This window comes from Phyllobacterium sp. RCAM01083, from assembly GCF_055685835.1.
Window position 1 is genome coordinate 1,134,645 of the sequence record NZ_JBVFZN010000005.1, and the last position, 110,696, is coordinate 1,245,340.

The 110,696-nt window shown below is 58.3% G+C and carries 115 protein-coding genes, 2 tRNA genes and 1 pseudogene (1 of these 118 only partly in view); 54 read left to right on the forward strand and 64 right to left on the reverse strand.

Going from position 1 to position 110,696, the window contains the following annotated elements; translation table 11 throughout:
- Positions 1-23, reverse strand: the 5' end (the start) of a protein-coding gene (locus tag ACZ25R_RS12215) for a hypothetical protein (protein ID WP_403174638.1). Its footprint begins 205 nt before the window's first position; the window shows 23 of its 228 coding nt (coding positions 1-23); the start codon lies at positions 21-23; its stop codon lies beyond the left edge, outside the window.
- A 42-nt stretch (positions 24-65) separates the two neighbouring features.
- Complete coding sequence (locus ACZ25R_RS12220; RefSeq protein ID WP_346305115.1) at positions 66-359, reverse strand: hypothetical protein; 294 nt, start codon at positions 357-359, stop codon at positions 66-68.
- 412 nt (positions 360-771) lie between these two features.
- On the opposite strand from ACZ25R_RS12220, the gene ACZ25R_RS12225 reads away from it, so the two are divergent.
- Both ACZ25R_RS12225 and ACZ25R_RS12230 read left to right on the forward strand, forming a co-directional pair.
- Positions 772-1,488 (forward strand): response regulator transcription factor, encoded by a 717-nt coding sequence (locus ACZ25R_RS12225; RefSeq protein WP_346305116.1) that lies wholly within the window; start codon positions 772-774, stop codon positions 1,486-1,488.
- The gene (locus ACZ25R_RS12230; RefSeq protein WP_472461115.1) at positions 1,485-2,897 is read left to right on the forward strand and encodes an ATP-binding protein; all 1,413 of its coding nucleotides are present in this window, start codon (positions 1,485-1,487) and stop codon (positions 2,895-2,897) included. Before ACZ25R_RS12225 ends, ACZ25R_RS12230 begins: the two co-directional genes overlap by 4 nt.
- Before the next feature lie 3 nt (positions 2,898-2,900).
- Here ACZ25R_RS12230 and ACZ25R_RS12235 read toward each other — a convergent pair whose 3' ends face one another.
- Positions 2,901-3,440, reverse strand: coding sequence for a TetR/AcrR family transcriptional regulator (locus ACZ25R_RS12235; RefSeq protein WP_472461116.1), 540 nt, complete (start codon positions 3,438-3,440; stop codon positions 2,901-2,903).
- Between the two features lie 119 nt (positions 3,441-3,559).
- Here ACZ25R_RS12235 and ACZ25R_RS12240 point away from each other — a divergent pair, with 119 nt between their 5' ends.
- The gene (locus ACZ25R_RS12240; protein WP_472461117.1) at positions 3,560-5,041 is read left to right on the forward strand and encodes an MFS transporter; all 1,482 of its coding nucleotides are present in this window, start codon (positions 3,560-3,562) and stop codon (positions 5,039-5,041) included.
- Positions 5,042-5,050: 9 nt separating this feature from the next.
- On the opposite strand, the gene ACZ25R_RS12245 is transcribed toward ACZ25R_RS12240, so the two are convergent.
- The 3 genes from ACZ25R_RS12245 to ACZ25R_RS12255 form a co-directional block, all read right to left on the reverse strand.
- Complete coding sequence (locus tag ACZ25R_RS12245) at positions 5,051-5,428, reverse strand: nuclear transport factor 2 family protein (protein WP_472461118.1); 378 nt, start codon at positions 5,426-5,428, stop codon at positions 5,051-5,053.
- Between the two features lie 80 nt (positions 5,429-5,508).
- Positions 5,509-6,297 (reverse strand): SDR family oxidoreductase, encoded by a 789-nt coding sequence (locus ACZ25R_RS12250; RefSeq protein ID WP_472461119.1) that lies wholly within the window; start codon positions 6,295-6,297, stop codon positions 5,509-5,511.
- A gap of 26 nt (positions 6,298-6,323) precedes the next feature.
- Positions 6,324-6,788, reverse strand: a complete 465-nt coding sequence (locus ACZ25R_RS12255) for a RidA family protein (RefSeq protein ID WP_472461120.1) — start codon at positions 6,786-6,788, stop codon at positions 6,324-6,326.
- Positions 6,789-6,878: 90 nt separating this feature from the next.
- Between ACZ25R_RS12255 and ACZ25R_RS12260 the strand changes: the two genes are divergently transcribed.
- Entirely contained in the window at positions 6,879-7,730 is an 852-nt protein-coding gene (locus tag ACZ25R_RS12260) for a LysR family transcriptional regulator (RefSeq protein ID WP_472461121.1), read from the forward strand.
- Between the two features lie 35 nt (positions 7,731-7,765).
- Here the strand turns inward: ACZ25R_RS12260 and ACZ25R_RS12265 are convergent, their stop codons facing one another.
- From ACZ25R_RS12265 to ACZ25R_RS12280, 4 genes are all read right to left on the reverse strand, one after another.
- Entirely contained in the window at positions 7,766-8,257 is a 492-nt protein-coding gene (locus ACZ25R_RS12265) for a histidine kinase (RefSeq protein WP_223613306.1), read from the reverse strand.
- A gap of 238 nt (positions 8,258-8,495) precedes the next feature.
- Complete coding sequence (locus tag ACZ25R_RS12270) at positions 8,496-8,957, reverse strand: GNAT family N-acetyltransferase (protein ID WP_472461122.1); 462 nt, start codon at positions 8,955-8,957, stop codon at positions 8,496-8,498.
- 180 nt (positions 8,958-9,137) lie between these two features.
- A complete protein-coding gene (locus ACZ25R_RS12275) occupies positions 9,138-9,608 on the reverse strand; it encodes a hypothetical protein (protein WP_223613308.1) in 471 nt (156 codons plus the stop codon).
- 147 nt (positions 9,609-9,755) lie between these two features.
- A tRNA-Lys gene (locus tag ACZ25R_RS12280) sits at positions 9,756-9,831 on the reverse strand.
- Positions 9,832-10,122: 291 nt separating this feature from the next.
- Here ACZ25R_RS12280 and ACZ25R_RS12285 point away from each other — a divergent pair.
- From ACZ25R_RS12285 to glmS, 3 genes are all read left to right on the forward strand, one after another.
- The gene (locus ACZ25R_RS12285; RefSeq protein WP_105732738.1) at positions 10,123-10,869 is read left to right on the forward strand and encodes a cytochrome c biogenesis CcdA family protein; all 747 of its coding nucleotides are present in this window, start codon (positions 10,123-10,125) and stop codon (positions 10,867-10,869) included.
- A 93-nt stretch (positions 10,870-10,962) separates the two neighbouring features.
- A complete protein-coding gene (glmU, locus tag ACZ25R_RS12290) occupies positions 10,963-12,327 on the forward strand; it encodes a bifunctional UDP-N-acetylglucosamine diphosphorylase/glucosamine-1-phosphate N-acetyltransferase GlmU (protein ID WP_472461123.1) in 1,365 nt (454 codons plus the stop codon).
- 106 nt (positions 12,328-12,433) lie between these two features.
- A complete protein-coding gene (glmS, locus tag ACZ25R_RS12295; protein ID WP_472461124.1) occupies positions 12,434-14,257 on the forward strand; it encodes a glutamine--fructose-6-phosphate transaminase (isomerizing) in 1,824 nt (607 codons plus the stop codon).
- A 1-nt stretch (position 14,258) separates the two neighbouring features.
- Here the strand turns inward: glmS and recG are convergent, their stop codons facing one another.
- The gene (gene recG, locus ACZ25R_RS12300; protein WP_472461125.1) at positions 14,259-16,367 is read right to left on the reverse strand and encodes an ATP-dependent DNA helicase RecG; all 2,109 of its coding nucleotides are present in this window, start codon (positions 16,365-16,367) and stop codon (positions 14,259-14,261) included.
- A gap of 130 nt (positions 16,368-16,497) precedes the next feature.
- Here recG and ACZ25R_RS12305 point away from each other — a divergent pair, with 130 nt between their 5' ends.
- Both ACZ25R_RS12305 and mfd read left to right on the forward strand, forming a co-directional pair.
- Positions 16,498-16,785 (forward strand): FAD assembly factor SdhE, encoded by a 288-nt coding sequence (locus ACZ25R_RS12305; RefSeq protein ID WP_472461126.1) that lies wholly within the window; start codon positions 16,498-16,500, stop codon positions 16,783-16,785.
- Between the two features lie 6 nt (positions 16,786-16,791).
- Positions 16,792-20,289, forward strand: a complete 3,498-nt coding sequence (gene mfd, locus ACZ25R_RS12310) for a transcription-repair coupling factor (RefSeq protein WP_288191558.1) — start codon at positions 16,792-16,794, stop codon at positions 20,287-20,289.
- Positions 20,290-20,315: 26 nt separating this feature from the next.
- Here mfd and ACZ25R_RS12315 read toward each other — a convergent pair whose 3' ends face one another.
- Together ACZ25R_RS12315 and ACZ25R_RS12320 are read right to left on the reverse strand one after the other, a co-directional pair.
- Positions 20,316-20,981 (reverse strand): DsbA family oxidoreductase, encoded by a 666-nt coding sequence (locus tag ACZ25R_RS12315; RefSeq protein WP_105733124.1) that lies wholly within the window; start codon positions 20,979-20,981, stop codon positions 20,316-20,318.
- A 10-nt stretch (positions 20,982-20,991) separates the two neighbouring features.
- Positions 20,992-22,770: an extracellular solute-binding protein gene (locus ACZ25R_RS12320; RefSeq protein WP_472462484.1), complete on the reverse strand. Its 1,779-nt coding sequence runs from the start codon at positions 22,768-22,770 to the stop codon at positions 20,992-20,994.
- Positions 22,771-23,348: 578 nt separating this feature from the next.
- Here ACZ25R_RS12320 and ACZ25R_RS12325 point away from each other — a divergent pair.
- Complete coding sequence (locus tag ACZ25R_RS12325) at positions 23,349-23,969, forward strand: invasion associated locus B family protein (protein WP_223613314.1); 621 nt, start codon at positions 23,349-23,351, stop codon at positions 23,967-23,969.
- 58 nt (positions 23,970-24,027) lie between these two features.
- On the opposite strand, the gene hspQ is transcribed toward ACZ25R_RS12325, so the two are convergent.
- Positions 24,028-24,366, reverse strand: a complete 339-nt coding sequence (hspQ, locus tag ACZ25R_RS12330) for a heat shock protein HspQ (protein ID WP_165401825.1) — start codon at positions 24,364-24,366, stop codon at positions 24,028-24,030.
- Positions 24,367-24,469: 103 nt separating this feature from the next.
- Between hspQ and ACZ25R_RS12335 the strand changes: the two genes are divergently transcribed.
- The 3 genes from ACZ25R_RS12335 to ACZ25R_RS12345 all read left to right on the forward strand — a co-directional run bounded on the left by ACZ25R_RS12335 (position 24,470) and on the right by ACZ25R_RS12345 (position 27,802).
- Complete coding sequence (locus ACZ25R_RS12335; protein WP_464660462.1) at positions 24,470-25,414, forward strand: AEC family transporter; 945 nt, start codon at positions 24,470-24,472, stop codon at positions 25,412-25,414.
- A gap of 95 nt (positions 25,415-25,509) precedes the next feature.
- A complete protein-coding gene (locus ACZ25R_RS12340; protein WP_472462485.1) occupies positions 25,510-26,115 on the forward strand; it encodes a class I SAM-dependent methyltransferase in 606 nt (201 codons plus the stop codon).
- 340 nt (positions 26,116-26,455) lie between these two features.
- Positions 26,456-27,802 (forward strand): Nramp family divalent metal transporter, encoded by a 1,347-nt coding sequence (locus ACZ25R_RS12345; RefSeq protein WP_403174550.1) that lies wholly within the window; start codon positions 26,456-26,458, stop codon positions 27,800-27,802.
- Here the strand turns inward: ACZ25R_RS12345 and ACZ25R_RS12350 are convergent.
- Entirely contained in the window at positions 27,799-28,998 is a 1,200-nt protein-coding gene (locus ACZ25R_RS12350; protein ID WP_472461127.1) for a UbiH/UbiF family hydroxylase, read from the reverse strand. The two genes, ACZ25R_RS12345 and ACZ25R_RS12350, sit on opposite strands and share 4 nt — an antisense overlap.
- Before the next feature lie 162 nt (positions 28,999-29,160).
- Between ACZ25R_RS12350 and pcsA the strand changes: the two genes are divergently transcribed.
- From pcsA to ACZ25R_RS12380, 6 genes are all read left to right on the forward strand, one after another.
- Positions 29,161-29,913 carry a phosphatidylcholine synthase gene (pcsA, locus tag ACZ25R_RS12355; RefSeq protein WP_223613318.1) on the forward strand — a complete coding sequence of 251 codons (753 nt, stop codon included), beginning with the start codon at positions 29,161-29,163 and terminating at the stop codon, positions 29,911-29,913.
- The gene (locus tag ACZ25R_RS12360) at positions 29,913-30,890 is read left to right on the forward strand and encodes a quinone oxidoreductase family protein (protein ID WP_464663257.1); all 978 of its coding nucleotides are present in this window, start codon (positions 29,913-29,915) and stop codon (positions 30,888-30,890) included. The genes pcsA and ACZ25R_RS12360 overlap by 1 nt, the downstream gene beginning before the upstream one ends.
- A 140-nt stretch (positions 30,891-31,030) precedes the next feature.
- Positions 31,031-32,614: an ABC transporter ATP-binding protein gene (locus ACZ25R_RS12365; protein WP_463012995.1), complete on the forward strand. Its 1,584-nt coding sequence runs from the start codon at positions 31,031-31,033 to the stop codon at positions 32,612-32,614.
- The gene (locus tag ACZ25R_RS12370; RefSeq protein WP_472461128.1) at positions 32,614-33,705 is read left to right on the forward strand and encodes an ABC transporter permease; all 1,092 of its coding nucleotides are present in this window, start codon (positions 32,614-32,616) and stop codon (positions 33,703-33,705) included. The genes ACZ25R_RS12365 and ACZ25R_RS12370 overlap by 1 nt, the downstream gene beginning before the upstream one ends.
- Before the next feature lies 1 nt (position 33,706).
- Positions 33,707-34,627, forward strand: a complete 921-nt coding sequence (locus ACZ25R_RS12375) for an ABC transporter permease (RefSeq protein WP_472461129.1) — start codon at positions 33,707-33,709, stop codon at positions 34,625-34,627.
- Between the two features lie 56 nt (positions 34,628-34,683).
- A complete protein-coding gene (locus ACZ25R_RS12380; protein WP_472461130.1) occupies positions 34,684-35,751 on the forward strand; it encodes a BMP family ABC transporter substrate-binding protein in 1,068 nt (355 codons plus the stop codon).
- Positions 35,752-35,816: 65 nt separating this feature from the next.
- Here ACZ25R_RS12380 and bfr read toward each other — a convergent pair whose 3' ends face one another.
- The 12 genes from bfr to ACZ25R_RS12440 all read right to left on the reverse strand — a co-directional run bounded on the left by bfr (position 35,817) and on the right by ACZ25R_RS12440 (position 41,834).
- On the reverse strand, positions 35,817-36,302 hold the full coding sequence (gene bfr / locus ACZ25R_RS12385) for a bacterioferritin (RefSeq protein WP_346307026.1): 486 nt from the start codon (positions 36,300-36,302) through the stop codon (positions 35,817-35,819).
- Complete coding sequence (locus ACZ25R_RS12390; protein WP_223613323.1) at positions 36,268-36,579, reverse strand: (2Fe-2S)-binding protein; 312 nt, start codon at positions 36,577-36,579, stop codon at positions 36,268-36,270. Before ACZ25R_RS12390 ends, bfr begins: the two co-directional genes overlap by 35 nt.
- A gap of 423 nt (positions 36,580-37,002) precedes the next feature.
- The gene (gene hmuQ / locus ACZ25R_RS12395; RefSeq protein ID WP_288191552.1) at positions 37,003-37,317 is read right to left on the reverse strand and encodes a heme-degrading protein HmuQ; all 315 of its coding nucleotides are present in this window, start codon (positions 37,315-37,317) and stop codon (positions 37,003-37,005) included.
- Between the two features lie 71 nt (positions 37,318-37,388).
- On the reverse strand, positions 37,389-37,850 hold the full coding sequence (gene rirA / locus ACZ25R_RS12400) for an iron-responsive transcriptional regulator RirA (RefSeq protein ID WP_223613325.1): 462 nt from the start codon (positions 37,848-37,850) through the stop codon (positions 37,389-37,391).
- A gap of 143 nt (positions 37,851-37,993) precedes the next feature.
- Complete coding sequence (locus tag ACZ25R_RS12405; protein ID WP_105732755.1) at positions 37,994-38,239, reverse strand: hypothetical protein; 246 nt, start codon at positions 38,237-38,239, stop codon at positions 37,994-37,996.
- Positions 38,240-38,552: 313 nt separating this feature from the next.
- Positions 38,553-38,861, reverse strand: coding sequence for a hypothetical protein (locus ACZ25R_RS12410; RefSeq protein WP_464660452.1), 309 nt, complete (start codon positions 38,859-38,861; stop codon positions 38,553-38,555).
- 92 nt (positions 38,862-38,953) lie between these two features.
- Positions 38,954-39,193: a hypothetical protein gene (locus tag ACZ25R_RS12415; RefSeq protein ID WP_346307029.1), complete on the reverse strand. Its 240-nt coding sequence runs from the start codon at positions 39,191-39,193 to the stop codon at positions 38,954-38,956.
- Between the two features lie 105 nt (positions 39,194-39,298).
- A complete protein-coding gene (locus ACZ25R_RS12420) occupies positions 39,299-39,661 on the reverse strand; it encodes a putative quinol monooxygenase (RefSeq protein ID WP_463012992.1) in 363 nt (120 codons plus the stop codon).
- Positions 39,662-39,787: 126 nt separating this feature from the next.
- On the reverse strand, positions 39,788-39,970 hold the full coding sequence (locus ACZ25R_RS12425) for a hypothetical protein (RefSeq protein WP_464660449.1): 183 nt from the start codon (positions 39,968-39,970) through the stop codon (positions 39,788-39,790).
- A 203-nt stretch (positions 39,971-40,173) separates the two neighbouring features.
- Positions 40,174-40,332, reverse strand: a complete 159-nt coding sequence (locus tag ACZ25R_RS12430; protein ID WP_464660447.1) for a hypothetical protein — start codon at positions 40,330-40,332, stop codon at positions 40,174-40,176.
- A 194-nt stretch (positions 40,333-40,526) separates the two neighbouring features.
- The gene (locus ACZ25R_RS12435) at positions 40,527-41,609 is read right to left on the reverse strand and encodes an alkene reductase (protein ID WP_472461131.1); all 1,083 of its coding nucleotides are present in this window, start codon (positions 41,607-41,609) and stop codon (positions 40,527-40,529) included.
- 72 nt (positions 41,610-41,681) lie between these two features.
- Entirely contained in the window at positions 41,682-41,834 is a 153-nt protein-coding gene (locus tag ACZ25R_RS12440; RefSeq protein ID WP_403174499.1) for a hypothetical protein, read from the reverse strand.
- 469 nt (positions 41,835-42,303) lie between these two features.
- Between ACZ25R_RS12440 and ACZ25R_RS12445 the strand changes: the two genes are divergently transcribed.
- Positions 42,304-42,843 (forward strand): flavin reductase family protein, encoded by a 540-nt coding sequence (locus tag ACZ25R_RS12445; protein WP_223613334.1) that lies wholly within the window; start codon positions 42,304-42,306, stop codon positions 42,841-42,843.
- A gap of 4 nt (positions 42,844-42,847) precedes the next feature.
- Here ACZ25R_RS12445 and ACZ25R_RS12450 read toward each other — a convergent pair whose 3' ends face one another.
- The 11 genes from ACZ25R_RS12450 to ACZ25R_RS12500 form a co-directional block, all read right to left on the reverse strand.
- Entirely contained in the window at positions 42,848-43,093 is a 246-nt protein-coding gene (locus tag ACZ25R_RS12450) for a hypothetical protein (protein ID WP_223613335.1), read from the reverse strand.
- Positions 43,094-43,189: 96 nt separating this feature from the next.
- Positions 43,190-43,606, reverse strand: coding sequence for an EamA family transporter (locus ACZ25R_RS12455; RefSeq protein ID WP_472461132.1), 417 nt, complete (start codon positions 43,604-43,606; stop codon positions 43,190-43,192).
- A complete protein-coding gene (locus tag ACZ25R_RS12460; RefSeq protein WP_472461133.1) occupies positions 43,603-44,781 on the reverse strand; it encodes a GNAT family N-acetyltransferase in 1,179 nt (392 codons plus the stop codon). Before ACZ25R_RS12460 ends, ACZ25R_RS12455 begins: the two co-directional genes overlap by 4 nt.
- Entirely contained in the window at positions 44,762-45,580 is an 819-nt protein-coding gene (locus ACZ25R_RS12465) for an alpha/beta hydrolase (protein ID WP_472461134.1), read from the reverse strand. Before ACZ25R_RS12465 ends, ACZ25R_RS12460 begins: the two co-directional genes overlap by 20 nt.
- Positions 45,567-46,442 (reverse strand): fatty acid desaturase family protein, encoded by an 876-nt coding sequence (locus tag ACZ25R_RS12470; protein ID WP_464660439.1) that lies wholly within the window; start codon positions 46,440-46,442, stop codon positions 45,567-45,569. Before ACZ25R_RS12470 ends, ACZ25R_RS12465 begins: the two co-directional genes overlap by 14 nt.
- Entirely contained in the window at positions 46,439-46,792 is a 354-nt protein-coding gene (locus ACZ25R_RS12475) for a DMT family transporter (protein ID WP_464660438.1), read from the reverse strand. Before ACZ25R_RS12475 ends, ACZ25R_RS12470 begins: the two co-directional genes overlap by 4 nt.
- Positions 46,789-47,742 (reverse strand): arginase family protein, encoded by a 954-nt coding sequence (locus ACZ25R_RS12480; RefSeq protein WP_472461135.1) that lies wholly within the window; start codon positions 47,740-47,742, stop codon positions 46,789-46,791. Before ACZ25R_RS12480 ends, ACZ25R_RS12475 begins: the two co-directional genes overlap by 4 nt.
- A gap of 4 nt (positions 47,743-47,746) precedes the next feature.
- Positions 47,747-49,168, reverse strand: a complete 1,422-nt coding sequence (locus ACZ25R_RS12485; protein WP_464660435.1) for an aspartate aminotransferase family protein — start codon at positions 49,166-49,168, stop codon at positions 47,747-47,749.
- Between the two features lie 23 nt (positions 49,169-49,191).
- Entirely contained in the window at positions 49,192-49,875 is a 684-nt protein-coding gene (locus ACZ25R_RS12490; RefSeq protein ID WP_472461136.1) for an MtnX-like HAD-IB family phosphatase, read from the reverse strand.
- A 123-nt stretch (positions 49,876-49,998) separates the two neighbouring features.
- Positions 49,999-51,375, reverse strand: a complete 1,377-nt coding sequence (locus ACZ25R_RS12495; RefSeq protein ID WP_464660431.1) for a sensor histidine kinase — start codon at positions 51,373-51,375, stop codon at positions 49,999-50,001.
- Complete coding sequence (locus ACZ25R_RS12500) at positions 51,372-52,028, reverse strand: response regulator transcription factor (protein WP_472461137.1); 657 nt, start codon at positions 52,026-52,028, stop codon at positions 51,372-51,374. The genes ACZ25R_RS12495 and ACZ25R_RS12500 overlap by 4 nt, the downstream gene beginning before the upstream one ends.
- A 294-nt stretch (positions 52,029-52,322) precedes the next feature.
- On the opposite strand from ACZ25R_RS12500, the gene ACZ25R_RS12505 reads away from it, so the two are divergent.
- Positions 52,323-52,697 (forward strand): COG4315 family predicted lipoprotein, encoded by a 375-nt coding sequence (locus ACZ25R_RS12505; protein ID WP_464660427.1) that lies wholly within the window; start codon positions 52,323-52,325, stop codon positions 52,695-52,697.
- 82 nt (positions 52,698-52,779) lie between these two features.
- On the opposite strand, the gene ACZ25R_RS12510 is transcribed toward ACZ25R_RS12505, so the two are convergent.
- Positions 52,780-53,793, reverse strand: coding sequence for a Tim44 domain-containing protein (locus tag ACZ25R_RS12510; RefSeq protein ID WP_223613348.1), 1,014 nt, complete (start codon positions 53,791-53,793; stop codon positions 52,780-52,782).
- Between the two features lie 221 nt (positions 53,794-54,014).
- On the opposite strand from ACZ25R_RS12510, the gene ACZ25R_RS12515 reads away from it, so the two are divergent.
- The 7 genes from ACZ25R_RS12515 to ACZ25R_RS12545 all read left to right on the forward strand — a co-directional run bounded on the left by ACZ25R_RS12515 (position 54,015) and on the right by ACZ25R_RS12545 (position 59,262).
- Positions 54,015-54,590, forward strand: coding sequence for a tetratricopeptide repeat protein (locus ACZ25R_RS12515; RefSeq protein WP_464660423.1), 576 nt, complete (start codon positions 54,015-54,017; stop codon positions 54,588-54,590).
- Positions 54,591-54,653: 63 nt separating this feature from the next.
- Positions 54,654-55,265, forward strand: a complete 612-nt coding sequence (locus ACZ25R_RS12520) for an RNA polymerase sigma factor (RefSeq protein ID WP_472461138.1) — start codon at positions 54,654-54,656, stop codon at positions 55,263-55,265.
- Positions 55,262-56,065 carry an anti-sigma factor family protein gene (locus ACZ25R_RS12525; protein ID WP_472461139.1) on the forward strand — a complete coding sequence of 268 codons (804 nt, stop codon included), beginning with the start codon at positions 55,262-55,264 and terminating at the stop codon, positions 56,063-56,065. Before ACZ25R_RS12520 ends, ACZ25R_RS12525 begins: the two co-directional genes overlap by 4 nt.
- A gap of 137 nt (positions 56,066-56,202) precedes the next feature.
- Entirely contained in the window at positions 56,203-57,456 is a 1,254-nt protein-coding gene (locus tag ACZ25R_RS12530) for a class I SAM-dependent methyltransferase (RefSeq protein ID WP_472461140.1), read from the forward strand.
- A 132-nt stretch (positions 57,457-57,588) separates the two neighbouring features.
- On the forward strand, positions 57,589-58,566 hold the full coding sequence (locus ACZ25R_RS12535; protein WP_464660417.1) for a GAF domain-containing protein: 978 nt from the start codon (positions 57,589-57,591) through the stop codon (positions 58,564-58,566).
- Positions 58,567-58,719: 153 nt separating this feature from the next.
- Complete coding sequence (locus ACZ25R_RS12540) at positions 58,720-58,947, forward strand: hypothetical protein (RefSeq protein WP_472461141.1); 228 nt, start codon at positions 58,720-58,722, stop codon at positions 58,945-58,947.
- Positions 58,948-59,172: 225 nt separating this feature from the next.
- Positions 59,173-59,262: transfer RNA gene (locus tag ACZ25R_RS12545), tRNA-Ser, on the forward strand.
- 13 nt (positions 59,263-59,275) lie between these two features.
- Here the strand turns inward: ACZ25R_RS12545 and ACZ25R_RS12550 are convergent.
- The gene (locus ACZ25R_RS12550; protein ID WP_472461142.1) at positions 59,276-59,866 is read right to left on the reverse strand and encodes a response regulator transcription factor; all 591 of its coding nucleotides are present in this window, start codon (positions 59,864-59,866) and stop codon (positions 59,276-59,278) included.
- A 266-nt stretch (positions 59,867-60,132) separates the two neighbouring features.
- On the opposite strand from ACZ25R_RS12550, the gene ACZ25R_RS12555 reads away from it, so the two are divergent.
- Complete coding sequence (locus ACZ25R_RS12555; protein ID WP_472461143.1) at positions 60,133-61,785, forward strand: sensor histidine kinase; 1,653 nt, start codon at positions 60,133-60,135, stop codon at positions 61,783-61,785.
- Here the strand turns inward: ACZ25R_RS12555 and ACZ25R_RS12560 are convergent.
- The 4 genes from ACZ25R_RS12560 to ACZ25R_RS12575 form a co-directional block, all read right to left on the reverse strand.
- Positions 61,727-62,527 carry an endonuclease/exonuclease/phosphatase family protein gene (locus tag ACZ25R_RS12560; protein ID WP_472461144.1) on the reverse strand — a complete coding sequence of 267 codons (801 nt, stop codon included), beginning with the start codon at positions 62,525-62,527 and terminating at the stop codon, positions 61,727-61,729. The genes ACZ25R_RS12555 and ACZ25R_RS12560 overlap by 59 nt on opposite strands.
- Positions 62,528-62,571: 44 nt before the next feature.
- The gene (locus tag ACZ25R_RS12565) at positions 62,572-63,792 is read right to left on the reverse strand and encodes an MFS transporter (protein WP_472461145.1); all 1,221 of its coding nucleotides are present in this window, start codon (positions 63,790-63,792) and stop codon (positions 62,572-62,574) included.
- A 76-nt stretch (positions 63,793-63,868) separates the two neighbouring features.
- Positions 63,869-64,498: a Vgb family protein gene (locus ACZ25R_RS12570; protein ID WP_472461146.1), complete on the reverse strand. Its 630-nt coding sequence runs from the start codon at positions 64,496-64,498 to the stop codon at positions 63,869-63,871.
- A 44-nt stretch (positions 64,499-64,542) separates the two neighbouring features.
- Positions 64,543-65,763: a helix-turn-helix domain-containing protein gene (locus tag ACZ25R_RS12575; RefSeq protein WP_472461147.1), complete on the reverse strand. Its 1,221-nt coding sequence runs from the start codon at positions 65,761-65,763 to the stop codon at positions 64,543-64,545.
- A 407-nt stretch (positions 65,764-66,170) separates the two neighbouring features.
- Between ACZ25R_RS12575 and ACZ25R_RS12580 the strand changes: the two genes are divergently transcribed.
- Positions 66,171-66,362 (forward strand): hypothetical protein, encoded by a 192-nt coding sequence (locus tag ACZ25R_RS12580; protein WP_472461148.1) that lies wholly within the window; start codon positions 66,171-66,173, stop codon positions 66,360-66,362.
- 75 nt (positions 66,363-66,437) lie between these two features.
- On the opposite strand, the gene ACZ25R_RS12585 is transcribed toward ACZ25R_RS12580, so the two are convergent.
- The 6 genes from ACZ25R_RS12585 to ACZ25R_RS12610 all read right to left on the reverse strand — a co-directional run bounded on the left by ACZ25R_RS12585 (position 66,438) and on the right by ACZ25R_RS12610 (position 70,688).
- Positions 66,438-66,722 carry a hypothetical protein gene (locus ACZ25R_RS12585; protein WP_472461149.1) on the reverse strand — a complete coding sequence of 95 codons (285 nt, stop codon included), beginning with the start codon at positions 66,720-66,722 and terminating at the stop codon, positions 66,438-66,440.
- A gap of 65 nt (positions 66,723-66,787) precedes the next feature.
- Positions 66,788-67,078 (reverse strand): hypothetical protein, encoded by a 291-nt coding sequence (locus ACZ25R_RS12590; RefSeq protein WP_464660369.1) that lies wholly within the window; start codon positions 67,076-67,078, stop codon positions 66,788-66,790.
- A 130-nt stretch (positions 67,079-67,208) separates the two neighbouring features.
- Entirely contained in the window at positions 67,209-67,976 is a 768-nt protein-coding gene (locus tag ACZ25R_RS12595) for a TylF/MycF/NovP-related O-methyltransferase (protein WP_472461150.1), read from the reverse strand.
- Entirely contained in the window at positions 67,973-69,271 is a 1,299-nt protein-coding gene (locus ACZ25R_RS12600; RefSeq protein WP_472461151.1) for a sensor histidine kinase, read from the reverse strand. The genes ACZ25R_RS12595 and ACZ25R_RS12600 overlap by 4 nt, the downstream gene beginning before the upstream one ends.
- 72 nt (positions 69,272-69,343) lie before the next feature.
- The gene (locus ACZ25R_RS12605; protein WP_472461152.1) at positions 69,344-69,892 is read right to left on the reverse strand and encodes a putative pterin-binding protein; all 549 of its coding nucleotides are present in this window, start codon (positions 69,890-69,892) and stop codon (positions 69,344-69,346) included.
- A 10-nt stretch (positions 69,893-69,902) separates the two neighbouring features.
- Complete coding sequence (locus ACZ25R_RS12610) at positions 69,903-70,688, reverse strand: response regulator (protein WP_472461153.1); 786 nt, start codon at positions 70,686-70,688, stop codon at positions 69,903-69,905.
- 539 nt (positions 70,689-71,227) lie between these two features.
- Between ACZ25R_RS12610 and ACZ25R_RS12615 the strand changes: the two genes are divergently transcribed.
- The 13 genes and pseudogenes from ACZ25R_RS12615 (at position 71,228) to mazG (ending at position 83,246) form a co-directional block, all read left to right on the forward strand.
- Entirely contained in the window at positions 71,228-71,362 is a 135-nt protein-coding gene (locus ACZ25R_RS12615; RefSeq protein WP_464660359.1) for a hypothetical protein, read from the forward strand.
- Positions 71,363-71,648: 286 nt separating this feature from the next.
- Positions 71,649-72,308, forward strand: a pseudogene (locus tag ACZ25R_RS12620) (septal ring lytic transglycosylase RlpA family protein); the annotation flags it as partial.
- Positions 72,309-72,885: 577 nt separating this feature from the next.
- Complete coding sequence (locus ACZ25R_RS12625; protein WP_472461154.1) at positions 72,886-74,115, forward strand: D-alanyl-D-alanine carboxypeptidase family protein; 1,230 nt, start codon at positions 72,886-72,888, stop codon at positions 74,113-74,115.
- Between the two features lie 89 nt (positions 74,116-74,204).
- A complete protein-coding gene (tmk, locus tag ACZ25R_RS12630; protein WP_472461155.1) occupies positions 74,205-74,879 on the forward strand; it encodes a dTMP kinase in 675 nt (224 codons plus the stop codon).
- Positions 74,876-75,934, forward strand: coding sequence for a DNA polymerase III subunit delta' (locus ACZ25R_RS12635; RefSeq protein WP_472461156.1), 1,059 nt, complete (start codon positions 74,876-74,878; stop codon positions 75,932-75,934). Before tmk ends, ACZ25R_RS12635 begins: the two co-directional genes overlap by 4 nt.
- Positions 75,935-76,082: 148 nt before the next feature.
- Complete coding sequence (metG, locus tag ACZ25R_RS12640; RefSeq protein WP_472461157.1) at positions 76,083-77,633, forward strand: methionine--tRNA ligase; 1,551 nt, start codon at positions 76,083-76,085, stop codon at positions 77,631-77,633.
- A 21-nt stretch (positions 77,634-77,654) separates the two neighbouring features.
- Positions 77,655-78,443: a TatD family hydrolase gene (locus ACZ25R_RS12645; RefSeq protein ID WP_472461158.1), complete on the forward strand. Its 789-nt coding sequence runs from the start codon at positions 77,655-77,657 to the stop codon at positions 78,441-78,443.
- Complete coding sequence (locus tag ACZ25R_RS12650; RefSeq protein WP_464660351.1) at positions 78,436-79,245, forward strand: MBL fold metallo-hydrolase; 810 nt, start codon at positions 78,436-78,438, stop codon at positions 79,243-79,245. The genes ACZ25R_RS12645 and ACZ25R_RS12650 overlap by 8 nt, the downstream gene beginning before the upstream one ends.
- Positions 79,242-79,712: a YbaK/EbsC family protein gene (locus ACZ25R_RS12655; protein ID WP_472461159.1), complete on the forward strand. Its 471-nt coding sequence runs from the start codon at positions 79,242-79,244 to the stop codon at positions 79,710-79,712. Before ACZ25R_RS12650 ends, ACZ25R_RS12655 begins: the two co-directional genes overlap by 4 nt.
- A 133-nt stretch (positions 79,713-79,845) precedes the next feature.
- Entirely contained in the window at positions 79,846-80,856 is a 1,011-nt protein-coding gene (locus tag ACZ25R_RS12660) for an IS30 family transposase (protein WP_464664934.1), read from the forward strand.
- A gap of 195 nt (positions 80,857-81,051) precedes the next feature.
- The gene (locus tag ACZ25R_RS12665; RefSeq protein ID WP_472461160.1) at positions 81,052-82,074 is read left to right on the forward strand and encodes a hypothetical protein; all 1,023 of its coding nucleotides are present in this window, start codon (positions 81,052-81,054) and stop codon (positions 82,072-82,074) included.
- A gap of 37 nt (positions 82,075-82,111) precedes the next feature.
- A complete protein-coding gene (locus ACZ25R_RS12670; RefSeq protein WP_472461161.1) occupies positions 82,112-82,348 on the forward strand; it encodes a hypothetical protein in 237 nt (78 codons plus the stop codon).
- A gap of 76 nt (positions 82,349-82,424) precedes the next feature.
- A complete protein-coding gene (mazG, locus tag ACZ25R_RS12675) occupies positions 82,425-83,246 on the forward strand; it encodes a nucleoside triphosphate pyrophosphohydrolase (protein ID WP_472461162.1) in 822 nt (273 codons plus the stop codon).
- A gap of 6 nt (positions 83,247-83,252) precedes the next feature.
- Here mazG and hflX read toward each other — a convergent pair whose 3' ends face one another.
- The 11 genes from hflX to ACZ25R_RS12730 form a co-directional block, all read right to left on the reverse strand.
- Complete coding sequence (gene hflX / locus ACZ25R_RS12680; RefSeq protein ID WP_472461163.1) at positions 83,253-84,665, reverse strand: GTPase HflX; 1,413 nt, start codon at positions 84,663-84,665, stop codon at positions 83,253-83,255.
- A gap of 8 nt (positions 84,666-84,673) precedes the next feature.
- Positions 84,674-84,919 (reverse strand): RNA chaperone Hfq, encoded by a 246-nt coding sequence (hfq, locus tag ACZ25R_RS12685; RefSeq protein WP_091885912.1) that lies wholly within the window; start codon positions 84,917-84,919, stop codon positions 84,674-84,676.
- 119 nt (positions 84,920-85,038) lie between these two features.
- A complete protein-coding gene (locus ACZ25R_RS12690) occupies positions 85,039-85,905 on the reverse strand; it encodes a D-amino-acid transaminase (RefSeq protein WP_472461164.1) in 867 nt (288 codons plus the stop codon).
- Between the two features lie 12 nt (positions 85,906-85,917).
- Entirely contained in the window at positions 85,918-87,021 is a 1,104-nt protein-coding gene (locus tag ACZ25R_RS12695) for a lactonase family protein (protein WP_472461165.1), read from the reverse strand.
- Between the two features lie 8 nt (positions 87,022-87,029).
- The gene (locus tag ACZ25R_RS12700) at positions 87,030-87,794 is read right to left on the reverse strand and encodes an MBL fold metallo-hydrolase (protein WP_472461166.1); all 765 of its coding nucleotides are present in this window, start codon (positions 87,792-87,794) and stop codon (positions 87,030-87,032) included.
- Positions 87,795-87,815: 21 nt separating this feature from the next.
- Positions 87,816-89,192 carry a Trk system potassium transporter TrkA gene (trkA, locus tag ACZ25R_RS12705; protein WP_288193756.1) on the reverse strand — a complete coding sequence of 459 codons (1,377 nt, stop codon included), beginning with the start codon at positions 89,190-89,192 and terminating at the stop codon, positions 87,816-87,818.
- Positions 89,193-89,419: 227 nt separating this feature from the next.
- Positions 89,420-90,781: a nitrogen assimilation response regulator NtrX gene (gene ntrX, locus ACZ25R_RS12710; protein ID WP_223614954.1), complete on the reverse strand. Its 1,362-nt coding sequence runs from the start codon at positions 90,779-90,781 to the stop codon at positions 89,420-89,422.
- The gene (locus ACZ25R_RS12715; protein ID WP_403174276.1) at positions 90,771-93,047 is read right to left on the reverse strand and encodes a sensor histidine kinase NtrY-like; all 2,277 of its coding nucleotides are present in this window, start codon (positions 93,045-93,047) and stop codon (positions 90,771-90,773) included. The genes ntrX and ACZ25R_RS12715 overlap by 11 nt, the downstream gene beginning before the upstream one ends.
- A gap of 501 nt (positions 93,048-93,548) precedes the next feature.
- The gene (locus ACZ25R_RS12720) at positions 93,549-97,577 is read right to left on the reverse strand and encodes a hypothetical protein (protein ID WP_472461167.1); all 4,029 of its coding nucleotides are present in this window, start codon (positions 97,575-97,577) and stop codon (positions 93,549-93,551) included.
- A 12-nt stretch (positions 97,578-97,589) separates the two neighbouring features.
- Positions 97,590-101,093, reverse strand: coding sequence for a hypothetical protein (locus ACZ25R_RS12725; RefSeq protein ID WP_472461168.1), 3,504 nt, complete (start codon positions 101,091-101,093; stop codon positions 97,590-97,592).
- Positions 101,094-101,676: 583 nt separating this feature from the next.
- Entirely contained in the window at positions 101,677-102,078 is a 402-nt protein-coding gene (locus ACZ25R_RS12730) for a MerR family transcriptional regulator (protein ID WP_472461169.1), read from the reverse strand.
- 164 nt (positions 102,079-102,242) lie between these two features.
- On the opposite strand from ACZ25R_RS12730, the gene ACZ25R_RS12735 reads away from it, so the two are divergent.
- The 9 genes from ACZ25R_RS12735 (at position 102,243) to ACZ25R_RS12775 (ending at position 107,822) form a co-directional block, all read left to right on the forward strand.
- Positions 102,243-102,464 (forward strand): GDCCVxC domain-containing (seleno)protein, encoded by a 222-nt coding sequence (locus tag ACZ25R_RS12735; RefSeq protein WP_464660329.1) that lies wholly within the window; start codon positions 102,243-102,245, stop codon positions 102,462-102,464.
- Positions 102,465-102,650: 186 nt separating this feature from the next.
- Positions 102,651-102,995: a BufA1 family periplasmic bufferin-type metallophore gene (locus ACZ25R_RS12740; protein ID WP_464660327.1), complete on the forward strand. Its 345-nt coding sequence runs from the start codon at positions 102,651-102,653 to the stop codon at positions 102,993-102,995.
- Between the two features lie 64 nt (positions 102,996-103,059).
- Positions 103,060-103,950 (forward strand): MNIO family bufferin maturase, encoded by an 891-nt coding sequence (bufB, locus tag ACZ25R_RS12745; protein WP_472461170.1) that lies wholly within the window; start codon positions 103,060-103,062, stop codon positions 103,948-103,950.
- Entirely contained in the window at positions 103,934-104,737 is an 804-nt protein-coding gene (locus ACZ25R_RS12750) for an HvfC/BufC N-terminal domain-containing protein (RefSeq protein ID WP_472461171.1), read from the forward strand. The genes bufB and ACZ25R_RS12750 overlap by 17 nt, the downstream gene beginning before the upstream one ends.
- A gap of 83 nt (positions 104,738-104,820) precedes the next feature.
- Positions 104,821-105,249, forward strand: coding sequence for a DoxX family protein (locus ACZ25R_RS12755; RefSeq protein WP_472461172.1), 429 nt, complete (start codon positions 104,821-104,823; stop codon positions 105,247-105,249).
- A 163-nt stretch (positions 105,250-105,412) separates the two neighbouring features.
- Positions 105,413-105,991: a sigma-70 family RNA polymerase sigma factor gene (locus ACZ25R_RS12760; RefSeq protein WP_472462486.1), complete on the forward strand. Its 579-nt coding sequence runs from the start codon at positions 105,413-105,415 to the stop codon at positions 105,989-105,991.
- On the forward strand, positions 105,988-106,659 hold the full coding sequence (locus tag ACZ25R_RS12765) for an NrsF family protein (protein ID WP_472461173.1): 672 nt from the start codon (positions 105,988-105,990) through the stop codon (positions 106,657-106,659). The genes ACZ25R_RS12760 and ACZ25R_RS12765 overlap by 4 nt, the downstream gene beginning before the upstream one ends.
- A gap of 25 nt (positions 106,660-106,684) precedes the next feature.
- Entirely contained in the window at positions 106,685-107,089 is a 405-nt protein-coding gene (locus ACZ25R_RS12770; RefSeq protein WP_472461174.1) for a thioredoxin family protein, read from the forward strand.
- Between the two features lie 10 nt (positions 107,090-107,099).
- The gene (locus ACZ25R_RS12775; RefSeq protein WP_472461175.1) at positions 107,100-107,822 is read left to right on the forward strand and encodes a cytochrome c biogenesis CcdA family protein; all 723 of its coding nucleotides are present in this window, start codon (positions 107,100-107,102) and stop codon (positions 107,820-107,822) included.
- A 136-nt stretch (positions 107,823-107,958) separates the two neighbouring features.
- On the opposite strand, the gene ACZ25R_RS12780 is transcribed toward ACZ25R_RS12775, so the two are convergent.
- Positions 107,959-108,396 (reverse strand): VOC family protein, encoded by a 438-nt coding sequence (locus tag ACZ25R_RS12780; protein WP_472461176.1) that lies wholly within the window; start codon positions 108,394-108,396, stop codon positions 107,959-107,961.
- A gap of 76 nt (positions 108,397-108,472) precedes the next feature.
- Complete coding sequence (locus ACZ25R_RS12785; RefSeq protein WP_472461177.1) at positions 108,473-108,838, reverse strand: nuclear transport factor 2 family protein; 366 nt, start codon at positions 108,836-108,838, stop codon at positions 108,473-108,475.
- 204 nt (positions 108,839-109,042) lie between these two features.
- Here ACZ25R_RS12785 and ACZ25R_RS12790 point away from each other — a divergent pair, with 204 nt between their 5' ends.
- Entirely contained in the window at positions 109,043-109,747 is a 705-nt protein-coding gene (locus ACZ25R_RS12790; RefSeq protein ID WP_464663253.1) for a hypothetical protein, read from the forward strand.
- 20 nt (positions 109,748-109,767) lie between these two features.
- Positions 109,768-110,241 carry a DUF2127 domain-containing protein gene (locus tag ACZ25R_RS12795; RefSeq protein WP_472461178.1) on the forward strand — a complete coding sequence of 158 codons (474 nt, stop codon included), beginning with the start codon at positions 109,768-109,770 and terminating at the stop codon, positions 110,239-110,241.
- Positions 110,242-110,277: 36 nt separating this feature from the next.
- Here ACZ25R_RS12795 and ACZ25R_RS12800 read toward each other — a convergent pair whose 3' ends face one another.
- The gene (locus tag ACZ25R_RS12800) at positions 110,278-110,631 is read right to left on the reverse strand and encodes a DUF1428 domain-containing protein (protein ID WP_346308302.1); all 354 of its coding nucleotides are present in this window, start codon (positions 110,629-110,631) and stop codon (positions 110,278-110,280) included.
- Positions 110,632-110,696 lie beyond the last annotated feature (65 nt).

The following is a 110,696-nucleotide window of genomic DNA, read 5'->3' on the forward strand; positions in this document are numbered from 1 at the left end:
GCTGTGTAGAGGGACTTTTTCATAGGTCAGTTTCCTTTTGATGTGGGCTCATGGGACACAGTCGATCAGTCATCAATCGGCTGCACACCGAGCAGTTTCAACGCTTGTGCGAACGTTCTGATGCCTTGTGCCTGCTTGTTGCTTGCACAAAACCTTGTTGCCCTGCGTTGAAGTGCTCTCGCCTTGGCTGCCCGTTTTGCCTCGGCGTGTTCGGTGATGGCTTGTTGCGTTTGCAGCTGAAGTTTGCCGCAAAGCTCGGAACGGGTCAGCGTTTCATCGGCCATCGACAGGTCGACTGGCGCAGCGGCATACAGCGCGCCGGTCAGAATGAGTGTCGATATGGTCAGGACGTTGCGCATAAAACCCTTTGGCGTTCGAGTGTTGTCCTGTTCAGTGGTTTCGAACAGGTCCGGTGTGCCTGTTATCGGGCATGACTATTGCGCGCGTTTTTCCGCTCTGTAGTGTTTTGTTTCTGGATTGTTTCTGAAAGCGGGAAGCGGCGGCAAATCGCCGGGAAGTGATCAGGGGCGGCTGGTCAATGCGGATTTCGGCCTTTATCTTGTTGCCGGATAATCGAAGCTAGTGGTCCGATTCTGACATTTGCATCCTGTTGATACAGGCCGTTCAGGCAAATGTCAGAATCAGAGGACCACTAGAAAGTCTATGATTCTAGTGGAACTTTGAATTTGACATTCGCATGTTCCGCGTGATGTCAAATGGGATGCGAATGTCAAATTCGTTCCACTAGGCCTGACACGTTGAAAGATTCGCATGAAATCTGAGCCGCATATCCTGATTGTCGACGATGACGATGCCATTCGCGATCTGCTGCACGAGTTTTTGAAAAAGCGCGGCATGCGTGTCTCCGTCGCCAGGGACAGTGAAGAGATGCAGGCCATCTTTTCGCGCACGCCCGTCGACCTGCTCATTCTTGATGTGATGCTGCCGGGCAAGAGCGGCATGGAGATTTGCCGGGATATCCGCATGCACTCACGCGTGCCGATCATCATGCTGACGGCCATCACGGAAACCACGGACCGCGTCGTCGGGCTGGAGATGGGGGCGGATGACTATGTGTCGAAACCGTTCGATCCGCGCGAGCTGCTGGCACGGGTGAGGGCGGTTCTGCGCCGTCTGGACGGCCCGGGCCCGGACCGGCGGATCGAGCCGCAGGTTTACAAATTTGCCGGATGGACGATGGATTGTTCGCGCCGCCGGCTGGTGTCGCCCGACAATGTGCGGGTGGAACTGACCAGCGGCGAATTCAATCTGCTGGAAACGCTGGTCAAGAGCGCGCAGCGCATGCTCAGCCGCGATCAGTTGATGGAGCTTGCGGGGAGCAATGTCGCTTACGGATATGATCGCAGCATCGATATTCTGATCAGCCGCCTGCGCCGCAAGATGGAAGACGATCCGCGGTCGCCGAAACTGATCCTGACTATTCGCGGCGGCGGTTATCAGTTCGTGCCGGAAGTCGTGGCGGAATGAAGCGGTTTCTGCCCCAGTCCCTGCCAAGCTGGATCCTGCTGATCCTGATTGCCGGACTGATCACCACGCAGATCGCCACGCTGTCCATCGTCTCGCGTGACCGCAGTGAAGGCAACAACATCCTTGAGCTGTTTCGCCTGAGCGAGCGGGCGTACACGCTGGTCAAGCTGCTCTACGCCGCGCCACCGCCGGAGCGCACCCGGCTTGCCGGCGCCATGTCGAATGCGTCCAGCCCGCTCTACATGTCGGATGATCCGGCCGTGACATCGGCGATTGCATCCGATGACAATCTGGCCGAGCTAGAAGACGTGCTTGTCGCGCGGTTTTCAGCCTTTGGCGTGACGGATGCAAGGGTTCGCCGCGAATCGCCCAACGCCGCACCGGAAACCGATACGGATTCCAGCACGCCGGGTGCGGATGTCGGCGTTGTCGAAAAGCAGCTGTCGGCGCTCGCGCAGGATTTCAGCAAGAGCGGCGGCCTGATCGCCTCCATCGAATTCAGCGATGGCCAATGGCTGAACTTCGTGACGCCGGTTTCGCCCATCGATCCGATCCTCACCGTGCAGACGCTGCCGTTGTTCGGCGCTGTCGCGGCCATTGTCATCATCTTGTCGATCTGGGCGATGCGCAGGCTGACGGCGCCGTATCGCGCATTGGAAAGCGCGGTCAAGCGCATCGGCGAGGATGTCAAAATTCCGCCTTTGCCGGAATTCGGCAGCACCGAGTACAAATCGGCGGCGCGGGCCGTCAATGCCATGCAGGCGCAACTGCGCGAATATGTGGCTGACCGTGAACAATTGGCAGCGGCACTCGCCCATGATTTGCGCACGCCGTTGACCCGCATTCGCCTGCGGCTTGAATTGCTGCGCAAATCCCAGCTGCGCCAGTCGCTGATGCAGGATCTCAACGATATCGAGGCGATTTCCCGTTCGGTCATCGACTTCGCCACCTATGAAGTGGTCGATGAAGAACAGGAAAAGATCGATTTCTGGTCTCTGGTCGACTCAATCGTCGATAATTATCCGCAAGTGACGTTTGAAAAGAAAGGCATCGGCTCGCGCAAGCTCATCTGCACCGGGCGGCCGATCGCCTTGCGCCGCTGTGTCACCAATCTGATCGACAATGCGGTGGCCTACGGCGAACGCGCCGATGTCAGTCTGAAGCTGGCCGGTAATGAGATTGTCCTGGTTATCAAGGATCACGGTCCCGGTATTCCGCAGGCCAAGCTGGACGAGGTGTTCCAGCCATTCCGCCGGGTGGAGGGGTCGCGCAACCGGCAAACGGGCGGGTTTGGTCTTGGCCTGACCATCGCCCGCAATATTGCCCGGCGCAGCGGCGGCGACATCAAGCTTGAAAACGATCCGGAGGGCGGATTGCGGGCGGAGCTGACAATCCCTCTGGCATCCTGACGCCTATTCTTCGGCCAGCACAAAGGACTGGATATCGTCAAAGACGGCGTTCCAGTCCCGGTCACCGATTTCCATGAAGCCGAAGAAGCGCAGCATGAAAATGCCTTCCGTGGCGATGAAGGCGATGCGCGCGCGGCGGCCCGCTTCGGTTGACAGGTCGAAATCCGCCATTCTGGTTTTGTACCAGGCGCGGGTGCTTGCAAGATGCTCCGGTGTCTGGATCAGGGATGACATCAGGCTTGCCGCCTTGGCGTTGGAGCTTTCGTCGCCTTTGCGCGTGGCTTCCAGATGGGCGCGGATCGGCGAAACCGGGGTTCCCTGGGTGAGTTGCACGACTTCCGCATCATAGGCTTCACCCCAGCGTTCCAGCATCGCATCGATAAGGGCGCCCTTGGTGCCGAAGCAATATTGCACGCCGCCCTTGGTGATCCCTGCCGCTTTCGCCACCGCATCGATGGTGAGCGCCGCAGCGCCGACCTTGCTCACCACGGCTTCCGCCGCATCGAGAACCTTGCCCCGATCAATCGTGCGTTTCCGGCCCAAAACAGTCTTCCTCTTCCATTTCAATACGAACGTATTTATATATACCGCGATGCAGCGATACCCAATCAATGCATGACCGCAAATATAACGGGAGCGGCAAAAGCTCCAATGGTGAAAAAATGCTACCCCAAAACCGCTGGCTGGTCCTTGCGATCGTCTCCAGCGCGCTGTTCCTCGTCGTCATCGACATGACAGTTCTCTACACGGCTCTGCCGCGTCTGACCCATGATCTTCATGCTTCGGCCTCGGCCAAGCTGTGGATCGTCAACGCCTATCCGCTGGTTGTCGCCGGCCTTCTGCCCGGTGCCGGCGCGCTCGGTGACCGGATCGGCAACAAGAAATTGTTCGCGGGCGGTCTCGTCGTGTTCGGCCTTGCCTCGCTGGCAGCCGCATTCTCCCCGACAAGCGGGGTGCTCATCGCTTCGCGCGCCTTGCTGGCCGTGGGTGCAGCCATGATGATGCCGGCCACGCTTTCCATCGTCCGGCAGACGTTTGCCGACGAGCGGGAGCGCGCCTTTGCCATTGGCATCTGGGCGGCGATTGCATCGGGCGGCGCCGCCGTCGGCCCCGTGCTGGGCGGTGTCCTGCTCGAATATTTCTGGTGGGGCTCGGTTTTCCTGATCAACGTCCCTATCGTCGTCGTGGCGCTGGTTTTCACGCTGTGGATCATTCCCAACCGCGCGGGCGATACGACGCGCCCCTGGGATCTCGTGGCGTCCGCGCAGATCATGGTCGGGCTTGTCGGCGTGACCTATGCGATCAAGGAATTCGGCAAGCAAACACCGGTTTACGCGGCGGCACTGGTTGCTGCGATGATCGGCATCGTCTTCCCGTGGCTGTTTGTCCGGCGGCAGGGACGCTCGGCGCAACCGATGATCGATTTCAGATTGTTCCGGAACCGGAGATTCTCGTCGGGTGTCGCGACCGCCTTCATCGCCTCGCTCACGCTGGTGGGCATGGAACTGGTGCTGAGCCAGCGATTTCAGCTGGTCATGGGCCTGTCGCCGCTCGAAGCAGGGCTTTTGATCCTGCCTGTGCCGCTCGCTGCCTTCGCGGCGGGTCCACTGGCGGGCCTGGCGCTGCCGCGCCTTGGCTCGGAACCTATCATGTGGGCCAGTCTTGCAGCGGCGGGGCTCGGCGTTGCCAGCCTGCTCTATGTCCATGACGCGAGGCCGCTTGTGCAGATCGTCAGCCTTGCCGTTCTCGGTTTTGGCTTCGGTGCGGCCATGACGGCGGCGTCAAGCGCCATCATGCTCAACACACCGGAAGAAAGCGCCGGTACGGTGGCCTCGATTGAAGAAGTGTCCTACGAACTCGGCGGTGCCATGGGTGTCGCCTTGCTCGGCAGTCTCATGTCGACGATCTACAGCATCAGTTTGACGCTGCCTGACAGCATGAATGCGCCGGTGATGGTCTATGACAGCCTCGATGAGGCGTTGATCTATGCGAAGGGGCTCGCACCGGACGTCGCATCCGCCTTGGTCGGCTTTGCCCGGGATGCCTTCGAAAGCGCGTTCACCTCGGTCATTGTTGTGGCTTCCGCCACGCTGATCCTTACGGCAACGGCAATCAAGCTGGCAACACGGGCAGGCAGAAGCTGATTTGCAGCGTTATGGCTGGACCACGGCCCACGCCGACGCGGTGTCATAGAAGAAACGTTCTTCGATGATGCGGTCACCCTGCCAGCGCTGCAGCGCGAGTTCTTCGAGACGCCGGGTCACGCCATCCCTGGATGTCGCGTCGAATATCCACTGAATGACGACGGTGTCGCCGTCGATGAGGACGGCGCGGGCCGGGTGCGTATACATCCGGTCCAGCCGGTCGAGCGCGTTCTGTTCGTGGTTTTCAAGCAGCTCGCGGCCGCGGCGCGGTTCCTTGCCGGGCTCCTGCATGGAGGCATTTTCATGATAGAAATCGGTGATTGCTTTCACATGATCACCGCTGACGACAGTTGCAACAAAAGCATCGACGCGGCTGCGTTCCGGCATGGGGCTGTTCCTTCGATTGGATGATTTTTGCGGTGGCCGGTCCATGATACAGGTCCGGCGCGGCATAAACAAAGCTTCATTCAGATGATCGCGTGCGACAAGCCGCCATCCACCGGTATTGCCGCGCCGGTGACGTAGGAAGCCTTTTCGCTGGCGAGAAAGGCAGCCACGGCGCCGAACTCATCCGCCGTTCCGTAGCGGCCGACAGGCACATCCGCCTGGCTCTCTGCGGCAATGACGGCGACGTCAACACCCCGTGCTTCGGCATCCATGCGATCCAGCATGTCGGTGCGTGCCGTGGCGAGGCGTCCCGCGAGCAGCAGATTGACCGTTATCCCATCGGCAGCGACTTCGCCGGCAAGGCTCTTTGCCCAGCCGGCAACGGCGGCGCGCAACGCGTTGGATGCGGTCAGGCCGGCAATCGGCTCCCGGACACTCGTGGACGACACCACCAGGATGCGGCCCCAATGCCGTTCGCGCATCCCCGGCAGGAAATGCGCGGCGATACGCACGCCGGATAGGAACATGGCTTCGAACTGGGTGCGCCATTGGACAATATTCAGCGAGGCAGCCGGAAACGGCGGCGGCCCGCCGCCATTCAGCAGCAGGATGTCGATGCCGCCCATCGCCTCATCAACACGGTCAAGCATGGCGGCCAAAGCCACCGGATCGGCAAGATCGGCATTGAGGGCGAAGGAGCGGGGCGAATGCACGCGCAGCGCACTGGCCGTGGCGTTCAATGCCGCATCGTCCCGTCCGGCGATGGCGACAATCGCGCCGTTTTCGGCCAGGGCGCTGGCGACACCGCGGCCAAGCCCCTTATTGCCGCCGAGCACAAGCGCCCGTTTTCCTTCCAGTCCGAGATTCATGGTAGAGTTCTCACTTTTTCAATGGGTTAGCGGACATGGATGATGGCATCCACTTCGACCGGGACATTCAGGGGCAGGCCCGCCATGCCGATCGCCGCACGGGCATGTCTGCCCCTGTCACCCAGCACTTTGAGCAACAGTTCGGATGCGCCATTGCCAACCGTTGAATAATCGCTGAACCCGGCGACGGCGTTCACGTAAACCGTGATCTTGGCTACCTGGACAACCCGGCTCAGATCGCCGTCCAATTCCCTGCTCAGCCAGAACAGGATGTTGGCAGCGCACATCGCAGCCGCCTGTTTCGCCTCTTCGAGGCTGATCGTTTCGCCGACTTTGCCTGTGTAGGCGATGTCTTCTCCCGCCTCGGGTATCTGGCCGGAGATATAGACGACATTGTCGACGCGGATAGCCGGTGCGAACGGAAAGTCGGCTGGTGCGATATCCGGCCAGGTCAGGCCGGTCTGTTCAAAACGGTCACGGAAACTCGTCAAGGCAATCTCCTTCTGCTGGGGAGCATTCCTTGCCATGCCTGGTAGAGATAATGTATCTTGATATTGCTTATATCGATATAAGGTTTCTTGATGGACATGAATCTTGATCCGCACCTGTTGCGAGCGCTGCTCGTGGTTGCCGAAACGGGTACCGTCAGCGGTGCAGCGGAGAAACTGGCGCGCACGCAGGCGGCAGTCAGCATGCAGCTCAAACGGCTGGAGGCGGATCTCGGCACGCAGCTTCTCAAGCGTTCGTCACGCGGTGTGTCACTGACCGATTCAGGCGAAATTCTCGTCGCTTACGCCCGCAAGCTCATTGCGCTTGGCGAAGATGCACGTCAGCAGATCGAGGGACGCCAGCTGGTCGGGCGGGTGAGGCTCGGGCTGATTGAAGACCTTGTCGTTACACGGTTGCCCATTCTGCTGGCGGAATTTCGCAAGCGATTTCCACAGGTGGAACTTGATCTCGTCACGGCGCACAGCGGCGAGCTCAGCCAAAGTCTCCAGTCGGGCAAGCTGGATATTGTTGTTGCCGATCCATCGCGCTTTTCGTTTGCGCCGTTTTTTCACTGGTCGCGGCAACTGGTCTGGAGCGGCAGCCGTTTGATCGATGTCGGTGAGGGCGATCCCATCCCCCTCATCGTCTTCGAAGGTTCCTGCACATGGCAGGACAAGACAACAGTGGCGTTTGCCAGCGCCGGGGTCGCATGGTCCGTGGCGTGCCGGGTCTCGAGCTATGGTGCTCTGATCGGCGCCTTGCGTGCCGGACTTGGCTACAGTCTCATGCTGCCGGAAAGCATACCAGCTGATTGCGAAACGATTGACAGCGGCCGCAATCTGCCAGAGGCGCCAAGTGCTGATTTCGGACTGTTTGTCGGCAAGGACCCGTCCAAGATCGTGCGGGAACTCGGCGTGTTTCTGCGGGAAAAGCTCGTGTCCTGACTCCCGCAGTCAGGACACTCCCGTCTTGGGATATGTTATTTCGCGGCCGGCTTGAGCGAACCGATGATTGCCAGCAGTTCGGGCGCGTGTTTTTCCTGTGTGCCCTTGGAACCCCAATAGGTGATGACAAGGAGCTTGTCCGGTGTGGGCGCGGCAAATGACAATCCGATGTTCACGGCGCCTTCCTTGTCCGTGCCGCTCCAGTCCAGATTGGTCATGTCCATTCCGTTGATCTGGTCCGTTGAGGTCTTCTTGGTGGAGTCATCGATCTTCACGCCGTTTTCCGTCAGAAAATCGATGGCGTCACTGATCACCTTGTCGGATGTTTTGGCATCGGCCACATCGACGGAGAGATAGATGGCCGAATCATCGGATGTGGCGTCGATCCCACCCTCGGTTTCCTTGGGTCCCCAGCTATTCGGAATGGTGATCGACGCGACCGGCGCCTCGCTCGGAAAGGTGAGGGTCGCGGCGGGCGCCGCAGCAGGCGCCAGTGCGATCATGGTTGCCAGCAAAATTTTCTTCATATGAATTCCCCTTGGGTTGTAACGCAGAGCATCACGAATTGCGGACTATTCCCAATTCGCGTTTTTTCTTTCAGGTTTTCTGGATATATCAGAAGTACATCTAAGAATTATTGCACATATATGAACAATAACAATAGTAATTCATGGTAATTTTCACCAAGAACAAAATTTTTTATTTCTGAGTATGTTGAATATCACCCCAGCGGTTGAAGATTGACCTTTAGCAGGAACGGCGCCTTCAAAACATCTTTCGATAAACTACAAAGCCGGAATGGTCCGCCACTTTGTTGTAGAGTTCCATGGCGGTGTGATTGGTCTCGTGGGTGAGCCAATAAACGCGAGGGGACCCCGCAAGCTGCGCCCGTTCGTAAACGCCGTTGATCAGGGCTCTGCCGACGCCCTTTCCCCGTGCCGCCTCGGTGGTGAACAGGTCTTGCAGATAGCAGTTTGGCGCAATCGAAATGGTGCTGCGGTGAAAGATGTAATGCGTCAGCCCCAGGAGCTGTCCGCCGCTCTCCGCAACAAGGGCATTGACCGGCTCATAGGCATCGAAGAATCGTTCCCAGGTTGTGCGGGTGATGTCCGCCGCCAGCGCTGTCGGGCCCGACCGTCCGTAAAACGCATTGTAACCATCCCAAAGCGGCAGCCACTGGTCATAATCCTGACGGGTGACGGGGCGAACGAGAAGATCGTTGGTCATGTGTTCATCCTGCATTCTCGGGGAAAGTGTGGGGGCGGTCGGCCGAAAGGAAGCTAAAACACGAAACGGCCCGGGGACAATGGGTATTTCAGATATTTTTGGTGTTGCCGGCGCGCGGGGCAGGCACGCGCGCCGGCGATGGTTTTATTGATCTTGTGCCGGAACAGCCGGCTCTCGCCCTCATATATTCTGACGCCGCTTGATCGTCATCAGGCGTTCGTAGAGTTTCAGACGTTTTGGCCGCCTCCTGCGGATCGACAGGAGGGAGCCGGACAGGAGAGCCGGCTGCAGGCAGACGGAATTGAGATGGATGAGCTTTTCACCGCGAATCGTCCAGGTGTGGAGAAAGGGCACCGTCGCATCGCCTTCATGCATCTTGAGATGAACGAGTGCGTGCACCTCGTCATCCTGGCAATTCAGGGTTTCATAGACGACGGATGTCGGTTCGAGGTAGAGCGAATACTGGCGTACGCACGTGCTCAGATAGTGTTCCGGGCCGGTGTAAACGCCGCCCCATGGTACGCTGTCACCTATGCGGGCCACGAAATCACTGTCAAGCAATGGGGCCATTGATTGCGGCCCGTCGCTGCGTGTTTTTTCGTAGACGAGCCGGATCAGGGCTCTGTTCTTGTCCTTGATGTTTCCGTTCATTTTTTGTTTTGGTCCCCACGGCACCGCTTATTGACGGTTCCGGCCCAATCTTACTGCTGTCTGATCGACGGGTATAGGCCCACGCCTGTCCCTGTCGGGCACTTGGGCGGCCGATTGGCAATTGGCAGATGTGAATGGTTGAGCTGATGGTGAGCGCGCGGGGGTTCGAACCCCGGACCTACTGATTAAAAGTCAGTTGCTCTACCGGCTGAGCTACGCGCTCCCAGGCAGGGAAGGCGCTTGCGCTACCCCTTGGGAATTGCGGCGGAACATAGGGATGACATCGGCATTGGTCAACAGCTATTGTGCACTGTTTTTGCAAGATTAAGCCCTGTTTTTGCCCTGTCCACGGTTTTTCCGGGCATCGGAGGCATTTTGCGCGGGGTTGGCGCTGCCGCTGGCGATAATCACAGCGCATCCGTGTGTCGAACTGGCGAAAAGGTGATTGGAATTTGTGGGGGATTCGGCCTATGGCAGCTTCCATCAGAATTGAAATGCCAAACGAGGAGCGCATATGGCGCTTGATGTATCCTATCTGACCGCTGCCGGTGCCGGTGCGCTGTCGTTCTTGTCTCCCTGCGTGTTGCCGCTTGTACCGCCTTATCTCTGCTACATGGCCGGCGTGACCGTGGAGGATTTCCGTTCCGATCAGCCCGCTGCCCGTGTTTCACCGGTGCGGCAGGCGCTGTTGCTTTCATCCTTCTGTTTCGTTCTCGGTTTTTCGACTGTTTTCGTGCTGCTGGGGGCGGGCGCCTCGACGATCGGCGGGCTGCTGCGCATGTGGCAACAGGAGATAGCGATTGCTGCCGGTGTCGTCATCATCCTGATGGGGCTGAATTTCCTCGGCGTGTTCCGCCTTGCCTTCCTGTCGCGTGAAGCGCGGTTCCAGACCAAGGGCAAGCCGGCAAACCCGCTGGCTGCCTATGTCATGGGACTGGCCTTCGCCTTCGGCTGGACGCCCTGCATCGGGCCGGTTCTCGGGCCGATCCTCGCCCTTGCGGGAGGCCGCGATACGGTTTCCGACGGGGCACTGCTGCTCGCCATCTATTCGCTGGGCCTCGGCATTCCCTTTATCATCGCCGCCCTGTTTTCCGGCTACTTCATGCGGTTCCTCACGCGCTTCCGCATGCATCTCGGCAAGGTGGAAAAGGTGATGGGCGGGCTGCTGGTCATTACCGGCGTGTTGTTCCTGACCGGCGGATTGCAGACATTCTCTTTCTGGCTGCTTGAAACATTTCCCATCCTTGGCCAACTCGGCTAAAGAAGCGGAACTTGTTCATGCATTGGCAACCGGGATTATGCCACGATCGGGCGTAAAACTGTGTCGAGCCAAAACGGATCCGGAATTCTGACAATGACATCACGTACCTGCCTCTCGGTCATTCTTGCCGCCGGTGAGGGCACGCGCATGAAATCAGCGCTGCCGAAAGTGCTTCATCCGATTGCCGGGCTGCCCATCGTGGCGCATGTGGCAAAGGCGGTTCACAGCGCCGGGGGCAGCGATATCGCTCTGGTTGTCGGCCGCGGCGCCGATGCGGTGCGTGACGCGGTGCAATCGGTGGTTTCCCATGTCACGGTGCACGAACAGACTGAACGGCTCGGCACCGCCCACGCGGTTCTCGCTGCCCGCGATGCAATCGCGCGCGGCTATGACGATATCCTTGTGGTGTTCGGTGATACGCCCCTCATTGAAACTGCAGCCTTGGACCGGGCGCGCGCCAAATTGGCCCGGGGTGCCGACGTCGTTGTCATGGGCTTCCGGCCGGACAACCCGGCGGGTTATGGCCGGCTGGTCGAGAAGGGCGGCAAGCTGATCGCCATCCGCGAAGACAAGGATGCCAGCGAAGACGAGAAAAAAATCGGTTTCTGCAATGGCGGCCTGATGGCCATGCGCGGCGACAGTGCCCTGCAGCTCCTGGACAAGGTCACCAATACCAACGCCAAGGGCGAATATTATCTGACGGACGTGGTTGAAATCGGCAATGCACTGGGAAAATCCGTCGTTGCCATCGATATTGCCGTCGACAATGTCATCGGCATCAACACCCGCGTCGAGCTGGCGGAAGCCGAAGCCATCTGGCAGAACCGCAAGCGGCGGGCAATGATGCTCGCTGGCGTCAGCATGCAGGCGCCGGAGACCGTGTTTTTTGCGCATGACACGTTGATTGAAGCCGATGCGGTGCTGGAACCGCATATTGTCTTCGGTCTGGGGGTGTCGGTGGCGACCGGCGCCGTCATTCACGCCTTTTCCCATCTGGAACGGGCGAAGGTGGGGCCGGGCGCCAATGTCGGCCCGTTCGCCCGGCTGCGCCCGGGCGCCGATCTTGCTGCCAATGCCAAGGTCGGAAATTTCGTTGAGGTCAAGAACACCAGGATCGGCGTCGGTGCAAAGGTCAGCCATTTGACCTATCTCGGCGATGCCACGGTCGGTGCCGATGCCAATATTGGTGCCGGAACGATCACCTGCAATTACGACGGCTATAACAAGGCTTTGACGGAGATCGGGGTCGGTGCTTTTATCGGCTCCAACACGTCGCTGGTCGCGCCGGTGTCGGTTGGCGACAATGCCTATGTCGCTTCGGGCAGCGTGATTACGCAGAATGTCCCGGCGGATGCGCTGGCGTTTGGCCGGGCGCATCAGGTCAACAAGGAAGGCCGGGCGGTTCAGCTGCGCGCAGGCTATGCCGCGCAGAAAAAGGCCAAGAAGGCCGCGGAATAACGCATTGGCAGTTCATGCCAGACATTGAAACGGAATTTGACTTCCTGCCGGGACATATTCCCTTTAGGCAGGTTGAAATCGAGACCCTGAGCCATCGGAGCTTTTTATGTGCGGTATTGTAGGAATTATCGGACGCGAGCAGGTTGCGCCTTTGCTGGTGGACGCGCTGAAACGCTTGGAATATCGCGGTTATGATTCCGCCGGTGTTGCAACGCTGGACGAAGGTGTCCTCGACCGGCGGCGCGCCGAAGGCAAGCTCGTCAATCTCGATACGCTGCTGAAGGACCAGCCGCTTTCCGGAACCATCGGCATCGGCCACACCCGCTGGGCTACGCATGGCGCCCCGACGGTGCGCAATGCGCACCCGCATACCACGCCGCGTCTTGCGGTCATTCACAACGGCATTATCGAGAATTTTGCCGAACTGCGCAGTATGCTGGAAAAAGACGGCTACGTGTTCGAGACCGAAACCGATACGGAAACTGTGGCGCATCTGGTGACGCGTGCGCTGGATCGTGGCCTTGCTCCGGTGGAAGCCGTTCGCCAGACCTTGCCGCAACTGCGCGGTGCCTTTGCCATTGCCATCATGTTCAAGGGCGAAGACGACCTGCTGATCGCGGCGCGCAACGGTCCGCCGCTTGCGGTCGGTTATGGCGACGGCGAGATGTATCTGGGCTCGGATGCCATTGCGCTTGCCCCGTTCACCGACCGCCTGTCCTATCTGGAGGACGGCGATTGGGCCGTGCTGACGCGCAAGGGCGTGGTGATCTATGACGAGGCCGGTGCAACCGTGCAGCGCCGTATCGAAAAATCAGCCGGTACGGCGTTCCTCGTCAGCAAAGGCAATCACCGGCACTTCATGGAAAAGGAAATCCATGAACAGCCCGAAGTGATTTCCCACACGCTGGCCAATTATCTCGATTTTTCCAAGGGCATTATCCGCAGCGATGCTGCACCCGTCGATTTTGCCAGGGTCGACCGGATTGCAGCCTCCGCCTGCGGAACGGCCTATTATGCCGGACTGATCGGCAAATACTGGTTCGAGCAGATCGCGCGGCTTCCCGTCGATATCGATGTGGCTTCGGAATTCCGCTATCGTGAAATGCCCCTGTCCAAGGACAGTCTTGCGCTGTTTGTCTCCCAGTCCGGCGAAACCGCCGATACGCTGGCGTCGCTGCGCTACTGCAAGCAGCAGGGATTGACCATCAGCTCTGTGGTCAATGTGCGGGAATCGACCATGGCGCGCGAGTCCGACACCATCTTCCCGACCTTGGCCGGTCCGGAAGTCGGCGTTGCCTCCACCAAGGCATTCACCTGCCAGTTGTCGGTGCTTGCGTCGCTTGCGGTTATTGCCGGCAAGATGCGCGGAACCATTTCGGAAGACGACGAGCGCCGTCTGGTGCATGAACTGTCAGAAATTCCGCGCTATGCGACACAGGCCCTGAAGCTCGAGCAGCAGATGGAGGCGATCAGCCGCGATCTCTCGCAGGTGAAGCATGCGCTTTATCTCGGCCGTGGCACGAGTTTCCCGCTGGCGCTGGAAGGCGCGCTGAAGCTGAAGGAAATTTCCTATATTCATGCGGAGGGGTATGCGGCGGGCGAGTTGAAGCATGGCCCGATCGCGCTGATCGATGAATCCATGCCGGTCATCGTCATTGCCCCCTATGATCACTGGTTTGAAAAGACCGTATCGAACATGCAGGAAGTGGCGGCGCGCGGCGGCAAGATCATCCTGATCACCGATGAGCGCGGCGCGGCGGCAAGCACGCTGAAAACCATGCATACGGTCATTCTGCCGGATATGCCCGAAATCATCACGCCGATCATTTACGCGCTGCCGATCCAGATGCTGGCCTACTACACGGCGGTGTTCATGGGAACCGACGTGGATCAGCCGCGCAATCTGGCGAAATCGGTCACGGTGGAATAGTTCATCCGGCGCGAAGCAGCCGGACGGCTTCATCGCGCTCGAAGAGATAGAGCAGGACGCGCAAGGCTTCGCCACGCGCGCTCTGCAGCTCCGGATCGCGCCCGAGAATATACCGCGCATCTTTTCTGGCGATTTCGAGAAGCTCCTGATGTGCCTCGATGCTGGCGAGGCGAAAGCCCGGCGTGCCGGATTGGCGGGTGCCCAGCAATTCGCCTTCGCCGCGCAGCTTCAGGTCCTCCTCGGCAATGCGGAAGCCGTCTTCCGTCTCGCGCATGATTTCCAGGCGCGCCCGGGCCACTTCGCCGAGCGGACCCTTATAGAGCAGCAGGCAGGTCGATGGCTTGTCACCGCGCCCGACACGTCCGCGCAACTGATGCAGCTGGGCAAGACCGAACCGCTCGGCATGCTCGATCACGATGATCGTTGCATCAGGCACGTCCACACCGACTTCGATGACCGTGGTTGCAATCAGCAGGCGTGTCTCGCCATTCTTGAAGGCCAGCATGGCGGCGTCTTTTTCCGGCCCGGTCATGCGGCCATGGACAAGGCCGATCTGATTGCCCAGCAAGGGCTGCAGCGACTGGAAACGCTCTTCGGCCGAAACCAGGTCGACCAGCTCCGATTCCTCGACCAACGGACAGATCCAGTAGATTTTCTGGCCGTCGGCGATGGCGCGGCGCATGCGGTCCACTAGTTCGCTCAAGCGCTCCATCGGCAGGATGGCGGTGGTGATCGGCCGGCGTCCGGCGGGTTTTTCCGTCAGTTTCGAGACATCCATATCGCCGAAAGCGGTCAGAACCAGCGTGCGTGGAATGGGCGTCGCTGTCATGACCAGCATGTCCGGCGCGGATCCCTTGGACTGAAGCAGCAGCCGTTGATGCACGCCGAACCGATGTTGTTCGTCAATGATTACAAAGACAAGGTCGTGGTAGTTCACCTTTTCCTGGAAGAGCGCATGCGTCCCGATGACGATGTGGATGCCGCCGGAACGCAGGCCGTCAAGAATGTCTTCGCGCTCGCGCCCTTTTTCCCGGCCGGTCAGCAGGGCTGTCCGCAGGCCCGCCTTGGCCGCAAGCGGCGCAATGGTGGCATAGTGCTGCCGGGCGAGAACTTCCGTGGGCACCATCAGCGCGGATTGTCCGCCGGATTCGGCCGCATGCGCCATGGCCAGCAGGCCGACGATGGTTTTGCCGGACCCCACGTCACCCTGCAGCAGTCTGAGCATCCGTTCCGGCTGGCGCAGGTCAGCGATGATTTCCTTGATCGCCTGCTGCTGGCTGCCCGTCAGATCATAGGGCAAAGCAGCGATGACCCTGGCTTTCAGGCTGCCGTCGCCCTCCAGTTTGCGGCCGGACAGCCGGCGGGTTTTCAGGCGCACGAGCGCGAGAGCCAGCTGACCGGCGAGAAACTCGTCATAGGCAAGCCGCTGGCGCGCGGGATGATCCAGTGCGATATCGGAGGGATCCTGCGGGCGATGAATCGTTTCAAGCGCCTGCCGATGTGCGGGAAAGTCATGTTTTGCCAGCACGGGCGCTTCGATCCACTCGGGCATTTCCGGTGTGCGCGCCAGCGCTTCATGTATGCCGCGTGCCAGGACCTTGGGCGACAGGCCGGCCGTCAGCGGATAAACCGGTTCGACCAGCGGCAGCGACGCTGCATCGGCGATGCTGGCGATGTGGTCGGGGTGAACCATGGTCGGACGGCCGTTGAACCATTCCATGCGGCCTGAAACGATGACGGTTTCACCCACGGGCAGAGCGTTTTCGAGCCATGCTTTTTTGGCATGGAAGAAGACAAGCCCTATTTCTCCCGTGTCATCATGAGCAAAGACCCGGTGCGGCACATTGCTCCGCCCGCTTGGTGCCGGCTGATGGCGGTCGACACGCAGTTCCAGCGTGACGATGGCGCCTTCCGGTGCATGGGCGATACCGGGACGATTGCGCCGGTCGATGACGCTGTTCGGCGGCAGGTAGACCAGATTGCCGACGCGTGGTTCGGTTCCGGGTGGCTGCGTTCCCAGCAGCGTGGCAAGCAGATCAGTCACTTTCGGCCCGATGCCGGGCAGCGAGCGAACGGAAGCAAAAAGGGGATCGAGCAGTGAAGGACGCATTCCCTAGGTTTAACGTCTTCAAAGCGTGTTGCAAGGCTGACAGCGGCGTCAATGCGCGCTATACCCAGCCGCAATCCTTTGGCTTCCCGCCCATCGAAGCCTTTTCACGATATTTCAAGGGAGACTGTCCATGACCGGAAGCAGTCGTTCAACAGTTGATCTGCCGCCAAGACAGCGCAAAATCCTCTTCCGTTCCTGGCATCGCGGCATGCGCGAGATGGATCTGATTCTCGGGCAGTTTGCCGATGCGCACATCGAAAGCCTGACGGAGGCGGAACTCGATCAGTATGAAGCGCTGATGGAAGCGCTCGACCGCGACCTGCTGAAATGGGTCACCGGGGAAGCTGACGTGCCCGAAGAATTTGATACGCCGATCTTTCACAGGATTCTGGCTTCCCGCAACGCAATGAAATTCTGATTCGACATGAATGCCTTTTCCAAACTCGGACTGAAACCGGATATCAACGGACACGTCGTCATTGATGGTGTGGTCGACGGATATGAAGCATTTGCGCTTGCCAAGGTGGTCGCCGAGGCGGGAGCGGGCGGTCCCGTGCTGTTCATCGCCAGCGATGGTCAGCGCGTCGCCGACATCGAACAGGTGCTGGGCTTCGTTCAGCCCGATCTGCCGGTGCTGCAACTGCCCGCCTGGGACTGCCTGCCCTATGACCGCGTGTCGCCCGGATCGGACACGGCGGCGCGGCGCCTGGCGGCGCTGGCCGGCCTTGCGGCGTTGCGCGACCAGAAACACCCCGGCGTCATCCTGGCGACTGCCAATGCGGTGCTGCAAAAGCTGCCGCCGCGCAAAGTCCTGGCCGAACAGCTCTTTCTCGCGAAGCCCGGCAACAGAATTGACATGAACGCGCTTGTTCAACGTCTTGAAAACAATGGATTTGAGCGCGTTTCAACCGTGCGGGATGTGGGCGAGTATGCCGTGCGCGGCGGTATTCTCGATCTGTTCGTGCCCGGCGCCGAGGAGCCGCTGCGGCTGGATTTCTTCGGGGATACGCTGGAATCCATCCGCACATTCGACGCTGCATCGCAGCGCACATCCAGCCAGAAAACCGAATTCTCGATGCAGCCGATGAGCGAAATCACGCTCTCGCCGGAGACGATCAGCCGGTTCCGCTCGCACTATGTGCAGAAATTCGGGGCGCCGTCGCGCGATGACGCGCTGTATCAGGCGATATCGGAAGGCCGCCGCTTTGCCGGCATGGAGCACTGGCTGCCGCTGTTCTACGAGCGCATGGAAACCGTCTTCGACCATGCGGGCCGCATGCCTGTCATCTTCGATCATCTGGCGCATGAGGCGATGGCTGAACGCCACAAGATGGTGGTCGATCACTATGAGGCGCGCAAGAAGCAGTCGGATGGCACGGAACCGGGCGAGGCAGTGCCCTACAAGCCCGTCGAGCCTGGTTCGCTCTACCTGACACCAGCGGAGGTGGAAGCCGCGGCTGTGGCCTCGGGCATGCGGGTCGACTTCTCGCCGTTCGATGCGCCGTTCGCGACCGGCCGCTCCGTCATTCACGCCGGCGCCCATCGCGGGCGCACCTTTGTCGAGGAACGCACGGCCAAGGACGCCAATGTGTTTGACAGCGTGGTCAAGCATATCGCCGATGAGCGGGCAGCCGGCAAAAAAGTGCTGCTGGCCGCATGGAGCGAAGGTTCGCGTGACAGGCTCATCCAGGTTCTGAACGAGCATGGGCTGGAAAAGATCGAACTGGTCGAAGACCTGCGCACGGTCAAGGCGCTGGCGCGCGACAAGATCACGGCCGGTATTCTGTCGCTTGAAACCGGTTTCGACGCGGGCGATCTCGTTGTTGTCGCCGAACAGGATATTCTGGGCGACCGGCTCATCCGCCGGTCCAAGCGCCGCAAGCGTGATCAGGATTTCATCAGCGAAGTGGCGGCGCTGAATGCGGGCGATATTGTCGTGCACGTCGACCATGGCATCGGCCGGTTTGTCGGCTTGCGGACCATCACGGCGGCTGGTGCGCCGCATGATTGCCTCGAAATCCACTATGCGGGCGACGACCGTCTGTTCCTGCCGGTTGAAAACATCGAACTCCTGTCCCGGTTCGGCTCGGAGAGCTCGACGGCAGTTCTCGACAAGCTGGGCGGCGGGGCCTGGCAGGCGCGCAAGGCCAAGCTGAAGAAACGCCTGCTGGAGATTGCCGGTCACCTCATCCGCATTGCCGCCGAGCGGCAGATGCGCGGTGCCCCCGTGCTTACGCCGCCCGATGGTCTCTACGGCGAGTTTGCGGCGCGTTTCCCCTATGAGGAGACGGAAGATCAGGACCGGGCCATTGAAGCCGTCATTGATGATCTCTCGCTTGGCAAGCCGATGGACCGGCTGATCTGCGGCGATGTCGGCTTCGGCAAGACGGAAGTGGCTCTGCGTGCCGCCTTCGTGGCGGCGCTCAACGGGGTTCAGGTGGCCGTGGTCGTGCCAACCACGCTGTTGTCGCGCCAGCACTACAAAACCTTTTCGACGCGCTTTCAGGGACTGCCGGTCAATGTGGCGCAGGCGTCACGGCTGGTGGGCGCCAAGGAACTGGCCGAGAACAAGAAGGGTATTGCCGAAGGACAGGTCGATATTGTCGTCGGCACTCACGCACTGCTCGGGCAGGGCATCAAGTTCAAGAATCTCGGTCTTCTGATCATCGATGAAGAGCAGCATTTCGGCGTCAAGCACAAGGAACGGCTGAAGGATCTCAAATCAGACGTCCACGTGCTGACCCTGTCGGCCACGCCGATCCCGCGCACATTGCAGCTGGCGCTGACCGGCGTTCGCGAATTGTCGCTCATCACCACACCACCGGTCGACCGCATGGCCGTGCGCACGTTCGTCTCGCCATTCGATCCGCTGGTTATCCGCGAAACATTGCTGCGCGAACGTTATCGCGGCGGTCAGAGCTTCTATGTCTGCCCGCGCATTTCGGATCTCAGCGAGATCAAGGATTTTCTGGATTCACAGGTGCCGGAGCTGAAAGTTGCCGTCGCGCACGGGCAGATGCCGCCCGGTGAGCTCGATGACATCATGAACGCCTTCTATGACGGGCAGTATGATGTGCTGTTGTCGACGACCATCGTTGAATCCGGTCTTGATATCCCGACGGCCAATACGCTGATCATCCACCGTGCCGACATGTTCGGTCTTGCCCAGCTCTACCAGCTGCGCGGCCGTGTCGGCCGGTCGAAGCAGCGCGCCTTTGCGCTGTTCACGCTGCCGGCCAACAAGATGCTGACGCAGATGGCCGACCGGCGGCTGAAAGTGCTGCAATCGCTCGATACGCTCGGCGCCGGTTTCCAGCTGGCGAGCCATGACATGGATATTCGCGGTGCGGGCAATCTGCTCGGCGAAGAACAGTCCGGCCATATCAAGGAAGTCGGCTTCGAGCTCTATCAGCAGATGCTGGAAGAGGCGGTTGCAGAGATCAAGGGCACGGGCGAGGTCGAGGATGGTCACTGGTCGCCGCAGATCGCGGTCGGTACGGCGGTGATGATTCCGGAAACCTATGTGCCGGACCTGCAATTGCGGCTGGGGCTGTATCGCCGTCTGGCCGATCTGGAGGAACTGCAGGATATCGACGGCTTTGGCGCCGAGCTTATCGACCGGTTCGGACCTTTGCCTGATGAAGTGCAGCATCTGCTCAAGATCGTCTACATCAAGGCGCTGTGCCGCCGTGCCAATGTCGACAAGCTCGATGCAGGGCCGAAGGGCATCGTCATCCAGTTCCGCAACAAGACCTTCAGCAATCCGGCGGCATTGGTGAAGATGATCGGCGAGCAGGGCTCGATGGCGAAAATCCGCCCGGACCAGAGCATCGTGTTCGTGCGCGATTGGCCAACCGCAGAAAAGCGCCTGAATGGCGCAGCCGTCGTGATGACCCAACTGGCGAAACTGGCCGCCGCATAGCGGCCAGCCTCCACCGGCGCTTCATATCAGGTCGGGCGGGGTTCGAAACCGTCGGCTGTCTGGCGGATGGCATCGGCCAGCGCATCGGCGGACTGTGCGCCCATAACAGCGTATTTCTGATCCAGGATGAAGCAGGGCACACCGCGCACGCCGATCTGGTTGGCGGTGTCGATTTCCTGGCGCACGCCGACGCTGTCCGCATCGGTCGGCAGCAGGCTGGCGACGATGGCGCTGTCCATGCCACCTTCTTCAGCCGCTTCGATCAGCACCTGATGGTCGCCGATGTTCTTTCCCTGTTCAAAATAATAGGAAAAGAGAATGCCGACGATCTTGTCCTGGATATCGGGACCGGCCTGCGAGGCCCAGCGGATCAGGCGGTGCGCGTCCAGTGTATTGGGGGCAATCTCGATGGCCTCGAAGTCGAACTCGATGCCTTCTTCCTTGCCGAGCTCGATCAATTGCTGATGCACTTCAAAAATCCGGTCCGAGCTGCCGAATTTCTCCGTCATGTAGCGGTTGCGGTCCTTGCCCTGTTTCGGCAGCGTCGGGTCCAGCTGAAACGGACGCCAATTAACCGTCACGTCCAGATCGGGATTGAGGGCGAGGGCGCTCTCCAGCCGCTTGCGGCCGACAAAGCACCAGGGGCAGACAACATCCGACACAACGTCGATGGTAAATTTCTTTTCGGTCATGATATTCAACCTATCGTTTGTCAGACCACCACGTCTGAAGCTGGTAGCCGTTGAGAGATGTCTTGTCCGGGTGTTGCAGATGCGCCCAATAGGCAATCCATTGCTCGGGCTGGTAGTAAATTGGCACCATATAATGGCCGGAGATCAGCACTCTGTCGAGGGCGCGCACGATGCTGACAAACTCCGCCTGGCCGTGGACGGCAAGCATCTTGTCAATCAGCGCGTCGACAACCGGGTCGGCAACGCCGGCATAGTTGAAGCTGCCCTCGATGTCCTTCGATTGGCTGCCCCAGCGGGCATATTGTTCGTATCCCGGTGAGAGCGACCCGGAATAGGCACCAAGAATCACATCATAATCAAAGGTTTGCAGGCGTTTCTGATACTGCGCGTCATCGACCGTGCGGATCGTGACCGCGATACCCAGGCGCTCCAGCGTGCGTTTGTAGGCGATACCCAGACGTTCCTCGGCCACGGAGCGGGTCAAAATTTCGAAACTCAGCGGATTGCCATTCGGATCAATCATCTGCTCGTCCTTGATCGCGTAACCGCGGCTGACCAGCAGATCGTAGGCGCGCTTCATTTCCTTGCGGTCGCGGCCCGAGCCGTCCGTCGTGGCCGGCGTGTAGGTGCCATCCATGACTTCGGGAAGAACTGCGTCGGGGTACGGGGCAAGAATGGCGCGTTCGGCTGCATCGGCAGGCTTTCCGAGCGCCGACAATTCCGAGCCCTGCCAATAGCTGGCCAGGCGCTGATAGCGTCCGGCATAGAGGTTGCGGTTGGTCCACTCGAAATCGAACATCAGGGCGAGTGCCTCGCGGACATATCTGTCCTTGAACTCGTCGCGGCGGGTGTTGAAGACAAATCCGTAGACATTGGCGGGCGAATGGGTCTCAAACGTCTTTTTGACGACACGTCCGTCATTGAAGGCGGGGAAGCCGTAGGACGACGCCCACTTGTTCGGGTCGCCTTCCATGAACACGTCAAAAACACCTTTCTTGAACGCTTCGAACTGCGCCTGCAGATTGCGGAAATATTCGACCGTGATCACGTCGTAATTGTTGAAGCCGCGCCGGCTCGGCAAATCCGCCGCCCAGTAATTGGGATCGCGCTTGAAGACGATACGCTGCCCCGGCTGCACCTGTGACACCACGTAGGGGCCGCTGCCAACCGGGATGGCAAGCGGCGACCGGTCAAAATTGTCAGCATCGATGGCATGCTTCGGCAAAACCGGCATCAGCGCGAGAATGAGGGGGAATTCCCGGTTGGCCTGATCATTGAAGGTGATGCGGACGCCGTGCTCGCCGACCTGTTCGATCTTCGAGATCAGTTTCGTCCGCGTGTTGAAGGGCGGGCGCCCTTTCTCCGTCAGGAGATTGAAGGTGAAGATCACGTCATCCGGCGTGACGGGCTGGCCATCGGACCATTTTGCCTTGGGGTTCAGCGTGAATTCAACGAATGTGCGTTCTTCGTTGGTCTCCACCTTTTCCGCCAGCAAGCCATACATGGTGAACGGCTCGTCGGCGCTGCGCTGCATCAGCGTTTCGTAGACCAGATTACCAAATTCGGCATCGCCGAACGTGCCGCGCGCATAGGTGCGCATGCTCTTGATCAGAAAGGGATTGAGACTGTCGAACGTGCCGACGACACCATAGGTTATCGAGCCGCCCTTGGGCGCATCGGGATTCACATAGGGGAAATAGGGGTAATCAGCGGGCAGGGCAGGCTCGCCGCGCATGGCGATTCCATGTTTTGGCTCGGCAAGGACCGCGCTTGTCATCGAACAAGTCATGGTCAGCAGGGCCAGAATCTGGAAACTTTTCTTCAGCATCGTCTCAACCTTGTGGTCCCTTTGGCGGGATTTTCCTTTGATTCGCCCACGAGATTACCATCTCATGACGATTCTGCGGCCAAAGGGGTGTAATCATCTTCCTGAAATGACAACAGAGCTAGGGTCAAGACCCATTAATCTGGTCGAAATGGTATGAGGCCATTGTTCGGTTACAAGGAGCAAAGGCGAAGGCAATGTGGTTCATTGTCAAGCCTTTGCGACGATGAAGCCGGACAAGTGGACCATATCCTCCGGACGCCGAAACGGCTGCAAGCTGCTGTGTCGAGCCGCTCGGCCGGGGGAAAGACCCCGCCCTTCGCGTCTCTCCTCGCATCTTCTTGCCGTTTCAGGCGCCATTTCGATCATGTTAATGGGGCTTGACCCTAAAAGTAGTCTGGATTTGCATTAACATGCAGTGTAACACGGCGTTCGAGACGAAGGGTCACTCTGTTGCCTCATTTGGTAACCAATCCAGAGAAAGCAATTCTAAGTGATCAAGTTACACTTCGGATAAGTGCGCTGAAAGGAACCAGTTGACCATGTCCAACCCGAAGACATTCGCTGCAACCGCATCCATCGCGGGTGCAATTGCATTACTCGCCGCCGCGGCAGTACCAGCATCAGCCCAGCAGCAGAGAACGCCGCAGGGTTGGTTCAAGGTTTGCTCCAAGCAGGAAGAAAACGACATCTGCAACACGCAGAACATCGTGACCGCCGATAGCGGCCAGCTTCTGACTGCCGTCAACCTCATCGAAATCAAGGGCAAGGTCAATCGCAAGATTTTCCAGGTTTCCGTGCCGACCGGCCGTCTGATCGGTCCAGGCGTTGGACTGCAGATCAATGGCGGCAAGACGCAGAAGATCGATTTCGCCATCTGCTTCCCGGATCGCTGCATTTCGGAAGTCGCCATGTCGGATGAACTCGTCGCTGCCTTCAAGAAGGGCAATCAGCTGACGCTGACTTCGGTCAACTTCCAGAACAAGCCAAATCCGATCACCGTTGCGCTGACCGGTTTCAGTCAGGCGTTTGACGGCCCCGGCCTGCAGCAGTCGGAAATCGAAGATCGCCAGAAGACGCTTCAGGAAGAAGTCCAGAAGCGCCAGAAGGAATTCGAAGACAAGATGAAGGCCGAGCAGGCGAAGGCTAAGGCCGGAAACTGATCGAACCATCGACACGAAAAAGGGACGCTTTGGCGTCCCTTTTTTATTGCGCCGTTTCTCAGTTGATATGCGGACTTTTGACCCGGTAGACACCGTTTAGCGGCTTGTCGAACATGTCCTTGATCTGCGGATGCCGCAGGGGAACGCCGGAAGTATCGGCGACAAGGTTCTGCTCGGAAACATAGGCCACATACTCGCTGTCGGCGTTCTCGGCAAAGAGATGGTAAAAGGGCTGGTCGCGGCTCGGCCGGATATCTTCGGGAATGGATTGATACCATTCTTCGGTGTTGTTGAATTCAGGATCGACATCGAAAATTACGCCGCGAAAAGCGAATATCCGGTGGCTTACAACCTGCCCGATCTGAAATTTTGCGTGGCGTATTTGTTTCATCATCATCATTCATTATAGATATCAGAGACATACCTGTCTCCATCAAATCGTGCGAGCATCGATGGCGTCCTGCCATTTCCGGTCGCGTTCCCAACAGTCAAAGCTTGTCATGCTCAGCGTTTTCAATCTCGTTCTCCCCTTTTTCGGCCTGATCTTTCTGGGATTCCTGGTTGCCCGCATCAGCCGTCAGCCGCTGGAGGCGTTGGGATGGATGAACGTTTTCATTGTCTATGTGGCGTTGCCGGCACTGTTTTTCCAGATCCTTTCAAAGACACCTGTCGCTGAGCTGACTCAGTGGGCCTTTATTATTGGCTGCACCGCATCAACACTTTGTGTTTTTCTGGTGATGTTCGGCTTTGCTTTTTTCAGAACGCGCAAAATAGACGAAAGCACCATTCAGGGGCTCGCCGCCGCCTATGGCAATATCGGCTATATGGGGCCGGGATTGGCCATCATGGCTTTCGGCGCACCCGCTGCCGTACCGGTTGCCCTGATCTTCTGTTTTGACAACACGCTGCATTTTGTCATGGCGCCCCTCATGATGGCGTTGTCCGGCAAGGACAAGCGCCGCCCGCATGAACTGGCGGTCAGCGTGCTCAAGAAGATCTTCCTGCACCCCTTCATCATCGCAACCATTCTGGGCGTCGCGGCTGCCGTCGCCGGGTTCGAACCGCCTGCGTCCATCGACAAGCTCATTGATCTGCTGGCCAAGGCCGCCGCACCCTGCGCGCTCTTTGCCATGGGCGTCACCCTTGCCTTGCGCCCCCTGAAGCGGGTGCCGCCGGAACTCTATCTGATTGTCCCGATCAAGCTGGTTTTCCAGCCATTGCTTATTTACGCCATCCTTCACCTTGCCGGCGATTTCCCGCCGGTCTGGGTGTACACGGCCATGCTGCTGGCGGCGCTGCCGACGGCAACCAATGTTTTTGTCATTGCCCAGCAGTACGGTGTCTGGGTCGAACGGGCTTCAAGCAGCATCCTGGCAACCACGCTGTTTTCGGTCGTGACCCTGACCCTGTGGCTTTACGTGATGACGCACGGCCTCATTCCCTGATAAGGAACTGCAGGTCACCCGGCGAGCGGCCGGGCCGTGGCCGTGTTGCCGGAGCGCTTTTGACCATAGATCGTGCGGAATTCATTCAGGCGCATATGCCTGTCATGGCTGTCCCGGCAGTTCCGGAAATTGTGCTTCACGGCGCCACGCCTGCGAGCGGATTGCGCCGCCTTATCGCCTCCGATGCCAATCCCGATCCCGAACCACCATACTGGGCCTATCACTGGGCGGGCGGTGCAGTGCTCGCCCGTTATTTTCTTGATCATCCGGGGGCCGTGAAAGGGCAGCGCGTGCTGGATCTTGGATCGGGTTCAGGGATTGTTGGCATAGCGGCGGCAAAGGCAGGTGCGATGCATGTGACCGCCGCCGAAACAGACGGGAATGCCATTGCCGCGCAACAGCTCAATGCCGATCTCAATGGCGTCAGGTTGATATCGATGCATGCGGATCTGACGGCTGGCCCGGCAATGGATGTCGATCTGGTTGCTGTTGGCGATCTGTTTTACGCGCCCGATCTCGCGCAGCGTGTTCTGCTTTTCCTCGATCGCTGTCTTCTGGCGGGCGCCAAGATTCTTATCGGCGATCCCGGCCGGGCACATCTTCCGCACGACCGGCTCCGGCTCATCGCGGAATATGCGGTGCCGGATTTCGGGCAAGTGACGGACGCAAAAGTGAATGCCGGTGTTTTTGCACTGATCTGAGGTGATGCCTGCAGGTTTTGTCTGTCGCAGCGCCTGTGTTTTCCAGACAATGAAGGCATGATCATTGTGCGTGGTTCGACAAGCTCACCATGAGGGAGGTGCGGGCTGCACGCCAATCGTGAACGTTGCAGAACATGGCTCCCTGCAATCCTCACTTTCCCTCATAGTGAGCTTGTCGAACCACGCACAAAACGTCCTGCAGGCTTTTCGAGCGCTCCCGGACATGACGGCGTCTTTCCCTCCCAATGTGGGCTGTTTCGTCGCAGGAAGCCGGCCCTTGTAGGCAAAGGCTTTCTGTGTACTATTGCGAATGATTTGCAATTGCGATTAGAGGTATTTCATGGATTCCTTGCGGCAGGCAGCCGATACGGACGAAGGCTGGCGGCGCGAACGGGGTGATGCATCGCTTTCGGATGTGCATCGCTCAGTCGCTGTCAGGACAGCGGGACCGGGTTGGCGCAGGGCCGCAGCCTTTGTGGGGCCGGGCTATCTGGTTGCCGTGGGCTACATGGATCCGGGAAACTGGGCGACATCGCTCGCCGGTGGGTCGAAGTTCGGCTACACGCTGCTTGTTGTCGCGTTGGTCTCCAACATCATGGCCGTGGTCCTGCAGGCGCTTTGCGCGCGTCTGGCGATCGGATCGGGCAGGGACCTGGCGCAGGCATGCCGCGATGCCTTTCCACGGCCGGTTGCCTATACGCTCTGGTTCATGGCGGAGCTTGCCATCATTGCCACGGACATTGCCGAAGTCATCGGCACCGCGATCGGCCTCAACCTGATTTTCGGCATTCCGCTCGAACTCGGCGTCCTCATCACCGCGCTTGATGTCTTTCTGATCCTCTATCTGCAAAAGCTTGGCTTCCGCTGGGTGGAAGCGCTGATCATCACGCTGCTGGGCGTGATTGCGCTGTGCTTCGGCATCCAGATTTTCCTCGCGGATCCCGATTGGGCCGCCGTGATCAAGGGTTTTGCCCCGACAACGGAAATCGTCACCAACCCGGAAATGCTCTATCTCGCGCTTGGCATTCTCGGCGCGACGGTGATGCCGCACAATCTCTATCTGCACTCCGGCATCATCCAGACGCGCGATTACGGCCACACCACGCCGGAAAAGCGTCAGGCGCTGAAGTATGCCACGTGGGACTCCACCATTGCCCTGACCTTTGCCCTGGTCATCAATGCGGCGATCCTGATCCTTGCCGCCGCGACCTTCAACAAGACGGGGCGGACCGAAGTGGCGGAACTCGGCGAAGCGCATTCGCTGCTCGCGCCGCTCCTCGGCTGGGGTTTCGCCCCGACCCTGTTCGGTATCGCCTTGCTGTGCTGCGGCATCAACTCGACGGTGACGGCGACGCTGGCCGGACAGATCGTGATGGAAGGCTTTTTGAAAATCAGGCTGGCGCCCTGGCTGCGCCGGTTGATCACCCGTGCCATTGCCATTGTTCCAGCGGGGGCGGTGACCGTCTGGTACGGCGACAGCGGAACGGCCAAGCTTTTGATCCTGACACAGGTCGTGCTCAGCCTTCAGCTTTCCTTTGCCGTATTCCCGCTGGTCATGTTCACCGCCAGCAAGACCAAAATGGGTGTGCTGGTCTCGCCGAAATGGCTCACGGTGCTTGCCATGATCATTGCGGTGGTGATTGCAGTGCTGAACATCAAGCTGCTGCTGGATTTTGTCCTCGTTTAGGCGCGCTTTCCTTCCCGGCGCGGCCAGCGAAAGCCGCTGCCGGGGCGCAGACCCTCACGCATGAGAAAACTGCGCAGCGGCGAGAAGGTGCGGAGCAGTTCCAGGCCGCCGCTGCGGACCATCTGCACAGGCAGGAAGTCCGACAGCAATGACCGGTTCAGCGCATCGACTGCGCCGGTGCGGGCGAGGATATCCGGGCTGCGCTTGCGGTTATACGCTGAAACAACCGGCGCAGCGCCAAGATCGCTGCCATCGGCGGGCAGGGTATCAAGCAGTGTTTCCACGTCCCGGACGCCGAGATTCAGTCCCTGCGCGCCGATGGGCGGAAACACATGCGCCGATTCGCCCGCCAGAAACACGCGGTTGCGGGCAAAGGCGTTCGGGACGAGGCCGGACAGCGGCCAGGCCTGGGCTTCGACATCGATGGTGACGGCGCCGAGCATGGACTGCATGCGTTCCTCGACGCGGACCGCCAGTTGTTCCGCGTTCAGGTCCAGAAGTTCCGCCGCATGGGCGGGTGTCGTCACCCAGACGAGGCTTGACCGTTTCCCTGCCAGCGGCACCTGCGTGAACGGGCCATGCTCCGTGTGAAATTCCGTTGAAATATCATGATGATCGCGCGTGTGGCTGAAGCTGAGCACCACCGCAGTCTGGTTGTACTGCCAGGTGCGCGCGGAGATACCGGCCGCTTCCCGGGCCAGGGACGAGCGGCCATCGGCGGCAATAACGATGTTGGCCGTGAACACCGAACCATCACTGGCTTCGACCGCCATGGCATTGTCCACCGGATGATAGTGGGTTGCCGACGCGGCGACATGGCGGACCGGCGATTGCTTCAGCGCATTGCTGAGCGTTTTGGTGAGCGCGGCATTGGGAATGTTGTAGCCAAAGGCGTCTTCGTCGATCTCGGAGGCTTCGAATGTCACCACAGGGCTTCTGACCAGCCGGTTCGTGCCATCGAGAATGCGCATGGATCCGATGGGCGCGGCATGCGGCGCAATGCTGTCCCAGAGACCGATCCGCTGGAGAAAACGGATAGCGGGCATCATCAGAGCCGTCGTGCGCTTGTCCGTGCCGGTGGGGATAACGCCGAGACTGATGACGTTTTCAAGGTGCTGACCAAGGGCAATGGCGGCAATCAGGCCGACATGACCGGTTCCTGCAACAACAATGGGATCCGTTCGGGTGCTGGTCATCATCTGTCTCCGCTTCCAAGCCGTTTTGGCTTTCAACAGTTTATATCAGGAACATTGCTTGCGCTTTGGGTCGTTTTCAAGAAAAGCTGCTCGCAAATCGTTTGTCCTTGGTAACATATAGCGACAAGCGGATCAGTATCATGCAGCAGATTGGCGCGGACCGTGAAAAAACCAACTTTGCCCCGGGGCGTTAAACCCAAAAAAGTGACGGCACCACAAGCCAAGGCCTTCTCGGTGCATTTGCTGACCGCCTCCGGTTCCTTCCTGGCGTTCCTCTCGGTGGTCGCGGCCAGCGAAGGAAGCTGGACGGCCATGTTCTGGTGGCTGGGGCTGGCGCTGTTCGTTGACGGCATCGATGGGCCGATCGCCCGCAAGCTCGAAGTCAAATATGTGCTGCCCAACTGGTCAGGCGAGCTGCTCGACAACATCATCGACTACATGACCTATGTGCTCATCCCGGCCTTCGCGTTGTATCAGCGCGGCTTCATGGGCGAGGGCCTGTCCTTTCTGGCGGCGGCGATCATCGTCGTATCCAGTGCGATCTACTATGCCGATACGGGCATGAAGACGAAGGAAAACTTCTTCAAGGGCTTTCCGGTTGTCTGGAACATGCTGGTGTTCACCCTGTTCATCGTCAAGCCCGGCGAATGGGTGGCATTTGCCATTGTCCTCGGTGCCGCCATCGTTTCATTCCTGCCGATCTATTTCCTGCACCCGGTGCGCGTGCAGCGCCTGCGGCCGCTGAATCTCACGATTTTCTTCCTGTGGTGCGCTTTCGGCGTACTTTCGCTGTACCAGCATCTGGATTCGCCCCTCTGGGTGCGGGTCGGTATTTCGGTCACGGGCATCTACCTGTTCCTCATCGGTGCGGTGATGCAGGCATTTCCCAATCTTGGACGGACGGAGAAGGCATGATGGTCAAGGCAATTCGCATTCATCAGACGGGTGGTCCTGAAGCGCTGGTCTATGAAGATGTTACCGTCGGTGAGCCAGGCCCCGGCGAAGTGCGCATGCGCAATGAGGCCATCGGCTTGAATTTCATCGATGTCTATTTCCGCACTGGCCTCTATCCGTCGCCCGGTGGTCTGCCGCTCATTCCGGGCAATGAGGGCGCGGGCGTCGTGCTCAGCGTCGGTCCTGGTGTTACCGACGTGAAACCGGGCGATCGCGTCGCCTATGTCAATCCGATCGGCGCCTATGCGGAGGAACGCATCATGCCGGCGGACCGCCTGGTCAAGGTCCCGGACTCCATTTCCTTCCAGCAGGCCGGTTCGATGATGCTGAAGGGCATGACGGCCTATTATCTCCTGCGGGAAACCTTTCCGGTCAAAAAGGGCGACACGATCCTGTTTCATGCCGCTGCCGGCGGTGTCGGCCTCATAGCCGGCCAGTGGGCCAAGCACCTTGGCGCGACGGTCATCGGCACCGCCGGTTCAGACGAGAAGGTGAAGCTGGCGCTCGAGAACGGTTTCGACCATGTCATCAACTATCGCACGGAGAACTTTGTCGAACGGGTGAAGGAAATTACCGGCGGAAGGGGTGTCGACGTGGTCTACGATTCCGTCGGCAAGGATACATTCGACGGATCGCTGGACTGCCTGCGTCCGCGCGGCATGCTCGTCTGCTTCGGCCAGTCATCCGGTCCGGTTGCGCCATTCGATCTCGGCATCCTGTCGCGCAAGGGCTCCCTCTACCTGACGCGGCCGACATTGTTCGTCTATGTCGCGGCGCGGGCTGCGCTTGAAAATGCAGCGCGTGCGCTTTTTGACCTGGTGGAAAGCGGCGTGGTGCGCATCGATATCGGTCAGACCTATGCCCTCAAGGACGCGGCGACGGCGCATCGCGATCTTGAAGCGCGCAAAACGACGGGGACTACGGTGCTTATTCCTTAAGCCGCTGAAAATGATGCTCGAATAATGTGCGCAAAAGGCCGCAACCTCTGGTTTTGCACTTCCCAAATCGATGCTGCCCGACATAGGATCGGAAATGGTTAGGGGCACCTCAGAATAATCGTCCTGGGCCGTGGGGAACTATGACAAGCATAAGCGATAAGAACGGGGCTGGGCATCCACTTCTGGAAGCAACCGGGCTCACCAAAATTTTCGGCTCTCTGAAAGCCTGCGACGGGATCGACCTGACAATCGGCACCGGAGAAATTCACGCCCTCCTGGGGGAAAACGGCGCTGGCAAATCCACGCTGGTCAAAATGCTGTTCGGCGCGCTGCAGCCGACTTCGGGTGAGATCGGCTGGAAGGGCAAAGCGGTTGCCGTCGCCAATCCGGCGATGGCAAGATCGCTCGGCATCGGCATGGTTTTCCAGCACTTTTCGCTTTTCGATGCCTTGACTGCCGCCGAAAACATCGCGCTGTCGCTCGACGAGAAAACCGACCTCAACACCATCGCCGCAAAGGCGCGGGACATCGGCCGGACCTATGGTCTGCCGGTTGATCCCGATGCGCTGGTCGGTGATCTTTCCGTAGGCGAACGCCAGCGTATCGAGATTATCCGCTGCCTGCTGCAAAATCCCGACCTGATCATTCTCGACGAACCGACATCGGTGCTGACGCCGCAGGAAGCCGACCTTTTGTTTGTCACGCTGGAGCGGTTGAAGTCGGAAGGAAAATCGATCCTCTATATCAGCCACAGGCTCGAGGAAGTACGGCGGCTGTGCGACCGGGCCACGGTGCTACGCCACGGCAAGGTTGTCGGCCAGTGCGATCCGCGCCAGGAAACCGCAAGTTCTCTGGCGCGCATGATGGTTGGCAGCGACATCCATGTCATAGAGCGCCGCCCAAACGCGGCGCCAGCAACCCAATCGGCACTGATTGAAGTCAACGGCCTGTCGCAGAAGCCGCGCGGCCCGTTTTCCGTGCCGCTGCATGATATCCGGCTGGCCGTCAATCCGGGCGAAATTCTTGGCATTGCCGGTGTCGCCGGCAACGGACAGGGCGAACTGTTCGAAGCGATATCCGGCGAAGTGCTGCAGGAACGGCCGGACATTGTCCGTATTCGCGGCAGGGACACCGGACGATCCGGTATCTCCGCGCGGCGCAGGCTGGGCGCTGCCTTTGTGCCGGAGGAGCGTCTTGGGCATGGCGCGGTTCCCAATATGTCGCTGACCGACAATCTGCTGTTGTCCCGCTACGCCACCGATGGAAAAGTCTTCCTCGGCGGCGGCCTGTTGCGGCTGCTCCAGCAATCCAGCCTTGCCCTTGCGGCAAAGCGGATCGTCGCACAGATGGACGTTCGTAAAAGTGCGGAAAACCCAGATGCATCAGCGCTTTCCGGCGGAAACCTCCAGAAGTTTCTGATCGGGCGCGAGCTGGACCGCAACCCAGCCGTTCTGGTGGTCAACCAGCCGACATGGGGTGTCGACGCCGGCGCTGCCGCCCATATAAGGCAGGCGCTCGTCGATCTTGCGCGCAGCGGTTCCGCCGTGATCGTGATCAGCCAGGATCTCGATGAACTCTTTGAAATCTCCGACCGGATTGCCGCCATGGTGCATGGGCGCCTGTCGCAATCGGTCCCGATTGAAGCGATGAACATGGAACGTGTCGGTTTGATGATGGGCGGTGCCGATACCGCGTCGGCCCATGCAAGTGCAGGGGCGGCCTGATGCGTGTCGAATTGGTCAGACGTCCGCAACATTCGGCGCTGTTCAGTGCGCTGTCGCCGTTCATCGCCCTGTTCCTTACGCTGATTGCCGGCGCCATCCTGTTTGCGCTGCTTGGCAAGAACCCGGTTTCGGCGCTCTATTCCTATTTCGTCGAGCCGTTGACCGAAATCTGGTCCTGGCATGAGCTGCTGGTGAAGGCGGCACCGCTGATCCTGATCGCCGTGGGGCTGTCCGTCTGCTTCCTTTCCAACAACTGGAATATCGGCGCGGAGGGGCAGTTGATCATGGGCGGGATCGCCGGATCGATCCTGCCGGTGGTTTTTCCGGATTTTCAGGGCTGGTATGTCCTGCCGATGATGCTGCTGCTGGGCATGGCAGGCGGGATGGCCTATGCGACCATTCCGGCGTTCCTCAAGGTGCGGTTCAACACCAACGAGATTCTGACGAGCCTGATGCTGGTCTACGTGGCGCAGCTGTTCCTCGACTGGATCGTGCGCGGCCCTTGGCGCAACCCGCAGGGTTTCAACTTTCCTGAAACGGTGCAGTTCAACTCCAGTGCCATCCTTCCCGAGATATGGGCTTCGTCGGGGCGGGCGCATTGGGGTTTTGTTCTCGCGATTGTCGCCGCACTCCTTGTCTGGTTCATGCTGTCGCGCACGCTGAACGGCTTTGAAATCAAGGTGCTGGGGCGCAGCGCGCGGGCAGGGCGTTTTGCCGGTTTCAGCGCCGGGCGCCTGACATTCTTCGCGTTCCTGGTCTCCGGGGCGCTGGCGGGGCTGGCCGGGATTGCCGAGGTTTCCGGTGCAGTCGGCCAATTGCGCACGACGATCTCGCCCGGCTACGGCTTTACTGCCATCATCGTTGCCTTCCTTGGCCGTCTTAACCCGCTTGGCATTGTCGCCGCAGGGCTGGTTCTGGCGCTGTCCTATCTCGGCGGTGAAGCGGCACAGGTTTCGCTCGGCATTTCCGAGAAATCGGCGCGCATCTTCCAGGGCATCATCCTGTTCTTCGTGCTGGCAAGCGACACGCTCATTTATTACCGCATCCGCTTCGTCACCCGGCACAGCGACGCCGCAGCAAAGGGGGCATGACATGGGCATGTTCGAAGCCATTCTCCTGACGGTTGCCACAGCCGCAACGCCCTTGCTGATCGCTGCCATGGGCGAACTGGTGGTGGAACGCTCCGGTGTGCTCAATCTCGGCGTCGAGGGCATGATGATCATGGGTGCTGTTGCCGGCTTCGGCGTTGCGCAGCTCACCGGATCGGCATGGCTCGGCATGTTCGCAGCCATTCTGGCCGGGGCTGCCTTTTCGCTGCTGTTCGGTTTCCTGACGTTGACGCTGGTGACCAATCAGGTGGCGACGGGACTGGCTTTGACGCTGCTGGGGCTGGGCGCTTCCGCCATGATCGGCGAAAGTTTTGTCGGGCTGCCCGGCGTGCGGATGCAGTCCCTGAATATTCCGATGCTGACGGATTTGCCGGTCGTCGGGAAATTCCTGTTCGGACAGGATCCGATTTTCTATATGTCGATCCTTCTGACCATCGGCGTCACATGGTTCCTGTTCCGCACCCGCGCCGGACTGACATTGCGCGCTGTCGGTGACAATCATACCTCGGCGCATGCGCTTGGCGTGCGGGTCATTCGGGTGCGTTATCTCGCCGTGATGTTCGGGGGCGCTTGCGCCGGGCTCGCCGGTGCGCAACTATCGCTCGTCTATGTGCCGCAATGGGTGGAAAACATGACGTCGGGCCGGGGATGGATCGCGCTTGCACTGGTGGTGTTCGCCTCGTGGCGGCCATGGCGGATTCTGGCGGGCGCCTACCTCTTCGGCGCGGTCACCATCGGCCAGCTGCACGCCCAGGCGCTTGGCATCGGCATACCCTCGCAGTTCATGTCGTCGCTGCCTTATCTGGCAACGATTATCGTGCTTGTTCTGATTTCGCGGAACAAGCGGCTGACCCTGATGAATACGCCGACATCCCTCGGCAAACCCTTCGTGCCCGACCGCTGAGCAGCCGGGCGAGAATAAAAGACAAGGCTTTTGGTTTAACAGAGAGGTGAACACGAATGAAAAAACTGCTTATGGCGCTGTCCATGGCTGCCAGCTTTGCCGTTGCGGGCGCGGCCCATGCCGAAGAGAAACTGAAGGTCGGCTTCATCTATATCGGACCGCCCGGTGATTTCGGCTGGACCTACCAGCACGATCAGGGCCGCAAGGAGATGGAAAAGGCGCTTGGCGACAAGGTCGAGACGACCTTCCTCGAAAGCGTGCCTGAGGGTGCGGATGCCGAGCGCTCCATCGAGCGTCTGGCGCGTGCCGGCAACAAGCTGATCTTCACGACCTCATTCGGCTACATGGATGCGACGATCAAGGTTGCGCAGAAATTCCCGAATGTGAAGTTCGAACACGCGACCGGCTACAAGACGGCCGACAATGTTGCCGTGTACAATTCGCGCTTCTATGAAGGCCGCTACGTACAGGGCGTGATTGCCGCCAAGCTGTCCAAGGTTGGCGTTGCCGGCTATATCGGTTCATTCCCGATCCCCGAAGTGGTGCAGGGCATCAACTCCTTCATGCTGGGTGCGCAGTCGGTCAACCCGAACTTCAAGGTCAAGGTGATCTGGGCCAATGCCTGGTTCGATCCGGGCAAGGAAGCCGATGCTGCCAAGGCTCTGGTCGACCAGGGCGTCGATATCATCACCCAGCACACGGATTCCACCGCGCCGATGCAGGTTGCCGCGGAGCGCAAGATCAAGGCATTCGGCCAGGCTTCCGACATGATCAAGTTCGGCCCGGAAACCCAGCTGACCGCCATCGTCGACAATTGGGGCCCTTACTACATCGAACGGGCCAAGGCCGTGATCGATGGCACATGGAAGACCCACAATGTTTTCCACGGCATGCATGAAAACCTCGTGGTGATGGCGCCCTACACCAACATGCCTGACGATGTGAAGAAGCTGGCCGAGGAAACCCAGGCCAAGATCACATCCGGTGCACTGAAGCCCTTCACCGGCCCTGTCAAGAAGCAGGACGGCTCCGAATGGCTGAAGGCTGGTGAAACCGCCGACGACAAGACCATTCTCGGCATGAACTTCTACGTTGCCGGCGTGGACGACAAGCTGCCGAAATAAGGTTTGCCGCGATACAAATGAAAAGGGCGCCCATGGGCGCCCTTTTTGTGAATGCGATGGGTCGCTTATTCAGCGGAGTCGGCTGGCGCCGCATTGAGCTGACCATAGTTCTCGACGCCGATGCGCTTGAGAAGGTCGAGCTGGGTCTCGAGGAAATCGATGTGGCCTTCCTCGTCCTTCAGAAGCTCGTCAAAGAGTTCCTTGGTGACGTAGTCGCCCACTTCCGCGCAGATCTCGCGCGACTTCTTGTACGACTTCACAGCGTCATATTCGCCGGCCAGATCGGCTTCCAGAACTTCCTTGATGTTCTGGCCGATGCGCAGGGCGCCAATGGACTGCAGGTTTGGATGGCCTTCGAGGAAGATGATGCGCTCGATGATCTTGTCAGCGTGCTGCATTTCCTCGATGGATTCGGCGCGCTCCTTCTTGGCGAGCAGCTTGTAACCCCAATCGTCCAGCAGGCGATAATGCAACCAATACTGGTTGACCGCTCCCAATTCGAGGAAAAGTGCCTCGTTAAGCCGCTCGATGACCTTTTTGTCGCCTTTCATGCCGTGAACTCCCGTATTCGTGACGCAATGCCCGCACACGATCGATAAACGAGACAGCATCAGAATCGTTTGAACCGTGGCGGAGGTGATATTCTTCCGTCACCTTTATGATGGTTTCAACGACGTTTGGGAAGCAGCCACAGCAGCGGCCACGCTTCTGCATGGCGTGGTAGACTTTTGCCGGGACAATCAGTTGCCACGGGTCAGCATCGAGAAGTTCAGTGATAGTATTCTCGATTTCTTTCTGGGTGATGATATTGCAATGACATACGAGCATGTTGTCTAAGCGCCATATTCATAAGAATAAATACCCGCAAATCCTGACAGTTTTACGATGTCAGAACTTCTCCTGATGACAGGATGGGTGGCGCTTTGCAGAAATTGGCCCGGAAACATTGTTCCGCAACCTGGAAATACTTTCGAACCAGACAAGGGTTCCTCCAATCGCAAGGGTTCAAGGCCCTAACATTAAAGGTCATGCGTTATTCGCAATACTGATCCTATAAGACTGGTTTGTCCGAATTCTGTCAAATGCCGGCCGCTGAATATGCCGTGATATCAATAGCTTGGAATAATTCTAAACTGGGAAAATAACATAACCAATTCAATCATATTTCGTCGATTTTGCCGTCCTGACCGGCAAAATGCATCGCCGGCCACGCATGTGTCAAAACGTCTCATTTGTCGCAAAAAGACTAAATCAGGCACCCTCGACCACGGAAAACCCTTCGAATTGCGGGTGTCCGATGTAACTCGGCTTGGTATCGCCCGCATTGCGATGGGCTGCGCGGAAATGTTCGGACTGAGTCCATGCGGTGAAATCCGCCTGGGTCCGCCACACGGTGTGCGATGCGTAGAGGGTGTAATTCTCTTCCTCGTTCCGGGCACCGCGCAGCAGGTGGAATTCGACAAAGCCGGGCACCGAGGACAGCCGGGAGTCGCGTGACTTCCACACGGTTTCAAACGCGTCTTCGGAGCCCGACTGAACCTTGAAACGATTCATGGCGATGTACATGGCGCAACTCCATTCATGCGGATTGTGGTTGGCGAGCGATCCCCGGGGCCGGTCACCCCAAGAGAATTCTGTCAGCTCGCCGTGGCGAGGCGGGGTGCCAGATTGTCGATGCCGAGGAGGGCGCGCACGTCTCTCGTCTTGACGATATCATCGATGGAATACTGGGCGAGCACCTCGAAGAAGGCATTCAATGCCTTGCGCAAGGCGGCATTCAGGCCGCAGCTGTCAATCAAGGGGCATTCCGCGGCATCGTTCTCAAAGCACTCTGCCATGGCAAAATTTTCTTCGGTCACGCGCACCACGTCGAAAAGGGTGATGTCCTTGGCAGGCTTGCCGAGTTTCACGCCGCCATTGCGACCGCGCACGGTTTCAATGAAACCATTTTCAACGAGCGGCTGCAGGATCTTGAACAGGAAAAGCTCGGAGACTGTGTAGGCGTGCGCAATTTCGGCGATCCGGCTCAGATTGCCATCATTGGCGGCACAATACATCAGAATACGAATGGCATAATTGGTCTGTCTGGTCAGTCGCATGGGAATATCTCTCTCAACCCGAAATCAGGTCATGCTATGGGAACGAGACGCTACTTTAGAATTATTCTTGATAAAGTAAATAATAATATGAACCTAAGTTTCATATTTTCCAATGGTGCGTTGGAAGGCCGGGTCAGGCGTGATCAGCGAACCAGAACGACGATCGATGCCGTAATGAAAGCAGCAGCCACAAGCAGCAGGAAACCATAGACACGCGGCTTGTCAAACAGGACGGCAAATCCGGCGGCCCAGACAACGATGGCAGCGGCCAATGCGTAGAGAAATCCAGCTTTATGGACCCAAGCGATATGGACGGCCATCAGGCCGCCAATGATAAGGGCACCGAATACGACCATCAAAGCCAGTGCGTATTTCTCGAAATTGTCCATTCAGGCAGCTCGCTCTCAACACCCCATCCTGGAATCGAAGGGGCTCAGTCTCAATGTAAAACCTCATCCAACCCGATCAAGGCTGTATTCCTGTCTTTCATAGATGTTCCGTCCCACGGGTGCAACAGATGACACGCTAAAGTCTCGCCATAAGGGTGCGGCTGATGCAAAAAGACAATAAAAAAGGCCGGGAATTCCCGACCTTTCCGAATTCGGCTCGACACCAGTGCCAGTACATCCGTGGTCAAAGACGGAGCCGAATTTCTGCAGGTGATGTAGGTGGCCGCATCGCCCATTTCAAGGGCAGGGGCATTTACCGGCGATAGGCGCTCAAACCGGCGAGCAGACCGATCCCGGCAATTGCTGAGATAACAGCAACCGTGATCAGGGGATTTTCCCTGGCCTTGTCTGCCACGACCTGCGCTTCGTCACCGACAAACCGCGCGGCCTTGCGGCCATGCCGCCTGACCGAATGGTAGGTCGCGTTCGCCTGATCGAGCAGATCATAACCCTGGTCGGACAGGGATTGGGTTATCCCTGAAAGCTCCTTGCGCAATGCGGCGATCTGGCTTTCCAGATCCTCTTCGGCTGCGTCGCGGGCTTTGGATATATTCGTTGCCATTCCGGAATTCCTTTCATCGATACTAGGGAATAACGGCGGCGGCAGCATTTGGTTCCAGAACGCCCGCCCGGCAGTCAGACAGGCGAGGCCAGTCAGTTCCAGCAGCCGTGCGATTGTCCATTGAGATTATGGGAATCGATGTCTATTCCGGCCGAGAAATCATTGCGGGCGAGGTAGACGGCTGTTTCCGGCTTGATGCGGATCTTGTTCCAGCCGGCACAACTGGTTGGACCGGACGCTTTCGATGTCTCATCCATCCAGCGCATGGCACCGCAATTGCTGATGGTCAAAAGACAGGGCAAAAGCATGGCCAGTGCCAGTTTGTTTTTCACAGGAAACCTTCTTGTAGCCGCGGCAGGGACAGAGAATGGAAAAGTGCTGGAATTGTTCATCGCATATTTCGATGCCCGACGACATTCGACGTTAGGCATAGCTCCTCAATCATCATTGCTGGCATTCAGTTCCATGGTGGTCATGCCGTCGGCCGGCTTGGGGCTCAGCGACTTGGCCAGGATCAGCCGGCTGGATTTGAGCAATGGTGCATTGGCGGCACGCACTTTCGCCATGCGCGGATTGTTTTCGTGGGCGGTAACCGCCGCTTCATTGGCATAGAGTTCGTTGACCATGACCTTGTTGGCAATGGGGGTGCCGTCCCGCGCAATGGGTTTGATGACCTCGAACCGCAGGCAGCCCGGTTCCTCATCCAGTGTTTTGCGCGCATGCTCGCGAATGAGCGTGATGAATTCCTCTTCGCGACCCTCATGGGTCTCGAATTCTACGATAATTGTGAGTTCGGTCATGAAACTTCGCCTCCCGCGTTCATTCTGCCGTTCTATCAGCGGCCTCCTGACAAATCCAGACAGAAGCATAGCCAAGGCATTGTAAAGTCTGGATTTGGACGGGATGGATAGGCGGAAGGCTGCCTGCTATCGCCGCACGGTGGCGGAGACCAGGAGAATGGCACCGATCACGATTGTGACGAGACCAATATACAGCCAGCGCGTCTGGCCGACCATAAAACTGCCGCCGAGGATGCTCAGGCCCTGCAACGCCCAGACGGTGCCCATGATGATCAGAAGCAAGGCGACAATCGTCAGAACGATTTTCATAGCGGTCATCCTTACAAGCAAAACCCCTGCCTAAACGGAAGGGGTTTCACGGGTTGAGGCTTGATTTGGCTCTAACAAACTGGACTCTGGATAAAAATATCACGCATCGTTTCAGTGCGGCGCAGGCTCAAGGTACCGCTACACTCAACTTAGCAAAAGTTTAACATAGCCAGCTTTCATTTCAAAGAAAGAATGGCCGGAGCTCAGTTCACTTTTGCTTTCAGGCGGGCGATCTCTTCTTCCATTTCCCGGATGCGCTCCTCCAAGGCATTGATTGCCTTGAAGACGGCAATCCCCATGCTCTTGAAATCACCGCGATGGATTGCAGTCTCGATGGCTTGCTTGGCGCTATCAATGGACATTGCTTCCTCCGTTTCGATTGTGTGAACCGCAATGCTAAAGAAAAAAGCCCAATCCTCAAGGGGTATGAGGATTGGGCTGTGTTGGCTTGTGGGGGAAAGCCAAGACTGGTTGGGGTTACCAGTACCCGCACAATGCGTCAGCGAAGGATTGGTTCCACGCGGAGCGAAAAATATTCCGGTTCCTGCCGGCGCTTTCAATCGTCAACAAGTTCAAGGCTCGGATAGTCCGTATAGCCCTTGGCGTCGGTGGTATAGAATGTCGATTTGTCTGCCGCATTGAGCGCGGCATCGGTACGCCAGCGCTGCGGAAGATCCGGATTGGCGATGTAGGCTTCGCCAAAGGCAACCAGATCGGCGCCGCCATTGGCCAGCACGGCTTCCGCGTGTTCGCGCCTGTAGCCGCCTGCAACGATCAGCGGACCATGAAATGCTGCCCGGATGGCAGGCGCAGCATCAGCTTGTCCATCGGGCACAACGGCTGGTGCCACAATGTGCAGATAGGCAAGGCCAAGAGGCTGGAGCTGGGCGGCTATCGCGGCGAAATGCGCAACGGGATCGCTGTCGCTCATGCCCTGAAAGGGATTGGTCGGCGAAAGTCGAACGCCGATGCGGCCCGCCGGCCAAAAGGCCTTCGCCGCTTCGATGATTTCACGCAGGAAGCGGAAGCGGTTTTCCACCGAACCGCCATAGCCGTCGGCGCGGACATTGCTGCCATCGCGCAGAAACTGATCGACGAGATAGCCGTTGGCACCGTGAATTTCGATGCCGTCAAACCCGGCATTTTTTGCACGCGCCGCAGCATGGGCGAATTCACCGACAATCCCGGCGATGTCATCGGGAGAGAGTGCCTGCGGCTCGACATAGGGCTCAGGACCGCTCGCCGTATAGATTTTTCCGGCAGCCGCCAGGGCTGAAGGACCGACGGGCCAACGGCCATCCCGCAATTGCGAGGGAAGGGCGGCTCTGCCCATATGTGACAGCTGGACAAAAATCCGCCCGCCCGCTGCGTGCACGGCGTCTGTTACCAGGCGCCAGCCGGCTTGCTGCGCGTCGTTGTAAAGGCCCGGGCGGGTTGGCACATCGATACTGCTGTGCGGATCGATTTCCGTCGACTCCGTGATGACAAGCCCGGCGCCGGCGCGCTGCGCATAATAGAGAGCATTGAGGCTGCCGGGTATTTTCCCGTGCAGCGCGCGGTGGCGCGTCATCGGGGCCATGACGATCCGGCTTGGCAGCGTGAGATCACCGATTGTCAGCGAAGAGAAAAGGGAAGCCATGGGATCGTCCGCTCATCTGGATCATGCGGGAAGGTATGGGAATAATCGCCTGAACGGCATCCCGATCTTGGATCATGCCGGCAGGAGATTAAACAACGCGGCCAGATGGAATGCAAAGGCAACGGCGAAAATCACCGCAACAGTCATGCGGTCTCTGTTTTTGAAGAGACGCCGGAATGCCTGAGCTGGCGCAACGCGGGTGGTCGTGTAGTCAGTGGACGCCATCAGATTCGTTCTCTCCATGCGGGTGGTGCCAATCATCGGGCATTCGATAGACGATTAACACGATAGAGATTACTATTTTGATGGCCTCCTGGGTATGATTTTGTCTCAAAATGCCAATGACTGGAAATAAGTTCTCCTCTCCGTCTGTTTTCGTCCTTCGTGGACAAAATGACAGTGCTGCCTGTGCGGTGGCTTGGCGCTGGTTCCGGGGACTCACTGCTGAGCCATTCCGGCGCGCGTAGCACCATCAATCCCCAGCTCTCCGGTCGTCATTGCAGACGTTTTGGATTTGGTTTCTCGAAATAGCCAAAAAACGCAAAACAAAATTGCCGAATGGTCGCAGGTTGAGCAAAGCACAATCTGGTTTGTCGCTATACGTATGTGCTGCAATGCAGGGGTGAATGGCCGTCCGATCGAACGACCCGCCTGCCAGAGTGATCCCCAAGATGATCCAATGAATGAGGAAAAAATGTCCGTCTTTCAGACCGGGGCGCGTGCCGCCCAGCATGAATTGACCGTGGAAGCTGACTTGTTCAAGGATTCCATGCGCCACCTTGCGGGTGCCGTGAGCGTTGTCACCGTCGGACGCGGCAACGACCGCACGGGGTTTACCGCTACGTCTGTTTCATCCCTGGCCATTGACCCGCCTTCGGTGATTGTCAGTCTCAACCGGGATTCGTCATCCTGGCCGGTCCTGCAGCGCCATGGCAGTTTCTGCGTGAATGTTCTGGCGCATGACCAGCGGCACGTGGCTGACAGCTTTGCGGGGCGTGGCGGGCGCAAGGGTATAGACCGCTATCTGGATGCGGAATGGCAGGAACTCGCCACGGGAACCCTGGCGCTGAAGAATGCCCTGACAGTGCTTGACTGCGAGCTCGACGATGCCATCGAGCGGCATTCGCACGGCATTCTCATCGGCCGGGTGCGCGCTGTCACGTTACGCCGGAATGCTGAACCGCTGCTCTACTGGCATGGTGCATACCGGCACATCACGCAGCCGGTCGAGTGATCAGTCAGGTGACGATGGCGGCAATCGAGCAGCCCACAAGGACTATCGTGGCCAGGAGAATCAAGCCGTACAGTTTTGGCTGATTGAAAACGACGGCAAAGCCCAGAAAAAACCCGGTGCAGGACGCGCCGAGTGCAAACAGAAATGCCGGCTGGTCATTGCTTGTGATCGAAAACGCCATCAATCCGGCAAGAACCAGCACGCCAAATGCTATGAAGATCCAGGTGGCAAAAGTTTCGTAGCGATCCATAGGTCCTGACCTTCGCGGTGCATGCGGTCTTGTCATGGCAGATTACATCGAAATATGGACACGCAGTCAAACATCATTGGCAGCTCTATCTTCCGCCTAACGCAATTTATGGGGTATAGCGCCGGACAGTGACGGTTCCGAGTCCTTTCGCTCCCCCGATGCTGTTCCAATCAGCCAGACCCCGATCAGAATCAGCGTGCTGCCGATAATCTGCAGCGGCGTGATGTCCTCCTGGAAGATCAGCCAGCTGGTCGCCAGGATCATCACATAGCTGATACCGGTCAGGGGAAATGCCTTGCTCAGGTCGAGCTGGGCCAGCGCTTGCAGCCAGAAAACGAAGCAGATGACTTCGGCGGCAATGGCTGCGAGCATCCAGGGCGACGTGGCGGCGTGGATCAACCAGGCCATATTAAAGCCAAGCCCGGTCATCTGTTCCGCCGCAAGCTTGATGAAAACCTGAAACAGGGTGTTGAAGAGGGGTATGGCAAACCAGACGAGATTGATCGGCTTCATGCGGCGTCCTTCAGCGTTTCATCCGCAGCGAAGAGCGGCGAAGCCAGCCGCAATGCCCATTGAACGACCGGATTGCGGTGCTTGAAATACATGGTGTTGCGCGTGAGCTGGCTGCCGAGACGAATCTTGTTCTCGTAATAGGCCTGCCCGCTCTGATACCGGGTCATCCCATGTGCCAGGCAATGGCGCAGATTGGTGAACCAGCTCAGGTAGTAAAGGTTGTAGGCGCGGCCTTCGGCGCTGTTCATGCAGAAGAACTTGTCGATCAGCGTGTTGCCGTCATGCACGAGCAGATTGGCGGCCAGGAGCTGGTCGCCGGCGTAGTAGAAGGTGCAGAACGACCGGCCCTGCATCCGGCGCAGGACGCCGTCGAAATAATCTGCGGTCAGTTCTTCAAACTGCCATTCACTGCGATTGCGGGTGTCGTGGTAGAGCGCCATGACCTGCGGCAGCATCGTTCCGAAGTCGGATCGATTTTCAATCCGGATCTTTTCGAATGACTTCATCTTCCGGCGCATATCCTTGCGGGTGCCGGAGGAAAGACGCGCCATATAGGTTTCGATGGAGTCGAAATTGATGTCGAGCCAGGCCGTCGGCAACCCCGGAATGCCCGCGAAGGCACGGTCGGAGAAGACAGCGCCAAAGGCGGCCGTGGTTGGCTCCGGTACGTCCTTGATACCGATCAGCGAACAGCCATTCGCCTTGGCGTATTGCTCAAATCCAGACAAGACCAGCGAAAACAGCTCGGCCTTGCGCTGGTCCGGCAGATCGGGATGAAAGCCCGTGACGCCATTCTCGGTGCATGGAGAGCCAAGACAGGCGAGCTTCAGCGTCAGGAAGCGCGAATAGCTTTGCCGTATGCGGCGCAGAAACTGGCGCAGGCGGCCTTCTTCCAATGTCGTATCCAGCTGATAATCGGTCAGGAACGCCGGCATGGCCGCCAGCAGCCGCCCGTTCTCGACGACCGTGACATAGCGGAAGGCAAAACCGGCGATACCGGCTTCCTCGATGGCGAGTAGGCAGTCATAATCCTCGACTTCCCCGGCAAAGCACATGTTCCATGCTTCGTGGCCGATATCACGGATGGAATCGAACACGCGCGTCTGCGCCACCGCCGGGATTGCCGGCGATGCGGCCGTCTGAGGCAGGAACTGATCATGCATAGGCTGGTGCATTGTTTGCCTCGAAGAATTCCGCCGTGTAGTCACCGACCTTTTGACGCTGCCGGTCCACGTGGATCATATGGTAGCTGTCTTCGATCCATTTCAGCTGATGCGGCCCGCCAATATGGCGGCTGATGTAGCGCGCATGTTTCGGGCTGCTCAGATCGTCTTCCGTCGCATGCAGGATCAGTGTTGGCGTTTGCATCTGCGGCAGGGTCTTTTTCAGCTCTTTGCCCAGACGGTACATCTCGACGATGCCCTTGCCGGGGAATTTGTCGATGACGCCTTCCGCTTCCATGCTTTCCATCATGCGGCGGATGCGTTCATCCTTGATACCGAGCGCCGATGTTTCGCTGAAATTCAGCCGGGCAACGGACGGGATATACGACAGGAGTTCGATGAACGGCGACAGCAGCCAGTAATAGTGCGGCACGTTCCAGCCGTCATAATGGAAGCAGGGCGAATAGATCGCGACCGCCTTGATGCTGTTCGGATTGCGGTGTGCCGCCATCATCGACAATTTGCCGCCGATGCAGATGCCGGCCGCAAATGTTTCATTGTTGTAGGGCGCGAATTTTTCCGTCGCTTCCTCGACGCTGTGCAACCAGTCCTGCCAGCGCGTTTGCGTTAGGGTTGCCATGTCAACGCCATGCCCCGCCAGAAGCGGAGCATAGACGCTGTATCCCTTGCGATTCAGCTGTCGCGCCAGCATTTTCATTTCTGCCGGGGCACCCGTCAGTCCATGAACAAGCAATACGCCTTTGCCATTCGAGCCTTCGAGGAAATAGCTCAATCCATCAGACATCTGCATCGATCATATCCGGGTTTCTGTTTTCCTTGGCCATGAAGCCCAGCGCATGGCAGGTGCTGATGACGTGGACGCCAGCCTTGTCCTGGTCTTCCTTGATCTTCTCGTGGAAGGTGCGCAGTTCGGTCCAATGGGTCTTCGGACGATAGTGGTGCTCGGCATGGTAGCCGTTGCCGAACCACAGCCAGTTGTAGAAGCGGTTATGGCTGCTGACGCCCCAGGCGATGGGTTCTTCCGGATCGCCGTTGAGGTGCTCGTAATAGCCGTTGAGCGAGGAGAGGCAATTCCCCAGATAGTAGAAGGGAACGAAGAACAGCATCGCCTTCCAGTCATAGAGGAAGCCGATCGCTGCCAGACCCAGGAAGGCATAGAGTTCGAAACGGCCCCATTTGGCGTCAAACGGGCGGTTCTTCGAGATGGCCTTGTGAATATCGCCGAGGCTGTCGCGGAAGAAGCTCAGGAACGTATAGCTCCATACGTTCTCCGGTTCGCCATTCTTGCCATGGCGATAAATCGACAGCCAGTCGATGGTTTCACCCTTTTCGTTCGGACGGTCGCTGTTGCCCGAGTGATGGCGCATGTGAATCCAATGATAATAGGTCTGCGAAAAACCGATCGTGATCGATTCGAGCAGGCTGAAGGCATAATTCATCGCACGCGGCTTGAAGTAGGGCGTGTGGATGAAATTGTGCGAAATGCTGTTGATGTTCCACGAGATCGATACTGCATAGAACCCGCCCAGAACGAGCGACAGCCACAGAGGGCGGCTTTCGAAGCCGACAACCAGATAGATATTGAAGAGAAGGTGAGCGATGGCTGCCAGAACAGGCGCGATATCCCACCTTGTATGAGCGAAGAGTTTCATAATCCTGTTGCTCCTACACAAGCCACACCGGCTGTGATGAACAGCACACCGGCTGCGTGGCGAAGGTTGATTTGTTCTTTGAATATCCATGCTCCGGCGAGCACGATGACGACATAGCTCAAGGCCATGAGCGGAAAGGCAATCGACAGCGGCACGTGTTCGAGCACGATCGTCCAGCCGACCAGTTCGAGAGCCCAGAAGAGGACGCCGAGCCAGGTCATGGGTTTGACCAGGGCTGCGGACAGCGTTTCGTTGTCGGCGGAATGTTTGAAACAGACTTCCCGTGCGGTCTCCGTCAGCACGCAGAACGCGATCAGGGCCAGCATGGCAGGGGTGAGGGTGCCGGTCATCCCATGGCCTCCGACAGGACTTCCAGCAATGCATGGTTCGCAGCACTGTTGATATTGGTTGTGAGCACCGGGTCGGGCGTCGTGTGCGGCTGGTCGATGAAGATTTCCGCACGCTTGGTGAAGCGCGTCCACAAGTTCCCGGCATAGGACGGCGTCGAATAGTCACCGGTCACGTCGGCACCGATAATCCGGTGACGCTTGCTGATCTCGGTGATGAGAGACAGCACATAGGGCAGACGCATGCGTCCCTGGTCCCAATTGGTGATGGCATCATCGTGCACCAGCACATCCTTATCGATGGTGAGGTACACGGCCTCGGTCTTGATGCGCGACAACAGCTGACCGATGAAATTGTCTTCACCGATCTCCGAGATTGTCTTCCAGCTCAAGACACCGTTTTTCTGCTCATAGCTGGCACCACTGCCATACTCCTTGCGGACCCGGCTTGGCGCATGGCTATAGGGATAAAGTTCCAGCTGTCCCTGCTGCAGCAGGGACAGGTTGGCACCCTTGCGTTCGGGATTGGTCAGATCGTCGCTGCACACACCGATTGTCACGATCTTTTCAAGGCCGGGATGCTGCAGGGCGCGGTTGATCCACGAGCCGCAGTGCATTCCGTTGCCGAAATGCACCCAGTCCGGATGATTGTCGAAGTGAATGAGCGTTGCCGGCCCCGGATTGTTTTCAAGGGCGGCCGCGACCAGAAGGGCAGTGACATGGTGGAAATCGCCCGATCCCATGAAACACAGATGCGGCTTCTTCTGATCGCCAGCCATTTGCCGGGAAAGACAGCCGTCGAGCGCATCGATGGCCGTCTGGTGGCCCCACAGACGAACCATCAGGCCGTGGTCTTCCGCGTGGATCTGGCGCGCGCCGGTTCGCATACAGGCGCGCACGAAGTCGGGTTGCAACTCCAGCGCATCATCAAGGTGAAGAAGGAGGAGTTGCATCCGATTATCTCTTGGCGGCGCGCGTGAAAAGCTGATCGAGCAGGGTGAGCGCCAGATCGATTTCCTCACGGGTAATCAGCAGGTTTGGTGCCAAGGTGATGACGTTCTTGTAGTAGCCGCCAACATCGAGCACGAGACCGTACTTCTTGTTGCCGACGACCAGATCGCCCTTCATGCCTTCATCGGCCATCCAGTCGAGCGCTGCCTTGTCGGGCGTGAAGCCGTCTTCCTTGCAGATTTCGACACGCAGTGCGAGGCCGAGGCCGTCCACGTCGCCGATGGTGGGATGACGCTTCTGCAGCTCTTTCAGACCATCGAGGAAATAGGCACCCTTTTCCATGACGGCTGCGCCGAAGTCTTCTTCTTCGAGCATTTTCATGGTTTCGAGGGCGACAGCGGTACCCATCGGGTTGCTGGCAAAGGTCGAATGGGTGGAGCCGGGCGGGAAAATGCCGGGATTGATCAATTCTTCCTTGGCCCAGACGCCGGACAGCGGGTTGAGACCGTTGGTGATTGCCTTGCCGAACACGAGTGCATCGGGGGTTACGCCGAAATGCTCGATCGACCACAGCTTGCCCGTGCGGTAGACGCCCATCTGGATTTCATCGACCACGAGCAGAATGCCATGATCATCAAGGACCTTCTTGAGTTCCTTGAAGAAGTTCATCGGCGGAATGACATAGCCGCCGGTGCCCTGGATCGGCTCGACATAGAATGCGGCGTATTCGGCCTTGCCGGTCTTCGGGTCCCACACGCCGTTATATTCGCTTTCGAACAGGCGGGCGAATTTCTGAACGCAGTAGTGACCGTACTCTTCCTTGCTCATGCCCTTGGGGCCGCGGAAGTGGTAGGGGAATTCGATGAACTGGGCGCGGTCGCCGAAATGACCATAGCGGCGGCGATAACGATAGCTCGAGGTGATCGCGGATGCACCGAGCGTGCGGCCATGGTAACCGCCCTCGAAGGCGAACATCAGGCTCTTGCCGCCGGAATAGTTGCGAACCAGCTTGAGCGAATCTTCAACGGCCTGCGAACCGCCGACGTTGAAATGAACACGGCCCTTGGCACCGAACTTGCGCTCGGCATCCCTGGCAATCATGGCGGCCAGTTCAACCTTTTCGCGATGCAGGTACTGTGAAGCAACCTGAGGAAGCGTGTCCAGCTGGCGATGCGCCGCGGCGTTCAGGCGCGGATTGCGGTAGCCGAAATTGACCGCCGAATACCACATCTGCAGGTCGAGGAACGGGGTGTCCTTGGCGTCGTAGACGTAGGAGCCTTCGCACCGGTCGAAGAACATCGGATGATCGGTATAGTGAACCGTATCGCCATGCGAGCAATATTCCTGCTCAAGGGCGCGAAGTTCGGCTTCGGAGATCTGCTTGGGGGCAGCATTGTCATTCTGCTCGATGGCAAGGTTGGTTTTCATGAAGATTCTCTTCTGTTGCATTTTTACGCCGTGGCGTAACGGGGAGCGCTCTTGTGATGGCGGTTGAAGCCGGGGAGCGCATTCTTCAGGCTCTGGGTAAGATCGGAAAAGTTCTCGTAGCCGACAAACGGAATGGCTTGTTCCGTGCAGAACTCGGCCAGCTTGTCCTTGGCGAAGACCAGTTCCGGCTTGTCGGAGACGCAGAAATCGGAGCGGCCGTCGCCGATATAGACCCGCGTATCGAAGGCCTCGACGGAACGGCATTTGCAGACACCGGCGGCCGACGAACAATCGATATCGCTGTACGGTGAACTGAGTTCATAGCGCGTGTGACCATTCACACCGGAGATCGTCAGCTTGTTGGCGATGACCGGGAGATAATCGAGCTTGTGCCGGGCAAGGATGCGCTTGATGAAATAATCGACACCGTCGCTGATGATCGTGACCGGAATGCCCTGCGCCCAGCAGAAGTCGATAAAGGCAGGGAAGGTTGGATCAATGGCGATGTCATCAAGCGCGCTGTCCAGTTCCTGATGCGTTGCTTCGATCAGGGCAATCTGGCGTGCCATGCATTCAGCGGAACCAATGAGGCCCTGCTTCCATTGCTGTTCGATATCTTCCCAGGCAGGGCTGGCCAATCGTTCAAGAATGAAATCGGTAGCGTCCTCAAGCGAAATGGTCCCATCAAAATCACAAAATACATGCATGCAGACACTCCTCGTGCGAACGTGAGGAGCTTCTAGCATCGATGGATGATCGCTAAATTATGCGAAGATGATGCCAAACTGAAATCGAGGGAGGGCGGACAGAGCAGTCGTGTGGAAGCGAAATTATGCTTTTGGTAGAAGCACTTCTACGAGAAGACCCTTTCCGGAAGCCGGGGATTTCAATGCAATCGTGCCGGACAGGCGCTTGACGATATCGGCAACGATCGTCAGGCCCAGCCCGGTTCCCTCGATCTGCGGCGTATCAACACGATAGAATCGCTGGAATACGGCCTCCCGGTGGTGTTCGGCGATACCGGGCCCGCTGTCTGAAATGGACAGGCGCCAGTAGTTGTTGGCCGCGGTGATCGCCACGCGTATCTTGCCGGAAGCGGGCGTATATTTCACCGCATTTTCGATGAGATTGCTGATCATGAGACGAAGCAGAGGCTCATCGGCCCGCACCAGCGCCTTCTCGTCCCCGTCGAGCGACATGTCCAACTGCTTTGCCGTTATCAGATTTCCCATTTCGGCAACGACGGATGCCACGCTGCTGTACAGCGGCACGGCCTGCAATTGCATGGGCTGATGACCGACGCGGGCGGCACGCAGCAATTGCTCGATCAGATAGGTGGCCCTTTCATTGCTGATGATAAGGTCGGCGATGATAGCCTGCCGCTCCTTCTCGTTGTCGGCCTGGGCCAGCATTTGCAGCAGAAGCTTCAATGCCGCCTGCGGCGTGCGCAACTGATGGGCAGCATGATCGGCAAAGCGCCGTTCCGCCTTGAGCGAATCATCGAGATCCTCGAGCAGCTGGTTGATCGAGCGGCCGAGGGGGGACAGATCCCTCGGCAGCGTATCGACCGGAATGGCCGAAAGGTCGTCCGGAGAGCGGCTGCGGATCTGCTGCACCAGCATGCGGATGGTGCTGAGGCCGCTGTTGATGCCAAACCATATCAGCAGTGCGATCAACGGGATGAGGATCAGCAGAGGGAAGATCAGATTGAGCAGGATGTTCGACACCAGCGTCTGGCGCATGGCGACCTTTTCCGCAACCTCGATCACAACATGCGTATCGGGGATCGGCAGGGAGTAAATCCGCCAAAGTTCGCTGTCAAAGGGAACGTTGGTGAAGCCGGCGCGCTGCAAGGGGATTTCAGCCGGAAATGTCGATCCGGAGAAAAGGACGATCTTGTTGTCCTTCCAGGCCCGGAACATATGCGCGTCGGCATAATCATCCGCGTCCTCGTTCAGCGCGAGCTGGTTGCCCATGCTGAAATCGATATCGGCGATCTGCTTGGGCGGGGTGTCTCCCGTTTCATCAAACTGATTGTGAAGAAGCATCCACAGGACATTGGCATCATTGATTAATTGTGCGTCGTAGACATTGTTGATTTCACGCGTGGCGCTGTTGAATGCAAAACCGCCGATGATGGCCATGGTGATGAGGATCGTCGGCGTAACGCGAAAGAACAGATTGCGGGTAAGGGTAGGCCTGCTCATGCGTCCACCATATAGCCCACGCCCCGGATGGACTTGATGAAGTCGCTGCCGAGTTTCTTGCGGAGATTATAGATCGTGACTTCGGTTGTATTGCTCTCGACCGCACTCTCTGCGCTGTACAGCGCATACTCGATATCGCTTTTTGTGACGTATTTGCCGGCGCGTTCCATCAGGAGCTTCAGCAGCTGGAACTCCTTGGCGGTCATCATCACCTGGTTTGAAGCCTTGCGCACGACCTTGGCTGCGGGATCGACTTCGACATCGGCACATTTCAGGATCGTGTCGACACGGCCCTCGCTGCGGCGGACCAGGGCGCGCAGGCGGGCGAGCAGTTCATCGAGATCAAAGGGCTTCACCAGATAGTCATCGGCGCCGCTGTCGAGGCCTTCCACTTTGTGCAGCGGGGTATCGCGGGCGGTCAAAAGCAGAATGGGAACAAGATTCTTGTCGCGCCGGGTCGCCCTGAGCACTTCAAGTCCGCTCATCCTGGGCAAGTTGACGTCAAGAACGACAACAGCGAAGCTCGAATCCTGCATGGCTGCGAGCCCGGTTTCACCGTCCTGCATCCAGTCGACGCCATAGGCATGCTTTTCCAGCGCCTTTTTCAACGAGGAGCCGAGCATCGTGTCATCTTCAATAAGCAGCAATCGCATTGTTCAGATCATTGTTTGAATGCTGGAAAGCAGCATTTGGGGCAGTAACGGGTGGCAGATAGGACGGAATCTCGGTTTTTTGCAGGCGACCATGTTCCAGCCTACACTGGATTGAAACAATCATTACGCTGTTTTCGCTTCGTTACCAATCGTCTCAATTGTTGTTCGCGGGTTCTTCTCTTGTGCCTCAATTCGGATCAGAATGGGTCGCACCGTCATGAACGGCGAAGTACATTCGCGTAAAATGGGTATTGCTGGCGTGTCGCCGGTCAAACCAATGAGGGAGTGAAATCGATGAAAACACTGCTGATAGCAATGAGTCTTCTGGCTGCCACGACCCTGACAGCATTTGCCGCTGAACCGGCAAAGATGGTTGAAACAAAAGCCGGAAAGGTGCTCGCCACCGATAAAGGCATGACGCTCTATACGTTCGACAAGGATGCCAAGGGCAAATCCAATTGCGATGCGGACTGCCTGAAAAAATGGCCGGCTTTCCACGCCGATGCCAAAGCGAAAGCCGCAGGCAAGTGGTCGCTCGTCAAAGCCGCCGATGGCAAGGATATGTGGGCTTACGATGGAAAGCCGCTCTACACCTTTGCCAAGGATACAAAGGAAGGCGAGACCGGCGGTGACGGCGTCGGCAGCGTCTGGCACGTCGTAAAGCAGTAAAAGCGGCAACAGTTCCCGGAATCAAAAACGGCGCAGAAGCCTCGCTTCTGCGCCGTTGTTCAGATCAATAGGGGTGACCGGATCAAGCCGCCTGAATGGCTGACAGCTTCCATTCCGAGCCGTCCTTGCGCACAAAGGTCCACACCTCCGTGGTTTCGGTCGGCCTGGTGTTGTCGCCGTCGACGAGGCGGCCCGTCGTCCGGTCGAGCATCGCATCGATGCTGGAATAGTGCATTGCCAGGGTGGCGTAATCGGCATTGTTCTCATGCCACGATTCAGCGATATCGCCCTGGAGCAGCTTGACGTCGGAAACGCTGTTGCGCACGCCCTTGGTTGCATTCTCCCCGAGCTCTTCCGCCAGATAGGACATGGCTTCCGGCGTGGTGAGGGACCGCAGTTCGGCGTAATTTTCCGTCCCGTAGGCGGTCTGCACCCTGGTCAGAAGCTGCTCGAACTGATTGAGGTCCGACTGCGTCAGGCCGAGTTCATCCGTCGACGCCGAGGCTTGTGCCGGCCTCGCGTTCTGGGAAGGCTGGGAAGAACCGGAACCCATCGCCGCTCCAACGGTCGGAATACGGAATGACGGGGATGCGGACGGGTCAGCCTGCCGGCCGAAACCCTGGCCGGATACCGGACCCGAAGCGGCAAGAGGCGACTGCCGGCGCTGGGCGAAAAACCGCATGGCCAGCATGATCGCGCCAATCACCAGGCCGATCTGCAGCAGCATGCCGAGGAAACCGAAGCCGCCGCCGAAACCGTGACCGAGCAGCGTACCGATCAAACCGCCAACCAGCAGGCCGCCCAGCATGGAACCGCCAAAACCGCTGAAGAAACCGGGGCGCGGGGCGGCTGCCTGCGGCTGCATGGCCGAGGGCTGGTTCGTTTGCGGGCGCGGGGTCATTGTCCGTTCAATCGGCGCGGCAGGCGACGGTGCTGTCCGGGTGGCTGCGGGCGCATCGAACGTGCGCGTGCCGCGGCTGCCAAATCCGCCGCTCGCCCGCCTTGCGTCGGCGATATCAAATGCACTCAGCGTGACAGCCAAGGCCAGAACGAGCAACACAACGATGCGAATGATGCGGGAAGCAGTACCAGACATAGATTTCTCCTGTTACGCACCAGCCAATTTTCAGCGCGCCACCCGCATATAGAAAGCAGCCCTGGCAATTTTAAGTGCCGACCAGGATAAAACGGACAATTCTGGGTGGATTTTTTGCTTTCCGACCGTTGGATTTTAAAGAATATTTCCCGGCGTGCCGAATAAAGCGGATATCCCGCGTGTTCTCCCATCGCAGTCCCTTTGCTTCAGGAGAAAACGTGATGTTCAACATAGGAAAATTCCCGTCCGTTGGCCGGATTTATCCGGTCGTCCTGCTCGGCGCATGCCTAGCAGGTGCAGTCATTTCCGGTCCTGTGTATGCGGCTGGAGGAGGCGGTGGCGGCGGCGGTGGCGACTCGAATGCGACGCCGACCTGCCCGAAGGGCGAAGTCTGGAGTTCGAAAGCGCAAAAATGCGTCAAGCAGCAGGGCAGCCTGCTTCCGGATTCCGATCTGACAAATTATGCCTTCGCGCTGGCAGAGGCCGGCCGTTATGAAGAAGCGCTTGGCGTCCTCGATACGCTGAAGAATCCCAATACCGCCGTCGCCCTGAATTACCGTGGTTACGCCACCCGCAAGCTGGGCCGCACGGACGAAGGGATCGGCTATTACATGAAATCCGTTGAGCTCGATCCCCAATACGCCAAAGTGCGCGAATATCTCGGCGAAGCCTATGTCATCAAAGGTCATCTTGATCTTGCCAAGGATCAGCTGGCCAAGATCAGAGGTATTTGCGGAACCGGTTGCGAGGAATATCGCGATCTGGCGGAAGCCATCGAGAATCCGTCCAAGCTGTAAGGAAGTGGGCGCCGCGAACCAGAGAACCGGCGAGCAATCATGACAATTCAAAGCGGATTCATCATGCCTGTCGCATATCCAACGGTTCCTGCTTATAGTCGGTCAAAGCGTAGCAAGGAGTCATCGGACCGTGTTGCCCGGTCCGATGCGGAGGCGACCATCGCAAACGAGCAGGAAATCCGGACGGGACTTTCCCAACACCTGACGCGGCTTTGGCGCTATGCGGTGGTGCTGTCTCACCAGCGCGATGTGGCCGACGATCTGGTGCAGGCAACCTGTGTGCGCGCGTTGGAGCGGGCAAACCAGTTTGCGCATGGCACGCGGCTTGATCGCTGGCTGTTTTCCATTCTTCATTCCATCTGGCTCAACGAAGTCCGGTCGCGCCGCGTGCGGATGGGGCAGGGCTTTGTCGATGCCGATGAAACCCTGGTTTTCGACGGGGCGAGGGACACCGAGACGCATATCTTTGCCAATCAGGTTCTGCGCCAGGTCCAGGCCCTGCCGGAGGCGCAAAGGACGGTGGTCTTCCTCGCCTATGTCGAGGAGCTTTCCTATCGTGAGGTGGCCGAACTCCTGGATATTCCCATCGGCACGGTCATGAGCCGGCTGGCAGCTGCGCGCGCGAAGCTTGCAGCATCGGCCGGTCAGGGCAGGCAGGAGGGGAGCGCGCAATGACCGATCCCAACCAAAACACGATGAAAAACGATGAAATGCTGGTGGCCTATCTCGATGGCGAACTTGATCCGGATACACGCCGGCAGGTCGAAGGTCTGATCGAGAGCGACGAGGCCGTTGCCGACCGTCTGCATTTTCTCGCCTCGAGCAACTTGCCCTTCAAGAATGCCTTTGATCCGCTGCTTGACAAGGCACCGGCAGAAAAACTCCAATCCATGCTGGCTGGCATTTCGCCGCCCGAGCCGGTCAGGCCACAGGTCAACGGCTGGAATCGGCGGAGCTTCCTGGCAGCGGCAATCGGCTTCATTGCCGTCGGTGTGGCGGTCGACCGGACCTTCCTCGGCCTGCGGTCCAGTCTGCGCGGCGATCAGGACGGCAGTGACTGGCGTACGGTCGTCGCGCAATACATGTCGCTCTATACCCGGGAGACATTGGGCAATGGACCCGTGGACGTTGCGGTACAGTCGGCGCAATTGCGGGATGTCGGGTCGCAACTTGGCCTTTCGCTGACGCCTGATCGCGTGCAGCTGCCGGGCGCCACATTGAAGCGGGCTCAGATTCTGGCCTATGAGGGCAGGGCCCTGGGGCAGATTACCTATCTGGACGCGGCACAGGCGCCGATGGCACTGTGCATTGTCCAGTCCTCCAAGGGAGCAAGGGCCGTGGATACCGAACGGCGCCACGGGATGAATGTCGTGTACTGGTCGAGCGATACCCACGCGTTCATGCTGATCGGGCACGAATCACTGGATGCCATCAAGACAATGAGCGACAGGCTGCATCAAAGCCTGGCCGTATAGTGCCGCTCCCCCTGTGACAGCGCGCTCCGGCGGCAGCACTGAAACCGTTTCCATTTCATTTTGGCTTCAGGTTCGCGTAATCCTGTGATCATCGGCACATGCTACGAGCCGAAAACCTTTGTCTCAGGAGTGTCTGAATGCCTCTTTCGCCCGTGGACCGGATTCTTCGCTTCGCTTTCTCCCGCATCGTCACCCGGGGTTCATTGACAATCCTGACGGCAAGCGGCGCCCGCCTGATCTTCGGCAACGGCAGCGGCGATCCGGTGATTGTGCGTTTTACCGACAGGCGCGCCCAATGGGCCTTTCTCATGGACGCCGATATGCAGCTGGGCGAGCTGTTCATGGACGAACGCTTTATCGTCGAGCAGGGGACGATCTACGATTTTCTCTGCCTGGTGCTGCGCGAGGCGCAAAATGAAACGCATCCGCTGCCGACACGCGTGATCGATGCTTTACGCGCACGCTTCCGGGGTTTCCGTCATCGCAACCTGCCGGCACGGTCAAAGCGCAATGTTGCCCATCACTATGATTTGGACGGCCGGTTGTATGGCCTGTTTCTGGATGCCGACCGCCAGTATTCCTGTGCCTATTTCGAACATCCGGAGCAAAGCCTGGAAGATGCGCAGCTGGCCAAGAAACGGCATCTGGCCGCCAAGCTTCTGCTGCGGCCAGACAGCCGGGTTCTTGATATCGGCTGCGGCTGGGGCGGATTGGCGCTGCATCTGGCCGCTGAAGCGCCCTCGGGCAACGTTCTGGGCGTCACGCTTTCGGAGGAACAGCTCGAATTCGCCAGAAATCGGCCGGGAACAAAGAGCCAGCCCGATCGGGTCAATTTCGCTCTGCAGGATTACCGCAGCCTGAACGGAACATTTGACCGGATTGTTTCAGTGGGCATGTTCGAACATGTCGGCGTCGCATCCTACGGCCAGTTTTTCCGCAAATGCGCAGAGCTTCTGGACGAAAACGGTGTCATGGTGCTGCATACGATCGGTTGTTCGGCCGTGCCTGGATTCACAACGCCGTGGCTCGACAAGTATATTTTCCCCGGCGGCTATATACCGTCCATGTCCGAGATATTGCCCGAAATCGAAAAAGCCGGATTGATGGTCACGGATATTGAAATTCTGCGGCTGCACTATGCGTCGACATTAGCCGCCTGGCGCGAACGGTTCATGGCCCATTGGCAGGATGCGGCGCAGCTCTATGACGAGCGTTTCTGCCGGATGTGGGAGTTCTATCTCGCGGCGGCGGAGTCGGCGTTCCGCTATGAGGACCTGGTGATTTTCCAGTTCCAGCTTGCGAAGAAAAACGACGTCGTTCCCCTGACACGCAATTACATTCGCGAGCACGAGCAAAGCAAAGCCAAAATCCTGCAGGCGGCGAACGCCTGACGGGGCAGGCATCGTGTCGTTTGCCCGCATTGTTGCTGGAAAGGTCGTTCTGTAATAGGTGACCGCGTGGGCTTGACCGTGGTCGTCACTCAACAATAGTCTGGACCACACTACTCGGCCTCGGAGGGGACCATGGTAACGCTCCAGAGCGGTTTGCACGCTGAATATATTGAATCAGCGCTTTCGTCGGGCAGCGCTGCTGCACAATCGGCACTTATCGCGTCATGGCGGCGGTCCATGCGGCTGTATGGCCTCAATCCTGTCGAAGGAAAGGGGCCGAACGTGTTGACCGAACATGAGCTCAACCAGGCGCGGGAACGGCTCGGCTCTCTCATCATGACCGCCCAGACCAGTCTCGACCGGCTTTATGCCGCCGTCGGCGGTGCAGGCTGCTGCATTCTGCTGGCCGACAAGAACAGCATCCCTGTTGACCGGCGCGGCTGCGTGGCGGACGACGAAGCCTTTTACCGGATGGGTCTGTGGACCGGCGCGGTGTGGAGCGAGGAATCCGAGGGAACCAACGGCATCGGTACGGCCATTGCCGAGCAGCGGGCTTTGACCATCCATCGCGACCAGCATTTCCGCAGTCGAAACACGGCTTTATCCTGCACGGTTGCCCCCATCTTCGATCATCGCGGCCGTCTGGCCGCCGTTATCGATGTATCCTCCGCGCGCCACGACCTGACGGACGATTTCGTCAAGCTGATAGCGATAGCCGTGACTGATGCGGCCAGGCGCGTGGAGGCGGAAAATTTCCGGCTTGCTTTCCCCAAGGCCCGCATTGTCCTGGCGCCGCCCGGTGACAACTGGATGAGCGAACGGGCTTTGAACGCGCTGATCGCCGTCGACGAGGATGACCTGGTGATCGGTGCATCGCGCTCGGCGCGCCAGCTGCTTGGTCTGACCGACGACTCGCTCGCCGCTCCGTTGCCGGCGGCTGATCTGTTGGGGCAGCACCAGTCGGCGGCGCGCGATTTTGCCATGGCCGAACGCGGTGCGATTCAAAGGGCGCTGGCCCGCAGCGGCGGCAACGTGTCCGCTGCCGCGGCCGATATGGGTATCAGCCGGGCGACCCTGCACCGCAAGCTGAAGCGCCTCGGCCTTTCCTGAACGGCAGTTGATTTTTTTGCCTTGATTTGTCGCAAAACTGCGACAGATCGAGTTTGCACATAAGCGGACGGGGCTGACACACTGTAAATATTGAGTAACTCTTCCCGTAACGCCGCAAGAGCCGGTTCGAAACAGGTGGAGAGAAACAACCAGGTGGATTTGAAACGCTGCCTGACCCGATTCCAGGAATGCCTTGGCATAGGCCTGGAACAAAACCCGATCATCGCAACGGGAACACATATTATTCCGTGTCATGCCGTTTCCGGTGAGAATCTGCAACGCGATGCGGGCTTTCAGGTTTTCCGATCTTTTTCGTTGATGGGTCTGGCGGTGCACGGCAATCCGGCAAACAGCAGAATTTCCCCAAAAGCGAGCTCCTGACCAGGGCTTGCTTCGTCGGTGGCGCTGACCTTCATCCAGCGCCGCCGACGGCCTTTCGCTGCAGCGGGCAAAATCACGTGCCTCGATATGCGTTGCAATGAAAGTGCAACACTGCCCGGGAGCCGGTTGACGCGGCAATGCGAATGGCTATAAAGGCCTCCGACCAGCTTGAGTACAGGCAGCGGGATAACCGGCCCGCAGCGATGGAATACCGAGTGCGGTTAAGGAGGGGTGGCCGAGCGGTTTAAGGCACCGGTCTTGAAAACCGGCGTAGGTGAGAGCCTACCGTGGGTTCGAATCCCACCCCCTCCGCCATATCCCGTTGTCATCATCCACCCATTGTCATGCGAACGAATTCGACAACGGACGTCGTGCCGAGTTTTGTCGAGATATTCACGCGGTGGGCGTCGACAGTCCGGGGCGATATGCCGAGGGCATTGGCAATGCCCTTCGTGTCGAAGCCGCGGCAGATCATGTTGAGGATCTCGCTTTCGCGCGGCGTCAGTGTCGCAAGCAAGGCCTCGTCCTGTTGCCGCTCGAGCGCGGTGTCGAGCAATCGTTCCATCGCATGGATGGTTGCAAACAGGGTATCGGCATCAACGGGCTTGGAGAGAAAGTCCATGACACCGACCTGAAAGGCCGCGCGGCAGGCCGCAACATCACCGTGTCCGGTCAAAATGACCAATGGCCAGCGGATTCCCCGCGCGACGAGCTGTTGATGCAGCTCAAGGCCATTCACCTGCGGCATTTTCAGATCCACCAGCAGGAATCCCGGCTTGTTCCGATCGACTTTTTCCAGGAAAGAATTGGCGTCAACGAAGGTTCGGACGGCCATGTCGCTGGCCCGAAAGAGCAGCGACAGACCTTCTCTTACCGTATCGTCATCATCGATCAGATAGATGGGGTACCGCGATGTCATACGATCAATCCTGCCTCTCGGATTTGAATTCTGAATATCGCTCGCCATTGTTGCGCGGGTAAACAGGATTGCGTGGCCAGTCTGGAAGACGCGCATGGTTAAGTTCTATTCACATAGCATTTTCTGTCACCGTAAAGAACGGCGGATTGCGCTCTTTGCACCGGTGTGCCGGGGCATCATATCCAGCCTGATAATATGCTATGATTCCATGATCCTGGACCTGTCAGGTGAATATAGCGGATTGGACAGCCACATTTGGTGCAATGATGATGAAATCAATCCCGATCAGGACGTTTCTCTTTCAATGGATCGCGATTGAAATTGTGATCCTGATTGTCGTTGCTGCGATAACCCTGACCAATCTGCGGAACGATTTTGCAGAAGACCGGTCGCGATTGGCAATAGAACTGACAAATCAATATTCGCAAAGGCGCGCAAGTGTCACGCTGCTGGATCTTGTTTTGCAACTGCCCGACGGAGACACGGAGCCCTCTTTCGTCCAAGTCGCCACGGGCATGATGAAGTCCTATGCATTTTTGGATAGAATCCAGCTTTTTGAGATGAGACCCGGTCAGTCCGAACTGACTGAATGGATCAGTGTTCCTTCCGCGACCGGCAAGCCGGGAGAAGCAGATATGCCTGCAATCATGCGTGCCGTGGCGCTCCAGCCTGAAGGGGAAACGATTGCCTATGCGATGCCGCACTTAGCCGAGCATGTTTTGTTTGCGACAAAAGCGATGAATGGCCGGACGCCTGCAGCCATTGTGGTGATCTATGATGTGGCAAAGGCGATTCAATCGATCGCTTTGCCGGAGGCAATAGAACTTCAGGTTCGCCTCGGGAACAGACCCGTTTATGTGCGAAACCCTCATACGCACGGACTTTTTACCGGCTACATGCCGTGGCTGACAGCGGACATGACGCGAACCCCGCTTCGTCCAGATGATGATTCCCAGGCTCATATTCATTTGGACAAGGATGTCGCATTGGGTGACGTGTTTGATTGGCGGATGATCGTCCCCTTGTCGATTTTTGGCTTCGCTGCGCTTTACGCATTTCACTTGCTGAGACGCCAGCGTGCGGCATTGGCAGACGCGCAAGCGGCAGAGCAGCGTGCGCTTCGGCAAATGGAATCGCTCCGGCATGAAAACCGCTTGTTCCAGGCCTCGCGCGTCAATGCTGTCGGCGAATTGGCATCAGGCATTGCCCATGAACTCGCACAGCCTCTTACCGCTTTGCTCAGCCAGAGCCAGGCGGGGCTCATTCTCCTGGAGAAGGGGGAAGCCGGGAACAGGGACGGCAGCCTCAAGCAAGCGCTCGCCGCCAATGTTCGCGAGGCTCAACGTGCCGGCAAAATCCTCCACAGAATGCGCGATTATATTGTCGGGAATGATATTCAACCGATGTTGCAGGAGCTCAACCCGTTCATCGTGAACATGATCGAGCTGCTGCGGGTGAAACTCAGGGAACAGAATATCGAGGTTTCGATGGATTTTGCCACTCCCTCGCCAAAATCGGTCGTGGGTGCCATTGAGCTCGAACAGGTCATTCACAATCTTCTGCGGAATGCTGTCGATGCCCTGGCCGAATGCAGGCACGACCGCAAGAGGATCACCATCAGGACGTTCAGTCAGGATACGGTCAATATCATCGAAATTGCTGATAACGGCCCGGGACTATCCGATGAAGTCCTGAAAAACCTGTTCCGTCCGTTTTTCACGACCAAGGAGAACGGCATGGGCCTTGGTCTTTCGTTGTGCGCGCGGTTGCTTGACCGGTCGGGCGGTACGCTCCATGCCCGCAATGACAATGGAGCGGTGTTCTGGATTGTGCTGCCTGGGGAAGGGATGACATCGCCGCTCATATCTCAAGGATCAGCGGACAGTGGTCTGACACTTCCGGTTCCGTCACCACCGTGAATTCCCGAACCTCGACGTTCTGGTTCACCAGCATGTAATCGGCAAACCGTCCCTGCTTGCGATAATGCGAACTGCGGGTTCCGTTGAACCCTCCGGCCGTGACCAGATCCGTCAGTCCTATCTCGGCGAGCACGGCAAAGGTCTCGCTTCCGGGTTCGACATTGAAATCGCCGCACACGATCAGCGCGTCACCCGGCGCGGCAATCCCGGACGCCAGTTGCTTCAGCCTGCGGGCCTGCGCCAGCCGTTCGGGCGTATCCATCTTCCCGTTGACATCGCGCAGCCCGTGCATATGGGCGATGGCGACCATCCGGTCGCGCGCATAGTCGTAAACCCGGATTGCATGCGCAGACCGCGACCTCGGATGATCGCCATAACCGTGCGGCGAAAACCCCTTGTGCACGAAGTCCTGCGCCTGCGCCGTAACCGGCAGGGAGTTCCGCACGAAAGTCGCGAGCCCCCACTGCGAGGGCACCGGCTGATCACCGTCCCACAATACGCCCTGGGCTGCCGGACAGAATATGGCCGTATGGTTGGCAAGAGCGGCCGCAACATCGCGGAAAAAATTCGCGCGCTGGGGCAGGACATGATCCCCGTCACGATACAGGAGCCAATCGTCCCTGGCCTCGGGACTGTGGACCACCTCCTGCAGGCATAGAACATCCGGCTGCTCCGTTTGGAGATAGGATATCAACGGTTCGTGCAGCTTGCCGCCCCAGCCGTTGAGGCTCATGATTCGCATGCCCTACATCTCCATGGGACCCGTGTGAGCTTTCTATGCGAACGTTAGCTGGGTTGAAACCCGGAAACAGGCTGAGCTTGCGGAAACGGCCTGAACGTCAGGGCGATCAGGAATGCGCCGATACCGATAGCCCAGGCTCCGATATAGAGCCATTCGTAGCTGGCGAATGTGTCGTAGATCAAACCTCCGGCCAACGGACCCGTGGCCATGCCCAAGCTGGCGGCCATAGCTGTTCCGCCGATGATGGTGCCCATCATGCGCATCGGGAAATTCTCGCGCGCCAGTACGGCATAGAGCGGCATGACACCGGCATAGATGAAACCGAACAATGCGGCCACCGCATAAAACCCGGCAAGTTCCCGCACGAAGACATAGGCCAGCGCCCCGAACGCCTGGAGCAGCAGCCCGCCGACCAGCACGCGCTTGGCGCCCAGGCGATCACCGAGAACACCGAAGACAACCCGGCCGCCAAGGCCCGCCAGCCCTTCCAGGCTGTAGATCGTAACCGCTGCGATCAAAGGGATTCCGCAGCTGACCGCGTAACTCACCGTGTGGAAAATGGGGCCGGAGTGGGTGGCGCAGCAAAAGAAATTGGTCAGGAGCAGGATGATGAATTGGGGAGACCGGATGGCTTGCCCGATCGACATGGATGACTGCGGCTCTGCGTCCTGCAGCGCCGGGGTATTGCCCATGTCGGCGGCCGGCGGGCGGCGCACCAGGAGGGCGGCGGGAATCATCACGGCGGCGGCAACCGCAGCGATGATCAGCATGGATGTCCGCCAGCCATGAATCGAAACAAGCCATGCCGCCAGCGGGGACATGGTCATCGGCGCCATTCCCATGCCCGCCGAAACAAGCGACACGGCAAGGCTGCGCTGGGTGTCGAACCAGCCGGTGACGCATGCCATCATCGGCGCGAAGATCGCCGCGGTCGCGGCGCCGACGAGCAGGCCGAAGACCAGTTGAAACTCGACAAGCGATGTAGCCCGGCTGGCCAGCGCCAGACTTGCGGTCAGCAGCACTGATCCCGTCAGCACCACGGGACGGGCGCCGAAGCGGTCGGACAGGTTCCCCCACAGCATGCTAGCCGATGCCATGGCGATGAACCCGATCGTCATGGCGCCTGACACGCCGGTGACGGACCAGCCCGTGTCCCGGGCAATGGGCTGGAGGAAAACCGGGAGGGAAAACATGGCGCCGATGGCCATGCAGCCCAGCAAGCCGCCGGCTGCAACGATTACCCAGCGATACGAAGCATTGCTCATTGCTCTCTCCATTTTACTGGCTGTTGCCGAAAGCCCTTGCCATGCAGGCTGTGCAAACCGGTGTTCGCCCGCCGTGTTATCTGGGCCGCGCGACAACGCGCACTTTACCGCTTTTGCCGCCGCCACAGAAAAACTGATCGCCGCCGTCGGACTCGAGCCCCGACACGCCGGTGCCTGCGGGCATGTCGAGGATGGTCAGGACATTGCCGGTCGCGGGATCGATGCGCCTGACATCACTTTGATCTTGTTCCCACGTGCCGTGCCAGAGTTCGCCGTCAACCCAGGTCACCCCGGTGACCATGCGCTTGGACTCGATGGTGCGCAGAATGGCGCCTGTCTGCGGATCGATCTGGTGGATTTTCCGGCCCTGATGCTGCCCGACCCAGAGCGTCCCTTCTGCCCATGCAAGCCCGGAATCGCCGCCGTCGCCGGGCGCCGGGATTGTCGAGAGCACGCGGCCTGTCTCCGGGTCGACCTTCTGGATGCGATCTTCGGCAATCTGGAAGAGATATTGGCCATCGAAAGCGGTTCCGGCATGCGCAGCGATGTCCAAGGAGCGCAACACGGTCCCGCTCGCCGGATCAAGGGCATTCAGCCGTTCTCCCGATGCAAACCAGACATTCCGGCCATCGAAGGTAACCCCGGCCACCTGGTCGGTGCCGGGAAACGGGCCATATTCGCGGAGAATTTTTGCCGATTGTTTCATGATTTCATCCTTGTCACCTGACTGCTGAACATTTCCTCCTGACCCTACTCACTTGGCAGGAGATCGGGGAGTAACAAGATTGTCGGGAAACCCGGCACGGGCGGACTGATCCAGCGGCGGGCGCGTCCGCGACCGAACGATTGCACCTTGCCCGCTTCCGCAAGTATCAGAAGGGCACGCTGCACGGTCCGGGAACTGGCCCCCAGGGCAATTGCCAGAGCGGAGCTTGACCATGACTCGCCATCGGCAAGAAAGGCGAGAACCGCGCCATGCGCTTCCTCCATAGGCGGCGCAAGGACAACGATGCCGCTGGCGTCGAGCGGTGTCATGCAAAAGCCCCGCGCTGTTGCGGACACATCTGCCAACAGTCGCAGTTCCTCGCGCAACCGGCCGACTTCGACCCGCAGGCGGGCGCGATGCGATTCATCGGCATGCTTTGCCCCGAATGCACGGGCGAGAAGCGCGGCTCTTGGCACGTCTGCGGGCGCGGCTTCGCCCAGCGCGCGGGCCAGCGCGAACAAAACCGGGCGGGTGGCAAGCGATATCACCCGATCCCCGACCCGAACGACGTGCCGGCACGCGTCGACGACCAGCACTCCGGATGCGAGCAGCGTTTCGATCTGCTCCAGCAAGAGGGGACGTTCCTCGCCGCGTTGAATCAGACGGGCGGCGGGTGTTTTCAGGACATGGGAGGCCTGTTCGACCTCCGCGATAAGGGCGGGGATCTTTGCTTCTGCCGCAGCTTTCTCGGCCCGCTTGAGTGCCTCGCGCGCTGCAGACGTGTTCAGGCGCCGGATGGCAATTCCGGCAGCCACGAGGGCGAGCGCCGCTCTCGACGTTGCCGGCAGCGGCGCGGGATCAAGCTTGACGAGGGCGCGCTCGGCCGCGTCGACATGACCGACCAGAAGCAGCCGCCGAATATCCACGGTCCGTGCATGGGCGGCATTGACGTGATCGCCATGGGCTTCGAGTGTTGCCCGCGCCATGTCCAGTGCCTTTACGCGCCAGCCCAGATCGCGTGAGACGAGTGCAATTTCCGCTTCGGCGACGATGCATCGCGCGCGGGCTTTTTCCTCTTTTGCGCCGAATGCCCGCGCCGCGCTCTGCAACAGGGTCCTGGCGCGCGGGAATTCGCCAAGTTGCGCCATGGCGATGCCGCGCAGTGCAAGGGCGGGCGCGTCGTCACGCAGCGCCACCCGTTTCAAGGCGCCGAGAGTATCACCTGTCGCAAGGGCGTGCGCTGCGGCGTTGATCAGCGAGTCCATCGGATGGCCGTCACACTTGTTACTCCGATCGTTCGATCAGCGAGTCGTAATCCATCTCACGGACAATAACCAGTATTGCAACCTTGATCGGCGAATGGGGGGCTGTGCGAAACCCTGCGCTTCTTTGCGCAGCATTTGAATGGGAGGGCGGGTGAGGCTCGGTTGGGGCATTGACGGGGGAAGAATATCACCGAGCCTCCCATTGCCTCATGGAGAGTAGCAACAGGGATATCATGAGCACCGGAGTTGGGCTTTTTCATGAAGCGCCAGCGCTTGCGCGCGCTGGCCGGATCGCTTGTACAAACACAATGCGAAGCATTCATTTGTTCAGATGATATTAATCTGCAGGTAGCATCTTTGTGCCGGCGTTAAGGTGGGAATGACGTCGTTTACGGGCAGGGGGCTCTGTGGATCAGGATGGCGAAAATACAAAAATAGACTACCAACCCTATGTGATGTCGGTTTGGCCGGTTCTATTTGCATTCGTGGCGGTTTCGATGATGGTGCTGTTTCTCGGCAGAATGGGGGCCGATTTCAGAAATGCGGGCGATCACAATCTCAACCCCCAGACGCACGCCGGCGACTCCGACAGCCGGTGAAACAATCCGGCTGTCCGGCGATGAAAACCGGCTCAGCCGGCTTGCGGTCTTCCGCGTTGAATAGAGCTGCCTGACTTAGCCCGTTGTATCGCTCACGCATTTCTTGACGAAACTGTTTTTTGCGGCGCCGGCCAGTTTCTTGGCGGCGGCCTGCGTATCGCAGGTTGTTGCCGCATCTGCCGCGCATTTCTTCGTGAAATTGGTCAAAGCAGCGCCGGAAAGCTTTTTGGCCTCGGCCTGGCTTTTACAGGTGCCGTCCGCCAAGGCCGGACTTGCTGCCAACGCCAGAAGTGCGATTGCTATAAGTGCACGCATATTCAACTCTCCATTGCTGTTCCAGGAATAATAGGTTTGCCCCAATGGGATGCTACGTCCAATGCAACTGAATGACCTTCGTGTGTCTTTCTGAGACAACCGAAAGCCATTCAGCTTCGTTTCCGGTCTTTGCCTGCCAGTATCTTGAGAAAGCGGTGAATTGTGCGCCGATTCGGCCGTTCGCTCAGCCTGCTGAAGCGCCGATGCAGAAACTCATCGATTTCCCGAACGGAGACACTGGCAAGATCCGTACCGTAGCGGGCCTTCAATGCTTCTTCGATCATGTCCAGGTCCCTCGTGGTCGGATTGTAACCGGAGGTACTTATGGCAAGAGGAAGCGATTGGTGAATGAGGTATTTTGCAAGTTTATTGAGTTCTGGATCACGGCCCAATTTACTCATTTTTTCTCCCCCGTGCTCTTCGGCACTATGGGGGAGAGAATACGCTTCGACAGCCCCGCAAGCAACAACGCTGAACCAAAATATTCGTTAAATAAATTCGTCGATTTTTTACTTCATATCACGGGTATTACTAACAGGCGGCCACGGAGAAGACGTAACCGTGATAGTCGTTGTCGATAAGCAGATTCAGCTTGATCTGGGGGTTTCTCGCCAGCCACTCCCTGCATGCTCTTTGCTGGCCGAATTCCGGGAGATTCCTGAAACAACGCCAATCATCGAACATCATGACAGACCCGACCGTCAAACGGGAGGTGAGGTAATCCAGCACAGGCACGGTGGACTCGTAGAGATCACAATCGATCCACGCGAAAGCAACGGTCTGGATAGGCGATGACTGAGCATGCCCTGGTTGCAGCGTCTGGTCGTACCAGCCCTTGATGGTTGTAACCCGCGCCAGATCAACATTGCGCAGCTTGAGATTTTCCTTGAACTGCGCCTCGTTGCACGAGAACTGGCCTTCGAAGAAGCCGCCGCTATAGCCGCCGGACTCGTCGATCCCCTTTTTTGGTTGCGGCAAGCCCTCGAACGAATCCAGGGCGACAAAGCGCATCTCCGGATTTTCCCGCCCTATCACGTTGCACGCATAGGCAAAGGTCTCGCCCTGATAGACGCCGAACTCGAGATAATCTCCCTTGATTTGAGCGCCCCTGAAGTAATCGGTGACTTTGTCGATGACGTCCCACCTGAACCTGTTCGGTGCAAGGAGACGCGTTTGCAGATGTTCGACCTGTTGGGCAAGAGCGACATTCGTTTGCTCATACCGATCCAGCCGGTCCTGCAGTTCGGCGATCACCTGATCTAGTCCGTAGCTTCGTTCCTGTTGCGGCAAACTGGTCATGCGTGGTTCCACTTTATAACTGGGAGATTCGATAGCGGGCAGGCAAGTGTAACAGTCGTACCATTGCCTTTTGATGATTGAATCGCAAGAGAGCCGCCCATTGTCTGAATAAGGCGCGCACACCCTGTCAAGCCCAGTCCGCTATGGCCGCGCGACTCGCCCTTCGTCGAGAAGAACGGTGTCGTGGCCTTCTTGATCTGTTCCCGTGACATGCCGACACCAGAATCCTCGATGGCGACAACCAGGTCTTTTCCAATCGGCCAGCGCCTGGCGATATTCACCTTGATCACAATGTGCGGGTGCTGCTCATCCTCGACGGCGTCCTTGGCGTTGCGCAAAAGCTCGTGAAGCATGAGATGGAACTGGCCCTGCGGTACAAGCAGCTGCATAGCTTTCACATCGGCGCGCACGATGGGAATGGTCGATCCGTCGGGACGCGTGATCTGATCGAGGATCGTTCCCAGCGTCACGATCGGCGTATTGTCCTGATCAAATTTGGGATAGGCGATCCGGGCCAGCCAATCGGTCACAACCGACAGATCAGTGATCCGCTTGCGGGCCATGTCGAGCAGTTTTGGATCGGGGTTTTCCTCGGGCGAAAGTGTCTCGTGCATCCACATGGACAGTCCGTTGATTCGCGTGAAGGTCATGTGGGAGAAGAGCAGGGCGAACTGGCGGACCTGATTGTTGTAGAGCGCCTTGCTTCTGTAGGCGACCATGGCAAACAGAACGATCATGATCGCGGTCGCAAACACGAAGGCGTACAGGAAATTGTCGTAGAGCGCTTTTTGCTCGAGATCGGCGGTGCGTTTCTGGGTGTTTCCGAGGTTGCCCGTCGTCGTCAAGACAATGGCCGGCCAGAAGTCTTCAAACCTGGCCACAATCAGATTGTAATCAGGATCGGGCAATGCCAGCTGCGGCATCAGCTCATTGTTTATGTAATCGAGCAGTGTCTTGATCAGATCGATATCCACTTTAGGCATGATCTTCTCGGTATAGGGCAAAGCGATCAGCGTCTTGGCATTGATGGCAAGATAGGTGCTTTCAGACAGGATTTTGGCGCGATACTCCTGGGATTTGGTGAACGCAGCCAGCCGGGCCCATCCCATGATGCTAACCATCTTCTCGCGCGCTTGGGTCGAACGCCACTGAACCTCGTTGACTTCCCCGATGATGTCATAGGCCTGACTGCGATACTTGTCCGTTTGCAGAAACGAGGCGAGGCCGATCAGCACAAAGAGACCAAAGGAAATGGCGAGGATGTAGGTGCCGTTTGCGCGGAGTATCTGTCTCACCTATCCACCACGTGTCTGAAATCAATCCCACTCATCGTCTAAGGATCACGCTGCTTGATGCGCGATCAAAAATTATTGCTCAAATTGCAGCTCGGTAAGAAACCAGATCCATCTTGAGTGATCTCCCGGGTCATAGGCCTTGGGCATGCTGTCAAAAGGCCAGACAATGTAGAATGGCCCAAAATCGTCGGCCTCAAGCGGGCGGAATTCGCCCTCATGGCATTTTCCTGCCTTGGCTTCGACGTCATTGCAGGCAATCTGTGAGGCAACGATCGGATTGTAACGTTTGATTTCGTCCATATCGATTCTGGCGGAATAATCATTGGGCGCTATGCCCTTTATGACCTTCGCATTGGCCAGTCCGTTCTTTGCCAGAATCTCGATCAGCGAAAAACCGCGATAGGTGCGCTGCACGTCGTTGGTCCAAGGCGTCTTGGTTTGGATCTCCCGATAGGAAAATGATTTTGCCAGATCGTCCTCCTTGTAGGAGACGATGGGTTTTCCGCTCTGGCGTTCGATCTGGAGAACATGCGGGTCGACTATGCCGGCGGAAGCGGCGGGAACCGCGCATAAGAGCACAAGGCCCAAGAAGCAGGCACGCCAACCGCTGTATATTTCCACGGCCTTTTCCTCAATCGGTTGCAGGATCATCATTGTCGGTAGTGATTTTGCGGCCATGAGCCAGGACTTTGCTTCGCGCCCGTTTGTATTTCTGCTCGGCCATCTCGGCACTTTTCATCTTAAAGTGCTTTGCCATAAGCACAAACAGTTCATTGCGTTTCATGCCCTTCGGGCGGTCTTCCACCCATTGGAGGCATTCTTCCTCCGACAATGACAGGAACGGATAATAATAGCCCGGAAAAGCATCGCTGATCGTCTCGCTCCCCCGATGCACGACAAATTCAGAACGGGTCATGAGTTCAAGAATGCTGGCGAGGGTGGGGGCATTGAGCCGGTTTTTACCCAGGTATCCCTTCGCACCGAGGTTTCTGCATGTTTCCGCCTCATCGGTCGAATACCGGCCGGTGATGACCAGATGAACGGCTGCGGGAGTGGAATTGATGATGGACTCGATGATTTTCAGGCGCACATCGCGGGATTCCATCTCGCTTCCATAGTCTGGAAGCCCCGGATCGATGATGATCAGGTCAAATTCATCGGCCTCTATGGCCATCTGCGCCGCATGGAAGGTCTCGGCGGTCGCCACGTGCTGGCCGGCTGTCTTGAAGTGCCGCTTCAGCGAATCCGCATAAAAATAATCATCTTCGATGATCAGAACTTTGGAAATTTTTACATTCGCGTGGTCCATGCGTGGGGTTTTAACAGGCTCGTCTCGCGAAAAATAGGTATCATCGCGGCACCTACCGCATGCGGACAATTCAAACATGATGACTGGCAGGAATGCGTAAGGTGCCATGGTAATGCATTGGCTTTTCCTAAGACAATGGCGCCACTGCAACGATCCACCAATAGTGAAACTCGTTCTGCTTGCTATCGTTCCACGTGCACCACCGGTCGTTTTCTTGTTCAAACTCACTATGATCATAGCGCTCGATCAGCGAGCTGATAGTAAGCTTGCAATCTTCAATTGTTTCAAATTGTAGGGGAAGGGGTTCGTCCCATAAAACATCACCAAGCGTGTTTCGCACGCCGTGCTTGATTATATACATACTTGAAGACCCCCGAAATTCTTTGAGATATACTTAGTTGTACGAAGCCGGAATACAACCGGGCCGCGAAAAGAAAGCACCGCGCAGTTGTTTCGCTGCTGCATATCGCGTTCGGCGTGTCCCGGCATGCTCTGAAGGTCCATCGCCAGCGAGGCTGGACGCCTTGATTGGAACTTTCATCGGCAATCCGAGTTGAAGAACGCTGGCGAAACCCCGTTGGCAGGGCTCGGCCTGGAGGACATGTGCAGCTTCTGACAAGCCGGGCCCACAGGAGGATGCAAGGAGAATGATCGACGATTTTGATGACGATGATGAAGAGGTCTGGCCAAGCTACAGCTCGAATGTCTGGTATATCGCCATATTCATCGGGGGCGTGGCCGCCGCAGCGCTTCTGACCTACATCTTCGGCGGCTGGCTCTAACGGCGCTTGCGCCGAACGCGCTTCACGTCTCCGCATCAAACCTTTCCTTTGCGGATAAGGCGCCCGTTAACCAAAGTTAGCCATGACAGGCAATGTCTCCCTGCTCTGTTAAGCTGCTGTCAACCTATCGGTGCGAGTTATAATTCTGGTGCAATACTCCATGATGGGTTCTGGGGCTGCACCGGGTTCTGTTCGGTATCGTTGCGTAAAAAGTGTGGGGACGGCATCCAGCCGGTAGTTTGCATTGTCAAAAGCCAAAGCTTTTCGAATTGCGGGAGTTGTTGCGATGGGCGCCCTGATGGCAGCCTGCGCGTCACCCACGGCAAAGGTTGCTAAACGAAGCCACGGCAAGGAATATTTCGCTGAATCGGAGTATGGCGTCAAAGCCAGCCCGCGCGTCGTCACCGATTTCCGCAACATGCCGCGCGGCGGCGGGCGCAACCAGATCGGCAGGCCCTATCAGGTTCGCGGCAAGTGGTATTATCCCAGGGAAGAGCTGGGCTACAAGCGTCAGGGGCGGGCATCCTGGTACGGCTCGGCCTTTCACGGCCGCCTGACCGCCAATGGCGAAGTATACGACATGAACCACCTGTCGGCGGCGCATCCGACCATGCCGCTGCCGAGCTATGCGCGCGTGACCAATCTTGCCAATGGCAGTTCCGTGATCGTGCGCGTCAACGACCGCGGGCCGTATCACAGCGATCGCGTGATCGATCTGTCGCAAAAGGCTGCGACAATGCTCGATTACCAACACACGGGTACGGCTGACGTGAAGGTGGAATATGTGGGTCGCGCGCCGCTCGAAGGGCGCGATGACGGCTTTTTGCTCGCGTCGTATCGTACGCCCGGCACGCGTGATCGTCTGATGCAGCCGGATTCGGGCACCATGATTGCCATGAATGGACCGACACCCACCCATCGCAATGCCCTTTCCATTCCCGGCATGCGGCAGCCGAAGGCGCAGGGCGTTCAGGTGGCGAGCCTGAATGTGGCGCCGGTATCGTTCAATGATCAGGCGGTCAGTCTTGGCGCCCCCGCGCAGCCGCAGATGAATGCCGCCATGGGCGCAATGCCGTTCGGCTATGATATACAGCCGGTTCTGCCGCTTGTTGGTCCCTATATCGACGACAAGCCGGCGATCCTGCTCGGATCGCTGAAGGGCGGCCCACGGCGCGCATCGCCATTCGTCAGTTCCTACGCCAGCGAGCGTGTGGCAAGTGCCAATGCAACGGCGGTGGCGATGAACAGTCTGATATCGCCGAAGGCCATTTCCGACGCGTGGAAGAATGAAAACAAGCTGCGTGAATCCGCAGCGGCACCGACGGGTGAATATGTCGATGTCGGCCTTTTTGCCGACAGGTCCGAAGCGGGCCGTGTCATGAGCGCCCTGGCGCCATTGGGCAAGGTCGATCTGTCCGAGGTCAACAGCCCGGATGGCCCGCGCATCGCTCTGATTGCACGGACCAGCGCGGGAAAGAATACCGATGCCTTGCTGCAGGCTGCCTGGAAAGCGGGAGCAGGTGATGCGTTTGTCGTACGCGATGACGGAAACTGATTTCCCGCGTCAAAGAACATTGCCGTTACAGCCATTCCGTAAGCTTGCCGCCAGTCTTGCAATCGTGCTGCTTGCCGCATCGCCGGTCCATGCGCAGGAAGCATTGTTCGATACCAAGGCCAAGCAGGCCCTGATGCTTGAAGACCAGACAGGCACCATTCTCTACGCCAAAACACCCGATACGCTGATCGAACCAGCCGCGCTGGCCAAGCTGATGACCATGGAACTGGTCTTTCATGCGCTCAAGACCGGCCAGATCAAGATCGATACCCAGTATACCGTCAGCGAAAATGCCTGGCGCACGGGCGGGGCGCCGTCCGGCGGCTCCACCATGTTTGCCAAGCTCAAGTCGTCGATCAGCGTCGGCGACCTCATCCAGGGCGTTATCGTGCAGTCAGCCAATGACGGTTGCATCATCCTGGCCGAGGGCATCGCCGGGTCGGAACAAAAATTCGCCGAGATGATGAACGCACGGGCGAAGGAAATCGGCCTGAAGAATTCGACGTTTCGTAATTCGACCGGCTTGCCCGATCCGGAGCAAAAGGTGTCGCTGACGGACCTTGTCACGCTGGCTCGCTACATCAAGCACGAATATCCGGAATATTATCGCACCTATGCGCAGGAGAGCTTCACCTGGAACAATATTTTCCAGCGCAACCGCAATCCCTTGCTGAAGCTGGATATCGGCGCTGACGGCATGGGAACCGGCTACACCGAACAATCCGGCTATGGTCTTGTCGGTTCGGCCGAACATAATGGGCGCCGTTACATCGCCGCCCTGAGCGGTCTGGCGACAGACAAGGAGCGGGCGGAAGAAGCGAAGAAAATCTTTGAATGGGCCTACAGCGCCTTCGAGGAAGTCAATATCTTTGCCGAAGGCGAGACCATCGCGGAAGCCAGCGTGTTTGGCGGTGTCAAATCCAGCGTCCCGCTCAAGGCACACGAAAAGATCAGCCTTCTCGTCCCGACGGCCAACAAGGATCGCCTCAAGGCCCATGTGGTGTATAAGGGCCCGCTGCTGGCCCCAGTCAAGGCGGACGAGCAGGTCGGCGTGCTGCGGATATGGATCGGCGATGCTCTGGCGCAGGAAACGCCGGTTTACACGGGCGAAGCCGTTGAACCCGGTGATCTGCAGAAGCGCACGCTCGATGCGGTCCTGGAACTCACCACCGGCTGGACGCGCCGCCTGAAGCTTTAAGCTTTTCCCGGCTCGACCTTTTCAGTCCCGCCCGTTAGAACCTCGTCTAGAGATCAAAAGCGACTCTTTATCGAAAGACGGCTGACGGCGTGCAACAAGGACTGTTCATTACCTTTGAAGGCGGCGAGGGCGCTGGCAAATCCACCCAGATCACCCGCCTGGCAGCGCATATGCGCGCAGCCGGCGATGATGTGGTCGTGACCCGCGAGCCGGGCGGCTCACCCGGTGCCGAGGCAGTGCGGCATGTCATCCTGAGCGGCGCTGCCGAATCCTTCGGTCCCGCCATGGAAGCGATGCTGTTTGCCGCCGCGCGCAATGATCACGTCGAGCAGGTCATGCGCCCCGCGCTCAACACGGGCAGCATGGTGCTCTGCGACCGCTATATCGACTCCAGCCGGGTTTATCAGGGGGTCACTGGCGATCTCGATGCCGGTCTGATGCGCGCCATTGAAAGGGCAGCCGTCAACGGACTGATGCCGGATCTGACCATCATTCTCGATCTGCCGGCGGAAATCGGTCTGGAGCGCGCAAACGCGCGCCGCGGAACAGGCACTGCCGATCGCTTCGAAAAAGAGACCATCGAGATGCACCGCAAGCGCCGGGACGCTTATCTGGCCATCGCCAAGGCTGAACCGGGGCGGTGCAAGGTGGTGCCTGCGGACCGGCCGGTTGACGATATCGCGGCGGATATTGCCCGCCTCGTCGATCGCCTGAAGGCGCGGCGTGCGATAAAGGAAAAGGCCAAAGCGGGGGCGGCACAATGAGCGATACGCTTCCCGACGTGCCAGCCACGCACGATACGATTGACGGCATTCCCGCCCCGTCGGCCAATCCCGCACTGTTCGGTCATCCGTCCATCCGTTCATTTCTGGCCCAGGCTTATCAATCCGGCCACATGCACCATGCACTTCTGCTCGAGGGGCCGCAGGGCGTGGGCAAGACCACGCTGGCCTTTCACCTCGCCGGACACATGCTCAAGCATCCGGTGCAGCGTGATGCGCCGCTGGAACTGGCTGTGCCCGATTTTTCCGCCGCGCCCTACCGGCAGATTGCCACGGGGACACATCTGGCCGTGCTCCATATCAGCCGCCCGCTCGATGCCAAGACCGGAAAATTCAAGACCGGGATCACGGTCGATGAGATTCGTCGGGTGACGCATTTTCTCAATCGGACGGCACATGATGGCGCGTGGCGTATTGTCATCGTCGATCCGGCAGATGACATGAATCGTAATGCTGCCAATGCGTTACTGAAGACTCTTGAAGAACCACCGCAGCGAACGCTGTTCATTTTGATCTCGCATTCCTCCGGGCGCTTGCTGCCAACGATCCGCTCACGCTGCCAGTCCATCCGTTTCGAAGGGCTGCAGCGCAGTGACCTCCTGTCGGCGCTGGCAACCATTGGCCTTGGCACGGACCAGATGCCGGATACCGAGGCACTGGTTACCCACGCCGACGGCAGTGTGCGCAAGGCGGCACTGCTTGTGGCGTTTGGCGGATTGGAGATATCGCAGACCATCGACGCTATTCTGACAAAACCTGTATTCGATGTCCCCAAGGCGCAGGCGCTTGGCACAGCCTTGTCGGGACGCGATTCGGAAATTCAGTTTGATCTCTTCCTTGAGGACATTTTTTCGCGGATCGCGGCAAAGGCAGGGGAGGCTGCGGAGAAGGGTGCCGTGGCCGAGGCCAATCACTGGTCGACGCTGTGGCAGGAAATGCAGGGCGAAGCCCGTGAAGCCGATGCCTTCAACCTTGACCGCAAACAGTCCGTTCTTATCTTTCTTGACAGGATGCATCGCGCCCTGCGTGCTTCTTGATCCGCCACCCGGTCACATCACATGAATGCGGAATAGTATTTCAATTGAATTCATGTGTTTACGACCGGTATAGCAATCAGGCCAGACATGGGTTATGTCAGCCTGACGCCTTCCCAAGATGCCAATTCCGAAGCAAATCAGGTTACGTATGAGCCGCGAAACATTTTACATCACCACAGCCATTTCCTATCCGAACGGCAGCCCGCATATCGGTCATGCGTACGAGCTGATCGCGACGGATGCGATTGCCCGTTTCAACCGCCATGACGGCAAGGATGTGTTTTTCCTCAGCGGCACGGATGAACATGGCATCAAGATGCTTCAAACCGCACGCAGGGAAGGCATTACGCCGCGTGAGCTTGCCGACAGAAATGCCAAGCTTTTCCGTGACATGGGCCATCTCCTGAATGCATCCTATGACGACTTCATCCGCACCACCGAGGAGCGGCATTACGCGTCATCGCAGGCGATCTGGAAAAAAATGGTCGAAGCCGGGGATATCTACAAGGATTCCTATGCCGGCTGGTACTCCGTGCGCGATGAAGCCTATTACCAGGAAGACGAGACGGAAGTGCGTGCCGATGGCGTGCGCTACGGCCCGCAGGGCTCGCCCGTCGAATGGCTGGAAGAGGAAAGTTATTTCTTCCGCCTGTCCGCCTATCAGGATCGCCTGCTCAAGCTCTATGCGGACAATCCCGGTTTTATCGGGCCGGACGAGCGCCGCAACGAGGTCATCTCCTTCGTCAAGTCCGGCCTGAAGGACCTGTCTGTATCGCGCACGACTTTCGACTGGGGCATTCCGGTTCCCGGCGACGAGAAGCACGTCATGTATGTCTGGGTCGACGCGCTGACCAATTACATCACGGCGGCCGGTTATCCCGATGAGAAGGCCGAGCGCTGGCGCTATTGGCCCGCCGATGTGCACATCATCGGCAAGGATATCATTCGCTTCCACGCCGTCTATTGGCCGGCCTTCCTTTTGTCCGCTGGAATCGAACTGCCGAAGCGCGTCTTCGGCCACGGCTTTGTGTTCAACCGCGGCGAGAAAATGTCGAAATCAGTCGGCAATGTCATCGATCCGTTCTCCCTGGTCGAGCATTACGGCCTGGATCAGGTGCGTTACTTCCTGCTGCGCGAAGTGCCTTTCGGTCAGGATGGCAATTACAGCCATGAGGCGATCGTCAACCGCACCAATGCGGATCTTGCCAACGACCTTGGCAATCTGGCGCAGCGCTCGCTGTCGATGATCAACAAGAACTGCGAAGCCAAGGTTCCGCAGCCCGGCGCATTGACCGATGTCGACAAGGCCATCCTCGGTCAGGCGGTGGCAGCGCTGGAGACAGCCCGCAAGGCCGTCGGCACGCAGGCCATGCATCTGGCGCTTGGGGCGATCTTTGCCGTGGTGGCGGAAGCCAACCGCTATTTTGCATCGCAGGAGCCATGGGCGCTGAAGAAGACCGATCCCGCGCGGATGGAAACGGTTCTCTACGTGACGGCGGAAGTGATCCGGCGTGTCGGCATTCTCTGCCTGCCGTTCATACCGGGATCGGCGGCCAAACTGCTCGATATCCTGGCCGTGCCCGCGGACAAGCGCAACTTCACCGATCTTCTCGGCGGCAGCGAACTGGTGCCCGGCGCCGATTTGCCCGCGCCGCAGCCGATCTTCCCGCGCTATGTCGAGGCAGACAAAGGCGCCTGATCAGGAACCCGGATCTTTTTCATGCTTGTCGATAGCCATTGCCATCTGGATTTTCCGGATTTTGCCGAAGAACGTGACGCCATTGTCCAGCGCGCGCTGGATCTTGGTGTTGTGCGGCTGGTCACCATCTGCACGCGCGTTCGCAAGTTTGACGGCATTCTCGGCATCGCCGAACGCTATGACAGCGTCTTTGCTTCGGTCGGGACGCACCCGAACAATGCGCATGAGGAACTCGACGTCACAGCCGATGACCTGATCAAGCTGGCCGAACACCCGAAGGTGGTGGCAATCGGTGAAGCCGGGCTCGACTATCACTATGATTACGCGCCGCCGGAAGCACAGCAGCAGGGATTTCGCACCCATATCGCCGCAGCACGCGTCACAGGCCTGCCGCTGGTCATTCACGCACGCAGTGCCGATGAGGACATGATTGCGATCCTGCGCGAGGAATCAGGGAAGGGGGCCTTCCCCTTCATCCTGCATTGCTTCTCCTCCGGCGCCGAACTGGCGCGGGTTGGCGTCGAGCTTGGCGGTTACATCTCGTTTTCCGGTATTCTGACATTCAAGAATTCGCCGGAAATCCGCGACATCGCCAGAAACGTGCCGCGCGACCGGCTGCTGGTTGAAACCGACGCGCCTTATCTCGCGCCGATGCCGCATCGCGGCAAGCGCAACGAGCCGAGCTTCGTCACCCATACGGCCGCCGTGCTGGCGGAGACCATCGGTGTCAGCGTCGAGGAAATCGGCACTTTGACCACCGACAATGTATTCCGCCTGTTCACCAAGATGCCAAGGCCCGCCCATGCCTGATCGCCTGCGCTTTACCATTCTGGGCTGCGGCTCGTCTCCGGGCGTGCCGCGCATCAATGGTGACTGGGGCAATTGCGATCCGGACAATCCGAAAAACCGCCGCCGCCGGGCGTCCATGCTGGTGGAGCGCATTGCCGCGCATGGCGGCGTGACCACCGTCGTCATCGATACGGGACCGGATTTCCGCTCGCAGATGATCGATTTCGGCTCCGGACGGCTTGATGCCGTTGTCTATACCCATGCGCATGCGGACCATATTCACGGCCTCGATGACCTTAGGACCTTTGTCATCGACCGGCGCGATCTGGTTGATATCTATGCCGATCAGGCGACCCAGCGCAGGCTCGTCGAAGGCTTCGGTTATTGTTTCAAGACGCCGGAAGGTTCGAGCTATCCGCCGATCCTGCGGCCGCATGAGATCGTGCATCACGAGGCTTTTGAGGTTGACGGCGCGGGCGGTCCGATCCGCTTTCTGCCGCTGCCGCAGGTGCATGGCGATATCCTGTCGCTGGGCTTCCGCATCGGCGATGTTGGCTATTGTTCCGATGTCAGCGCGTTTCCGGAAACAACAGCGGCCGAGCTGCATGGGCTCGATATACTCATCATCGACGCATTGCAGTACCGTCCGCACCCAAGCCATTTTTCTCTCGATGAATCAATGGAGTGGATCGAAAAGCTGAAGCCGCGTCGAGCCATTCTGACCCATATGCATGTGCCACTGGATTATGGAACTGTCCTGCGCGATACGCCGGAACATGTCGAACCGGCCTTTGACGGCCTGTCCTTTGAGGTTGAAGCATGAGCAAGAGCGTTGAACGTGTCCGTCAGGCAGCTCATGCGGCTGGGCTGGAGATCGAAATCCGCCAGATGGCCGATTCAACCCACACGGCGGAAGATGCAGCGGTTCAATGCGGCGTCACAGTCGCACAGATCGTCAAGTCGCTGATTTTTCAAGGCACCGATACGCAGCAGCTTTATCTGTTTCTGGTTTCCGGACCGCGCCAGCTTGATCTTGCCAAGGCTGCGCGGCTGACCGGAGAAACGCTGCACCGGGCTGATCCAAAGCACATCCGCAAGGAGACCGGCTTTGCCATTGGCGGCGTATCGCCATTGGGGCACCTGATCGACATCAAGGCCTATGCGGATGAAACACTGATGCAGTTCGACGTCGTCTGGGCCGCAGCAGGCGGCACCAACTTTGTTTTCCCGGCAGAGCCACATGCTTTGATGACGGCCGCAAAGGCTGAAATAGCCGATATTACCGGCTGATCGAGCCATTCCGGTCCATCTTCTGGTTCCATAATCTATCTTATGCGATCTTTGTATTGCTGTCGGGTGGGTTCAAGGATGAAGCGCGACTTGCAATAGATAACAATGGTTTATCCAATGCAAGGAATCGCCCGTGGAACGCACCTACTCCCAGATTGACATGGATGAACGCCGCAAGATCGCTCACTGGCGAACGGCAGGCGTCAAGGTCGACATCATTGCTGAAAAACTTGGGCGTCATCGCTCGACGATTTTTCGTGAGCTCAGGCGTAATACCTTCACCGACGTGCAAATGCCCGAACTTAACGGGTATTACTGTGTGACGGCGAACGACATGGCACGTGAACGACGTGCCAAGCTCCGCAAACTGGCACGGTTCGCGCATCTGCGCCAATCCGTGATCGAGCGCATTATTCATGGCTGGTCACCGCAACAGATAGCCGGTCGGATGCAGCTGGAGCAGCATCCGATTTGTGTGAGCCACGAGACGATCTACAAGTTCGCCTATTCACCGGACGGCCATGCGATCAAGCTTTGGCGGCACCTGCCGGAACACCGTGCCCGGCGGCGGCCGAGGCATGCCAGACGGCGTCATGGCCGCAGGTTCAGCCCGGACGTCAATATCCTGCACCGCCCGGATGTCGTGGCGACGCGCAAACAGTTTGGGCATTGGGAATGTGACCTCATCCAATTTCGCAAGAAATTCGGAAAAGCCAATGTGACGTCTCTGGTCGAACGCGTCAGCCGGTTTGCCGTGTTTCTACGCAACAACGATCGGCAGTCGAAACCTGTCATGGACGGTCTGATCCAAGCACTGCAGTCCCTGCCCCATTTTGCCCGCCGCTCCATCACCTTCGACCGCGGCACCGAGTTCACTGACTGGCCCTACCTGCAGGCCGGCATCGGAACGCAAACATGGTTTTGCGATCCGCAGTCGCCCTGGCAGAAAGGCACTGTCGAGAACACCAACAGACGGGCCAGGAAATGGCTGTCGAGAGAGGTTGATCCGCTGTCGATCAGCGACCGTGATCTCACGGAAATCTGCAACAGGCTGAATTCCACACCGCGCAAATGCCTTGGCTACAAAACGCCAGCAGAAGTCTTCCGGCAAAAACTACTCGCGCAGAGACGGCGTGCGGGTTAGCTTCAAAAGCGTGCAAGTCGCGCTTCAGCGAGAACTCACAGTCGGTTACATTCTATTTTCAACGGTGACGGCCCCTTTCTCGTATGAACCGACGCGCCTCTCCGTCATCGCTCGCCAAACCATATCTCCACCGCTAAGCTTATCGTCGAGTCGCACACGTGCCCTGAACTTGTAGATACAAGAAGGATGACCACCGTGGATTTGAAAACTGTACGCGCGCTGAAAAACGAAATCGCAGAACAGATCATTCGACCGCTTGTCACTGAAATCCGCGCCGAGCGCCGCATTGTCCGCTCCACCGCAATACGGCGTCTGACCGGCGTCGAAGGCGGTATCGCGCTTGGCATTGCCGCCGGCGATGGAAAGAACGATTACCGGCTTGCCGTCCGTGTCCAGCGCCGTGCGCTCGAAACAAATGCCAATCTGCGCCAGCAGATCGAGGAAGCAGCCCGCAACAAGGCCGACATCACCTATATCGGTACCGTGTTCAAAGGCGGCGCTGTGGCAGCGCCGGCAGTCTTGCCCTGGCATCAGCTGCGGCAGAGGCCGCTGCTGATCGGCGCGTCGGTCGGACATTATTCGATTACGGCGGGCACGCTTGGCGGCTTTGCGCAGCACACGGCGAGCGGCAAGGCCGTTATTCTGAGCAACAATCATGTGCTGGCCAATGAAAACAAGGCGAAGATCGGCGATGCGATCCTGCAGCCTGCGGCCTATGACGGCGGCAGGAAAAGCAAGGACAAGGTCGGCGAACTGCTGGCTTTCGAGCCGGTTGTATCAGGCGCAAACAACCTGGTCGACGCGGCCATCGCCTCCATCGATGCGGATATCGACTTCGACGCGGTGACCCTGACCGATGCGGGAAAATTGAAGGGCCTGCGCAAGACCCCGCTCCGTCCCGGCGACAAGGTGTTCAAGATCGGCAGGACAACCGGCGTGACGCAAGGTGTTGTCACGGCAATCGAAGTCGATGACGTGGTGGTCAGCTATGAATTCGGCGATATCGGTTTTGACAGCCAGATCGAGATCCAGACCACAGGCAGCGGTCCTTTCAGCTCGGGCGGCGACAGCGGATCGATGATTATGGACGAAAAGGGCTATGCCTGCGCCCTGCTGTTTGCCGGCAGCGACCAGGGCGGCACCAACGGCAAGGGTGTCACCTTCGCCAATGATCTTTCCATCGTGCTGGAGAAATTGGGGCTGACGATGCCGGTTTGACCTAGCGAGAGCAGCCGGGATGCACTAAATTAAAGCCATGAGCACCTCCATCGAACAGGCGCGACTTGCCAAGCCGAAAGCCAGGGAACTGGCCGGATCATGCGGCACCGTCATTGGTGTCGGCCTGATCCGCATCGGTGACTCCTACGCCATCAAGGTCAATCTGCGCGATCAGGTCCCCGAAACGACCGAGCTTCCGGAAACGGTGGATGGCGTCAGGGTGGTATATGACGTGATCGGGCCCATATCGCTGCAGGCGGCCGGGAAGCGCTGACCGATCCTGTGGACAAGCCACCGGCATTTCAGCTCGGTCATATCAGCCGCCCTGCTCCTGTCTTAGTATATTTCTTATGAAACCATCACGCGACATCACCCGCCTTCTTGAGATCATGCAGGCCCTGCGCACGCCGGTGACCGGCTGTCCGTGGGATCTTGAGCAGGATTTCAAATCCATCGCCCCCTATACGCTCGAGGAAGCCTTCGAGGTGATCGATGCCATCGAGCGCGATGATATCGACGATCTGCGCGAAGAGCTCGGCGATCTGCTCCTGCAGGTGGTGTTTCACGCGCGGATGGCGGAAGAGATGAAGGCATTCGATTTCGGTGACGTGGTGCAGGCGATCACGCACAAGATGATCCGCCGCCATCCGCATGTCTTCGGTGAAGAGGCTGCCCGCGGTGCCGGAATGGCCAAGGGCATGTGGGACAAGATCAAGGCCGAGGAAAAGGCGGAGCGGCGCGAGCGTCGTGCTGCGCTCAATCTCGGCGCCGTGGAACCGACCGGTTTCCTCGACGACATTCCGCACGGCTTTCCTGCCCTGATGCGTGCTCTCAAACTGCAGCAGAAGGCGGCCAAGGTTGGCTTTGACTGGTCGGAAGCCGCGCCCATTCTCGACAAGATCGAGGAAGAAATCGGCGAGTTGAAACAGGCCATTGCCAATGGTGACCGGGAAAATACACAAGAAGAATATGGCGACCTGCTGTTTGCCATGGTCAATCTCGGCCGCCATTTGAAGCTTGAACCGGAAAGCGCCCTGCGCGGCACCAATGAAAAGTTCCGGTCACGCTTCCACTATATCGAGCGAAAGCTGAACGAGCAGAAACAGACGCTCGATGCGGCGACACTCGATGAAATGGAAGCACTCTGGCAGGAAGCCAAAACCGCGAAATAACACCGTTTACCCGTTGGTCCGCCGCAATAATTTCTCGTCGAGATTGGCGTGGGACGCGACGGTCATGTCCATGGTGAGGGATACCGACCCGTCGTCCAGATCCTTGCGTTTCACATTGCTGGAGTGCTGGTAGATCCAGTCCATCAGCCGCATCTGGTCCGGCCGCAGGGTGATTTTGACATGCTTCAGCTTGCCGGCAATGCGGTTCTCGATTTCCTTCAGCAGAGCGTCGACGCCCTCACCCGTGATCGCCGACACCGGAATCGGATGTTCGTCGCCCTTCACCGCCGCACTGAGACGCTGCGCCGACTCGCGGCCCGCATCGTCAAGCCTGTCGATCTTGTTCCACACTTCGAGAATGCGCTTCGTATCGCCGCGCTCAATGCCGAGACTGGTCATGATCGCGTGGACGTCTTCCGACTGGGCTGCGGTATCCGGATCGGAGATATCGCGGATATGCAGGATGAGGTCGGCTTCGACCACCTCTTCCAGCGTGGCGCGGAAGGCCGCAACGAGATGCGTAGGCAGGTTGGAGATGAAACCCACCGTGTCGGAGAGGATGATCGTCTCGCCGTGCTCCAGCCGGATACGGCGCAAGGTGGGATCAAGCGTGGCAAAGAGCATGTCTTCGGCCACGACCCCTGCTCCGGTCAGCCGGTTGAACAGCGTTGATTTACCCGCATTGGTATAGCCGACAAGCGCCACGACCGGATGCGGCACCTTCTTGCGCTTGCTGCGGTGCAGGGTGCGGGTGCGCACCACCGTTTCGAGTTCGCGCTTGATGCGCAGGATCTTTTCCTGTAGTGCGCGCCTGTCGGCCTCGATCTGCGTTTCACCGGGACCGCCGAGGAAGCCGCCGCCGCCGCGCTGGCGCTCAAGGTGGGTCCAGCTGCGGACCAGCCGCCCCCTCTGATAGGTGAGGTGCGCAAGTTCCACCTGCAGGGCGCCCTCTTTCGTCTGGGCTCGCCGTCCGAAAATCTCAAGAATGAGCCCGGTCCTGTCAAGAACCTTGGCGTTCCATGCCTTTTCGAGATTGCGCTGCTGCACCGGTGTCAGGGAATGATCGACGATCACGAGCTCCGCATGGGAAGCCTCGATGAGCTCATGAATCGCTTCAACCTTGCCCGTCCCCAGCAAGGTCGCCGGGCGCGGCGCAGAAACCTGCACGATATCGGAATGGACAATGTCCAGATCGATGGCTCGGGCCAAGCCTTCGGCCTCTTCCAGCCGCGCATCGTCGCTGCGCTGGAATTCGGGCTGGTGCTTCATGCGGCCATGATCGTCGGCCTTGCCGCCATCGGAAAAGCGCGTCGGCAAAACCGGCACAATGACGATTGCGCGCGTGGCTTCTCTGGCGGTCTCACCATTATCGGTTGATCCGCCAGGGTTTTGCGCGTTACGCCTTGTTTCTTTGGTCAAATGTTATCTCAGTCGCTGTCTTCGGCCTCAGCTTCGAACATTTGTACAGGCTGGCTCGGCATGATGGTCGAGATGGCATGTTTGTAGACGAGCTGAGAATGGCCGTCGCGGCGCAACAGGACGCAGAAATTGTCGAACGAGGTGACAATACCGGTCAGTTTGACGCCATTGATGAGGAAAATTGTCAGAGAAATCTTCTGTTTTCTGACTGAATTCAGAAATAGGTCCTGAAGATTCTGCGATCGTTCAGCCATTGTTTTTGTCCTTTTATGCGATCAGCAAACGTGTCTCATACAAATTTCGGCAACGGGAGCAGAAAGCCTACTCCTGCAGGAGGTGAAAAATGGTTTCTGTTAGTCCCCTCATACTCCGGTTAACAGGATGGCGTTTTTTCCGCAATGTCAAAAAACGCTTCCCGTAACGAAAGTGCGATCGTTCCCGGGTGCCCATTTGCCACCGATTCGCCGTCAATCGCAACGATTGGCATCACAACAGTTGTGGCTGCGGTCATGAAAACTTCGCGCGCCCGCTTGGCTTCCTCGACAGAAAAGCCGCGTTCCTCGATCGTCAATCCCAGCTTTTTGGCCACATCGAAGATGGTTGTGCGGGTAATACCGCGCAAAATGCCGGTTTCCGCCTGTCTGGTCACCAGAACGCCGTCCATGGTGACAATCCACGCATTTGTTGCCGCGCCTTCCCTAACGGTGCCATCCGGATCGATGAACCAGGCTTCCTGAGCGCCCTGCTCCTTGGCCTGCTGGCGCGCCATAACATTTGGTAAAAGGCCGATAGATTTGATGTCCACCCGCTCCCAGCGGTTTTCCGGCACCGTGATGACCTTCACACCCTTTGCCGCCCGGGCAGCGAACATGACGGGATCCGTGCGCTTGGCGGTGATGACAATGGAAGGTGGTGTATCGGCCGCGGGAAAGACGTGGTCGCGCTTGGCGACACCGCGCGTCACCTGCAGATAGACCATGCCATTGTGCACACGATTGCGCCGGACCACCTCGGCGATCACGCTCTGCAGCGCCTTCCGGTTCATCGGCCAGCCGATCCGCAGCTCTGAAAGCGAGCGGTCGAGGCGGTTGAGATGGCGCGTCATGTCCATGATGTTGCCGCGGGCAACCTCGCAGACTTCATAAACGCCATCGGCAAACTGGTAGCCGCGGTCTTCAATGTGAACACCGGCATTGGCATGGGGAATGTACTGGCCGTTGACATAGGCGATACGGGACATCGGTAGAGCCTCCTATTCGAACTGGCCGAAGACCATGCGCATGGGCGTTGGCAGATCCACCCGCTTGCCGGTATCTTCCAATGCACCCGTTTCGATATCGCGTTTGAACACGGCGATGCCCCCGCCTTTCTGATTGGCAACGAGCATGAACTTGCCCGTGGGATCGATGACGAAGTTGCGTGGGCCGAGACCCTGCGACGGTGTCCAGCCGATCAGCGCGAGGCTGCCGTCGGCGGCAATGGCATAGCTGACGATGCTGTTGTGGCCACGGTTGGAGCCATAAAGGAACCGGCCGTCGGCACTGACGGCGATTTCTGCGCAGGTATTGGTCGCGGTGAAGCCCGCAGGGATGGATGGAAGCGTCTGGCCAAGCGTCAACTCGGCGGTTTCGGCATTGTAACGCAGAACTGAAACAGTGCTGTTCAATTCATTGATAACATAAGCAATCTTCCCATTCGGATGGAACGTCATATGGCGCGGTCCGGCGCCATCGGGCAAGGTCGTGAAGGGCGTTGCTGCCAGCTCCAGTTTCCCGCCCTTCGACGGCAGCTTATAGGCCATGATCCGGTCCAGGCCGAGATCGCAGACAAACACGGTCCGATTATCCGGGCTGACGACGGCGCAGTGACCATGCTGCCGCTTGTCCGTCGGCAGGACGGCATTCTTGCCCTCATGAATGGCAGCGGCAAAGGCCGGTTCCAGCCCGCCGTCGGCGCGGATGGCGAAAGCGGCCACGGCATTGCCGGGGCGTTCGCCCAGCGCGGCAACGGTATAATTGGAGGCAAAGATCGTCTCGCCCGACTGATCGAACCCGAGATGGCAGGTGGTGTTGCCAAGGGTCGGCTGCATGTTGATATAGGACAAGGCTCCTGAGGCCGGATCGATATCGAAGGCGACAGCCATCCCCTCGTTCCATTCGGGAATTTCCACTGCCGCGTAAAGACGCCGGCGCTTTTCATCGATGGCGATATAACCGGGATTGTCGATTGCGAGGTATTCGCTGACGAGTGTGAGATCACCGGTATTGTCGTCAAAGCGGAAGACGCTGATCCCCTTTCCTGCATTGGGCAGAGCGTTGCGATTCAGGTTGCCGACAAAAGCATAGGTCTTTGGCATGGTTGGTCTCATGGGTTAGGGGCTATGAGATGGAGGGTCTCTCCATCGGAAGGGATGATCAGCTTGTGGGAATCGATGGCCGCTGCCTGCGCATGGGCCTTCAGATCGTCGCGGGTGACCGTTGCATGGTCAAGGGCTTCCATATGCGTCGCGATGACTTTTGTCTTCAGGGGTGAAATGCGGCAGACCTCAACGGTCTGCTCCGCATCCATGACGATGAGAACACCGTCCCATTTGGCACCGCAGGAATGGGTGACGATGATATCGGGCTGCGTCGCTTCGATTGTTTCGCGCACCGGCGGATAGAGGATCGTATCCCCTGCCCAATAGATCGAGGGTTCGCCATCCGCCTCGATGGTGAAACCGATGACATTGCCCATCAGCTGAAGCACGGCCCCGGTGCCGTGATTGCCGTCGCGACGGGTCAGGCGGATATTCTTCCACGTCAGATCCCCGGTCAGTGGCGTGACGTCGGTGAAACCGAAGGAGCGGATTTTCTCTTCATCGCCCGGCTGGCAGATCAGCGGCAGATGCTTGGGGACACGTTCCTGAGCCACGGGGTCGAAATGATCCGCATGCAGATGCGAGACGAGTACAAGCTCGACGCCATCAAGGATCTCGTCGGTTGAAACCGGCAGATCCGTCATGGGATTCGGCGAACGGCCGGTAAAGGACGGGCGGCTGTGTTTGGGAGCGAAAAATGGATCGATCAGGACGGTTGAACCGGCATAATCGAGTTTCAGCGTGGCATTGCGGAGAAGTTGCAGTTTCATGTCGGTGCGTCTTTCTGCTGATCAGAAGAATTCGAGACTGACGCGGAACATCTGCTCGACCTGTTTGACCGCTTCGGCCGTGGCAAAGATGACCACCCGGTCCTGCGGTTTGATGCGGACCGAACCGTCGGGGCGGATGACTTCGCCGTTGCGGTAGATCGCGCCGATCCGCAGTCCATCCGGCAGGTCGAGGTCGCGCAGCGGGGCGCCGACAAGCGGCGAGGTTTCAAGCGCCTCAGCCTCGATAATCTCCGCCCGGCCCTTCTGGACGCTGTGTACGGCCCGGATACGGCCCCGCCGCACATGCTGCAGCACGCGCGAAATGGTGACGCTGCGCGGGCTGATATGGGCATCGATGCCGAGGGATTTGCTGAGGTCGAGATAGTCCGGGTTGTTGATGAGGACGAGACTGGATTTGCAGCCGAGGCGTTTGGCCATGACGCCAGCGAGCATGTTGACCTGGTCGTCATTGGTCAGCGCGACCAGAAGGTCCGCATCCTGGATTTCCGCTTCCAGCAGCAGTTTCTGATCCAGCGCACTGCCATGCAGCACCATGGACCGCCGAAGCCCGTCCGCGATGGCATTGGCGCGGGTCAAATTGGGTTCGATCAGCTTGACCTTGGTCTTGGGCTGCTTGGCTTCGATCGTCTGGGCGACGTAGAGCCCGACATTGCCGCCGCCGGCTATGACAATGCGGGTCGCCTCGGGCTCTTCGTGACCGAACAGCGCCAGCGTACGGCGCACCTGTGACTTGGTTGTCGCGACATAGGCGATGTCACCGGCCAGGAGGTGATCGGCAGAGCGCGGAATGAGCAACGTGTCATTGCGGATGATCGCCATCACGGTCGACGGCAGGTCGGGGAAGAGATTGCTCAATTGAATGAGCGGCGTGTTGATGACGGGACAGTCTTCCAGGCATTCGATCGCCATGACCACGATAGTCTCGTCGGCAAAGCGGACAACGTCGCTCACACCGGGCAAGGCGATGCGGCGCAGCACCATTTCCCCGACCTCAAGCTCCGGCGAAATGATGACGTCGATCGGCATGTGATCGCGGGAAAACAGGTCCTGATAGTGCGGCTGCAGATAGGCCTGAGCACGGATGCGGGCGATCTTGGTCGGCACGTTGAACAGCGCATGCGCCACTTCACAGGCGACGATGTTCACTTCGTCGTACAGTGTCGCCGCAATGATCATGTCCGCCTGCTCGGCACCCGCCGCAGCCAGAACATCCGGGTGGGCGCCGTGACCGACAAAACCGCGCACATCGAGCGTATCGCGTATGACCTGAATGAGCTCGGCCGACGTGTCGATGACCGAAATATCGTTGTCTTCGGCGGCCAGGCGTTCGGCGATGCCATATCCAACCTGCCCTGCGCCGCAGATAATCACACGCATCAGCTGGCTTTGCCTTCGGCAATCACGGCCATTGCGTCCACGTCAATGAGACTGCTGGCCGGCGGGCCTTGCGGATTGACAGCACGAAACATTCCTCACTCCCATGATGAAGGACCGATGCCGCAGGGCAAAGGCCGCCGACTTTCCCGTAAAAGCCAGAGAGTCGCAACCGAATACTGTCGGCTACCAACGTATTCCTCCGGCGTCCTGGCGATTGCGTGAAGCGGTTAGACCCCGAGCGATTTCAGCTTCCGGTGCAGGGCCGAACGCTCCATGCCGACAAACTCCGCCGTGCGGGAAATATTGCCGCCGAACCGGTTGATCTGCGCGATGAGATATTCCTTCTCGAAGCGCTCACGTGCCTCGCGCAGCGGCAGGGCCATGATGTGCTGGTCGGATTCGGTTGGAGCCTTCGGCAGCGTGTCGCCGATTTCCGCAGGCAGCAGATCGGCTGTGATGACCGCTTCCGGATCATCGCCGCGCGCCAGGATAATCAGGCGCTCGATATTGTTGCGCAGCTGGCGGATATTGCCCGGCCAGGAATGGGACTGCAGCACGGCCATGGCATCCGGGCCGATCTTGCGCGGCTTGATACCCGCCTGTTCGGCAATCTGCGTCATGAAGAATTCGACAAGCGCAGGAATATCGTCGCGCCGGTCCGCCAAGGGCGGAACAATCACGGGAACCACTGCCAGCCGGTGGAACAGGTCTTCGCGGAACCGGCCCTCGGCAATCATCGCTTCGAGGTTCTGCGCGGTCGAGGAGATGATCCGTACATCCACCTTGATGCGCTTGGTGCCACCTACCCGTTCAAACTGCTGATCGACGAGCACACGCAGGATCTTGTTCTGCGTTTCGCGCGGCATATCGGCGATTTCATTGAGATAGAGAATGCCGCCATGGGCTTCCTCCAGCGCCCCTACTTTGCGCTCGCCGCCATCGGATTCGGTACCGAAAAGCTCGACTTCCATGCGCTCCGGCGTAATCGTCGCCGCATTCAGGTTGACGAATGGTCCCTTGGAGCGGGTCGACAGGGCGTGGATGGCCCTTGCCGTCAGTTCCTTGCCCGCGCCGGACGGGCCGGTGATCATGATGCGGCTGTTGGTCGGTGCGACACGCTCGATGGTCTGGCGCAGGTGGTTCATCGACAGCGACGTGCCGAGCAGTTCGGAGCTTTCCGTCGAGCGCTTGCGCAGGTCGGAAACCTCGCGCCGCAGCTTGGATGTTTCGAGCGCCCGTTCGGCGATCAGAATCAGACGGTCAGCCTTGAACGGCTTCTCGATGAAATCATAGGCGCCGCGCCGGATGGCCGAAACCGCGGTTTCGATGTTGCCGTGACCGGAAATCATGACCACGGGAATATCGGGATGGCGGCTCTTGATCTCGTCCAAAAGGGCAAGGCCGTCGAGCCGGCTGCCCTGCATCCAGATGTCCAGAAAGATCAGGCGGGGAATGCGATCATCGATCGCCGCCAATGCGCTGTCCGCGTCCGAGGCTACACGGGTTTCGTGCCCCTCGTCACTCAATATTCCTGCAACAAGCTCGCGGATGTCGACTTCATCGTCGACGACAAGAATGTCAGATGCCATTTGAATTCACCTGTTTCGCCGATGGATCGGAATTGTCGGCTGTCTGTGTATTGGTATGGGTCGTGGGAAAAACCATGCGGATCATTGCACCCCGCCCGCCGTGGAAGTCCGCGGGGGCGTCGTGCAGTTCAATTTGACCGTCATGTTCTTCAACGATCTTTTTGACAATTGCGAGGCCAAGGCCCGTGCCTTTCTCGCGCGTCGTCATATAGGGTTCAAGCAAACGCTGCCGGTGTTCACGCGGCAAGCCTTTGCCATTGTCGGAAATTTCGACAATCAGAGCGTCTCCCTCTTGCCTCGACCGGATACGGATATGTCCGTCACCCAGTCCATCTTTCACAACGGATTCAATTGCTTCTGCAGCATTTTTGATAACGTTTCCGAACGCCTGCCCGATAAGCCGGCCGTCGAATTGCCCGATGAGCGGCACGTTGCCGAAATCCCGCTCGAAGCGGATATCGCTGCGGCTGACTTCAACCAGGAACGAGGCTTCGCGCAACGCTTCGCGCAAATCCATCGCCTTGATTTCCGGTTTCGGCATGCGCGCGAAGGATGAAAACTCATCGACCATGCGCCCGATGTCACCCACCTGCCGGATGATGGTTTCCGTGCACTGGTCGAAGACTTCGCGATCTTCGGTAATCACCTTGCCATAGCGCCGGCGGATGCGTTCCGCCGACAACTGAATGGGCGTGAGCGGATTTTTGATTTCGTGCGCGATGCGCCGCGCGACGTCGGCCCAGGCGGATGAACGCTGCGCCTCCACCAGATCGGTGATGTCATCGACGGTGACCACATAGGAGTGGTCAGCCGATTCCGCGTCCTCCACGGTAATCTGGACATTGAACGTCCGGGCGCTGCCGCGGCGCGACATCGATACCTGTTCGCGGTAAACCGACCGGCCCGTGGCATGGGCAACCTCGAACACCAGTCCGATTTCCGGGACGAGCGCCGTCAGATTCTTGCCGACGGTCGTGACGGGATCCAGATCGAACATTGCTTCGGCGGAACGGTTCATGATGCCGATTGCCCCATCGGCATCCACGCTGATGACCCCTGCCGTCACGCCGGAGAGCACCGCTTCGGAAAAACGGCGGCGTTCGTCGATCTGGTCCTTGGCGGCAACGAGGTCGCGGCGCTGCGTTCCCAGCTGGCGCACCATGGTGTTGAATGTCTGGGACAGCGACCCGACATCGCCGTCGGAACGGCGCACCGGCACTGCAACATCCAGATTGCCGGTTGCAACATCATCCGCTGCACCGATCAGCAGCCGGATGGGGCGCACCAGCCGGTCCGCCACAGCAATGCCGGTCCAGATGGCCGACAGAAGCAAAGTGAGGGTCAGGCCGAAGTAGAGCAGAGCAAACAGAATCTGCGTGTCCACACCATTGGCAACCGGTTTACCCGCATCGAGATTGTTGCCCTCGATGGCGCGCATGGAGTTGAGAATATCCCCGTCGACCGGGCGGACCGTGTAGAGGAACATATCCGGTATCTGCTGGAGTTTCACAACGGCACTGAGCAGATTGGTCCGTTCCGGCGGGATGAGCACCGGCTTGCCGTCCTGTGCCGTGTTGAGAATGGATTTCGCGACCGGCGGAATTGAAAAATTCGTGCGTATGTCGGCGCGAACGGAGGTGTCACCGTTGGAGCGGATGATGAATGCGCCGATCAGGCCGCGGCCGAGCGCCTGCTGGGTCAGGAAGCGCGTAAAACTGGTGCGGTCCAGATTGTACAGCGAGCGTTGCGCATCGACATCGCTGACCATTTCAAGCGTCGTGCCCTGCAGGTTGCGCGCACTTTCCTGAATGTAGGAATTGGCCAGGCTGATCGACGAGTTGACGATCGTCGTGGTCCGCATTTCGAACCAGCGATCAAGCCCGAGATCGAGCGTGACCGATGCAACGATGGCCACCAGCATGGCCGGTACCGCAGCGACAAGCGAAAACAGCACGACGAGGCGCACATGCAGGCGGGAAGCGGCCTTCCCCCGGTTCCTAGCCTGGCTGATGCGATAGACTTCGCGGCCAATCAGCACGATCAGGGCGAGAATCAGCAGCGCATTGAGACCGGTCAGGACAAAAGTGAGGTTGCTCTCGGGCTGAACGGGGGTCATTCCCGTGAGGATGAAAAACGTTACGCCCGTCGTCAAAAGCGCCAGAACAACCGTGACAACGCCGATACGGGAGTAAAAACGCTGCGTGTTGCCGCCAGCGGCAGCCGTGAGCGAGTTTCCCAACTGATTGACCGAATTTGATAAGAGCATTGCTTACGTCATCCCAACCAAGTTGCACTCATGCAACACATTGTGGCGGAAATGCAACGCCCTCTCGTCGAAACCTGTGCAGAATTGGTTCGGCATCGCACGTTTGGCACGACTGAACCTGTTTTGGTACAACTGTAAAGAGCGCAGTCGGACGATGTTACGTAGAGGCACTTGCATAAACTGCGACACCTGTGGCGCTACTTTCTTGTGCAGCTGTTGGCAAACACATTTGGTGGGAGACCTAAAGTTCTGTATTTAGGAGCCAAAGTTCCGCTCTCTTACCAACAAAATCAAAGGCTTAGCGGAAGGATATTTCCTGAGAAACGAGTTTCCCGAGGATTGGGAACCCAAAAACAAAGTCCAGAATGTGGTCAGGATCAGCGCGTGTCCGAACTGCGCGGAACGAAGCAACACTGTTGAATGTTTCAGAGCGTCTCGATGCTCGCAATGACATTGCTGGGCAGCGTCTGTTCAACTGCCATTTTCGCCTGTCATCGGGAATTAGGTCTGAAGCGCGAACATCTCGAGATAGACGATCCGATATTCGCGCGCTCCGTTGTCACCAATTGCCTCGTCTCGATCGGTGGGACGAGGTTCGCGCTCGGCAATCACAAGCCGGAAGCGTTCGCCATCTTTTGCAGCGCGGGGCAGAATGACGTCATAGCTTGCGATCTCCGGCATGAGGAGTCCTGACAACAGGTTGCCGCTTGCTGTCAACTGCAGAAAATCCCTCTGCTGACGCAGGGTTTCAGCAGACGCGGTGAGCTTGCGGCTCACGACCTTAGTGCGCTGGCGCTGAGACACCTTGACCACCTGAGCGCCTTGCAGCGGCTCCCAACCGAAATCTTCGTCGGCAGCTTTTTCCAGGTGTTCGACAAGAACCTCGATTTGAGAACGAGCCTGCCGGCGCCGCGCGCCGAACGTCTGAAACACGCCGACGAAGGGAATTCCGAACAATCCAACGCGATAATGGAGCGAATCCTTGCGAACCAGGGTTGCCAAACGATCATTGGTAAGCTGGACAATCTCTGCAATGGCGGATGGCGACAGATGCGCCCCGGGAGCAGAGATCGGCTGATACCGTGCGAGCGCCAGCCGAATGAAAGGCATGTAGCTGAGCCCGGGATCAAGGACGATGTCGGCGAACCAAAGTTGACGCTCCGCATCAAAACCCACCAAATGCGGAGCAACCTCCACGCGCACATCTGCTGGGGTGCCAGGCATAGGCAGTTGTGTGACCGGAAGTTGTACGGCGGGCAGTTCACCTTCCGATTTCGGAAATATCGGATCAAGACGATCGGGTGCGATCGGGCCTTGATAAACCGCTGCCGGAAACCGGCTGCGAGCCGGTGATCCATCTGCCAGGCTGTTGTTATCAGCCGTTGGATCACCGCCCCAACGCGTCACAAAACCTCCAAGTTTCGTATCAACCTCCGTTGCAGCCATTCCTGCGGGAGGCAAGATCACACCAAGCATCTCCATTGCGCCGGTGACCAGCCAGGGTCGCCTCAAATAGACGCGCAATCCGCCGCCATCCCGGTAACTGCGCTGCTCATTGCCGTCGGTTACCCGGGTCCAGCCAAAAGTCGGGACAACATAGACGATATCGGGAGCAGGCGGTGGCGCACTGTTCGGCACGAAACCGATCACTTCGTCGGACGTTACGATCAGATCGGCAGCATGCGTTGGTTCGCGAAGCGCTTCCGGCATGAATTGTGCAAAGCGTGTTGTTGCAGCAAGGGTGTATCCGACACGGCGATAACGTGTGTCGGGGAAAGTGTGCGCAACTTCATCTTTCAGAAAAACGCGGTGCCCCGGAGGAGACCTGCCGGGTGCCTCCAGCCGTGCAAGCTTGAGTTCAGCGGCATGGCCACCGCCGACATGCCAGCGCGGCAATGGCTCGGTCACGTCATCGACCGGATCAAGCCAGTGACCGGAAAGATCCAGCTTCTCCGTGCTGAGGCTGTCAACGGGCGTTGCGAATCCAATTGCACACGCTGTCTTGCCAATTGCCCGACCGATCACCAGAGACTCTATCGCGGGGCGCACAAGCGGCTTCTGAACGGCATGAACGAGGTCGAGATCCCGCCACGGCGTTAACATCCAGTGTCGCCCCTCAACCGCGCGCTGTTCCAATGCCAGTTGTTGATCAGGCTTTGCGTGCTCGATTCCCCACTGATAAATACCCAGCAGCGCAAGATCCTTGCGTTCGAGTGCATGGCTGAGACGCACACGCACATGTTCGCCTTTCTCCAACGGGACGAACAATATCCGCTGGGCAGGATCAAAATTTGAACCACGCGGCCCCTCGCCGATCGCTATCCGGAAAGAGCTGGCATCCGGCCATGCCGATCCAGGCGCATAAAAAGGAACCTCCAATGTTTCCGTACTGCCGTCACCATAGCCCGCAATGCGCACGCGGCAGACACGGGACAGCGGGTCGGGCAGAAACGGCAGCGTAAACACCGCTTCGGCGACGGGGAATCTTTGCTCGCTCGCATCTGCGGCAAGAGTAGCAAGCTCACCATCGCGAGCGATAAGGAGATTGTATGATACCGGATCCAACCGGCCACCCGTATCCAGCATGCCATGTAACTCTGCCATGCGTTGAGAGCCCGATGGCGGCACAACATGGCGGGAGGCCACTTCGGCGGTTGGTACCGTATTATCGCCTTCCGTCCCATTGAACGTTCTGATCGCTGCAACCTGAAGGCTCTCTCCATGTACCGGTGGAAGCAGATCCGGTGTGCCAACCAAAGCAAAGTTCGGAGCCTCGACCGGCTCGAACCGATAATAAACCGTCGGCGGAGTTTCGACACCGTTCAACGTCGTTGCATTCTGGTCCAGCGGGCGCGCATTGCCCGCAAGATCGACAGTACGCATCCTGACCTGGTAGCTTTGACCGAACCGCAATGACGGCAAAGACCTGGCTGTGGCAACATGGTCAACCTCCAATGGCAAGCCGGGCGGCGCAAGGCTTTCCGGATCACCAACCTTGTCGGCAGGATCAATTGCACGGCCAGGACGCGGCGCTGTCAGACTCCATCCATCCCAGCTAAGTATCGCCGCATCGACCTTCAACAGATCTGGTTCCGAACCGTCTGCAGATCCCGATGCGGCCAAGCGCACATTCCCTTCCTCATCGGCAACCTGCAATGTGGAATTGTCAACGAGAAAGCGATAGGTGCTGACGCGCCGGCAGAGTGAGCGCCAGGCCCCTCCTCCCGCCGATACGTCGGCCCGCACGCCGCGCAACAAGTCTTCCTGAAACAGCACGATGGGTTGGTTGGTCGCAAGCTGGCTCTGTATTTTGGCGGACCGATCGAAGGCCTCTTCGAGGGCATAGCCCGTTCCGTCACTGGCAAGAACAATACCGCCTGACCGCAATGCCGGTGCGCCAGCCCTGTCGGGCTCGGGCGCAACCGGATCCCGGCCGTCGAGTGACTGGTTGCCAATCTCCAGTTCGCGCCGGTCAGTATTGGCGATGTTGATGGCGAATTGCCGAACCTTGAGCGCCGATCCATTGACATCCACTTCAACGAGGCTGCTGTCCCCAAGCAAGACGTATCCGTCACTGACCATGGGGGTGCCCGCAGGGCGCGGCGCTGGCGCGAAACGGTCATCGTGCAGGATTGTACGCGTGGCGGGAAAGATGTCGGGCAATGTGCTGACCGAATTGGTTTTTTTCCAATCGACAATCAGCTCCAGCTGGTCGTCGACATCCCTAGGGAAAACATCGCGCGGCAGCAAGAGATCAAGCCGAAAACCGCTCGCGCGCAGAAGCCTGGGATGATGCGACAGAAGGGAGATGATACGGTGGAAATCAATATCCTCCCGGAAAGCGCTGGGATCTGGCAGAGGAACCAAATCATGGGTCTGCCATGAGACGTCCTCGCGAGGGTCGTCTGGTCCGGCCTTCAATCTCGTGTCTGTCCGAAGTCCGGATAGCGGCGTGTTATACGCGTTGGCCAAGGCAAAGCGCCCCGACCGCGTACCGTTCAGTGGAGATCGGTTCGCCGGGCTTCGCTCGCGGCGGCGAGACCGCAATAGCCTGAAAACATCGGCCGCGCGTGGCTCACCTTTACCACCTATGCCTTCAAGCAGCCCGAACCATGAAAGACGCGAGGGGAGTTCATCCTCGCATTTTACGGCCATCGTGCCATAAATCTCGGCAATATCCTTTGCGAGCGCCACGGCTGGTGACGTTAAAACGCTCGTATTCTGACGGTCCTCAAACTGATGAGCGCGAACAAATGTCTTCTCATCAAACAGGCGTCGCTGCACATTGACCTCCGGCAACGTCTCGAAGACGGCCTCGGTAATGTTGCCGTTAAATCGCACAGCGAGCTTTGCGGCAGCAACCCGCGCGGCCCAATCCAGAAAATCAGGAAACAGCTTCAATGGTTCTCCGGGCGTTGCCGTCGTCACAAGGCGGGGCGATACGAGCACGGACAGGCGCAGGCTCTTGCGATCCGCTGTGGTGCCGTTTGGAAGCGCCGTCCAGATCAACTGTTGTGTGCGATCGACCATTTTGGGACCTCCTCAGGCAAATGCGTCGGCATAAGCGTGCCAAACTGCAGGGGTAGGTACGAAGTCTATGAAACGCGGATCCGATTCTGAGCCCGCAAAACTGCGTTCAACAACGACGCTCGCACTGACGGAAAAGAAAGCAATATCAACTTCGACGGTCAAAACGGCCTGGCCCTTGACCACGGACGTGGTGCCTTGCTTGTAATATCCAAGAGACAAGTTGAGGATGATCGACACGGAGATAAGGCCCAGCGCCTGGACCTCTCCGCCCATTTCAACATAGCCCTTGAACACCGTAAGCCGATCGGGCTCGTTCCAGTGGAAGTACAAACCGCCTTTCACATAGATGCCACCGGAGGCAATGCCGAAATCAAGTTCAGCAAAAGCGCCAAACTCAAGTGCAGCCTCGATTTCCTGAATACCTTTGGAGGTCATCCCGAGCATGACAAAACCGCCGCCGCCAAAAAGAGCGACCGTCAACTGAAACGGATTCTGCCTTTCGGCAAAACCGAATTTGAAAACGAGCGGACGGCCGTCGAACGGCAACTGAATCGCCGCAAAAATCATGATGTTCTTGAGTGTGAAAACACCCAGTACGACACTCGGAACACCGAATTTGCCGCCAACCGTCAAACCGCCATTCTCAAGTTTTATGATTGGTTTAAAACCAAAACCGGGTTTGGAAGAGCCGCTTCCACCGCCACCACTACCGCCGCCGCCGCTGCCTCCACCACCTCCGGATGAGGAACCGCCAAACGCGGATCGGCGCAGCGTTTCAAGAAAAGCGAGCGGGCCACCGAACATGATTGGATCGGTACCAGCCAGCTTGGGATCCGGTTCCATTCCCTTCGCGGTGCCCGCCTTGAAACTGAACGAATCGAAGCTGACGATGATCGCTCCGAAAAAGTCGAATTTGAACCATGTGAGCTTGGCTTCAACGGAGGCCTCGGGGTCTTTCAACCCGGCGTCGCGAGCGTAACTGCCTGGCCCCGAACCCACCTGATCTGCCGCGGATTTGGGTTTTGCGACTTGCAGATAGGTTATCGTGGCCGCCTTGACGTCAAAGGTGGATGTGCCGCGTTGATTCATCTTCAAGACAAGGACCTTGTCGGGAAGCGTTGCGACATGGTGCTCGAAGCTGGTTTCAACCTGTTCCTTCGTGCGTGTTGTTTTGAGTTGGGGAATATGGCTGGCCTCGCTCATGACCAGCGGCACGAGCAGATCCTTCAGATCGATACCGCCAAAGATTTTGGCTGATGGAAACCATTTGTCCGGCTGAAAACTGCCGCCGGCAAATGTCGCGGAGTCGCCCGTCGCTGTGCCTCCGACATGTCCAAACTCCTGCGACAGGCCGACAACCCCAAAGGCCGGTTGGACGAAGCCGCCGGATTTGTCCGATCTTCCGCCGCCACCAAGATCCGCAACCAACGACATGTCTTTGGCAGCAAGGAACAGTTTCCCGGCATTGGAGCCGCCAAATCCTGCACCCAGATAGTGATCGGCATACTCAAAGTTTCCAAGCCCTTCACCGCCGGTCATTTGCGCGATTTCGGTGGACTGAAGACGCACGGTCGCAATCAGGGGATAGCAACGTGGACCGTTGCCACCCTTCCAGCCGGGCACGTCTTTCACGCGGAAATGCAATTCATCAATCGGAAAAGTAACCGACCCGGGACCAGGTGCCAGCTGCAACAATTGTTTCTGCAGATCGGCCGACGTCCGGCCGGGAACCACTTGGTCGGAGCCATTGTATTGAGCTGCTGCACCAGCGGTTGGCTTGGCTTCGGAAACGAAGTGAAGCGGCAGGTCAAAGCGGGCAACGTTCCCTCCCAGATCTACCGCCTTGATTGTAAAACGGAAATCCTCTTGTTTCCCGGGAGCGACCACAATCTGGGGCCAAAAATCCTCCTGGTCCGAAGGGGGCGCGAGATTCGGAGTCTGTTTGGTGAGGATTTCAACAGACGTGAATGGGAAATCCCGTCCCGCGTGAGGCTGTCCCGGCAGGGGATATGCCCGAACGGATTCGATCAACAGGATGCGCAGCCTCTGGCGAAGCACGGCGATGCGGCCACCATCAGGGCCCGTTTGAAATCTGCGCTCGGTAATCTTCAACACCGAAGCACGATGCCCAAGCGGCATCAGCATTCCCACGCGCAGGACTTCGACGGCATAGTCGCGCCCCATCGCAGCATGGTGCACCCATTTGATGAGCGAAAGCGGCAACCCGTTCGGTCCGACAGGCCGCGTCATCCAGGTTCCGTCAACATCCAGCCATCCGCCGAGCGACGTGAGCATCAAGCGATGGGCAGAAGCAGGAATGGGTTGATAAGGTTTTCTCGAAATGGGCAGCAAAGCCGTTTCATCTGCCGTCAGCCGAACGAGGTCTGCGCGATCACCTCCCGAGAGCGACATCTGAAAAGGCGGCTCGCTAGCGGAAGGATTCGGGAAATCAGGGCTCCAGATCGCAGAGATTGAAATGGGGGCTTCCGTCGCATCCACGCGTTTTGCCCCCTGGGTCGCCCCAAGCCGGCTGTGCCACAGTTCGACACGCCGGTTTTTCTCGCCCCTGACAACAGGGCTTTGCGCATGAGAGAAGCCAACATCATCCTCTATTGGCGACAGCAGCAGCCGATAGGGAATTTCGAGCGCCGTCTGATTGTAAGCGGGTTGCCTAGGATAGAAGAGAAGCAATAGCCCAGGAATGACTCCGATCAGGGAACCGACATCGTTCGAACCGGCGAAACGTTCTGCGAACGCATCCACGAGTTGCAACTCCGCCGCATGCTGAGCCTGTTGAACGTCGGATGCACGGATACCCCGGCCGGATAGCAGGCTCTCGACAACGGCACCGACATGCAGCGCCGCCTCGCGTACAGATTGCGTCGTGAGAGCATCAGCGTTCTGCGCAGCACGCCGCACCGTGCGCGCGATATTGATGGCCAAATCGGGTTTTGCCTTCATAACGGGAGCAGTTCGACTTATTGCGGCCAATGAAGAGAGCACGTCCCGGTACGATGGAGGCAGAAAGGAGAGATGCGGCGGACTCAGCGGCACGCGCGCAAGCGGCCAGGACCTCATGGCATCGAGAAATCCGGCAGCCGAGGCGTCCCAGTCGGTGGTTCCGCCCGGGAATTGATAGACAACCCGGCTCCGTCCTGCCAACCGGAGCGCCGCTGGCAAATCATTCGGGGCGAGCGCGCTTGGTGTCTCATCAAGCGATACATCCGCAAATACTTCTTCCGCAAACGCTTGCGGTTGATGGCACACGGCAAGAAAAGCAGGCTTTTTGCCATCAAGCGGCGCAATTCTGCGTCCGCCTGCTGCGCTGGTGATTGCGAGATTATAGAGCTTGAGCGTCAATATAACGAGATCATCCGCCCGCCAAAAACGCAGTTGAATTGGGACTGGATCAATCAGTCCCGGTATCAACCCCGCAACGACGGGGTTCAACCCACGAGCGCCAAGCAACCAAGAATTGCTCTCCACCAGTTTTACTGTTCTGATTTGACTAGCCATTGAAACTCCCCCCCTGGAGGTTCTGCTGGCTTAAACATGCGCTCTTTTCTTCAAGTTATCCATACAGAAAGCGCTAAGAAATATTGGCTAAGCCATTTGCAGAATACTCAAACGTCAATGCCTGCCACGGCGCATGGAGTTAATTTACAAAACATTGAAGGATTGACTGGACGCCGAGTTCTACTTCTGAACGCAGTCAACCCGCCACTGTACACCTGGAAGATCCTGACCGGGCGGGCCACTGACTATTTCCCCGGTGTGCATTATTACGATTGGTATCCAGAGGTAGGCTTGTTCTCATCCTGCACGGCAAACCCCTGTTGGGTGAAGGATTCGAGCCGAGCTTCGCACTCATTGAGCTTATTCATCGCTTCCGCCCCTTTTTAGGTTGGCAGAAGTCGAACGCCTTCATCTTTCCAAGTCATATGCTAAGCTTCTCAAGCTCACCGTCGTTTTCTTCAAGTTCGGCATAGGTGAACTTGTCAAATGCAACGTAAGGCAGAGCAGATTGGGAGCAATTGCATTAACCGCGCTCTTATTGCTTGCCGAACTTGTCCCGATGATACACGCACATAATCGGCGTCTAGTTTATGTGACTAAGCATGTCCAAAACGGGGCAAGTCGGAGACACGCCGCCCGAACATTGATCGACCGTTCGCGCGAGGATGCTTTCCAGTCTGCGGAGATCGGAAATCTTGGCTCGTACATCGTCAAGGTGGGCCGAGGTCAGCGTTTTGACTGTGGCGCAAGACGCCTCGCTCGGCTGCACCAGGGCGAGAAGTGCTTTGATGTCTTTGATCCCAAAGCCGAGCTCACGTGCTCGCCGGATGAATGACAGCCGCCGCACATGCTCGGAACCATAGCTGCGATAGCCGCCGGCGGTCCGTACAGGCTCAGGCATCAGGCCGATACGCTCATAATAACGCACCGCTTCCAGATGGACGCCTGTTGCTCGTGCGATTTTGCCAATCGTCAGATCACGCATGGCCTCTGTTTCCTCTTGAGCCTGTAGTGGCTACAGGGTTCAGAATACACCTATCTTGCGAGGAAAGCAGCCGCGACTGACGCTCACCTGCCTCAGGGAGGGAGTGGGAAGCTCGGTGTGATCCAAGACTGGCGCATCCGATTACTCAAGCTGGGACAATCAGCATGACACAGGTCATCTCGACCCTTACCTGCCCGTTTTGTGGACATCGAGCCACGGAGACAATGCCCACCGACGCTTGCCGATACGTCTACGAATGCGGAGGCTGCGGAACGCTGCTCAAACCTAAAGAGGGTGATTGCTGCGTCTTCTGCTCCTACGGCGATGTGCCCTGCCCGCCGATTCAAGAGACACGCAGGGCACAAAACACGCCACTTCGCATATGAGGAAGCTGTTGATCGTGTTGGCACCGGCCGAGCGCGCCCGATATCGAACAGTGATAAAAAGACTGTTTGTTTGATTTGGCAGTAACCTTTTTGTGCGCCGCGCGAACTTCCTATCAGACGAGCCGCGATGGCCCTGCTGGGCAAAAGCACATCGTCCACCGCCAACCCATAATCGGAGGAACAGAAATGTCCAATCGCATGCTATCCGCTCTGGTCGCCGGCGCGTTCGCTGCGGCCCTCAGTTCGTTTGCCGTCACATCTGCAAGCGCGGAGGAGATGAGGCCAATGAGCAAGGCTGACATGATGAAGATGCGTGACATGACCGCAAAAGAAGTCAAATCCGGCAAGATGGAAAAATGTTTTGGTGTGGCCCTCAAGGGCCACAATGACTGCTACGCCGGTGCTGGCACCACCTGCGCTGGAACGAGCACGACCGATTATCAAGGAAATGCTTTCAAGCTTGAGCCCAAGGGTACGTGCACAACCATGCATACACCGAAGGGCACGGGAAGTCTCACCCCAAAAGTTTGAAAACGACTGAACCGGACGGGCATTTGCACCGCTCGTCCGGGCAATCGGTTCTGACGAGGTCACCATGTACAATCAGTTGCCGTCCCCCACTCAAGCTTTGATTCCGCCGCGTGCCGGCGTCGGGCTCAAACCCGAGCATTTCCGCTTAATCGTCGAGACCGCGCCAGATATTGGCTTTTTCGAAGTCCATGCGGAAAACTATATGGGCGCAGGCGGTCCGCCGCACCGCTATCTCTCGGCCATCCGCGAACGCTATCCACTGTCCCTCCACGGCGTCGGTTTGTCGATCGGGGCAGACCGGCCACTTGATCAAGATCACCTCAAACGCGTCAGGGAGCTGATTCAACGTTACCAACCCGGGCTGTTCTCTGAACATTTGGCATGGTCATCGCACGATGCGGGTTTTCTGAGCGATCTGCTGCCGGTGCCTTACACGTTCGAGGCACTCACCCGCGTTTGCGAACACATTGATGACGTTCAAGAGAACCTTCAGCAACAGATGTTGCTGGAGAACCCGTCAACCTATCTCGCCTTCGCCGAAAGCACCTATTCCGAGATCGACTTCATTGCCGAGATTGTCCGGCGAACGGGCTGCGGTCTCCTCCTTGATGTCAACAACGTGCACGTCGCGTCGACCAATCAGGAATGGGACCCCATCGCCTATATCAATGCCTATCCCCTCGCCCATGTGCAGGAAATCCATCTGGCAGGCTATGCGAAGGAGGCTGACGACAAAGGGCGGCCGCTTCTTATCGATACCCATGATCGTCCCGTCGACGAGATCGTCTGGGGTCTTTTCGAACATACGGTGAAGCGTGTCGGTCCTATGCCCACGCTGATCGAATGGGACGCGGATATTCCTGCGTGGACCATGCTCAAGGCAGAAGCTGAGCGCGCCGAGGCAATCATGTTCGCCGGGCTGCCCACGGGATTTTACCATGCTGCGGCTGGCTGAACGGCAACAGGAATTCGCTGCCGCGTTGCTCGATCCCGAGCGGCCAGCCCCGTTCGGCCTTGTCGGGCCAGACGGCGAGGCCAGCGCGCGGCGGTTTGCGGTCTATCGCAACAATGTCGTGGCTGGTCTGGTCGAAACTTTACAGGCGACATTCCCAGCCATTTGCCGCATCGTCGGTCAGGTATTCTTTCAGGCGATGGCGCGCACTTACGTGCTTGCCGAGCCGCCAGGCTCGCCAATCCTTCTCGACTACGGTGCCGGTTTCCCGGATTTTATAGGCAATTTTGCCCCGGCAGCGACGCTTCCCTATCTAAGCGACGTCGCCCGCATCGAGTATTTCTGGGCGCAGGCATATCACGCAACCGAAGCCTCGCCTCTCGATCCTTTGGTTCTCGCCGCAATAGCACCTGAGACTCTTCCAGAAATCTGTCTTCTTCCCCATCCTTCGCTGCATTTGGTCCGCTCGCAATTCCCGGCTCTTACGATCTGGCGGATGAACATGGCCGGCGGGGTTCCAGCGCCTGTCGACTTTGCGCTTGGTGAGGATGTACTCATCGTTCGACCGGCGGCCGAGGTCGAAGTCCGGTTGCTGCCAAGGGGCGGCTTGGACTTCCTGCAAGCACTTGCTGACGGGATGTCGGTGCTGGCTGCGCTGAAGATCGCAATGGCTGCCGGCCACGGCTTTGATCTGACGGTCAACCTGGAAGAACTTATGAGGACCGGCGTCTTTGTCGGCTACAGCCCCTCGACCAATACGACGTTGCAAAAATTGGCAGGACGATCATGACCGGGGTCAGGACGTCCTTCCACATTTTCGATATCGGGCAGACCGTCCGAAATATCACCAGACGGCTCGTCCAGGTAGCCTTGATGACAGCACCGCCGATGCTTCGCATCGCGCTCGCCGTGCCCTTCTTTCGATCCGGCCTTACCCGATGGGACGGCTTTCTTTCGCTTTCACCAAGCACGCTCTATCTCTTCGAGGAAGAGTTCCAACTTCATATTTTCGGCAGTCTCTATGGTTTTCCAGCGCCGGTCCTGATCGCACATCTGGTCGGGATCGCCGAGATCACATTCCCGATCCTGCTTGTGCTTGGCCTGGCAACGCGATTCAGCGCCCTCTGCCTCCTGATGATGACAGCCGTGATCCAACTCGTTGTACCGGATGGCTGGGCAACCTTCCATCTACCTTGGGCAGCCCTGGCGATCGCCCTCATTGCTCTTGGACCGGGCAAGATTTCGCTCGATCATCTGCTTGACCGGTTCAATCACACGGGGAAAGTGCGAGGTGCCGGTTGATGTCTCCTCGCCGCCTCCGAAGCCCTGACAACCACATTGGTTCCACTCCAATGGCCGCGTCTTCATGCGGAGCGCAGCGATGACCGAGGAACCACGCAGCCACTTTCAGCCATTGAAAATCGTCGCCGGACGACAGCACGATGTGGGAAACAGCGATAACGGAATGCATGATTTCAGCCACGCTGAGCCGAGTATCCCTGACCTCGATTGGACCATCCTCATGGCGCGCGCCCAGGATGGTGACGCATCTGCCTATCTTCGGCTGTTGGAGGCGATAACACCGTATCTTCGCTCACTTGCGGCACGGCGGCATCGCGATCACCGCGACATTGAAGACGCCGTTCAGGATGTTTTGCTCACGGTGCATTCCATTCGCCACACCTATGATCCTGCACGGCCGTTTGGACCGTGGCTGGTCGCGATCGCCAATCGCCGTTTTATCGATCGGCTCAGGCGTCAGGGCCGCGTAAAGGCCAACGAGGTCTCTCTTACTGCAGCGCACCAAGCCTTGGCCGAGCCCCGAGCAGACATGGACGTAAGGCCGGATCGACATAAATTGGAAAGCGCAATCGGCACTCTCGCCCCAACGCAACAGAAAGCCATCCGGCTGCTCAAGCTCAAGGAAATGTCGCTGAAAGAGGCCGCGATGGTAACGGGCATGTCCATCGCTTCGTTGAAGGTCGCCACGCATCGCGCTCTGAAAAACCTGCGCAAGAAGCTGGCGGATTGGAAGAACATATGATCAAGACTCCGGATCTCATCGCGACACTTGCATCAAACATGGAGCCGGTCCGGCGACTGCGGCCGCCGGCCATCCGTGCGGTCTGCTGGCTTTTGCTCGCCGCTGTGTTGCTTGCGTTGATTGCTGTCAGTCAAGGGATTCGGCCCGATCTCGTTCAACGTCTTCGCGATCCCATCTTTGCCATCAGTATGGCAGCGTCCCTTTTGACCGGCATATCGGCCGCCATTGCTGCCTTTGAACTGAGCCTGCCGGACCGCTCCCGGCTCTGGCTGCTCCTTCCTTTGCCGGCCGTGGTGTTGTGGCTGTCGAATATTGGATACCAGTGTCTCGTCCAGTGGATCAGCGTCAATCCCGATGGCATCAGCCTTGGGGAAGCGGCCGATTGCTTCGCGACCCTGGTCCTGACCAGTTTGCCTTTGTCGCTGACAATGCTCGTGATGCTCCGCTACGCGGCTCCGCTCCGGCCAACAGTCACGACCTTGATGGGCAGCCTTGCGGTGGCTGCGATCACTGCGACAGCCTTGTCGCTGTTTCACGTCATCGATGCCACCCTGATGATCCTGATGTGGAACCTTGGCACCGCGGTCCTGCTGATCGGGCTCGGCGGTCTGTTCGGTCGAAGAATGTTCCGCTGGGTGGCTCCGCGCACCTTGTCACCACAGGATTGAACCCTGGAAGATGATGGAGATAATCATGAAAAGACGACTGTTTCTTATTTCCCTGCTCACGGCGTTATTGGCGACATGGGCCGCTGGATCCGTGGCGAGCGCAGTTGGTCGAAAGTCCTATGATGCGGCAAGCTTCAAAGCGGCGCAGCAAAGCGGTGCGCGCATTCTCGTGGATATTTCGGCCACATGGTGCCCTACCTGCAAGGCCCAGAAGCCGATCATCGACAGGCTTGCAGAGCAGCCGGTGAACACGGATCTCGTGATTTTCGACGTCGATTTCGACAGCCAGAAATCGGTCGTCCGCCAATTCCATGCGCAGAGCCAGAGCACCTTGATCGCGTTCCGAGGAAAGGTGGAGACCGCCCGGTCGGTCGGCGATACGAATCCGGGCTCAATAGAGGCTCTCATTCAGTCAACGGCAATGAAGTGAGGATAGTGCAATGGGAATTGGCAGCTTCTTGTTTGCGTTCCTGGCCGGTATCCTCTCAACATTGTCGCCTTGCGTTCTGCCACTCTTGCCGCTTGTCATTGGCGCGGCGGTCTTCCAGCACAAGTTGGGTCCGGTCGCGCTTGCTGCGGGCCTAGCCATCTCATTCGTTGGAATTGGGCTGTTTGTCGCAACGATCGGTTTCGCAATCGGGTTGGACACCGGAGCCTTTCAGGAGCTTGCCGCCCTGCTGTTGTTGGGAGTCGGGTTGGTCCTCATGGTTCCCAAATTCCAGACTCAACTCGCCGTGTCAGGGGGCCCAATCAGCGGCTGGGCCGATCGCCGCTTTGGTGGTTTTCCCGCAACCGGGTTAAAGGGGCAGTTCGTCCTTGGTCTGCTGCTCGGTGCGGTATGGACACCCTGCGTCGGTCCGACGCTTGGTGCTGCATCCGTGCTGGCGGCACAGGGTAAGGATCTCGGACAGGTGGCAAGCGTGATGACAGCCTTTGGTATCGGTGCGGCCCTGCCTTTGCTTCTTCTCGGCGTTGTCTCCCGGGATCGCATGCTCCGGTGGCGCAACCAGCTGCTGCGCGCCGGTCAACGAGGGAAAGCCATATTGGGCGCTCTGCTCTTTGCCATCGGATTTCTTATCCTGAGTGGCTTGGACAAGAGGATCGAGACTTTGCTGGTCGACGTGTCACCTGTTTGGCTTACCCAACTTACAACCCATTTCTGACCGGCGGACATTGCACTCTGTATCTTGGCCGAAGTTGAGGCGATATCGGTGGAACGCACTCACAGCGCCCCTCAGCGCGAGAAGACCAATGTTCATGTGATGGCATGGTTGGCGTGCACAATTGCAACGCGCTCGCTCAGTTGAGTTCTTGGGCAAGTCCGATGAGAAGTCCTTCAGGCCCGCGGATGTAACAGAGCCGATACATGTCTTTGTACTGGACGACTTCCCCTACAAGCCGCGCGCCGCGCTTGCGGAGCCTTTCAAGCGTGTCGTCGATATCGTCTACGGTGAACATGACGCGGAGGTAGCCTAGAGCGTTAACCGGAGCATTGCGGTGATCCGCGATGACGGGCGGCGTGAGGAAGCGGGAAAGTTCGAGCCGGCTGTGGCCGTCCGGTGTGCGCATCATGGCAATCTCGACACGCTGATCGCCCAGTCCAGTGACACGTCCGGCCCATTCTCCTTCAATCGTGGCCCGACCTTCGAGGTCGAGGCCGAGCTCGCGAAAGAAATCAATCGCCTCTTCGAGGTTTTCGACGACGATTCCTATGTTGTCCATTCGTTTGAGTGCCATGCACCCAATCTACTGATAACTGCCCACCTTATGCAAGCACACACCGGCTTATGCTGGCTCAATGGCTCATCTGGCCTCAGGAGTTACGATCGTCTTGAACCGTCACGCGCAGAATCTTGCCGCTTGCATCGAACAGAATGACTTCCTCGCCGGAACGCCGGGACACTTCACCCGTCTGGCGGTGCGTTGCGACCAGACGCCAAACCGATCTGGCTGATTGGGGCGACAGTTCTTCGATCAGATTGTCTTCGGCAACCTGATCGGGATAGCTTGCAAAATAGACCTTGAATGCGTCCAGGATAGCCTCCCGCCCGGCAATCTCGCCGATACCGCTCGATACATAGACGGCATCGATTGCAAAAAAGCCGGCAAGTGCCTCAAAGTCGAGGGCATTGATGGCAGCGTGGTAAAGGCGGGTTGTTTCAACGGGACTGAACGGCATGGAAGGGTCTTACTCCGGTTTGAGCCTGTGGACAGTGCACTATCCCTCGCATTTGTTCCAGAACTGCCGTACCCGAAATCGCAGGCGTTTGACAGCTGCCGCCGCTTCAACGACATAATTGTCCGCGCACTGTATCGGTGCAGCAGTGGACGCAGCGGTCTTTCAGCAACGGGGTGAAAACAAGTGCAGACAGCTCACACGGATATCCGTCAGAAGCATATGGCGGTGCGGACCCATGCACTGGACTTCTGGATGGCGCGCGCCGCCGTCCTCGTCGTCGCCGGATTGCAGTTCTTGCTGGTGAATGATTTCTCGTGGGGGCCGCGCTGGCTCGCACCGGTGATCGAGCTTTTGCTGCTGGCGCCGCTTTCCATGGCAACCGCATGGGTGCAGACGCGGGCAAGACAGGCAACGACGGACGAGCATTTTCATCTGGTCGGGCGTTCGCGGCGCCTGATCCGCCGCGCCGCCCTCGGCCTGACAATCCTGATCACGTTCATGAACTTTGTCGCGCTGTACTTTCTTGTACGAGCCCTTCTCGGCGGTCATGCCGGGTCGGCGCAGACACTGCTGATCGATGCGGTCAACATATGGGTGACGAACGTCATCGCCTTCACCCTTTGGTACTGGAGCATCGACCGCGGCGGCCCCGCCAGCCGCGGGCTGACATCGAAAACCTATGGCGATTTCCAGTTCCCGCAAATGGTCATTCAGGATGAACGGCTGAAGAATTGGTCACCCGGCTTCATCGATTACCTCTTTCTGTCATTCACCAACGCGACGGCTTTCTCGCCGACCGACACGATGCCCCTGTCACCACGGGCAAAACTGCTCATGATGGCGGAAGCGTCGCTCTCCCTGCTGACCATCGCCCTTGTCGCAGCACGCGCCGTCAATATCCTGGCGTAGCGGCGGAACCGGAAGCCCTGATGAACGAGAAGCGCATTCACCGGATTTTCGAGGTCAGCATCCTGTTGAAGGGCGCCCATGCGCTCATCGAGTGTATCGGCGGTCTGATCCTGGTTTTTGTCAACACGGCCTCCATCCGGTTGATGGTGAACACGTTCACACAGACGAGACTCCTGGACGATCCCGATGATTATATCGCCACGCACCTTGCAAGGCTTGCCGGCGATTTCTCCGTCAGCAGCCAGCATTTCTATGCCTTTTATCTGCTGAGCCACGGCCTCATCAAAGCCCTGCTTGTCATTGCGCTGCTGCGCAACAAGCTGTGGGCCTATCCGCAGTCCCTCGTGGTTCTGGGGCTGTTCATCGCCTATCAGCTTTATCGCTACTCCTACACGCACAGTCCGGCGCTCATCGTGCTGACGGTTTTCGACCTGTTTGTCATGCTGCTCATCTGGCACGAGTATCGACTGGTTCAAAAGCACGTCGCGCGGTAGGTCACCCCGATTGCGCCGAAATCCACTTTATGGTTGTCAGAGTTCCATAAAGGACTCGAACCCGCCATAGATCATGCGCTTGCCATCGAAGGGCATCTCCCATTTATCGCTGGCAAGTCGGGGATCCGCCATGGCTTTCTTGTTGGTTTCGTCCCGCTGCTTTCGCGACGCATGAACAATCCACGAAAAGATGACGATTTCATCGTCCTTCGCCTGCACAGCGCGCGGAAACGAGGTGAGTTCGCCGTAGGGAACGTCATCGCCAAGGCATTCTACATAGGCCAGCGCGCCATGTTCCTTCCAGACGTCACCAGCCACGCGCGCCATGGCCTTGTAGGCATCGATCTTGTCCTTCGGCACGGCAAGCACAAATCCATCAACATAGGTCATCATATCCTCCTCATTCGGTTCAACGGCCCTAGGACGATTGAACGGGCCAACATTCTACATCGTTC

What these genes read in the sequence shown, in the direction of transcription:
- ACZ25R_RS12220 (WP_346305115.1), bottom strand. Translation starts at nt 359, where the DNA reads ATGCGCAACGTCCTGACCATATCGACACTCATTCTGACCGGCGCGCTG.
- ACZ25R_RS12225 (WP_346305116.1), top strand. Translation starts at nt 772, where the DNA reads ATGAAATCTGAGCCGCATATCCTGATTGTCGACGATGACGATGCCATT.
- ACZ25R_RS12230 (WP_472461115.1), top strand. Translation starts at nt 1,485, where the DNA reads ATGAAGCGGTTTCTGCCCCAGTCCCTGCCAAGCTGGATCCTGCTGATC.
- ACZ25R_RS12240 (WP_472461117.1), top strand. Translation starts at nt 3,560, where the DNA reads ATGCTACCCCAAAACCGCTGGCTGGTCCTTGCGATCGTCTCCAGCGCG.
- ACZ25R_RS12245 (WP_472461118.1), bottom strand. Translation starts at nt 5,428, where the DNA reads ATGCCGGAACGCAGCCGCGTCGATGCTTTTGTTGCAACTGTCGTCAGC.
- ACZ25R_RS12250 (WP_472461119.1), bottom strand. Translation starts at nt 6,297, where the DNA reads ATGAATCTCGGACTGGAAGGAAAACGGGCGCTTGTGCTCGGCGGCAAT.
- ACZ25R_RS12260 (WP_472461121.1), top strand. Translation starts at nt 6,879, where the DNA reads ATGGACATGAATCTTGATCCGCACCTGTTGCGAGCGCTGCTCGTGGTT.
- ACZ25R_RS12265 (WP_223613306.1), bottom strand. Translation starts at nt 8,257, where the DNA reads ATGAAGAAAATTTTGCTGGCAACCATGATCGCACTGGCGCCTGCTGCG.
- ACZ25R_RS12270 (WP_472461122.1), bottom strand. Translation starts at nt 8,957, where the DNA reads ATGACCAACGATCTTCTCGTTCGCCCCGTCACCCGTCAGGATTATGAC.
- ACZ25R_RS12275 (WP_223613308.1), bottom strand. Translation starts at nt 9,608, where the DNA reads ATGAACGGAAACATCAAGGACAAGAACAGAGCCCTGATCCGGCTCGTC.
- ACZ25R_RS12285 (WP_105732738.1), top strand. Translation starts at nt 10,123, where the DNA reads ATGGCGCTTGATGTATCCTATCTGACCGCTGCCGGTGCCGGTGCGCTG.
- glmU (WP_472461123.1), top strand. Translation starts at nt 10,963, where the DNA reads ATGACATCACGTACCTGCCTCTCGGTCATTCTTGCCGCCGGTGAGGGC.
- glmS (WP_472461124.1), top strand. Translation starts at nt 12,434, where the DNA reads ATGTGCGGTATTGTAGGAATTATCGGACGCGAGCAGGTTGCGCCTTTG.
- recG (WP_472461125.1), bottom strand. Translation starts at nt 16,367, where the DNA reads ATGCGTCCTTCACTGCTCGATCCCCTTTTTGCTTCCGTTCGCTCGCTG.
- ACZ25R_RS12305 (WP_472461126.1), top strand. Translation starts at nt 16,498, where the DNA reads ATGACCGGAAGCAGTCGTTCAACAGTTGATCTGCCGCCAAGACAGCGC.
- mfd (WP_288191558.1), top strand. Translation starts at nt 16,792, where the DNA reads ATGAATGCCTTTTCCAAACTCGGACTGAAACCGGATATCAACGGACAC.
- ACZ25R_RS12315 (WP_105733124.1), bottom strand. Translation starts at nt 20,981, where the DNA reads ATGACCGAAAAGAAATTTACCATCGACGTTGTGTCGGATGTTGTCTGC.
- ACZ25R_RS12320 (WP_472462484.1), bottom strand. Translation starts at nt 22,770, where the DNA reads ATGACTTGTTCGATGACAAGCGCGGTCCTTGCCGAGCCAAAACATGGA.
- ACZ25R_RS12325 (WP_223613314.1), top strand. Translation starts at nt 23,349, where the DNA reads ATGTCCAACCCGAAGACATTCGCTGCAACCGCATCCATCGCGGGTGCA.
- hspQ (WP_165401825.1), bottom strand. Translation starts at nt 24,366, where the DNA reads ATGATGATGAAACAAATACGCCACGCAAAATTTCAGATCGGGCAGGTT.
- ACZ25R_RS12335 (WP_464660462.1), top strand. Translation starts at nt 24,470, where the DNA reads ATGCTCAGCGTTTTCAATCTCGTTCTCCCCTTTTTCGGCCTGATCTTT.
- ACZ25R_RS12340 (WP_472462485.1), top strand. Translation starts at nt 25,510, where the DNA reads ATGCCTGTCATGGCTGTCCCGGCAGTTCCGGAAATTGTGCTTCACGGC.
- ACZ25R_RS12345 (WP_403174550.1), top strand. Translation starts at nt 26,456, where the DNA reads ATGGATTCCTTGCGGCAGGCAGCCGATACGGACGAAGGCTGGCGGCGC.
- ACZ25R_RS12350 (WP_472461127.1), bottom strand. Translation starts at nt 28,998, where the DNA reads ATGACCAGCACCCGAACGGATCCCATTGTTGTTGCAGGAACCGGTCAT.
- ACZ25R_RS12360 (WP_464663257.1), top strand. Translation starts at nt 29,913, where the DNA reads ATGGTCAAGGCAATTCGCATTCATCAGACGGGTGGTCCTGAAGCGCTG.
- ACZ25R_RS12365 (WP_463012995.1), top strand. Translation starts at nt 31,031, where the DNA reads ATGACAAGCATAAGCGATAAGAACGGGGCTGGGCATCCACTTCTGGAA.
- ACZ25R_RS12370 (WP_472461128.1), top strand. Translation starts at nt 32,614, where the DNA reads ATGCGTGTCGAATTGGTCAGACGTCCGCAACATTCGGCGCTGTTCAGT.
- ACZ25R_RS12375 (WP_472461129.1), top strand. Translation starts at nt 33,707, where the DNA reads ATGGGCATGTTCGAAGCCATTCTCCTGACGGTTGCCACAGCCGCAACG.
- ACZ25R_RS12380 (WP_472461130.1), top strand. Translation starts at nt 34,684, where the DNA reads ATGAAAAAACTGCTTATGGCGCTGTCCATGGCTGCCAGCTTTGCCGTT.
- bfr (WP_346307026.1), bottom strand. Translation starts at nt 36,302, where the DNA reads ATGAAAGGCGACAAAAAGGTCATCGAGCGGCTTAACGAGGCACTTTTC.
- ACZ25R_RS12390 (WP_223613323.1), bottom strand. Translation starts at nt 36,579, where the DNA reads ATGCTCGTATGTCATTGCAATATCATCACCCAGAAAGAAATCGAGAAT.
- hmuQ (WP_288191552.1), bottom strand. Translation starts at nt 37,317, where the DNA reads ATGTACATCGCCATGAATCGTTTCAAGGTTCAGTCGGGCTCCGAAGAC.
- rirA (WP_223613325.1), bottom strand. Translation starts at nt 37,850, where the DNA reads ATGCGACTGACCAGACAGACCAATTATGCCATTCGTATTCTGATGTAT.
- ACZ25R_RS12405 (WP_105732755.1), bottom strand. Translation starts at nt 38,239, where the DNA reads ATGGACAATTTCGAGAAATACGCACTGGCTTTGATGGTCGTATTCGGT.
- ACZ25R_RS12410 (WP_464660452.1), bottom strand. Translation starts at nt 38,861, where the DNA reads ATGGCAACGAATATATCCAAAGCCCGCGACGCAGCCGAAGAGGATCTG.
- ACZ25R_RS12420 (WP_463012992.1), bottom strand. Translation starts at nt 39,661, where the DNA reads ATGACCGAACTCACAATTATCGTAGAATTCGAGACCCATGAGGGTCGC.
- ACZ25R_RS12425 (WP_464660449.1), bottom strand. Translation starts at nt 39,970, where the DNA reads ATGAAAATCGTTCTGACGATTGTCGCCTTGCTTCTGATCATCATGGGC.
- ACZ25R_RS12430 (WP_464660447.1), bottom strand. Translation starts at nt 40,332, where the DNA reads ATGTCCATTGATAGCGCCAAGCAAGCCATCGAGACTGCAATCCATCGC.
- ACZ25R_RS12435 (WP_472461131.1), bottom strand. Translation starts at nt 41,609, where the DNA reads ATGGCTTCCCTTTTCTCTTCGCTGACAATCGGTGATCTCACGCTGCCA.
- ACZ25R_RS12440 (WP_403174499.1), bottom strand. Translation starts at nt 41,834, where the DNA reads ATGGCGTCCACTGACTACACGACCACCCGCGTTGCGCCAGCTCAGGCA.
- ACZ25R_RS12445 (WP_223613334.1), top strand. Translation starts at nt 42,304, where the DNA reads ATGTCCGTCTTTCAGACCGGGGCGCGTGCCGCCCAGCATGAATTGACC.
- ACZ25R_RS12450 (WP_223613335.1), bottom strand. Translation starts at nt 43,093, where the DNA reads ATGGATCGCTACGAAACTTTTGCCACCTGGATCTTCATAGCATTTGGC.
- ACZ25R_RS12455 (WP_472461132.1), bottom strand. Translation starts at nt 43,606, where the DNA reads ATGAAGCCGATCAATCTCGTCTGGTTTGCCATACCCCTCTTCAACACC.
- ACZ25R_RS12460 (WP_472461133.1), bottom strand. Translation starts at nt 44,781, where the DNA reads ATGCACCAGCCTATGCATGATCAGTTCCTGCCTCAGACGGCCGCATCG.
- ACZ25R_RS12465 (WP_472461134.1), bottom strand. Translation starts at nt 45,580, where the DNA reads ATGCAGATGTCTGATGGATTGAGCTATTTCCTCGAAGGCTCGAATGGC.
- ACZ25R_RS12470 (WP_464660439.1), bottom strand. Translation starts at nt 46,442, where the DNA reads ATGAAACTCTTCGCTCATACAAGGTGGGATATCGCGCCTGTTCTGGCA.
- ACZ25R_RS12475 (WP_464660438.1), bottom strand. Translation starts at nt 46,792, where the DNA reads ATGACCGGCACCCTCACCCCTGCCATGCTGGCCCTGATCGCGTTCTGC.
- ACZ25R_RS12480 (WP_472461135.1), bottom strand. Translation starts at nt 47,742, where the DNA reads ATGCAACTCCTCCTTCTTCACCTTGATGATGCGCTGGAGTTGCAACCC.
- ACZ25R_RS12485 (WP_464660435.1), bottom strand. Translation starts at nt 49,168, where the DNA reads ATGAAAACCAACCTTGCCATCGAGCAGAATGACAATGCTGCCCCCAAG.
- ACZ25R_RS12490 (WP_472461136.1), bottom strand. Translation starts at nt 49,875, where the DNA reads ATGCATGTATTTTGTGATTTTGATGGGACCATTTCGCTTGAGGACGCT.
- ACZ25R_RS12495 (WP_464660431.1), bottom strand. Translation starts at nt 51,375, where the DNA reads ATGAGCAGGCCTACCCTTACCCGCAATCTGTTCTTTCGCGTTACGCCG.
- ACZ25R_RS12500 (WP_472461137.1), bottom strand. Translation starts at nt 52,028, where the DNA reads ATGCGATTGCTGCTTATTGAAGATGACACGATGCTCGGCTCCTCGTTG.
- ACZ25R_RS12505 (WP_464660427.1), top strand. Translation starts at nt 52,323, where the DNA reads ATGAAAACACTGCTGATAGCAATGAGTCTTCTGGCTGCCACGACCCTG.
- ACZ25R_RS12510 (WP_223613348.1), bottom strand. Translation starts at nt 53,793, where the DNA reads ATGTCTGGTACTGCTTCCCGCATCATTCGCATCGTTGTGTTGCTCGTT.
- ACZ25R_RS12515 (WP_464660423.1), top strand. Translation starts at nt 54,015, where the DNA reads ATGTTCAACATAGGAAAATTCCCGTCCGTTGGCCGGATTTATCCGGTC.
- ACZ25R_RS12520 (WP_472461138.1), top strand. Translation starts at nt 54,654, where the DNA reads ATGCCTGTCGCATATCCAACGGTTCCTGCTTATAGTCGGTCAAAGCGT.
- ACZ25R_RS12525 (WP_472461139.1), top strand. Translation starts at nt 55,262, where the DNA reads ATGACCGATCCCAACCAAAACACGATGAAAAACGATGAAATGCTGGTG.
- ACZ25R_RS12530 (WP_472461140.1), top strand. Translation starts at nt 56,203, where the DNA reads ATGCCTCTTTCGCCCGTGGACCGGATTCTTCGCTTCGCTTTCTCCCGC.
- ACZ25R_RS12535 (WP_464660417.1), top strand. Translation starts at nt 57,589, where the DNA reads ATGGTAACGCTCCAGAGCGGTTTGCACGCTGAATATATTGAATCAGCG.
- ACZ25R_RS12550 (WP_472461142.1), bottom strand. Translation starts at nt 59,866, where the DNA reads ATGACATCGCGGTACCCCATCTATCTGATCGATGATGACGATACGGTA.
- ACZ25R_RS12555 (WP_472461143.1), top strand. Translation starts at nt 60,133, where the DNA reads ATGATGAAATCAATCCCGATCAGGACGTTTCTCTTTCAATGGATCGCG.
- ACZ25R_RS12560 (WP_472461144.1), bottom strand. Translation starts at nt 62,527, where the DNA reads ATGCGAATCATGAGCCTCAACGGCTGGGGCGGCAAGCTGCACGAACCG.
- ACZ25R_RS12565 (WP_472461145.1), bottom strand. Translation starts at nt 63,792, where the DNA reads ATGAGCAATGCTTCGTATCGCTGGGTAATCGTTGCAGCCGGCGGCTTG.
- ACZ25R_RS12570 (WP_472461146.1), bottom strand. Translation starts at nt 64,498, where the DNA reads ATGAAACAATCGGCAAAAATTCTCCGCGAATATGGCCCGTTTCCCGGC.
- ACZ25R_RS12575 (WP_472461147.1), bottom strand. Translation starts at nt 65,763, where the DNA reads ATGGACTCGCTGATCAACGCCGCAGCGCACGCCCTTGCGACAGGTGAT.
- ACZ25R_RS12590 (WP_464660369.1), bottom strand. Translation starts at nt 67,078, where the DNA reads ATGAGTAAATTGGGCCGTGATCCAGAACTCAATAAACTTGCAAAATAC.
- ACZ25R_RS12595 (WP_472461150.1), bottom strand. Translation starts at nt 67,976, where the DNA reads ATGACCAGTTTGCCGCAACAGGAACGAAGCTACGGACTAGATCAGGTG.
- ACZ25R_RS12610 (WP_472461153.1), bottom strand. Translation starts at nt 70,688, where the DNA reads ATGGCACCTTACGCATTCCTGCCAGTCATCATGTTTGAATTGTCCGCA.
- ACZ25R_RS12615 (WP_464660359.1), top strand. Translation starts at nt 71,228, where the DNA reads ATGATCGACGATTTTGATGACGATGATGAAGAGGTCTGGCCAAGCTAC.
- ACZ25R_RS12625 (WP_472461154.1), top strand. Translation starts at nt 72,886, where the DNA reads ATGCGTTTGTCGTACGCGATGACGGAAACTGATTTCCCGCGTCAAAGA.
- ACZ25R_RS12635 (WP_472461156.1), top strand. Translation starts at nt 74,876, where the DNA reads ATGAGCGATACGCTTCCCGACGTGCCAGCCACGCACGATACGATTGAC.
- metG (WP_472461157.1), top strand. Translation starts at nt 76,083, where the DNA reads ATGAGCCGCGAAACATTTTACATCACCACAGCCATTTCCTATCCGAAC.
- ACZ25R_RS12645 (WP_472461158.1), top strand. Translation starts at nt 77,655, where the DNA reads ATGCTTGTCGATAGCCATTGCCATCTGGATTTTCCGGATTTTGCCGAA.
- ACZ25R_RS12650 (WP_464660351.1), top strand. Translation starts at nt 78,436, where the DNA reads ATGCCTGATCGCCTGCGCTTTACCATTCTGGGCTGCGGCTCGTCTCCG.
- ACZ25R_RS12655 (WP_472461159.1), top strand. Translation starts at nt 79,242, where the DNA reads ATGAGCAAGAGCGTTGAACGTGTCCGTCAGGCAGCTCATGCGGCTGGG.
- ACZ25R_RS12670 (WP_472461161.1), top strand. Translation starts at nt 82,112, where the DNA reads ATGAGCACCTCCATCGAACAGGCGCGACTTGCCAAGCCGAAAGCCAGG.
- mazG (WP_472461162.1), top strand. Translation starts at nt 82,425, where the DNA reads ATGAAACCATCACGCGACATCACCCGCCTTCTTGAGATCATGCAGGCC.
- hfq (WP_091885912.1), bottom strand. Translation starts at nt 84,919, where the DNA reads ATGGCTGAACGATCGCAGAATCTTCAGGACCTATTTCTGAATTCAGTC.
- ACZ25R_RS12690 (WP_472461164.1), bottom strand. Translation starts at nt 85,905, where the DNA reads ATGTCCCGTATCGCCTATGTCAACGGCCAGTACATTCCCCATGCCAAT.
- ACZ25R_RS12695 (WP_472461165.1), bottom strand. Translation starts at nt 87,021, where the DNA reads ATGCCAAAGACCTATGCTTTTGTCGGCAACCTGAATCGCAACGCTCTG.
- ACZ25R_RS12700 (WP_472461166.1), bottom strand. Translation starts at nt 87,794, where the DNA reads ATGAAACTGCAACTTCTCCGCAATGCCACGCTGAAACTCGATTATGCC.
- trkA (WP_288193756.1), bottom strand. Translation starts at nt 89,192, where the DNA reads ATGCGTGTGATTATCTGCGGCGCAGGGCAGGTTGGATATGGCATCGCC.
- ntrX (WP_223614954.1), bottom strand. Translation starts at nt 90,781, where the DNA reads ATGGCATCTGACATTCTTGTCGTCGACGATGAAGTCGACATCCGCGAG.
- ACZ25R_RS12715 (WP_403174276.1), bottom strand. Translation starts at nt 93,047, where the DNA reads ATGCTCTTATCAAATTCGGTCAATCAGTTGGGAAACTCGCTCACGGCT.
- ACZ25R_RS12720 (WP_472461167.1), bottom strand. Translation starts at nt 97,577, where the DNA reads ATGGTCGATCGCACACAACAGTTGATCTGGACGGCGCTTCCAAACGGC.
- ACZ25R_RS12725 (WP_472461168.1), bottom strand. Translation starts at nt 101,093, where the DNA reads ATGGCTAGTCAAATCAGAACAGTAAAACTGGTGGAGAGCAATTCTTGG.
- ACZ25R_RS12730 (WP_472461169.1), bottom strand. Translation starts at nt 102,078, where the DNA reads ATGCGTGATCTGACGATTGGCAAAATCGCACGAGCAACAGGCGTCCAT.
- ACZ25R_RS12735 (WP_464660329.1), top strand. Translation starts at nt 102,243, where the DNA reads ATGACACAGGTCATCTCGACCCTTACCTGCCCGTTTTGTGGACATCGA.
- ACZ25R_RS12740 (WP_464660327.1), top strand. Translation starts at nt 102,651, where the DNA reads ATGTCCAATCGCATGCTATCCGCTCTGGTCGCCGGCGCGTTCGCTGCG.
- bufB (WP_472461170.1), top strand. Translation starts at nt 103,060, where the DNA reads ATGTACAATCAGTTGCCGTCCCCCACTCAAGCTTTGATTCCGCCGCGT.
- ACZ25R_RS12750 (WP_472461171.1), top strand. Translation starts at nt 103,934, where the DNA reads ATGCTGCGGCTGGCTGAACGGCAACAGGAATTCGCTGCCGCGTTGCTC.
- ACZ25R_RS12755 (WP_472461172.1), top strand. Translation starts at nt 104,821, where the DNA reads ATGACAGCACCGCCGATGCTTCGCATCGCGCTCGCCGTGCCCTTCTTT.
- ACZ25R_RS12760 (WP_472462486.1), top strand. Translation starts at nt 105,413, where the DNA reads ATGCATGATTTCAGCCACGCTGAGCCGAGTATCCCTGACCTCGATTGG.
- ACZ25R_RS12765 (WP_472461173.1), top strand. Translation starts at nt 105,988, where the DNA reads ATGATCAAGACTCCGGATCTCATCGCGACACTTGCATCAAACATGGAG.
- ACZ25R_RS12770 (WP_472461174.1), top strand. Translation starts at nt 106,685, where the DNA reads ATGAAAAGACGACTGTTTCTTATTTCCCTGCTCACGGCGTTATTGGCG.
- ACZ25R_RS12775 (WP_472461175.1), top strand. Translation starts at nt 107,100, where the DNA reads ATGGGAATTGGCAGCTTCTTGTTTGCGTTCCTGGCCGGTATCCTCTCA.
- ACZ25R_RS12780 (WP_472461176.1), bottom strand. Translation starts at nt 108,396, where the DNA reads ATGGCACTCAAACGAATGGACAACATAGGAATCGTCGTCGAAAACCTC.
- ACZ25R_RS12785 (WP_472461177.1), bottom strand. Translation starts at nt 108,838, where the DNA reads ATGCCGTTCAGTCCCGTTGAAACAACCCGCCTTTACCACGCTGCCATC.
- ACZ25R_RS12795 (WP_472461178.1), top strand. Translation starts at nt 109,768, where the DNA reads ATGAACGAGAAGCGCATTCACCGGATTTTCGAGGTCAGCATCCTGTTG.
- ACZ25R_RS12800 (WP_346308302.1), bottom strand. Translation starts at nt 110,631, where the DNA reads ATGACCTATGTTGATGGATTTGTGCTTGCCGTGCCGAAGGACAAGATC.